Annotated in this window: 106 protein-coding genes, 2 tRNA genes and 1 pseudogene (1 of these 109 running past the window's edge); 71 read left to right on the top strand and 38 right to left on the bottom strand. The window is 70.3% G+C overall.

All coding sequences use genetic code 11. From position 1 onward, the window contains the following. The 6 genes from AC06E6_RS15735 to AC06E6_RS15710 form a co-directional block, all read left to right on the top strand. On the top strand, positions 1-90 hold the final stretch of the coding sequence (locus AC06E6_RS15735) for a S66 peptidase family protein (RefSeq protein ID WP_478061954.1). It extends 924 nt beyond the left edge of the window; the window shows 90 of its 1014 coding nt (coding positions 925-1014); its start codon lies beyond the left edge, outside the window; the stop codon is at positions 88-90. 112 nt (positions 91-202) lie between these two features. Further along, positions 203-1543 carry a metal-dependent hydrolase family protein gene (locus AC06E6_RS15730; RefSeq protein ID WP_478061952.1) on the top strand — a complete coding sequence of 447 codons (1341 nt, stop codon included), beginning with the start codon at positions 203-205 and terminating at the stop codon, positions 1541-1543. Between the two features lie 96 nt (positions 1544-1639). Next, positions 1640-3157 (top strand): beta-N-acetylhexosaminidase, encoded by a 1518-nt coding sequence (locus tag AC06E6_RS15725; RefSeq protein ID WP_478061951.1) that lies wholly within the window; start codon positions 1640-1642, stop codon positions 3155-3157. 97 nt (positions 3158-3254) lie between these two features. Beyond that, positions 3255-3956: a response regulator gene (locus AC06E6_RS15720; RefSeq protein WP_104938431.1), complete on the top strand. Its 702-nt coding sequence runs from the start codon at positions 3255-3257 to the stop codon at positions 3954-3956. Further along, entirely contained in the window at positions 3956-5356 is a 1401-nt protein-coding gene (locus AC06E6_RS15715; RefSeq protein ID WP_478061970.1) for an ATP-binding protein, read from the top strand. The genes AC06E6_RS15720 and AC06E6_RS15715 overlap by 1 nt, the downstream gene beginning before the upstream one ends. Before the next feature lie 202 nt (positions 5357-5558). Beyond that, a complete protein-coding gene (locus tag AC06E6_RS15710; protein WP_478061948.1) occupies positions 5559-8510 on the top strand; it encodes a diguanylate cyclase in 2952 nt (983 codons plus the stop codon). Positions 8511-8579: 69 nt separating this feature from the next. Here AC06E6_RS15710 and rnt read toward each other — a convergent pair whose 3' ends face one another. After that, complete coding sequence (rnt, locus tag AC06E6_RS15705) at positions 8580-9236, bottom strand: ribonuclease T (protein WP_313229748.1); 657 nt, start codon at positions 9234-9236, stop codon at positions 8580-8582. A 38-nt stretch (positions 9237-9274) separates the two neighbouring features. Beyond that, entirely contained in the window at positions 9275-10126 is an 852-nt protein-coding gene (locus AC06E6_RS15700) for a diguanylate cyclase domain-containing protein (RefSeq protein ID WP_478061947.1), read from the bottom strand. 155 nt (positions 10127-10281) lie between these two features. Between AC06E6_RS15700 and AC06E6_RS15695 the strand changes: the two genes are divergently transcribed. After that, the gene (locus AC06E6_RS15695; RefSeq protein ID WP_161614680.1) at positions 10282-11175 is read left to right on the top strand and encodes an acyltransferase; all 894 of its coding nucleotides are present in this window, start codon (positions 10282-10284) and stop codon (positions 11173-11175) included. A 75-nt stretch (positions 11176-11250) separates the two neighbouring features. Beyond that, the gene (locus AC06E6_RS15690; RefSeq protein WP_478061945.1) at positions 11251-12162 is read left to right on the top strand and encodes a M14 family metallopeptidase; all 912 of its coding nucleotides are present in this window, start codon (positions 11251-11253) and stop codon (positions 12160-12162) included. Between the two features lie 68 nt (positions 12163-12230). On the opposite strand, the gene AC06E6_RS15685 is transcribed toward AC06E6_RS15690, so the two are convergent. Next, entirely contained in the window at positions 12231-13136 is a 906-nt protein-coding gene (locus AC06E6_RS15685) for a LysR family transcriptional regulator ArgP (protein WP_054664448.1), read from the bottom strand. A gap of 126 nt (positions 13137-13262) precedes the next feature. On the opposite strand from AC06E6_RS15685, the gene AC06E6_RS15680 reads away from it, so the two are divergent. From AC06E6_RS15680 to AC06E6_RS15665, 4 genes are all read left to right on the top strand, one after another. Next, entirely contained in the window at positions 13263-13898 is a 636-nt protein-coding gene (locus tag AC06E6_RS15680; protein WP_161614678.1) for a LysE/ArgO family amino acid transporter, read from the top strand. 73 nt (positions 13899-13971) lie between these two features. Continuing rightward, positions 13972-15189: an MFS transporter gene (locus tag AC06E6_RS15675; RefSeq protein WP_240211538.1), complete on the top strand. Its 1218-nt coding sequence runs from the start codon at positions 13972-13974 to the stop codon at positions 15187-15189. A gap of 91 nt (positions 15190-15280) precedes the next feature. Further along, complete coding sequence (locus tag AC06E6_RS15670; RefSeq protein WP_054664458.1) at positions 15281-15571, top strand: hypothetical protein; 291 nt, start codon at positions 15281-15283, stop codon at positions 15569-15571. 49 nt (positions 15572-15620) lie between these two features. Then, positions 15621-16688: an HDOD domain-containing protein gene (locus AC06E6_RS15665; protein ID WP_313247420.1), complete on the top strand. Its 1068-nt coding sequence runs from the start codon at positions 15621-15623 to the stop codon at positions 16686-16688. 21 nt (positions 16689-16709) lie between these two features. On the opposite strand, the gene AC06E6_RS15660 is transcribed toward AC06E6_RS15665, so the two are convergent. Further along, positions 16710-18287, bottom strand: a complete 1578-nt coding sequence (locus tag AC06E6_RS15660) for a phospholipase D family protein (protein WP_478061941.1) — start codon at positions 18285-18287, stop codon at positions 16710-16712. A gap of 114 nt (positions 18288-18401) precedes the next feature. Here AC06E6_RS15660 and sstT point away from each other — a divergent pair, with 114 nt between their 5' ends. Genes sstT through AC06E6_RS15645 form a run of 3 tightly spaced genes read left to right on the top strand, consistent with a single transcriptional unit; the run spans position 18402 to position 20637 of the window. Continuing rightward, entirely contained in the window at positions 18402-19610 is a 1209-nt protein-coding gene (gene sstT / locus AC06E6_RS15655; protein WP_240211536.1) for a serine/threonine transporter SstT, read from the top strand. A gap of 2 nt (positions 19611-19612) precedes the next feature. Continuing rightward, positions 19613-20335, top strand: coding sequence for an AzlC family ABC transporter permease (locus AC06E6_RS15650; protein ID WP_478061938.1), 723 nt, complete (start codon positions 19613-19615; stop codon positions 20333-20335). Further along, a complete protein-coding gene (locus AC06E6_RS15645; protein ID WP_240211534.1) occupies positions 20332-20637 on the top strand; it encodes an AzlD domain-containing protein in 306 nt (101 codons plus the stop codon). Before AC06E6_RS15650 ends, AC06E6_RS15645 begins: the two co-directional genes overlap by 4 nt. 73 nt (positions 20638-20710) lie before the next feature. On the opposite strand, the gene AC06E6_RS15640 is transcribed toward AC06E6_RS15645, so the two are convergent. Further along, positions 20711-21421, bottom strand: a complete 711-nt coding sequence (locus tag AC06E6_RS15640) for an rRNA pseudouridine synthase (RefSeq protein ID WP_240211533.1) — start codon at positions 21419-21421, stop codon at positions 20711-20713. A gap of 112 nt (positions 21422-21533) precedes the next feature. After that, positions 21534-22049, bottom strand: coding sequence for a M48 metallopeptidase family protein (locus tag AC06E6_RS15635; RefSeq protein WP_293757783.1), 516 nt, complete (start codon positions 22047-22049; stop codon positions 21534-21536). Positions 22050-22114: 65 nt separating this feature from the next. Between AC06E6_RS15635 and AC06E6_RS15630 the strand changes: the two genes are divergently transcribed. Together AC06E6_RS15630 and AC06E6_RS15625 are read left to right on the top strand one after the other, a co-directional pair. Further along, the gene (locus tag AC06E6_RS15630) at positions 22115-22672 is read left to right on the top strand and encodes a DUF2058 domain-containing protein (protein WP_478061937.1); all 558 of its coding nucleotides are present in this window, start codon (positions 22115-22117) and stop codon (positions 22670-22672) included. Between the two features lie 76 nt (positions 22673-22748). Further along, entirely contained in the window at positions 22749-23015 is a 267-nt protein-coding gene (locus tag AC06E6_RS15625) for a DksA/TraR family C4-type zinc finger protein (RefSeq protein WP_104938444.1), read from the top strand. A 2-nt stretch (positions 23016-23017) separates the two neighbouring features. Here the strand turns inward: AC06E6_RS15625 and AC06E6_RS15620 are convergent, their stop codons facing one another. Both AC06E6_RS15620 and AC06E6_RS15615 read right to left on the bottom strand, forming a co-directional pair. After that, entirely contained in the window at positions 23018-24268 is a 1251-nt protein-coding gene (locus AC06E6_RS15620; RefSeq protein ID WP_478061935.1) for a sugar transporter, read from the bottom strand. Between the two features lie 149 nt (positions 24269-24417). Continuing rightward, on the bottom strand, positions 24418-24999 hold the full coding sequence (locus AC06E6_RS15615) for a mechanosensitive ion channel family protein (protein ID WP_104938446.1): 582 nt from the start codon (positions 24997-24999) through the stop codon (positions 24418-24420). 373 nt (positions 25000-25372) lie between these two features. On the opposite strand from AC06E6_RS15615, the gene AC06E6_RS15610 reads away from it, so the two are divergent. The 4 genes from AC06E6_RS15610 (at position 25373) to AC06E6_RS15595 (ending at position 27814) form a co-directional block, all read left to right on the top strand. Next, on the top strand, positions 25373-25951 hold the full coding sequence (locus tag AC06E6_RS15610) for an RNA polymerase sigma factor (protein WP_478061933.1): 579 nt from the start codon (positions 25373-25375) through the stop codon (positions 25949-25951). Next, on the top strand, positions 25948-26493 hold the full coding sequence (locus AC06E6_RS15605; RefSeq protein WP_478061932.1) for a hypothetical protein: 546 nt from the start codon (positions 25948-25950) through the stop codon (positions 26491-26493). Before AC06E6_RS15610 ends, AC06E6_RS15605 begins: the two co-directional genes overlap by 4 nt. A 12-nt stretch (positions 26494-26505) precedes the next feature. Continuing rightward, complete coding sequence (locus AC06E6_RS15600; protein WP_478061931.1) at positions 26506-27399, top strand: DUF4097 family beta strand repeat-containing protein; 894 nt, start codon at positions 26506-26508, stop codon at positions 27397-27399. Between the two features lie 82 nt (positions 27400-27481). Further along, entirely contained in the window at positions 27482-27814 is a 333-nt protein-coding gene (locus tag AC06E6_RS15595) for a zinc ribbon domain-containing protein YjdM (RefSeq protein WP_478061929.1), read from the top strand. 27 nt (positions 27815-27841) lie between these two features. On the opposite strand, the gene AC06E6_RS15590 is transcribed toward AC06E6_RS15595, so the two are convergent. Beyond that, the gene (locus AC06E6_RS15590) at positions 27842-28963 is read right to left on the bottom strand and encodes a tetratricopeptide repeat protein (protein ID WP_478061928.1); all 1122 of its coding nucleotides are present in this window, start codon (positions 28961-28963) and stop codon (positions 27842-27844) included. 287 nt (positions 28964-29250) lie between these two features. Here AC06E6_RS15590 and thpR point away from each other — a divergent pair, with 287 nt between their 5' ends. The 5 genes and pseudogenes from thpR (at position 29251) to AC06E6_RS15565 (ending at position 33329) form a co-directional block, all read left to right on the top strand. Further along, positions 29251-29838, top strand: a complete 588-nt coding sequence (thpR, locus tag AC06E6_RS15585) for an RNA 2',3'-cyclic phosphodiesterase (RefSeq protein ID WP_104938449.1) — start codon at positions 29251-29253, stop codon at positions 29836-29838. A 120-nt stretch (positions 29839-29958) separates the two neighbouring features. Further along, positions 29959-30558, top strand: a complete 600-nt coding sequence (locus AC06E6_RS15580; RefSeq protein WP_240211526.1) for an HD domain-containing protein — start codon at positions 29959-29961, stop codon at positions 30556-30558. A 3-nt stretch (positions 30559-30561) separates the two neighbouring features. Next, a pseudogene (locus tag AC06E6_RS15575) lies at positions 30562-30750 on the top strand (HD domain-containing protein); the annotation flags it as partial. Positions 30751-31699: 949 nt separating this feature from the next. Then, positions 31700-31888 carry an oxidoreductase-like domain-containing protein gene (locus AC06E6_RS15570; protein WP_478061925.1) on the top strand — a complete coding sequence of 63 codons (189 nt, stop codon included), beginning with the start codon at positions 31700-31702 and terminating at the stop codon, positions 31886-31888. 70 nt (positions 31889-31958) lie between these two features. Continuing rightward, complete coding sequence (locus AC06E6_RS15565) at positions 31959-33329, top strand: virulence factor family protein (protein ID WP_478061924.1); 1371 nt, start codon at positions 31959-31961, stop codon at positions 33327-33329. On the opposite strand, the gene mprF is transcribed toward AC06E6_RS15565, so the two are convergent. Next, the gene (mprF, locus tag AC06E6_RS15560; protein WP_478061922.1) at positions 33295-35853 is read right to left on the bottom strand and encodes a bifunctional lysylphosphatidylglycerol flippase/synthetase MprF; all 2559 of its coding nucleotides are present in this window, start codon (positions 35851-35853) and stop codon (positions 33295-33297) included. The two genes, AC06E6_RS15565 and mprF, sit on opposite strands and share 35 nt — an antisense overlap. Positions 35854-36006: 153 nt before the next feature. Between mprF and AC06E6_RS15555 the strand changes: the two genes are divergently transcribed. Both AC06E6_RS15555 and AC06E6_RS15550 read left to right on the top strand, forming a co-directional pair. Then, the gene (locus tag AC06E6_RS15555) at positions 36007-36639 is read left to right on the top strand and encodes a DUF998 domain-containing protein (RefSeq protein WP_478061920.1); all 633 of its coding nucleotides are present in this window, start codon (positions 36007-36009) and stop codon (positions 36637-36639) included. 50 nt (positions 36640-36689) lie between these two features. Next, entirely contained in the window at positions 36690-37037 is a 348-nt protein-coding gene (locus AC06E6_RS15550) for a RidA family protein (RefSeq protein ID WP_104938452.1), read from the top strand. An 85-nt stretch (positions 37038-37122) separates the two neighbouring features. Here the strand turns inward: AC06E6_RS15550 and AC06E6_RS15545 are convergent, their stop codons facing one another. The 7 genes from AC06E6_RS15545 to AC06E6_RS15515 all read right to left on the bottom strand — a co-directional run bounded on the left by AC06E6_RS15545 (position 37123) and on the right by AC06E6_RS15515 (position 45400). Next, positions 37123-37452, bottom strand: a complete 330-nt coding sequence (locus AC06E6_RS15545) for a DUF3325 domain-containing protein (protein WP_478061919.1) — start codon at positions 37450-37452, stop codon at positions 37123-37125. Then, positions 37449-39068: a PepSY-associated TM helix domain-containing protein gene (locus AC06E6_RS15540; protein ID WP_478061917.1), complete on the bottom strand. Its 1620-nt coding sequence runs from the start codon at positions 39066-39068 to the stop codon at positions 37449-37451. Before AC06E6_RS15540 ends, AC06E6_RS15545 begins: the two co-directional genes overlap by 4 nt. After that, positions 39065-39394, bottom strand: a complete 330-nt coding sequence (locus tag AC06E6_RS15535; RefSeq protein WP_240211519.1) for a DUF3649 domain-containing protein — start codon at positions 39392-39394, stop codon at positions 39065-39067. The genes AC06E6_RS15540 and AC06E6_RS15535 overlap by 4 nt, the downstream gene beginning before the upstream one ends. 101 nt (positions 39395-39495) lie before the next feature. Next, positions 39496-41715, bottom strand: coding sequence for a TonB-dependent siderophore receptor (locus AC06E6_RS15530; RefSeq protein ID WP_478061914.1), 2220 nt, complete (start codon positions 41713-41715; stop codon positions 39496-39498). A gap of 310 nt (positions 41716-42025) precedes the next feature. Then, a complete protein-coding gene (locus AC06E6_RS15525) occupies positions 42026-43309 on the bottom strand; it encodes a DUF445 domain-containing protein (RefSeq protein WP_240211517.1) in 1284 nt (427 codons plus the stop codon). Positions 43310-43311: 2 nt separating this feature from the next. Next, the gene (locus tag AC06E6_RS15520) at positions 43312-44385 is read right to left on the bottom strand and encodes a DUF5671 domain-containing protein (RefSeq protein ID WP_478061912.1); all 1074 of its coding nucleotides are present in this window, start codon (positions 44383-44385) and stop codon (positions 43312-43314) included. Positions 44386-44521: 136 nt separating this feature from the next. After that, positions 44522-45400, bottom strand: a complete 879-nt coding sequence (locus AC06E6_RS15515) for a ParB N-terminal domain-containing protein (protein ID WP_478061911.1) — start codon at positions 45398-45400, stop codon at positions 44522-44524. A 121-nt stretch (positions 45401-45521) separates the two neighbouring features. Between AC06E6_RS15515 and AC06E6_RS15510 the strand changes: the two genes are divergently transcribed. The 3 genes from AC06E6_RS15510 (at position 45522) to dapA (ending at position 47403) form a co-directional block, all read left to right on the top strand. Next, entirely contained in the window at positions 45522-45881 is a 360-nt protein-coding gene (locus tag AC06E6_RS15510; RefSeq protein WP_313254749.1) for a DUF1304 domain-containing protein, read from the top strand. Between the two features lie 45 nt (positions 45882-45926). Beyond that, complete coding sequence (locus AC06E6_RS15505) at positions 45927-46283, top strand: GlpM family protein (RefSeq protein WP_478061910.1); 357 nt, start codon at positions 45927-45929, stop codon at positions 46281-46283. Between the two features lie 220 nt (positions 46284-46503). Then, the gene (gene dapA / locus AC06E6_RS15500; protein ID WP_312344007.1) at positions 46504-47403 is read left to right on the top strand and encodes a 4-hydroxy-tetrahydrodipicolinate synthase; all 900 of its coding nucleotides are present in this window, start codon (positions 46504-46506) and stop codon (positions 47401-47403) included. Between the two features lie 83 nt (positions 47404-47486). Here the strand turns inward: dapA and AC06E6_RS15495 are convergent, their stop codons facing one another. Next, positions 47487-47921, bottom strand: a complete 435-nt coding sequence (locus AC06E6_RS15495) for a PepSY domain-containing protein (protein ID WP_161615555.1) — start codon at positions 47919-47921, stop codon at positions 47487-47489. 382 nt (positions 47922-48303) lie between these two features. On the opposite strand from AC06E6_RS15495, the gene AC06E6_RS15490 reads away from it, so the two are divergent. After that, complete coding sequence (locus AC06E6_RS15490; protein ID WP_427852856.1) at positions 48304-49584, top strand: MFS transporter; 1281 nt, start codon at positions 48304-48306, stop codon at positions 49582-49584. A 143-nt stretch (positions 49585-49727) separates the two neighbouring features. Here AC06E6_RS15490 and AC06E6_RS15485 read toward each other — a convergent pair whose 3' ends face one another. Both AC06E6_RS15485 and AC06E6_RS15480 read right to left on the bottom strand, forming a co-directional pair. Next, entirely contained in the window at positions 49728-50189 is a 462-nt protein-coding gene (locus AC06E6_RS15485) for a bacteriohemerythrin (protein ID WP_054664537.1), read from the bottom strand. A 70-nt stretch (positions 50190-50259) separates the two neighbouring features. Then, positions 50260-51588 carry a GGDEF domain-containing protein gene (locus AC06E6_RS15480; RefSeq protein ID WP_478061907.1) on the bottom strand — a complete coding sequence of 443 codons (1329 nt, stop codon included), beginning with the start codon at positions 51586-51588 and terminating at the stop codon, positions 50260-50262. Between the two features lie 158 nt (positions 51589-51746). On the opposite strand from AC06E6_RS15480, the gene AC06E6_RS15475 reads away from it, so the two are divergent. From AC06E6_RS15475 to AC06E6_RS15450, 6 genes are all read left to right on the top strand, one after another. Next, complete coding sequence (locus AC06E6_RS15475) at positions 51747-52412, top strand: response regulator transcription factor (RefSeq protein ID WP_478061905.1); 666 nt, start codon at positions 51747-51749, stop codon at positions 52410-52412. Further along, on the top strand, positions 52399-53796 hold the full coding sequence (locus tag AC06E6_RS15470) for a sensor histidine kinase (RefSeq protein ID WP_478061904.1): 1398 nt from the start codon (positions 52399-52401) through the stop codon (positions 53794-53796). The genes AC06E6_RS15475 and AC06E6_RS15470 overlap by 14 nt, the downstream gene beginning before the upstream one ends. Positions 53797-54052: 256 nt before the next feature. Then, complete coding sequence (locus tag AC06E6_RS15465; protein WP_478061902.1) at positions 54053-55135, top strand: efflux RND transporter periplasmic adaptor subunit; 1083 nt, start codon at positions 54053-54055, stop codon at positions 55133-55135. 4 nt (positions 55136-55139) lie between these two features. Beyond that, complete coding sequence (locus AC06E6_RS15460) at positions 55140-58199, top strand: efflux RND transporter permease subunit (protein WP_478061900.1); 3060 nt, start codon at positions 55140-55142, stop codon at positions 58197-58199. After that, complete coding sequence (locus AC06E6_RS15455) at positions 58199-58501, top strand: DUF3240 family protein (RefSeq protein WP_104938468.1); 303 nt, start codon at positions 58199-58201, stop codon at positions 58499-58501. Before AC06E6_RS15460 ends, AC06E6_RS15455 begins: the two co-directional genes overlap by 1 nt. Beyond that, positions 58498-59754 (top strand): TolC family protein, encoded by a 1257-nt coding sequence (locus AC06E6_RS15450; RefSeq protein WP_478061899.1) that lies wholly within the window; start codon positions 58498-58500, stop codon positions 59752-59754. The genes AC06E6_RS15455 and AC06E6_RS15450 overlap by 4 nt, the downstream gene beginning before the upstream one ends. Before the next feature lie 48 nt (positions 59755-59802). Here the strand turns inward: AC06E6_RS15450 and AC06E6_RS15445 are convergent, their stop codons facing one another. Beyond that, positions 59803-61095: an NAD(P)/FAD-dependent oxidoreductase gene (locus AC06E6_RS15445; RefSeq protein ID WP_478061897.1), complete on the bottom strand. Its 1293-nt coding sequence runs from the start codon at positions 61093-61095 to the stop codon at positions 59803-59805. A gap of 175 nt (positions 61096-61270) precedes the next feature. Here AC06E6_RS15445 and AC06E6_RS15440 point away from each other — a divergent pair, with 175 nt between their 5' ends. The 6 genes from AC06E6_RS15440 (at position 61271) to AC06E6_RS15415 (ending at position 68615) form a co-directional block, all read left to right on the top strand. Beyond that, entirely contained in the window at positions 61271-62662 is a 1392-nt protein-coding gene (locus tag AC06E6_RS15440; RefSeq protein WP_161615428.1) for a glutamine synthetase family protein, read from the top strand. Positions 62663-62794: 132 nt separating this feature from the next. After that, positions 62795-63922, top strand: coding sequence for a polyamine ABC transporter substrate-binding protein (locus AC06E6_RS15435; RefSeq protein WP_161615429.1), 1128 nt, complete (start codon positions 62795-62797; stop codon positions 63920-63922). Between the two features lie 261 nt (positions 63923-64183). After that, entirely contained in the window at positions 64184-65326 is a 1143-nt protein-coding gene (locus tag AC06E6_RS15430; RefSeq protein ID WP_056932098.1) for an ABC transporter ATP-binding protein, read from the top strand. Further along, positions 65323-66249, top strand: coding sequence for an ABC transporter permease subunit (locus tag AC06E6_RS15425; RefSeq protein WP_478061895.1), 927 nt, complete (start codon positions 65323-65325; stop codon positions 66247-66249). The genes AC06E6_RS15430 and AC06E6_RS15425 overlap by 4 nt, the downstream gene beginning before the upstream one ends. Further along, positions 66246-67091, top strand: a complete 846-nt coding sequence (locus AC06E6_RS15420; protein ID WP_104938473.1) for an ABC transporter permease subunit — start codon at positions 66246-66248, stop codon at positions 67089-67091. The genes AC06E6_RS15425 and AC06E6_RS15420 overlap by 4 nt, the downstream gene beginning before the upstream one ends. Before the next feature lie 156 nt (positions 67092-67247). After that, on the top strand, positions 67248-68615 hold the full coding sequence (locus AC06E6_RS15415) for an NAD-dependent succinate-semialdehyde dehydrogenase (protein WP_478061894.1): 1368 nt from the start codon (positions 67248-67250) through the stop codon (positions 68613-68615). A 70-nt stretch (positions 68616-68685) separates the two neighbouring features. Here the strand turns inward: AC06E6_RS15415 and AC06E6_RS15410 are convergent, their stop codons facing one another. The 8 genes from AC06E6_RS15410 to AC06E6_RS15375 all read right to left on the bottom strand — a co-directional run bounded on the left by AC06E6_RS15410 (position 68686) and on the right by AC06E6_RS15375 (position 76858). Beyond that, positions 68686-69990, bottom strand: coding sequence for a M24 family metallopeptidase (locus AC06E6_RS15410; RefSeq protein WP_478061893.1), 1305 nt, complete (start codon positions 69988-69990; stop codon positions 68686-68688). Between the two features lie 52 nt (positions 69991-70042). Further along, complete coding sequence (locus tag AC06E6_RS15405) at positions 70043-71053, bottom strand: magnesium and cobalt transport protein CorA (RefSeq protein ID WP_233996323.1); 1011 nt, start codon at positions 71051-71053, stop codon at positions 70043-70045. Positions 71054-71068: 15 nt separating this feature from the next. Beyond that, positions 71069-72322, bottom strand: a complete 1254-nt coding sequence (locus AC06E6_RS15400; RefSeq protein ID WP_409476556.1) for a lipoprotein N-acyltransferase Lnb domain-containing protein — start codon at positions 72320-72322, stop codon at positions 71069-71071. Continuing rightward, complete coding sequence (locus tag AC06E6_RS15395) at positions 72319-73197, bottom strand: HlyC/CorC family transporter (protein WP_161615433.1); 879 nt, start codon at positions 73195-73197, stop codon at positions 72319-72321. Before AC06E6_RS15395 ends, AC06E6_RS15400 begins: the two co-directional genes overlap by 4 nt. 69 nt (positions 73198-73266) lie before the next feature. Then, positions 73267-73815 carry a hypothetical protein gene (locus AC06E6_RS15390; RefSeq protein WP_478061892.1) on the bottom strand — a complete coding sequence of 183 codons (549 nt, stop codon included), beginning with the start codon at positions 73813-73815 and terminating at the stop codon, positions 73267-73269. A 58-nt stretch (positions 73816-73873) separates the two neighbouring features. Next, a complete protein-coding gene (locus AC06E6_RS15385; RefSeq protein ID WP_478061891.1) occupies positions 73874-74389 on the bottom strand; it encodes a hypothetical protein in 516 nt (171 codons plus the stop codon). A 73-nt stretch (positions 74390-74462) separates the two neighbouring features. Then, positions 74463-74948 (bottom strand): rRNA maturation RNase YbeY, encoded by a 486-nt coding sequence (gene ybeY / locus AC06E6_RS15380; protein WP_054664592.1) that lies wholly within the window; start codon positions 74946-74948, stop codon positions 74463-74465. Positions 74949-75874: 926 nt separating this feature from the next. Continuing rightward, on the bottom strand, positions 75875-76858 hold the full coding sequence (locus AC06E6_RS15375; protein ID WP_478061889.1) for a PhoH family protein: 984 nt from the start codon (positions 76856-76858) through the stop codon (positions 75875-75877). A gap of 197 nt (positions 76859-77055) precedes the next feature. Between AC06E6_RS15375 and AC06E6_RS15370 the strand changes: the two genes are divergently transcribed. The 4 genes from AC06E6_RS15370 to AC06E6_RS15355 are packed head-to-tail and all read left to right on the top strand — an operon-like array spanning position 77056 to position 80750. Beyond that, the gene (locus AC06E6_RS15370) at positions 77056-77760 is read left to right on the top strand and encodes a TetR/AcrR family transcriptional regulator (protein ID WP_478061888.1); all 705 of its coding nucleotides are present in this window, start codon (positions 77056-77058) and stop codon (positions 77758-77760) included. Beyond that, positions 77753-78718, top strand: coding sequence for an HlyD family secretion protein (locus tag AC06E6_RS15365; RefSeq protein ID WP_478061886.1), 966 nt, complete (start codon positions 77753-77755; stop codon positions 78716-78718). Before AC06E6_RS15370 ends, AC06E6_RS15365 begins: the two co-directional genes overlap by 8 nt. Before the next feature lie 20 nt (positions 78719-78738). Beyond that, on the top strand, positions 78739-79665 hold the full coding sequence (locus AC06E6_RS15360; RefSeq protein WP_478061968.1) for an ABC transporter ATP-binding protein: 927 nt from the start codon (positions 78739-78741) through the stop codon (positions 79663-79665). Further along, positions 79662-80750 carry an ABC transporter permease gene (locus AC06E6_RS15355; RefSeq protein ID WP_161615440.1) on the top strand — a complete coding sequence of 363 codons (1089 nt, stop codon included), beginning with the start codon at positions 79662-79664 and terminating at the stop codon, positions 80748-80750. The genes AC06E6_RS15360 and AC06E6_RS15355 overlap by 4 nt, the downstream gene beginning before the upstream one ends. Before the next feature lie 271 nt (positions 80751-81021). On the opposite strand, the gene miaB is transcribed toward AC06E6_RS15355, so the two are convergent. Continuing rightward, the gene (gene miaB / locus AC06E6_RS15350) at positions 81022-82452 is read right to left on the bottom strand and encodes a tRNA (N6-isopentenyl adenosine(37)-C2)-methylthiotransferase MiaB (RefSeq protein ID WP_409476789.1); all 1431 of its coding nucleotides are present in this window, start codon (positions 82450-82452) and stop codon (positions 81022-81024) included. A 168-nt stretch (positions 82453-82620) separates the two neighbouring features. On the opposite strand from miaB, the gene AC06E6_RS15345 reads away from it, so the two are divergent. The 6 genes from AC06E6_RS15345 to AC06E6_RS15320 all read left to right on the top strand — a co-directional run bounded on the left by AC06E6_RS15345 (position 82621) and on the right by AC06E6_RS15320 (position 87619). Then, entirely contained in the window at positions 82621-83523 is a 903-nt protein-coding gene (locus AC06E6_RS15345; RefSeq protein ID WP_478061885.1) for a lytic transglycosylase domain-containing protein, read from the top strand. 172 nt (positions 83524-83695) lie between these two features. After that, on the top strand, positions 83696-84316 hold the full coding sequence (petA, locus tag AC06E6_RS15340) for a ubiquinol-cytochrome c reductase iron-sulfur subunit (RefSeq protein ID WP_104938486.1): 621 nt from the start codon (positions 83696-83698) through the stop codon (positions 84314-84316). Positions 84317-84318: 2 nt separating this feature from the next. After that, positions 84319-85581, top strand: coding sequence for a cytochrome b (locus AC06E6_RS15335; protein ID WP_056932280.1), 1263 nt, complete (start codon positions 84319-84321; stop codon positions 85579-85581). Continuing rightward, a complete protein-coding gene (locus AC06E6_RS15330; protein WP_104938488.1) occupies positions 85574-86317 on the top strand; it encodes a cytochrome c1 in 744 nt (247 codons plus the stop codon). Before AC06E6_RS15335 ends, AC06E6_RS15330 begins: the two co-directional genes overlap by 8 nt. Positions 86318-86469: 152 nt before the next feature. Beyond that, positions 86470-87105, top strand: a complete 636-nt coding sequence (locus AC06E6_RS15325; RefSeq protein WP_161613196.1) for a glutathione S-transferase N-terminal domain-containing protein — start codon at positions 86470-86472, stop codon at positions 87103-87105. 76 nt (positions 87106-87181) lie between these two features. Then, positions 87182-87619 (top strand): ClpXP protease specificity-enhancing factor, encoded by a 438-nt coding sequence (locus AC06E6_RS15320; protein WP_161613188.1) that lies wholly within the window; start codon positions 87182-87184, stop codon positions 87617-87619. 66 nt (positions 87620-87685) lie between these two features. Here the strand turns inward: AC06E6_RS15320 and AC06E6_RS15315 are convergent, their stop codons facing one another. The 4 genes from AC06E6_RS15315 to AC06E6_RS15300 all read right to left on the bottom strand — a co-directional run bounded on the left by AC06E6_RS15315 (position 87686) and on the right by AC06E6_RS15300 (position 90270). Beyond that, positions 87686-88033: a DUF3301 domain-containing protein gene (locus AC06E6_RS15315; protein WP_104938491.1), complete on the bottom strand. Its 348-nt coding sequence runs from the start codon at positions 88031-88033 to the stop codon at positions 87686-87688. 106 nt (positions 88034-88139) lie between these two features. After that, a complete protein-coding gene (locus tag AC06E6_RS15310) occupies positions 88140-89090 on the bottom strand; it encodes a DUF2272 domain-containing protein (protein WP_478061881.1) in 951 nt (316 codons plus the stop codon). Between the two features lie 38 nt (positions 89091-89128). Next, positions 89129-90001 carry a carboxylating nicotinate-nucleotide diphosphorylase gene (gene nadC, locus AC06E6_RS15305; protein WP_478061879.1) on the bottom strand — a complete coding sequence of 291 codons (873 nt, stop codon included), beginning with the start codon at positions 89999-90001 and terminating at the stop codon, positions 89129-89131. Continuing rightward, positions 90001-90270: a Trm112 family protein gene (locus AC06E6_RS15300; protein ID WP_161613186.1), complete on the bottom strand. Its 270-nt coding sequence runs from the start codon at positions 90268-90270 to the stop codon at positions 90001-90003. The genes nadC and AC06E6_RS15300 overlap by 1 nt, the downstream gene beginning before the upstream one ends. Before the next feature lie 59 nt (positions 90271-90329). Between AC06E6_RS15300 and purE the strand changes: the two genes are divergently transcribed. The 3 genes from purE (at position 90330) to AC06E6_RS15285 (ending at position 92414) form a co-directional block, all read left to right on the top strand. Further along, entirely contained in the window at positions 90330-90833 is a 504-nt protein-coding gene (gene purE / locus AC06E6_RS15295; RefSeq protein ID WP_104938495.1) for a 5-(carboxyamino)imidazole ribonucleotide mutase, read from the top strand. Continuing rightward, complete coding sequence (locus AC06E6_RS15290) at positions 90830-91975, top strand: 5-(carboxyamino)imidazole ribonucleotide synthase (protein WP_161613185.1); 1146 nt, start codon at positions 90830-90832, stop codon at positions 91973-91975. Before purE ends, AC06E6_RS15290 begins: the two co-directional genes overlap by 4 nt. Positions 91976-92078: 103 nt before the next feature. Beyond that, complete coding sequence (locus AC06E6_RS15285; protein WP_478061877.1) at positions 92079-92414, top strand: carboxymuconolactone decarboxylase family protein; 336 nt, start codon at positions 92079-92081, stop codon at positions 92412-92414. A 64-nt stretch (positions 92415-92478) separates the two neighbouring features. Here the strand turns inward: AC06E6_RS15285 and AC06E6_RS15280 are convergent, their stop codons facing one another. After that, a complete protein-coding gene (locus tag AC06E6_RS15280) occupies positions 92479-93057 on the bottom strand; it encodes a superoxide dismutase (protein ID WP_240211487.1) in 579 nt (192 codons plus the stop codon). A 122-nt stretch (positions 93058-93179) separates the two neighbouring features. Between AC06E6_RS15280 and grxD the strand changes: the two genes are divergently transcribed. The 5 genes from grxD (at position 93180) to ppnN (ending at position 99852) form a co-directional block, all read left to right on the top strand. Continuing rightward, entirely contained in the window at positions 93180-93500 is a 321-nt protein-coding gene (grxD, locus tag AC06E6_RS15275; protein WP_104938499.1) for a Grx4 family monothiol glutaredoxin, read from the top strand. Further along, positions 93497-94255, top strand: a complete 759-nt coding sequence (locus AC06E6_RS15270) for an SDR family NAD(P)-dependent oxidoreductase (RefSeq protein WP_240211486.1) — start codon at positions 93497-93499, stop codon at positions 94253-94255. The genes grxD and AC06E6_RS15270 overlap by 4 nt, the downstream gene beginning before the upstream one ends. Continuing rightward, positions 94252-94845: a YhgN family NAAT transporter gene (locus AC06E6_RS15265; RefSeq protein WP_104938501.1), complete on the top strand. Its 594-nt coding sequence runs from the start codon at positions 94252-94254 to the stop codon at positions 94843-94845. Before AC06E6_RS15270 ends, AC06E6_RS15265 begins: the two co-directional genes overlap by 4 nt. Before the next feature lie 216 nt (positions 94846-95061). Continuing rightward, the gene (locus AC06E6_RS15260; RefSeq protein WP_321990247.1) at positions 95062-98352 is read left to right on the top strand and encodes a TonB-dependent receptor; all 3291 of its coding nucleotides are present in this window, start codon (positions 95062-95064) and stop codon (positions 98350-98352) included. A gap of 114 nt (positions 98353-98466) precedes the next feature. After that, the gene (gene ppnN / locus AC06E6_RS15255; RefSeq protein WP_427853127.1) at positions 98467-99852 is read left to right on the top strand and encodes a nucleotide 5'-monophosphate nucleosidase PpnN; all 1386 of its coding nucleotides are present in this window, start codon (positions 98467-98469) and stop codon (positions 99850-99852) included. 82 nt (positions 99853-99934) lie between these two features. Here the strand turns inward: ppnN and AC06E6_RS15250 are convergent, their stop codons facing one another. Continuing rightward, positions 99935-100939, bottom strand: coding sequence for a sensor histidine kinase (locus AC06E6_RS15250; protein WP_240211483.1), 1005 nt, complete (start codon positions 100937-100939; stop codon positions 99935-99937). Positions 100940-101067: 128 nt separating this feature from the next. On the opposite strand from AC06E6_RS15250, the gene AC06E6_RS15245 reads away from it, so the two are divergent. From AC06E6_RS15245 to AC06E6_RS15220, 6 genes are read left to right on the top strand one after another with little or no spacing between them, the layout of a single operon-like run. Then, positions 101068-101613, top strand: a complete 546-nt coding sequence (locus AC06E6_RS15245) for a GspH/FimT family pseudopilin (protein ID WP_345778718.1) — start codon at positions 101068-101070, stop codon at positions 101611-101613. Further along, positions 101604-102098 carry a type IV pilus modification PilV family protein gene (locus AC06E6_RS15240; RefSeq protein ID WP_240211481.1) on the top strand — a complete coding sequence of 165 codons (495 nt, stop codon included), beginning with the start codon at positions 101604-101606 and terminating at the stop codon, positions 102096-102098. The genes AC06E6_RS15245 and AC06E6_RS15240 overlap by 10 nt, the downstream gene beginning before the upstream one ends. Continuing rightward, positions 102095-102955 (top strand): PilW family protein, encoded by an 861-nt coding sequence (locus tag AC06E6_RS15235; RefSeq protein ID WP_161613180.1) that lies wholly within the window; start codon positions 102095-102097, stop codon positions 102953-102955. The genes AC06E6_RS15240 and AC06E6_RS15235 overlap by 4 nt, the downstream gene beginning before the upstream one ends. Then, positions 102952-103503: a pilus assembly PilX family protein gene (locus tag AC06E6_RS15230; RefSeq protein ID WP_240211480.1), complete on the top strand. Its 552-nt coding sequence runs from the start codon at positions 102952-102954 to the stop codon at positions 103501-103503. Before AC06E6_RS15235 ends, AC06E6_RS15230 begins: the two co-directional genes overlap by 4 nt. A gap of 2 nt (positions 103504-103505) precedes the next feature. Continuing rightward, complete coding sequence (locus AC06E6_RS15225; RefSeq protein WP_478061876.1) at positions 103506-107225, top strand: pilus assembly protein; 3720 nt, start codon at positions 103506-103508, stop codon at positions 107223-107225. A gap of 2 nt (positions 107226-107227) precedes the next feature. Further along, positions 107228-107632: a type IV pilin protein gene (locus AC06E6_RS15220; protein WP_275692431.1), complete on the top strand. Its 405-nt coding sequence runs from the start codon at positions 107228-107230 to the stop codon at positions 107630-107632. 98 nt (positions 107633-107730) lie between these two features. Here AC06E6_RS15220 and AC06E6_RS15215 read toward each other — a convergent pair. Both AC06E6_RS15215 and AC06E6_RS15210 read right to left on the bottom strand, forming a co-directional pair. Further along, positions 107731-107807 (bottom strand) — tRNA-Asn (locus AC06E6_RS15215). A gap of 81 nt (positions 107808-107888) precedes the next feature. After that, entirely contained in the window at positions 107889-108398 is a 510-nt protein-coding gene (locus AC06E6_RS15210; RefSeq protein ID WP_240211478.1) for a GspH/FimT family pseudopilin, read from the bottom strand. 222 nt (positions 108399-108620) lie between these two features. On the opposite strand from AC06E6_RS15210, the gene uvrB reads away from it, so the two are divergent. The 3 genes from uvrB to AC06E6_RS15195 form a co-directional block, all read left to right on the top strand. Beyond that, the gene (gene uvrB, locus AC06E6_RS15205) at positions 108621-110636 is read left to right on the top strand and encodes an excinuclease ABC subunit UvrB (RefSeq protein WP_104938512.1); all 2016 of its coding nucleotides are present in this window, start codon (positions 108621-108623) and stop codon (positions 110634-110636) included. Between the two features lie 146 nt (positions 110637-110782). Then, positions 110783-110857: transfer RNA gene (locus AC06E6_RS15200), tRNA-Val, on the top strand. Between the two features lie 193 nt (positions 110858-111050). Next, on the top strand, positions 111051-111239 hold a 189-nt coding region (locus tag AC06E6_RS15195; RefSeq protein WP_478061875.1), incomplete at its 3' end, for a hypothetical protein.

Genomic DNA, 111239 nt, shown 5'->3' with positions numbered 1-111239 from the left:
CAGTTCATCGTGCCGGTCGGTGGCCGCGTGGAGATGGATGCCGACGCCGGTACCTTCCGCCTGCTGGAACCGGTGTTCGCCGGGGGCTGAGCGGTGCCGGCGGCTGCCTGCGCGCGGCCGGCATGGCGATGCCGTCGCGGCCGCCGCCTATACTGGCGCGGCCGCCGGCTGGCGGTACCGGCATGCCACAGGGAGAAACGTCATGTCCATGCTCTGGCTGATGCGAACGCTGTCGTTGTCGTGGGCGCTGCTGCTTGCCGCCCCCGTGTCCGCGCAGGCCGCGGCGGAGGAAGGCGAACTGCTGTTCCGCGGGGTCCGGGTGCTGGACACCGTGCGCGGCACGCTGGGCGCGCCCACCGACGTGCTGGTGCGCGGCCGGCATATCGCCGCGATCGGCGCGGCGGCGACACCGGCGGCCACGGCCACGGTGATCGAAGGCCGCGGCCGCACGCTGATGCCGGGGTTGATCGACGCGCACTGGCACAGCACGTTCACCGCGCTCTCGCAGGCGGACATGCTGGCCCTGGCGGACACGCCGGACCAGCTGGCCGCGCGGGTGGCGGCCGAATCCGAGCGCACCCTGCTGCGCGGCTTCACCAGCGTGCGCGACGTCGGCGGGCCGATCTTCGAACTGAAGGCGGCGATCGACGCCGGCCATGCGCGCGGCCCGCGCATCTGGCCATCCGGCGCCACCATCAGCCAGACCGCCGGGCATGGCGACATGCGCCTGCCGCATGAGCGCTCGCGGCGCTTCTTCGGCAAGCCGGCGCTGGCCGAGGAAATGGGCGCCACCTTCATCGCCGACGGCCGCGACGAGGTGCTCACCGCGGTGCGCGAGAACCTGCGCCGGGGCGCCAGCCAGATCAAGCTGATGGCCGGCGGCGGCACGTCCTCGGCCTACGACCCGGTGGACGTCACCCAGTACACGCTCGACGAGATGCGCGCCGCGGTGGAGGCCGCCGAGGACTGGGGCACCTACGTCACCGTGCATGCCTATACCGTGCGCGCGGTGCGCCGCGCCATCGAAGCCGGGGTGAAGAGCATCGAACACGGGCAGATGCTGGACGAGGACACGCTGCGGCTGATGGCGCGCCGTGGCGTGTGGCTGTCCAGCCAGACCCTGCGCGCGAGCACCGAGAACATGGATCCGCTGCGCCGCGAGAAGCGCAAGCCGGTGATCGACGGGCAGGCGCGCATGTGGGCCATGGCCAAGCGCGCCGGGGTGCGCATGGCGTGGGGCACCGACTTCCTGTTCGAGCCGGTGCTCAATGTCGAGCAGAACGCCTTCATCCTCGGCCTGCGGGAGTGGTTCACCCCGGCGGAGATCCTGCGCATGGTCACCCACGACAACGCCGAACTGCTGGCGCTGTCCGGCCTGCGCAGCCCCTATCCGGGGCGCCTGGGGGTGGTCGAGGAAGGCGCGCTGGCGGACCTGCTGCTGGTCGAGGGCAATCCGCTGGCGGACCTGCAGGTGATCGCCGATCCGGCGCGCCGCTTCGCGGTGATCGTCAAGGACGGGCGCATCGTCAAGGGCGGCGACTGACCACGCCGGGCCGGGCGGGCATCGCGCCCGCCCGCCGGGGCGCCGCCGCGGCGCCGGCAGACTGCCGCTGCTCGACCGCCGGCAGGGGAGGACCCGATGAGACTACAGTTCAGGCCCGGGATCGTGCTGTCCTGCATGGCGCTGGCGATGCTGGCCGGTTGCGCGCACCGGCGGCCGACGGTGGCCATGGAACCGACGCCGGTGGCGCACATCGTGCCGCTGCCGGGCACCCTCCAGGCCGGTCCCGGCGTGCTGCGGATTTCCTCGGCGGTGGTCGTGGAGGACGCGGGCGCCGCGCCCATGGCCCGGCGTGCGCTGGACGAGCTGCTGGCGACGCTGCACATCGCCAGCGCGGACGCGGGCACGCCGCTGCGGCTGCAGCGGGTCGACGACCCGGCACTGGGCGAGGAGGGCTACCGGCTGCTGGTGGACGATGCGATCCATCTGAGCGCGCGCACCGATGCCGGGCTGCTGCATGCGGTGCAGACCCTGCGGCAGCTGCTGCCGGCGCGCGCCGGCACGGATTACCGGCTGCCGCGGCTGGCGATCACCGACGTGCCCGCCTACCGCTGGCGCGGGCTGTCGCTGGACGTGGCGCGCAGTTTCCTGCCGGTTGATTACCTGGAAAGGCACATCGACCGCATGGCCCTGTTCAAATTGAACCGGCTGCACCTGCACCTGACCGACGACCAGGGCTGGCGGATCGAGATCAAGCGCTATCCCCGGCTGGTGGAAATCGGCGGCGCCAGCGCGGTGCAGGGCGGGCGCGCCGGTTACTACACCCAGGCGCAGCTGAGGCACCTGGTGGCGTACGCGCAGGCGCGCGGCGTCACCCTGGTGCCGGAGATCGACATGCCCGGGCACGTGCAGGCGGCGCTGGCCTCATACAACGCGCTGGTCTGCGACGACGTGGCCAACCGCGGCACCTACGCCGGCGTGGAAGTGGGCTTCAGCGTGTTGTGCCTGGACAAGCCCGAGGTGGTGTACCCCTTCGTGCGCGACGTGCTGGAGGAGGTGGCGGCGATCTTCCCGTCCAATGAAATCCACATCGGCGGCGATGAGATCAGGCACCCGCTGTACGCCGATTTCGTCGCCCGCACCGCGGCGATGGTGGACGCGATGGGGCGTACTCCGGTGGTCTGGGAGGAAGGATCGGTGGCCGCGATGAAGCCCACCGCGCTGGTGCAGCTGTGGAACGACGGCTATGCCATCGAGGCTGCGGTCGCCCGCGGCCACCGCTTGATCCTGTCGCCGTGCTCCTACCTGTACATCGACCACGGCAACCGTGCCGGCCAGCCCGGCGCCGACTGGTGCCGCGCCGAGGGCGTGCCGCTGGCCCGGGTCTATGCCTTCGACCCGACCCCTTACCGGACCGCGGTGGGCGTGGAAGCGGCGCTGTGGAGCGAGTTCGTGCATACCGACGCCGCCGCCGATGCGCGTCTGTGGCCACGTCTGGCGGCCGTGGCCGAGGTGGCATGGAGCCCGGCCACGCGGCGCGGCTATCCGGGGTTCGTGCGGCGCATGGCAGGGCTGCGCGCACACTTGGACGCGCTGGGCGTCCACTACTACCCCGAGCCGGACCTGGGCTGGGGCGACGCCGCCGACACGCGCTGAGGCGTGCGCCGCGGCGGCGTCGCCCGCTCGCCGCGGCCGCACGGGATGCGCGTCCGGCTCGGTTAGCATTGCGCATCCCACCAAGGAACACCGCCCCATGCACCGCCTGCTGGTGGTCGACGACGACAGCGACATCCGCGGACTGCTGGCCGAGCAGCTCGGCCGCGCCGGCTACACGGTGAGCACCGCCGCCGATGGCGCCGGCATGCGCCACGCGCTGGCGCGCGAAGCCATCGACCTGGTCGTGCTCGACCTCAACCTGCCGCGCGAGGACGGGCTGGCGTTGTGCCGCGAGCTGCGCGCGCGCGCCAGCACCCCGGTGATCATGCTCACCGCCCGCGCCGAGCCGATCGACCGCGTGCTCGGGCTGGAAATGGGCGCCGACGACTACCTGGCCAAGCCGTTCGAGCCGCGCGAACTGCTGGCGCGGATCCGCAACGTGCTGCGCCGGACCGAGGCGCTGCCGGCCAACCTGGAGCCGTTGGCGATGCGCCGGGCGACGTTCGCCGACTGGCTGTTCGACCTGGAGCGGCGCCACCTGGTGGATCCGGCCGGGCGCGTGGTGATGCTGTCCGGCGCAGAGTTCCGCCTGCTGCGGGTATTCGTCGGCCATGCCAACAAGGTGCTCTCGCGCGAGCAGCTGGCCGCGCTGGGCGGCGGTCGCAGCCATGAGGCCCAGGACCGCGCCATCGACCTGCAGGTCAGCCGCCTGCGGCAGAAGCTCGGCAGCGCCGGCAGCCTGATCAGGACCGTACGCAGCGAAGGCTATGTGTTCGCCGGCGTGGTGACGCTGGCATGATGCGCCGGCTGCGGCAGTTCCTGGCCTCGATGACGGGGCGGCTGTTCGTCATCCTGCTGCTCGGCATGTTGTCCGCGGCGATCGGCGCCACCCTGCTGGCCGAGGCGCACCGCCGCCAGGAGTTCGAGCAGCAGAACCTGATGCGCATGGCCGATCGCCTGCAGGGCTTCGTGGCCCTGCTTGAGAGCAACCCCGAGCTGCGCGCGCGGCTGCTGGAAACCGGCGGCGCGAGCGTGCATCCGGCCCGCGGCGAGGTCCATGCCGGCAAGCAGGACCTGGCGCTGATGGCGGTCCTGGACGACCGCGAGGGGCCGGTGGCCGATGCGCGGGTGTATGTCACCGGCTTCCGCGCCTGCCTGCCACCGCTGCCGGAGCTGCTGCCGCAGCGCACGCGCATCCCGCACCACCTGCGCAAGCGCTATCCGGCGGTGGTGCCGCCGCGCTGCCGGCTGGTGGAGCTGACCCTGGGCGATGGCACCCCGCTGCGGCTCACATTGCAGTACCCGGCGACGGCGCGCATCCGCATCTTCGCCTTCGATCCGCTGTTCCTGTCGCTGCTGTCGCTGGCCATCGCCGTGCTCGCCTACGTGGTGGCGCGCATCGCCAGTTCGCCGCTGCAGCGGCTCGCCGACGCCGCCACCGAGCTGGGCCAGGACCTGCAGCGCGATCCATTGCCGGTGACCGGGCCGCAGGAGGTGCGGCGCGCGGCCGAAGCCTTCAACGCCATGCAGCAGCGCCTGCAGCGGCATATCGGCGAGCGCACGCAGATGCTCGCGGCCATCACCCACGACCTGCAGACGCCGCTCACCCGGCTGCGGCTGCGGCTGGAGAACGTGGCCGACGAACCGCTGCGCGAACGGCTGATCGCCGACCTGGCGGCGATGCAGGCGCTGGTGCGCGAGGGGCTGGAACTGGCCCGCAGCGCCGAAAGCGCCGAGCAGCGCGTGGTGCTGGACCTGGATTCGCTGTTGCAGAGCGTGGCCGGGGACGCGGCCGAGGCCGGGCACCCGGTCGAGTTCGAGCAGGGCTGTGGCGCCGTGCTGCGGGTGCGCCCGCTGGCCATGCACCGGCTGTTCTCCAACCTGGTGGACAACGCCGTCAAGTACGGGCACTCGGCGTCCATCCGCGCGCAGGCGCGCGACGGCCAGGTCCAGGTGTGCATCCGCGACCACGGCCCGGGCCTGGCGGCGGACGAACTGGAGGCGGTGTTCACCCCGTTCCTGCGCCTGGAGACCTCGCGTTCGCGCGAGACCGGCGGTGTCGGCCTGGGCCTGACCATCGCCCGCACGCTGGCCGAGAAGAACGGCGCCACCCTGGTGCTGCGCAACCATCCCGACGGTGGCCTGGAAGCGGTGGTCACCTGGCCGGCGTCCGCCGCGGCGCCCGCCCGCCGCGGCTGAGCCACAACGCGCCGGCCGGTTCCGGGGGGCGGGGGCTGCATGGGGCCGGCAATCCCCCTACCATGTGCGCACTCTCTCCCTGTCCGTGCACATGACGTTGCCGCAGCCGTCCGCACCGCTCGACCGCCCGGCCCCGTCGTTTGAGCGACGCCGCCAATCGCGTCCCGGCCGCATGCGCGGCGGTCGCTGGGTCCGGCGCCTCATGCGGCTTTGGCTGTGCCTGCTGCTGGTGGCCGGGGGCGCGGCCGCGGCCGAACACACGCCGCCGCTGCGCGATTACGCGGTGGACATGTGGACCTCGCGCAACGGCCTGCCGCACAACTCGCTGCGCGGCATCGCGCAGACCCCGGAAGGACACCTGTGGTTCGCCACCTGGGAAGGGGTGGCGCGCTACAACGGGCTCGATTTCGACCTCTATGACCGCAGCACCCGGCCCGGGCTGCTCGACAACGGCATCGGTGCGCTGTACGTGGACCGCGATGGCGCGCTGTGGGTGACCGATTCACGCGGCAACGTCCTGCGGCGCACGCTCGACGGGCGCTGGCGGCAGTGGCCGCAGCACCCGCCGGCGCCGAAGGTTCTGATCCAGGCGATGCAGAAGGACAGCAAGGGCCGGCTGTGGCTGCTCTACGAGGGCCGCGGGCTGGGCTACCTGGCCCCCGACGGACGCCTGGTCTACGAGCCGCCGGCGCCGGGCGCGCCGGTGAACATGACGCTGTCCAACTGGCTGGCCGTGGATGACCAGGACCGGGTCTGGGTCGGCACCATGGATGGCCTGAAGCTGCGCGGCGACGATGGCGTGCTGGGCAACGCGCCGGCCGCGCTGGACCTGCCGCCGGGCCCGGCCTGGCCCTATCGCGCGCCGGACGGCGCGTTGTGGATCGTCACCGATGGCGCGCTGTACCGGATGCACCCGGGCGGCGCGCGCCGGGTGCACGTGCTGCCCGGGGTTTCGCACACCACCGCGATGCTGCAGGACCGCCACGGCGACCTGTGGCTGGGCACCGAGAACCAGGGGCTGTTCCGCATCGGCAGCCATGGCGTGGAGCGCCTGCCGGACAGCCGGCAGATGCAGAACGGGCGCATCACCAGCCTGATGGAGGATGCCGAAGGCAGCATCTGGGTGGGCGGCAACGGTGGCCTGTACCGGCTGCGCGAAACCCTGTTCAGCAGCTACACCACCCGCGATGGGCTGAGCGGGGACTACGTGCGCGCGGTGATCGAGGACGACCAGCGACGCCTGTGGATCGGTGGTGCCGCCGGCCTGGACCGGATGGAGCGCGACGGCCGCATCGTGCCGGTGCCGCTGCGCAACAGCGTCGGCAAGGCGCCGTCGGTGTTGAGCGTGATCCAGAGCCGCGATGGCGCGACGTGGGTCGGCACTTTCGGCGACGGCATCTACCGCATCGACCGCGAGGGCCGCAGCCGCCATTACGGCACCGCCGACGGCCTGGCGGCAGGCAACGTGCGGGTGATGGCCGCCGACCGCGATGGCGACGGCATCTGGGCCGGCACCCAGCGCGGCGTGGTGCGGCTGGGCGCCGACGGCGTGCAGGTGCCCACGGTGGCCGGGTTGCCGGGCGGGCTGGTGACCGCGCTGCGCCACACCGAGGACGGCCTGTGGATAGGCACCATCGAAGGCATCCGCGTGCTGCGCGGGAATACCGTGCAGCGGCTGGACGTGGACGGGCTCGGCGGTGGCCGCAGCATCTTCGGCTTCACCCCGGTCGGCGACGCGATGTGGGCCACCTCCGACCGCGGCCTGTACCGCTACCGCGACGGCCGCCTGGCGCGGGTGGGGCTGGAACAGGGCATGCCGGTGGACACCGTGTTCGAAATGGTGCCCGATCGCCTGGGCAATGTCTGGATCAGCAGCAACCGCGGCATCCTGCGCACCACGATGGCGGCGCTGGACGCGGTGGCCGATGGCCGCAGCCCGCGGATCGAGGTCGAGCGCTACAACGAGATCGACGGCATGTACAACGCCCAGGCCAACGGCAGCACCGGGCCGTCCGCGGTACTGCGCGCCGACGGCACCTACTGGGTCGCCACCGCCGGCGGCCTGAGCATGGTCGACCCGTTGCGGCTGCAGCGGTTCCGCGAACGGTTGCCGCCGCCGGTGGTGGTGGAAAGCGTGCAGCTGGACGGGGTGCCGCTGCATTGGCAGGCGCACGGCGTCACCGCCGTGCCCGGCGGGCGCCGGCTGACGGTGGGTTACGTCGGCCTGAGCTACCTGATGTCCGACCGGATCCGTTACCGCACCCGGCTGGAAGGGCTGGACCACGACTGGATCGAGCGCGGCAACCAGCGCAGCGTCGAGTTCGTGGGGCTGCCGCCGGGCGACTACACCCTGCATGTCTCGGCGATGCACCCGGGCGGCCGCTGGAGCGAAAGCGAGGCGGCCTGGAAGTTCACCGTCGAGCCGTTGCCGTGGCAGCGCCGCAGCGTGCAGGCCGCGGCCGGCATCGCGCTGCTGCTGGCGCTGGTGGCGCTGTACCGGTACCTGATCCATCGCTACAAGACCAGCAACATGCGCCTGGCGCGCCAGGTTGCCGAGCGCACCGCCGACCTGCAGTTGCAGGCCGAGCGCCTGCTGGCGGCCAACCAGGAGAAGACCGCGCTGGCCGAGCGCCTGCGCCAGCAGGCCGTGGCGTTCGAGCGCCAGGCCCACGAGGATCCGTTGACCGGCCTGCCCAACCGCCGTGCCTTCGACGAGGCGCTGGCGCGCGATTTCGCCCGCTCCCAGCGCAGCGGCCACCCGCTGAGCCTGCTGGTGCTGGACATCGACCATTTCAAGACCGTCAACGACAGCTGGTCGCACAGTGTCGGCGACCAGGTGCTTTGCGAGGTGGCGCGGCTGCTGGCCGCCAGTTGCCGGGATTCCGACCTGCCGGCGCGGCTGGGCGGCGAGGAATTCGCGCTGCTGCTCAACGACACCCCGCTGGAGGAGGCGCAAGCGGTGTGCACGCGCCTGCAGGGGCTGTTCCATGCGCAGCGCAACTGGGCCGGGATCGAGGGCCTGCGGGTGACGTTCAGTGCCGGGCTGGTGCAGCTGGCGGCCGGCGACCGCACCCCGCTGCTGTTGTTCCAGCGCGCCGACAAGGCCCTGTACCAGGCCAAGAGCGACGGCCGCGACCGGATCTGCCTGGGGTGACGACCCCGGCAACGGGGGGACGGGAACCGGGAACGCGTGCGGGCAGCAGCGCCGCGCCGGTTTCCGCCGTTACCCGTTGCGGGCTCCCTGTTCCTGGCTGCGGAAGCCGTTGACGATCTGGCAGAACAGGCGCGCGGTCTGCTCGGTGTCGTACACCGCGCTGTGCGCCTGGCTGGCATCCCACTCGAAGCCGGCGGCCTGCAGCGCCCGCGCCAGCACGGTCTGGCCGTAGGCCACGCCGGCCAGGGTCACCGTGTCGAACACGCTGAACGGGTGGAACGGATTGCGCTTGTGGCCGCTGCGGGCAACCGCGGCATTGAGGAAGTTCAGGTCGAAGTGGGCGTTGTGCCCGACCAGGATCGCGCGCTGGCAGCCATGCTTCTTCAGCGCCGCGCGCACCGGCGCGAACACGTGTTCCAGTGCCTCGCGCTCGGGCTTGGCCAGGCGGAACGGGTGGTCCAGCACGATGCCGGTGACCTCCAGCGACTTAGGGTCGATCTCGGTGCCTTCGGCCGGCACTACGTGCGCGCAGCTGGTCTGGCCGGGCCGCAGCAGGCCGTTCTCGTCCATGTCCAGCGGAATGGCGGCGATTTCCAGCAGCGCGTGCCGGTTCCAGTCGAAGCCGCCGGTCTCCACGTCCACCACCACCGGCAGGAAGCCGCGGAAGCGTTGCGCCATCGGCGTGAAAACAGGAGCGGTGGCCGGGCGGTCAGCGGTTTGGTTCATCGCGATAGGGTAGCAGAGGCCCGTGCCGGCCCCGCGGCTCAGGCACCGGCGGCCCGCCCGCGGCCGTGCTTGGCCGCGTACATGTCGGCATCGGCGTGGCGCAGCAGGGTTTCCGCGTCGCGGCCGTCGGCCGGGCAGCAGGCCACGCCGATGCTGACGCCGATGCGCGCGAACGACGGCTGCGCCTGGCGTTGGTCCAGCGCCGCCTGCAGCATGCCGGCCACCGCGCGGGCGTCGTCCGCGTGGCCGCAGTCCGGCAGCAGCGCCACGAACTCGTCGCCGCCGACGCGGGCGATGAAGTCGCCGTGGCGCAGCGCCTGGCGCAGGCCAGCGGCGGTCTCGCGCAGCACCTGGTCGCCCAGCGCGTGGCCATGGCGGTCGTTGATCGCCTTGAAGCCGTCCAGGTCCAGGTACAGCACGGCCAGCGGCCGGGTGCCGTCGGCCAGCAGCCGGTCCAGTTCCTCGCGCAGCCGGTGGCGGTTGGGCAGCCGGGTGAGCGGGTCGTGCGCGGCCATGAACTCCAGCCGCCGCTCCAGGTCGCGCAGTTCGGTGACCGGGTGGCCCACGGCGATGCGTACGCCGTAGTCGGGCAGCCACCTGGCCGACCACTGCATGTCCACCAGCCCGCCGTCGCGGCGGACGTAGCGGTTGCGGAAGTGCGGTAGCGGCCGGCCCTCCATCACCCGCTGCACCGCCTGCGCGGTGGTGGCGTGGTCATCGGGGTGGATGAGTTCGGTCATGCGCCGCCCCAGCACCTCCTCGGGGTGATAGCCGATCAGCCGCTCGAAGGCCGCGTTGACCGCCAGGTAATGGCCTTGCGGGTCGACCACGCACACCACGTCGGGCAACAGGTCGAGGATCTCGCCCGGGGGCGGCAGCGTCGGGGGCATGCGGGGACGGCGGGGCAGGGGCGGGAAGGGGATTATCGCGCCGCCATGGGGGGCCGGTGGAAGACCGGCGGGCGTCGGCCACCGCCCGCGGCGTTTGCTACCCTGTGCCGCTTTTGGATGGCGGCCCCGGCCCGAACCGCGCGAGATAGTCCCCCATGAAATGGTTCCGCATCGTCCCGATCCTGCTGCTGATCGCGCTCAACACCCTGCTGCACTGCCTGCCGCTGTTCGCGGTGGCGCTGTTCAAGGCGTTGCTGCCGCTGGCCGCGGTGCGCCGCGCCTGCAACCCGCTGCTGACCGGGCTGGCCGAGAGCTGGATCGGGGTGAACAGCGCGATGATGCAGGCGTTCACCCGCACCCGCTTCACGGTCGACGTCCCGGCCACGCTGGCGCGCGACGGCCACTACCTGGTGCTGGCCAACCACCAGAGCTGGGTGGACATCCTGGTGCTGCAGAAGGTGTTCAACCGGCGCATCCCGCTGCTGCGTTTCTTCCTCAAGCGCTCGCTGTTCTGGGTGCCGGTGCTGGGGCTGGCGTGGTGGGCGCTGGATTTCCCGTTCATGGGCCGCTACAGCCGCAAGCAGATCGCCCGCAACCCGGAGCTGGGGCGGCGCGACATGGAGGCGACGCGGCGCGCCTGCGCGCGCTTCCGCGACATCCCGGTGGCGGTGATGAACTTCGTCGAAGGCACCCGCTTCACCCGTGCCAAGCACGACGGCCAGGGCTCGCCGTTCCGGCACCTGCTCAAGCCCAAGTCCGGTGGCGTGGCCTTCGTGCTCGATGCGATGGGGCAGGGCCTGCATGCGCTGCTGGACGTGACCATCGTCTATCCCGGTGGCATCCCGTCGATGCTGGACCTGATGGCCAACCGCGTCCCGGAAGTGAAGGTGCTGGTGCGACAGCGGCCGATCCCGGCCGATCTGGTCGCCGGCGATTACCAGGGCGACCGCGCTTTCCGCGCACGCTTCCAGCAGTGGATGAACGGGCTGTGGCAGCAGAAGGACGCGGACATCGCCGGGCTGCTTGCCGACCCCGCCCGCCCGGGGTGACCGGCGCCGGCGTGGCCTCGCCGCCGCGCCGGGCGGTGTAGAGTGCGCGCCTGTCCGTCACCACCAGGAGCCGCCATGACCACCGCTTTTTATCCCATCGGAACCCCCGGCCAGGCCTGGGGCGCGGCGGAAAGGGCGCAATGGCTGGCGCGGCAGCGCGTGCAGCGCAGCTATGCCGACGACGTGCTGGCCCGGATCGACGCGCTGCGCGACCGCTTCGACGTGGCCGGATACGGCGAACTGGACTATCCCTCCGGCCGCTATCCGCTGCTGGCGATCCGCAGCCGCGGCTGGGACGACGCGCTGCCGGTGGCGCTGGTGACCGGTGGCGTGCACGGCTACGAAACCAGCGGCGTGCTGGGCGCGCTGAAGTTCGTCGAGCGGCACGGCGCCAACTACGCCGGCCGCTGCAACCTGCTGGTCGCGCCCTGCGTGAGCCCGTGGGGCTATGAGCGCATCCAGCGCTGGAACGCGCTGGCGCTGGACCCCAACCGCAACTTCACCGCCGCCAGCCCGGCGCCCGAGTCGGCGGCGCTGATGGCACTGGTGCAGCCGCTGGCGGGGCGCTTCGTGATGCACATCGACCTGCACGAGACCACCGACAGCGACGAAGGCGAGTTCCGCCCGGCGCTGGCCGCGCGCGATGGCAAGCCGTTCGAGGCGGACAGCGTCCCCGACGGCTTCTACCTGTGTGCCGACGCGCTCAACCCGCAACCGGCGTTCCAGCAGGCGGTGATCGCCGCGGTGGCCGCGGTCACCCACATCGCGCCGGCGGACGCGCAGGGGCGGATCATCGGCTCGCCGGTGGTCGCGCCCGGGGTGATCGAGTACCCGTACAGGGCGCTGGGCCTGTGCGCGGGCATCACCGACGCGCGCTACACCACCACCACCGAGGTCTACCCCGACAGCCCGCGCGCCACGCCCGCGCAGTGCGACGACGCCCAGGTGGCCGCGGTGCGCGGCGGGCTGGAGTACGCGCTGGCCTGACCCGCGCCCGGGACCGGCCTGCCTGGCACCGCCGCGCGGCGGCGGACCCGGGCACGCGCGCAGCGGCGCTAGCGGCGCCTGCGGATCAGGGTGGAGGACGCCTGCAGGATGGCGCGGGTCAGCAGCGCCATCGACGCGACCTCGCCCTTCCAGTGCTGCCAGTACAGCGGGATGTCCTCCCAGGCGCGCGCCTTGACGTAGACCAGGCGCCCGCTGTCCAGGTGGCGGCGAACCAGCGGCAGCGGGTTCATGGTCCAGCCCAGGCCGCCGAGGTTGGCATGGACGAAGGCGCGGGTGGAGGGGATCCACCAGGTCGGCGCCTGCAGCGGTTGCTGCGAGCCGGTCAGGCGCTGGGCATAGCGCGCCTGCAGGTCGTCCTTGCGGTTGAACACCAGTACCGGGGCCTGCGCCAGCGCCTGCGCGGTGACGCCCCTGGCGAAGTGCCGCGCATGGAACTCGGGGGTGCAGGTGGCGGCGTAGCGCATGCTGCCCAGCGCGTGGATCTGGCAGCCCTGCACCGGCTCGGACAGGGTGGTGACCGCGCCCAGCACCGCGCCCTGGCGCAACAGCGCGGCGGTGTGGTCCTGGTCCTCGGTATGCAGGTCCAGGGTGGTGCTGCCGAGCCGGGCGAACGCCAGCGCGGCCTCGGGAAACCAGGTTTCCATGCTGTCGTGGTTCACCGCCACCGGGATGCTGGCGCGTGGCAGGTCGGCGTCTGACAGGCCGATGCGCTCGAACGCATCGCGCTCCAGCAGCGCGGTCTGCTCGGCCAGGCGCACCAGCACCTGGCCCTCGGCGGTGGCTTCGGTGGGCGTGGTGCGCCGGACCAGCAGCTTGCCGACCCGCTCCTCCAGCGCCTTGATCCGCTGCGATACCGCCGAGGCGGTGACGTTCAACGCCAGCGCGGCGCGCTCGAAGCTGCCTTCGCGGATCACCGCCGCCAGCGCCCGCAACTGGGCATGGTCGATGCGCATGATTAAGTTCTGCTAATGAGGGTTTAAGAAGTTTAGCTCCACTTCTGGATGCTGCACTGCGACAATCGCCGCCTTCGACGCATCCCCGGTGTGTCCTCCCCACCCGCAGACAGGCAGTTTCCCCCCATGTTTTCCGTCGTAACCGCCCAGGCCACCAGCGCCGCCTGGCTCAGCGGTGCCGGTACCGGCATCGGTCTTTTCGCCGTGGTCGGCGCGCAGAGCGCCTTCATCCTGCGCCAGGGCATCCTGCGCCAGCACGTGATCCCGGTGATCGCCACCTGCTTCGCCATCGACGCGGCCTTCATCTTCGCCAGCGTGGCGGGCCTGCGCACGCTCACCAGCCAGTTGCCGTGGCTGACGACCGTGCTGCTGTGGGGCGGCGTCGCCTTCCTGGTCTGGTATGCGCTGCAGTCGGCGCGGCGGGCCGTAGCCGGCGGTGGCGGCATGCAGCTGGACGACAGCGCGCAATCCTCGCGCCGGGCGGCGATGATGGCCGCGGCCGGGTTCTCGGTGATCAACCCGCATTTCTGGCTGGACATGGTGGTGATCGGTTCGATCGCCGACAACTTCGGCCACGCGCGCATGGCGTTCGCCGCCGGCGTGGTCACCGCCAGCGCGCTGTGGCTGACCGCGCAGGGTCTGGGCGCGCGCCTGCTGACGCCGCTGTTCCACAAGCCCGGCACCTGGCGCGTGCTGGACGGCACCATCGCGGTGATCCTGAGCGTGCTGGCGCTGACCCTGGCGCTGCGCGGCGTCGGTTGATGGCGCGGGCGTTGCCCAGGCGCATCCGCGCGGGCGCCAGTGCGCTACCGGGGCGCGCACTCCGCGGCCGCGCATGAGCCAGCCGCGGCCCGCGCTGTGGACCCCGGGGTTCGTGTTGGCGTGCATCGCCAACTTCCTGATGGGCATGTCGTTCTACGTGCTGATGCCGACGCTGCCGTTCCATCTCGTGGAGCAGCTGCGGATCGGCGAGGCCACCGTGGGGCTGGTGTTGTCCAGCTACGTGATCGCCGCGCTGCTGGTGCGGCCGTTCTCCGGTTTCATCGTCGATCGCTTCAACGCCAAGCACGCCTACCTGCTGGCGCTGGCGGCGTACGTGCTGTTCACCTCCGGCTACCTGCTGGCGCACACCGTGCTGGTGTTCGTGCTGGTGCGGCTGGGCATCGGCGTGACCTTCGCGGTGATGAGCACCGCGGCCAACACCCAGGCCATCGACATCATCCCCTCGGCGCGCCGCGGCGAGGGCATCGGCCTGTTCGGGCTGATGAGCAGCCTGGCGATGGCGCTGGGGCCGATGGCCGGGTTGTGGCTGATGGACCACCATCCGTTCCAGGTGATCTTCGAGGCGGCGGTGGCCGCCGGCATCGCCGGCCTGCTGGTGGCGTCGCGGGTGCATGCGCCGCGCAAGCGGCGCGACGGTGCCGCGGCGGTGTTGTCGCTGGATCGTTTCCTGCTGGTACGCGGCCTCCCGCTGGCATTGAACCTGGCCGTGATCGGCCTGGGCTACGGCATGCTGCTGGCCTTTGCCGCGCTCCACGGCAAACAGTTGGGCGCGGGCAATACCGGCATCTTCTTCACCCTGATGGCGGTGGGCATGATGGTCTCGCGCGGCTTTTCCGGGCGCCTGATCGACGGCGGCCGGGTGGTGCTGGCGACAAACGGCGGCAGCCTGGCGATCGTCGCCGGGCTCGGGCTGATGGCGTATGCGGCCGCACCGGCGACGTACTACCTGTCCGGGCTGCTGGCCGGCTTCGGCTTCGGCGTGGTCTACCCGGCCTACCAGACGATGATGGTCAATCTCGGCGGCCATGCCCGCCGCGGCACCGCGGTGGCCACCTATTTCTGCGCGCTGGACGTGGGCATCGGCGCCGGCATGGTGCTGGCCGGCCTGGTCGCCGCCCGCTTCGGGCTGGCCGCCGCGTTCGCCAGCGGCGCCGGCCTGGCGCTGCTCGCCGGCCTGGTCTATGCGCTGCGGTTGTCGGCGCGCTTCGTGCGCGCGCCGTTGCCGCAGGCCGCGCTCGCCAGCGGCGCACCGGCGGGCGCAGACGACTGACGACCGGCGGCTTGGCCGGCGCCGGCCTGTGGCAGAATCAATCCGCATGCGGCGGCCGTGGATGGCCGCGCCATTACCTCCGGGGGAAGCAATGAAGAAGTACCTGCCCGTCATCGCCGTGCTGTGCCTGCTGTCGGCCTGCAGCCAGGGGATCAAGGGCGTCTATGCCGATGCGATGGGCGTCACCCGGTACAGCTTCACGCCCGGCGGCACGGTCACCATCGAGGCGATGGGCATCTCCCAGGAAACCACCTACGTGCGCGAGGGCGATACCTTGAAGGTGGCGTTGCCGCAGAAGGGCGCGTCGCTGAATTTCACCATCAACGAAGACGGTTCGCTGGGCGGTCCGCTCGGCATCCGCCTGGAAAAAGCCGACAGGTAACGGGGCGCGGCATGCGGCCTTCAGCTCCCGCCCGCCCGGGGTACCAGCCATGCAACCGGTGATCGTCCCGGCGCTGCTGGCCGCACTGCTGGCCGGCGTGGGCGCGGCCTGGTGGTTCGGCCGGCGGCGTCCGCAGGCGGCCTGGAGCTTCGTCCCCGAGGCCGCCGATGCCGACCACGCGGCCGCCCCGGCAATGGACCCGGCGCTGCTGCCACGGATGCGCCGGCAGTTCCTGCGCGCCGCGCTCGGCATCGAAGGCGACGCGGCGGAGCCGCCCGCTGCGGCTGAGCACCGCCAGATCGCCGATACGGTGATGGCGGTGCTGGAGCGCGCGGACCTGTCGCAACGCTACATCCCGCGGCGCCCGCACCTGCTGCCGCAGCTGATCCAGAGCGTCAACGACAGCACCGCCTCGGCGCGTTCCATCGGCCGCATCATCGGCAGTGACCCGTTGCTGACGGTGAACCTGCTGCGCATCGCCAACAGTGCGCTGTACCGCTTCCAGCAACAGGAAGTGCGCAGCATCGAGCGGGCGGTGACCGTGGTCGGCAACGAAGGCATCCGCCAGATCATTTCCGCGGCGCTGGTGCAGCCGGTGATGAACCCTCCCGACGGCGATGGCGGCAGGTTCTCGCAGCGGGTGTGGGACTACACCCTGCGCATGTCGCTGGCCGCGGCCGACCATGCCCGCAGCGTGGAGCGCGAAGACGGCTTCTCCGCGCAGCTGGCCGGCCTGCTGCGCGGGCTGGCGATGGTGATGGTGGTGCGCGCCACCGCCGACGCCTATTCGCGCCGGCAGACGCTGGCGCCGTCGCCGGCCCTGCTGCTGTCGCTGCTGGAACGCTGCACCCCGCTGCTGGCGGCGCGGATCGCGCGCGCATGGCAGCTTTCCGCCGATGTTGCCGCGGCGCTGGAGGCCGGCGGGCAGGGCGCGCCATCGACGCCATTGGCGCGTTCGCTGGAGGTCGGCGAACTGGCCGCGGCGCTGTCGATGCTGTGCCGGGAAGGACTGCTGGAGGAAGCGCAGGCACTGGAGACGCTGTCCGCCTGCGTTCCCGGCCATGTCGGTGGCTGGCTGTGGAAGCGGGTCAGCCCGGACGCGCCGGGCGAGGGCTGAGCCGCGCCTCGCGGCGCGGCATCACAGTTGTGATTCCAGCGGCAGCCAACTGATCACCCGGGCGGTGGCGCGCTGCAGCCAGGTGGTGTCCGGTTCGACGACGTAGCCGGCCGGTGGCGTCCGCGCCCGGTCCAGCCAGCGCAGGTTCCCGTCGCTGTCCAGATACAGGTAGTAGCTCAGCTCGGCCCCGGACAGGCGCAGGTATTCCTCGCGCAGCTGTGCGGCCAGCACCGGATCGTCGAACAGCACGCCCATTTCGGTATTGAGGTAGGCCGAGCGCGGGTCCAGGTTGAACGAGCCGACGAAGCCGCGCCGGTCGTCGACGACGATGGCCTTGGTGTGCAGGCTGGCGCCACTGCTGCCGAAGGCCGAGCCGCGACCGCCGTCGCTGCCGCGCGATTTGAGTTCGTACACGCTGGCGCCGCCGCGCAGCAGCGGCAGCCGGTAGTGCATGTAGCCGCTGTGCACCGCGGCCACGTCATTGGCCGCCAGCGAATTGGTGACGATGCCCACCTGCACGCCGTCGGCCAGCTGCCGCAGCAGTTCACCGGTGCCGCTGTCGCCGGGGACGAAATAGGGCGATATCAGCAGGGTCTTGTGCCGCGCCTGCCCCAGTTCCTGGCCCAGGCGCGTCACCAGCCAGTCGCCGCGGTCGTTGTCGCGGTGCTTGAGCGGCGGGTCGGAATGGACCTGGAGGCGCTCGGTCCAGTGCAGCGGCAGGCGCCCGCCGACATAGGGGCCAGCCAGCCGCTCGCGCAGCCGTTGCAGGTAGGGCAGCGCCTCTTCCCGGCGCGCGTCCAGCGCCGCACGGGAAACCAGCTGGTCGAGCTGGCGCTCCGAATGCGCGGCGAGGGCGGCGATCGGTACGGCGGCGGGGCTGTTCCAGAATGCGTCGAAGATGGCGCTGGCCTCGCCGGCGGCCGGGCCGGCGAGCAGCAGGTCCAGGTCGCGGAAATTGACGTCCTCGCGGGCATCGAAGTACTCGGCGCCGATGTTGCGGCCGCCGACGATGGCCACGCGGCCGTCGGCGATCCAGGCCTTGTTGTGCATGCGGTGGTTGATGCTGAAGACCCGCTGCACCATCTCCACCAGCCGCCACAGGCCCTCGCGGTTGCGGAACGGGTTGTACAGGCGCACTTCGATGCGCGGGTGCGCGTCGAGCGCCAGCAGCTGCGCATCCAGCCCCTTGGCGTTCATGTCGTCCAGCAGCAGCCGCACGCGCACCCCGCGCGCGGCCGCGGCGTATACGTCGTTCACCAGCAGGTGGCCGACCATGTCGTCGTGCCATATGTAGTACTGCAGGTCGAGGCTGCGGCCGGCCTGGCGGGTGACCACCGAGCGCGCGGCGAAGGCTTCCAGGCCGTCGACCAGGTAGGCCGCGCCGCTGCGGCCCGGGTGTGCGGCCAGCTGCGGCTCGAGCGCGCGGTCCAGCGCGGTCTGCCCGGCGCGTGGCGGCAGCGCCGTGGAGGGCTCGCCGACGGCGCGCGGGGTGAGCCAGTCGCCCAGCAGCAGGCCGCTGGCGACCAGCAGCAGGAGCGCGGCGAGGACGCGGCAGCACAGGCGCAGCAGGCGCCTGCCGCGGGAAGGGGAAGGTTCCATGGGCGCATCCTAGCGGTGTCCGGGTGATGCCGGTGCGTCGGCCATGACGTTCCGGGGGTGTGGGCGCGGCGGGGTCTGGGCGAGAATCGCGGTTTGTCCTGCCCGAGCCCGCCGATGCGCAACCGTTCCCGTTCCTTCCGTGCCCCCAGCCTGGTGGTCCAGATCATCATCGGCCTGCTCGCCGGCATCGTGCTGGCGCTGGCCTGGCCGCAGGGCGCGCACGCCGCCGGCCTGCTCGGCACGGTGTTCGTGGCCGCGCTCAAGGCGGTCGCCCCGGTGCTGGTGCTGGTGCTGGTGACGGCCTCCATCGCCAACCACCAGCAGGGGCAGAAGACCCACATCCGCACGATCCTGCTGCTGTACGTGGCCGGCACCCTGGCCGCGGCGCTGGTCGGCGTGCTGGCCAGTTACCTGTTTCCCAGCACGCTGCTGCTGAAGGCCCCCACCGACGCCGGGCTGAGCGCGCCGGGGGGCATCGGCGAGGTGCTGCGCGCCCTGCTGATGCAGGTGGTGGACAACCCGGTCAACGCGCTGGCCCGCGCCAACTACATCGGCCTGCTGGCCTGGGCCATCGGCCTGGGGCTGGCGCTGCGCCATGCCGGCGCCGGCACGCGCGCGCTGGTCGGCGATCTGTCCGCCGCGATCACATGGATCGTGCGCATGGTGATCCGGCTGGCGCCGCTGGGCGTGTTCGGCATCGTCGCCTCGCTGCTGGCCGAATCCGGCCTCGGCGCGCTGAAGGTCTACCTGCACGTGCTGTGCGTGCTGGTGGGGGCGATGCTGTTCATGGCTTTCGTCGGCAACCCGCTGATCGTGGCGCTGACCACCCGCCGCAACCCGTACCCGCTGGTGCTGCGGTGCCTGCGCGAGAGCGGCATCACCGCGTTCTTCACCCGCTCCTCGGCGGCCAACATCCCGGTCAACATGGAGCTGTGCCGCAAGCTGGGCCTGCACGAGGAAACCTATTCGGTGGCGATCCCGCTGGGCGCGACCATCAACATGGCCGGCGCGGCGATCACCATCTCGGTGCTGACGCTGGCGGCGGTCAACACCCTGGGCATCGCCGTGGACCTGCCCACCGCGCTGCTGCTGAGCGTGGTGGCGGCGATCGGTGCCTGCGGTGCCTCCGGCGTGCCGGGCGGCTCGCTGCTGCTGATCCCGCTGGCCTGCGGCCTGTTCGGCATCTCCAACGACGTGGCGATGCAGGTGGTGGCGGTGGGCTTCATCGTCGGCGTGGTACAGGACTCGGCCGAGACCGCGCTCAACTCCTCCACCGACGTGGTGTTCGTGGCCGCCGCCGAACAGGCACGCGGGCGCGGCTGAACATGGCGCCGCGCCTCACCCCCGCGGTCCGCATCGGCCTGTCCATCGCCGTGGCCACCGGCCTGTACGGCATTTCCTTCGGGGCACTGGCGGTGGCATCGGGCTTCAGCGTCGGCCAGACCGCGGCGCTCAGCCTGCTGATGTTCACCGGCGGCTCGCAGTTCGCCTTCATCGGCGTGGTCGGTGCTGGCGGCGGCGGCCCGGCCGCGTTCGGCGCGGCCACCCTGCTGGGCATCCGCAACGCGGTGTACGGCGCGCAGATCAACCACCTGCTGCGGCCGCGCGGCTGGCTGCGCCCGCTGGCGGCGCAGGTCACCATCGACGAATCGGCGGCCACCGCCGCCGGCCAGGACGCGCCGGCCGAGCAGCGCCGCGGGTTCTGGGTCGCCGGTGTCGGCGTGTACGTGCTGTGGAACCTGTGCACCCTGCTGGGCGCGTTGCTCGGCGATGCACTGGGCGACCCGCGCCGCTGGGGGCTGGACGGCGCCGCGGTGGCGGCCTTCCTGGGTCTGCTGTGGCCGCGCCTGCGCGCGCGCGAAGCGGTGGCCATCGCCGTGGCCTGCGCGCTGGTCACGGTGCTGGCGCTGCCGTGGGCGCCACCGGGCGTGCCGATCCTGCTGGCCGCCGCGGTTGCCGCGCTGTGGGGCGGGTTCGGGCGCGGGCCGGCCGATGAAGGGCTGGAACCGGACGTGGCGCCCGGCCACGATGCGGGAGACGCCCGGTGACGCTGTGGGGCTGGGTGCTGCTGGCCAGCGTGGCGGCCTGGGCGATCAAGTTCTGCGGCTATCTGGTGCCGGTGCGCTGGATGCAGTCGCCGCGCATGACCCGCGTGGCCGGTGCGCTGACCATTGGCCTGCTGGCGTCGCTGACCACGATGAACGCGGTGTCCGCCGGGCAGGGCGTGGTCCTGGACGCGCGCCTCGGCGCGCTGTTGGTGGCCGCGCTGGCCCTGGCGCTGCGGCTGCCGTTCCTGGGGGTGGTGCTGGTGGGTGCGGTGGCGGCGGCTGTGCTGCGCTTGCTGGCGTAAGTCGGCGCGACCGGCGGGGCTTTGGCCGGGAGAGTGTCGTGCAGGGCAAGCCCTGCGCCTGCGGGAGTGCGGCTCAGAAGCGCTGGCCGGAGCCGAGATAGCGCCACTGCCCGTCCGGCATCCGGCTCAGGCCGATGCGGCCGATGCGCAGCCGCCGCACCCGGGTGGCGCGCAGGCCGACCGCGGCGCACATGTGCTGCAGCTGGCCCGGCCGCACGTCCTTGATCGCGAAGCGCAGGCGCTGCTCGCTCTGCCAGCTGACCTTGCAGGCGGGCAGTGCGCGGCCCTGGTAATCCAGGCCGTGGGTCAGCCGCGGCAGCGCCCAGGGGCTGCCTTCGCCGTCCACGTCCACCATGTATTCCTGTTCCAGCGTCGCGCCAGTCTCGAGCAGGTGGCGGCGCACGCGCCAGTCCTGGGTGAGCACCACCAGCCCGCAGGCATCGTCGTCCAGCGGCATCGGCGTTTCCAGGCGCAGGAAGTGGCGGTGCAGCAGGCGGATGCCGGACGCATCGTCGGCGAAGCGCGCGTCCTCGCGCAGCAGCGCGGACATTTCTTCGGTTGTGCAGCCGGCGGGCTTGTTCAGCAGCAGCGTCGCCGGTTCGGCCGGCTCGCTGCTGGCGCCGGCGGTGAGGGTGACGGTCTGCGCGCCCACCATCGCCTGCGGCGCCTCCACCACCACCCCGTCGACGCGGACCCAGCCACCCTCGATGTAGTGCCGGGCCTGGGCGCGGGAACAGTTCAGCTGCGCGGCGAGGCGCTTGTCGAGGCGGATCGGGCTGGTCATGGGGGCGGACAGTACGGCGGGCGGGGAGTGTAGCGCCGTGGCGACCGTAGGTGCCGGGCTTGCCCGGCACGAGGCTTTCCCGGCGAGGCGGCATGCGGGGCAAGCCCCGGCCTTACGGGACGTCAGGAGAGCTGGCGGTTTCGTGCTCCAGCGCGGTCAGGTACAGGCGCAGGTCGAACTCCAGCTGGTGGTAATCCGGCTCCATGTGCAGGCACAGCTGGTAGAAGGCCTTGTTGTGTTCGGCTTCCTTCAGGTGCGCCAGCTCGTGTACCACGATCATGCGCAGGAACGGCGCCGGGGCATCGCGGAACACGCTGGCGATGCGGATCTCGCGGCTGGCCCTGAGCCTGCCGCCGTGGTTGCGCGACACCGCCGTGTGCAGTCCCAGTGCATGCTTGAGTACCTGCAGCTTGCCGTCGTACAGCACCTTGCCCAGCGGCACCGACTGGCGCAGGTGGCGCTCCTTCAGCGCCTGCACGTAGTCGTAGAGCTGGCGGTCGCTGCGCACCGCGTGCGGCTCCGGGTAGCGGCGGCGCACGGCCTCGCCCAGGGCTCCTCGCGCCAGCAGCGCGCGGGCGTGCTGCTGCAGGTGTTCGGGGTAACCGGCGAGGTAGGTCAGGGGCTGCATCGGCAGGCGCGGGCGGGGACGGGCCGGTATCATGGCAGCATCGATCCGATCACGTAGTGCGAAACATGGCAAAGGCGAATCCCCTGCAGGAGCAGTTGCTCAAGGCCGGCCTGGTGAAGAAATCGCAGGTGGCCCAGGTCGCGCGCGAGCAGAACAAGGCGCGGCACGCCAAGGGGGCGCCCGCCGGCCCCAGCGACAGCCAGCGCGAGGCCGAGCGCGTGCGTGCGGAAAAGGCCGAGCGCGACCGCCTGCTGGCTGCCGAGCGCAACGCCCAGCGCCGCGCCGAGGAACTGCGCGCGCAGGCGCGGCAGATCATCGCCGACCGCCGGGTACCGCGCCGCGGCGAGCTGGAGTACCGCTTCAGCGATGGCGCCGCGATCCGCACCCTGCTGGTGAACGAGGCGCTGCGCAAGCAGCTGGCCGCCGGCACCCTGGTGATCGCGCGCCACGGCGAGGGCTTCGAGCTGCTGCCACGGCTGGCTGCCGAGAAGGTGCGCGAGCGCGACGCCAGCCTGATCGTGCTCGACCACGGCCAGCCCGGCGACGCGCCGGCGTCCAGCGGCAACGCCGAGGACGACGCCTATTACGCGCAGTTCGTGGTGCCCGACGACCTGGTGTGGTGACACCGCGGCGGCGCGTTGGCCCGGGGTACAGGCGTTTGCGCTAGGCTGGCCCCCGGTCACTACGGAGCAGCCAGCCATGGCCACCGGTTGGGCGGGAGATACCGCCGTTCAGGATCAGATCGACGCCACTGTCGAGGACGCCATCAAGCGCGCCCGCAGCCGCCTGCCCAGCGGGCCGGGGCTGGAGCGCTGCGAGGAATGCGATGCGCCGATTCCCGAGGCGCGGCGCAGGGCCATTCCCGGCGTACGCCTGTGCGTGGCCTGCCAGCAGGCGCTGGATGCGGAGGAGTCGGCACACAGCGGCTACAACCGCCGTGGCAGCAAGGACAGCCAGCTGCGCTGAGGTCAGTGGTCACTGCCGCCGGCGCTGAAGCCGGTGGCCCAGCGCTGCATCGCGAACAGCCACCACACGCCGCCGGCGACGGCGACCAGCCCGCCGACCAGGCCGATGTGCTGCATGCCCAGGCGCAGCCCGACCTGGCTGCCGATCAGCGCGCCGGCGCCGATGCCGATGTTGAAGATGCCCGAGAACAGCGCCATCGCCACGTCGGTGGCGTCGGCCGCCAGCCGCAGCACCTTGGACTGCATCGACAACGCGAAACAGATCATCGCCACGCCCCACACCGAGGCCAGTGCGTAGAGCATCCACGCGCCGCCGGTGGCCGGGCGCAGGCCCAGCAGGCACAGCGCCAGGGTGCCGACGGCGGCGAGCAGGAAGCCACGCGGCCAGCGGGTGCCCAGGCGCGCGAACAGCACGCTGCCGAACAGGCCCATGCCGCCGAACAGCAGCAGCACCCAGGTGGTCACGTGCGTGTCGAAGCCGCCGACCTGCTGCACGAACGGTTCGATGTAGCTGTAGCCGGTGAACTGCGCCGCCACCACCACCGTCACCAGCAGGTACAGCGCCAGCAGCGCCGGCCGGCGCAGCAGCAGCGGCAGGCTGCGGACCGACCCGCTGTTCTGGCTGGGCAGCGGCGGCAGCAGCCGCGCCAGCACCGCCATCGCCAGCAGGGCGACACCGCCGATGGCCAGGAAGGTGATGCGCCAGCCCAGCAGTTCGCCGATGACCCGGCCCAGCGGGATGCCCAGCACCATCGCCACCGAGGTGCCCGTGGCCAGCAGCCCCAGCGCCTGCGGGCGCTTGTCCGCCGGCGCGATGCGCACCGCCAGCGAGGCGGTGATCGCCCAGAACACCGCGTGTGCCAGGGCAATGCCGATGCGGCTGAGCATCAACACGCCGAAACTCCAGGCCAGTGCCGACAGCAGGTGACTGGCCACGAACAGCGCGAACACGCCCAGCAGCAGGCGACGGCGGTCGACATCGCGGGTGAGCAGCATGCCGGGCAGCGACGCCAGCGCGACCACCCAGGCGTAGGCGGTGAGCATCAGCCCGACATGCTCGATGGGCATGCCGAAACTGCCGCCGATGTCGCTCAACAGCCCGACCGGAACGAATTCGCTGGTGTTGAACACGAAGGCAGCCATCGCCAGCGCGACCACGCCCAGCCAGCGCTGGCGGTCGCTGCGGACGACGGCAACGGGCGAGGCGGTGTCCGCCGCGGGAGCGGAGCACGGGGAGAGGGGAGAGCGGGACATTGCGGAAAGGGAGCCGGTGGGGGGCGGCTCTGCTGCGGTGCTGCGGTGCTGCGGGCGGAATTTTCGCACGCAGCGGCCGTACGCGGACGGAACGCTGTGGTACGTGATGGGCGCAGGCAGCCGGGGAGGCCGCTGCCTGCGGCCGAGACTCAGCCGTCGCCCTGGATCGCCTGCGCCTGCGTGGCGGCGGCCGTCCAGCGGCGCAGTCCGCGCTGGAAGAACAGGCTGTTGGGTATCTGCATCAGCGTGCCCTCGGCCGGGCCGCCGATCTCCTGCAGCGTGGTGTAGATCAGGTTGATGTCGATCACCTGGCCCTTCAGCCCGGGCTTCTCGCCGTTCTCCAGCAGTTCGATGCGGTCGCCGAGGCGGAACGGCCGGGTGGTGAAGATCAGCAGCGCGCAGAAGATGTTGGACAGCACGCTCCAGGCGGCGAAGAACGCCACCGCGCCGACCGCGGCGAAACCGGTGAACGCGGTCCACAAAATGGTCGGCGATACCCCGAGCTGGTCGAGGATGGCCACCAGCGCGGCGCTGCCGATCACGAAGTTGGACAGCCGCCGGGCGGCGGTTTCCACCTGCGGCGGCAGCGTGTAGTGCATGCCCAGGCGCGCCAGCAGGCGCCGGGTGAGCAGGCGCAGCAGCCACGCCACCAGCAGGATCAGGATAACCACCAGCGCGGTGTCGAGCAGGCTGATCCATCCGTGCATCCATTCGGGCAGGTAGTTCTTCATCGGGTTGTCTCCTTGCGGCGCCGCGCCCGCTCGCGGGCAGCTGCGTTGCAACGTTCGGGTAAGCGGTGCGTGGCCATGCCGCCGGTACTGCCGCGCCACGGCCCGGGCACGGGCACGGGCTCGCGCGGGGCCGCCGTGCATATCGCGCACGCCGGGCGCCAGCGGCCGCGGTGGGCTTGCCGACGGGGCGCGGCGCCGGTGTCGGTGCGGGCAGCGGTGGACAGGGACATGGTTGGCAGGCGGGGGGCGAGGCGGGATTGTCGGCCAGCCGGCGCGGCCTTGTCAGCCCGTATCGGCTCGGCCGCTGCGCCGCCCCGGCAAAAAGATCGCAGGCGGCTTTAAACCTTTCCGCTGGCCGCCGCATCCAACGGATATGCTCGACGCCACCGTGACCGCCACCGCTCCTTTCCCGCAGGCCGCCGACGATGCCGCGCTGGCGCGTGCCGCCGCCGGTGGCGACCGCCACGCCTACGAGCGCATCTACCGCCGCCACGCCCCGCGCCTGTATGCGCTGCTGTGGCGGCTGTGCGGCGGCAACGCGGCGCGTGCCGATGACGCGCTGCAGGAGACCTTCATCCAGGCCTGGCGCACGTTGCCGCAGTTCCGTTTCGAGAGCGCGCTGGGCACCTGGCTGCACCGCATGGCGGTGAACACGGCGCTGATGGAACTGCGCGCCAGCGCCGCGTTCGAGGCGCTGGAGATCGGCGAGGAGGGCATGGATCTGCTGGCGCGGATGCCGGCGTCCAGTCGTTGCCAGGCCACCGGGCTGGACCTGGAACGCGCGCTGGAAACGCTGCCACCCCGCGCCCGTGCGGTGCTGGTGCTGCACGACATCGAGGGCTGGAAGCACCACGAAATCGCCGAGGAACTGCAGATGGCCGTCGGCAGTTCCAAGGCGCAGCTGCATCGTGCGCGCGGGTTGTTGCGCGCGCGCCTGGGAGAAACATCATGAACGAACACGATTCCGACCACGACCACGATGACCTGGCCGCGCGCCTGCGCCGGCTTCCCAGCGAGCGCGTGCCGCCGGCCGCGGCCTGGCAGCACATCGCCGCACGGCTGCACGAGGCGCCACGCGAGCGGCCCGCCGCCGTGACCCCGCGCCCGCGTCGTCGGCGCTGGACCTCCGTCGCCGCGGCCGCCGCGGTGGCGGCGCTGGCATTGCTGGGCACCGGCCGCTGGTGGGCCGGGCCGCCGCCGCAGGCCACCCAGGCCACCCAGGCGACACGGATGACGCAGGCATCGTCGCTGGCGGCGCAGGCCGACGCGCTGGCCGCGACCTATCGCCAGGCACTGGCGGCGATCCCACAGGACAGCGTGCCGGCCGAACTCGCGCCGGCGCTGCACGAACTCGATGCCAGCGCCGGCAGCATCCGCTCGGCGATCGCGCAGAGCCCCGATGCCGGCTTCCTGCTCGGCCAGCTGCGGCGCACCTACGCGCTGCGGCTTGAACTTACCCGGCAGGGCCTGGATGGCGCCGGTCTTTCCACCTGAAGGAGAATCCCCGTGAATGTTTCCCTGCGACACCTGCTGGCCGCCGTCGTGCTGCTGGCCCCCCTGGCACCGGCGCTGGCGCAGACGCCGGTCAACGAACACCACCCACTGTCCAGCGGCGGGCGGGTGGAGATCAGCAACATCGCCGGCTCGGTGAACGTGCGCGGCTGGGACCGCAACGAGGTGCAGCTGACCGGCACCCTGGGCGAAGGCCAGCGCCTGGAGGTCCAGAACAGCGCCAACCGCGTGCAGTTGAAGGTGGTCTACCCGCGCAACAGCCGCAACAGCCGGGGTGCGGTGCTGGAACTGCGGGTGCCGCGCGGCAGCGAACTGCAGGCCGGTACCGTCAGCGCCACGCTGGACGTGGCCGATGTCGATCTGCGCAGGTTGCAGGCCAACACCGTCAGCGGCGGCATCACCGTGCGCGGGCAGGCCGGGCAGGCCACGCTCAATACCGTCAGCGGCGCGATCCGCTCGCAGCTGCGTACCCCGCGGCTGGAGCTGCGCACGGTCAGCGGCGCGATCAACGCCAGCGGTGGCAGCGGCGGCGAGGTGGCGGCCAACTCGGTGTCCGGGCCGGTCGACCTGGACCTGTCGGCGGTGCAGCGGCTCGACGCCGAAACCGTGTCCGGCGGGCTCGGCGTGCGTAGCGCCGGGTTGCAGCCGGGCGGGCGCATCAGCCTGCAGACGGTGAGCGCGCCGATCGCGCTGGCGCTGCCGGCGCGCACCTCCGCGCAACTGAAGGTCAGCAGCTTCAGCGGCGCCATCCGCTCGGACGTGGGCCAGGTCGAGCGCCCGCGCTACGGTCCGGGGAGCAGCCTGGACGCGCGCCTCGGCGGCGGCGACGGCGACATCTCCATCACCTCGCATTCGGGCAATGTGCGGGTCGACCTCGGCGCGCGCTGAGCATCCCCGCCAGGCCCGCCCCGGCGAACCCGGGGCGGGCGGCTACAATAGCGGGCTTGCAACGTCATCGTCTGGAGTCGCCATGCCCGTTTCTTCCTGCCCGCAGTGTTCGTCGCAGAACGTCTATCCCGACGGCGCGCTGTGGATCTGCGCCGATTGCGGCCACGAATGGACCCCGGGCGAGGCGGGCGAAGCAGCGCTGGTGGTGCGCGACAGCAACGGCAACGTACTGGTCGCCGGCGACACCGTCACCGTCATCAAGGACCTGAAGGTCAAGGGTTCGTCGATCCCGCTCAAGCAGGGCACGGTGATCCGCAACATCCGCCTGGTCGACGACGACGCCGAGCACATCGAAGGCAACTCGGACAAGATCAAGGGCCTGGTGCTCAAGACCTGCTTCCTGCGCAAGGCCTGAGCCCGCGCGTGGCGGCCGCCGGGCGCGTCAATGCCCGGCGTGCCGGGCGGTGAGCCGGCGCAGCGCCTCCAGTTTGGCCTGGTAGATCGCACGCAGGTGGTCGGAGCTGCCCAGCTCGCGGGCCCGCTCCAGTTCGCGCACCGCGCGGCGGTCATCGCCGCTGAGCGAGTAGGCGCGCGCCAGCCCGAAGTGGAACTGGTGCGCGCTGCCATACAGCCGCACCGCATGCCGGTAGTAGTGGATGGCGGCGGCGTAATCGGCACGGCGTTCGGCTTCCACGCCCTGGATGAACTGGTAGAACGGGTCGCGCTCGTGTTCGCGCCGCAGCCGCGCGTCCAGCCGCGCGGCACGCGCGTTGTCGCCGATCCGCAGGTACAGCGCGCTGGCGTTGGCGAGCGTGGAGGGCAGGTCGGGGTCGATGGCCAGGGCCCGGTCGAACGCGGCCGCCGCGGCGGCGGTGTCGCCCGCGCGGGTTTCCAGCACGCCCAGGTTGTTCCATGCCGGCGCGAAGCGCGCCTCCTGCTGCAGCGCCACCCGGAAATGCTCGCGGGCCGCCGCGACCTGCCCCTCGGCCAGCAGCTCGGCACCGCGGTTGTTGTAGAAATGGGCCAGTGCGCGCTGGTCGGAAACCGGGCGCGGGCCACGACGGTCGTACAGCACGTCCTGGTCCAGGTCCAGGGTGCCGCGGCGACCATTCACGCGCAGCCCGACGTTGACGTGCCCCGCGTTGTAGACCACGCCCTGCTCCTGGTACCAGGTGACGACCCGTCCGACCTCCTGGACGTCGGCCTCGATACCCGCTTCGCGCGCCAGGGCCATGAACAGCAGGGTGAAGGAAAGGCAATTGGCGCGGCGCTGGCGCCAGGCCTCGGCGACGGTCAGGGTCGCGGCGGTGTCGTACCGCAGCGCTGCATCCGGGGCCTCCGCCGCGGCCGGCGCGCGGGGCTGGAAGACCAGTTCCATCAGCCGCTGCAGGCGCTGTTCCGGCGAGCGGCTGGGCGCGATGACCTCCTCGCGCACCCGTTGTTCCAGCGCGGGGGGAATGGCCATGATCTGTTCGGGCGTCGGTGGCGCCAGCCGCGCGTCCGCCGCGTCCGGCGGGGTGACGCTGATGGCGGCGAGCAGGGCGAAAGCACTCCAGGCGATCATGGCGACCCCGGTGGGTTGCGGTGGCGGCACCAGTGTAAGCCCGTCGCCGCCGCCTGGCGCGGCATCCACAGAAGGTGTGGACCGGGGTTTGGCAAAGATGTGGATAACTCGCGGCAGCCCTTGTGCCGTCGGCGTTGCGCGCGGCTGGTCATATTTTTGCCATGCGCGTTGCGGGCAGCGGCGGCGCACGGCCCGGCACCGCGCCGGGTCTGCTAGTATCCGCGCCCCAGACCAGGCCGGCCGCCGTACCCCGGCGCGCTCCCGCCGGCCGGCGTTTCCATTCGACCATGACGAAGTTCATTCCCTCCGCCGAGGCGCAACTGTCGCTGGGTCTCGGCAGCGACATCCCCACCGAGCGCCTGTTCTTCGCGGTGATGCCGGACCCGGCCACCGCCTGGCGCATCGCCGAACTGGCCGAGGGACTGCGTGCCGAACACGGCCTGGACGGACGGCCGCTGGCGCGCGAGCGCCTGCATGTCACCCTGCATCACCTGGGCGATTACGCCGGCCTGCCGCCGAGCCTGCTGGCCAAGGTGCAGCAGGCCGCGGCGCGGGTGCGGATGCCGGAATTCGAGGTGTGCTTCGATGAAGTCGGCAGCTTTGCCGGTGGCCGCCAGCATCCGTTCGTGCTGCGCAGCGCGCATGGTGCCGACCTGCTGCAGGGCCTGCACCAGGAGCTGGCGCGCTGCCTGCAGGCCATCGGCAGCCGCCCCGATCCGGGGTTCACGCCGCACCTGACCCTGCTCTACGACAAGCGGCGCCTGCCGGTGCAGCCGGTGCAGCCGATGCGCTGGCTGGTGCGTGAGTTCGTGCTGATCCGCAGCTTCCTCGGGCAGACCCGCTATCAGCTGGAAGGGCGCTGGACGCTGGGCTGAGGGCCGTCGCCGGGCGCCGCCGCCGCGCGGTACCGGCCAGCAGGGCGTGGGCAGGGCACGCGTTGGCGTGAGGCCCGCAACCGGCGTCGCCGCCGCCGCGGCCGGTGCCTAGAATGGCGCATGGACCTGATCCCGATGCCGCTGCCGGCAGGCCAACTGGCCGAGATCGAAGCCGCGCACGCGCAGCCGCCGCGTGCGTACCACAACCTTGGCCACGTGCAGGCGTTGCTGCACCACCATCGCGACGTCGCCGCCGGCCCGGGTTGGCGGCAGCCGCGCGAGGTGGCGCTGGCGATGCTGTACCACGACGCGGTGTACGAGGCCGGGCGCGGCGACAACGAGGCGCGCTCGGCGGCGATGGCGCGGGCGGCGATCGCGCGCTGGCTGCCCGATGCCGGCGTGGATGCGGAGCGGGTGGCGGCGCTGATCGCGCTTACCGCACGCCACGGCCAGGTGCGTGGCGATGAGCTGGACGCAGACGCGGCGCTGTTCCTGGACAGCGACATGGCCATTCTTGGCGCGCCGCCCGAGGTGTTCGATGCCTATGACCGTGGCATCGCCGAGGAGTACCGGGGCAAGGTGCCGGGTTTCCTGTTCCGGCTCAATCGCCGGCGTTTCCTGAAGGGGGTGCTGGCGCAGCCGCGCATTTTCTTCAGCGATTTCTTCCATGCGCGGTATGACGCGCAGGCGCGCGAGAATCTGCGGCGGGTGACGGGCTGAGGCGTGTTCGATGCCTATGACCGTGGCATCGCCGAGGAGTACCGGGACAAGGTGCCGGGTTTCCTGTTCCGGCTCAATCGCCGGCGTTTTCTGAAAGGTGTGCTGGCGCAGCCACGCGTTTTCTTCAGCGATTTCTTCCATGCGCGGTATGACGCGCAGGCGCGGGTGAATCTGCATCGGGTGACGGGCTGAGGCCTGCGTTGGCTTTGGCTGTTGCTCATTGCTTTTGACTTTCAGGGTCCCCTTCCGCAGCGACGGAGCCGGTGGGGATAACCCGAAGGGCGACGTGCAGGGATGCACATCGTTTTTCGACGCGACAGGGGCGAACCGGAAATAGGCGAAGCACTGCTTCGCCCCGGTGAGCGGGCTGGCGCCGTGAGGCGACTGCCCCGGCCCCAGCTGCATCGCAGCTGGGTCTCGTCGAAAAATCCCACAGGCGGAGTGGACCCGGCGCGCGTAGCGCGGCGGGCGCGGAGGCAGGGGCGTGTTGACCAGCCATCCGGCTGTTGAAAAGCGCCTCTTTGGGCCACCTTTCTTTGCACGAGCAAAGAAAGGTGGCTCGCGCCCCGAAGGGGAGCGAAAGCTTTTGATCCTGCTCCAGCCTTTGCTTGCCTTCTCAAACCGGCAGGAGCGGAGGCCAAGGTGATAGCCAAGAAATTCAATGGGCTTGGGGCAAGTATGAAAGCGGAAGCTTGAAGGCCGAGCTTTCGCCCCTGCTTCGCAGGAGCGAGTTACTTCTCTTTGCTCGTGCAAAGAGAAGTAACCAAGAGAAAGCACCCCCTGCCTCCGCGCCCACGGCACTGCGTGCCGCGGGTCCACTCCGCCAGCGGGATTTTTCTACGAGACATCCCTGTCTCGTAGAAAAACGACGTGCATCCCTGCACGTCGCCCTTCGGGTTATTCCCGCCGGCTACGTCGCTGCGGAAGGGGACCCGGAAGTCAAAAGCAGTGCAAGATCACGAGCAACAGCAACAGCAACAGCAACAGCAACAGCAGCCACAGCCACAGCCACAGCCACGACCACAGCCACAGCCACGACCACGGCCACGGCCATAGCCATAGCCATAGCCCACGCCTCGCCGGACCCCATGGCCTAGAATTGCTCCATCCTGTTTTGACGACGGCCACACCGGCCGAAGCGATGAACCCGATTCCCATCCCCACGCCCGACCCGGACCCGCGGCCCACGCCGCCGGAGGAGCCGGGGCCCAACGAATGCTGCGGCAGCGGCTGTCCGCTGTGTGTGCTGGACCTGTATGCCGACGAGCTGGCGCACTACCGGCAGGCGCTGGCGGCGTGGAAGCTGCGCCATCCGGACGCGCAGGACTGACACCGCGTTTCCACCCCGTTCCCGCATTGGCAGGCGTAGGCTTGCCGTTTCCCTGGTCAAGGAAGCTCTCATGGCACATGCGTCGCTCGCTCTGGTGGTGGTGATGGTGTCGGGTCTGCTGGCGGCGCCGGCACTGGCGCTGGAGCCGGTCAGCCATGGCCGTTTCGAACGGGTGCCGGTGCTGTTGCCCGATGGACCGGTGCAGCGGGTGGTGGTCTGGTTTGCCGGTGAGGGCGACGCCGCGCCGCGGCAGGCACGGCTGCAGGCACTGCGCCGCGATGGCGCGCTGGTGGTGGACGTCGATACCCGCCACCTGGCCGGGGTGCTGGCGAAGGAAGGCGGCAGCTGCGGGTTCTCCGCCGGCGACGTGGAGAACTTCTCGCGCTATGTGCAGGCCTATCTGCGGGTGCCGACCTACCACCTGCCGATCCTGGGCGGCGATGGCGCCGGGGCCGCGCTGGCCTACGCGGTGTCCGCGCAGTCCGGCCCGGACGTGTTCGCCGGCCTGCTCACCGAGGATTTCTGCCCGCGCCTGGGCGATACGCGGATGATCTGCGGCGACGGTATCCACGGTGGCACGCTGCTGCCGGTGGCGCTGGGCTTCCCGTGGCTGGAGGCCGCGCCGGGGCATGCCCCGCGCTGTCCGGCGGGCGAGGTCGAGGCCTTCGCGCGGGCGGTGCCGCTGGCGCGGCGCTTCCAGCGCACTGCCGCCGGCAGCGCGCTGCCCGGCGAGGTTGCCGCGGCGCGGGTACTGGGCGCGCAGCGCGGGGTGAGCCTGCCGCCGGTGCCACATGAGCTGGACGGCCTGCCGCTGGTCGAAGTGCCGGCCGCCGGCAATGGCGACACCTTTGCCGTGTTCGTGTCCGGCGACGGTGGCTGGGCCGGGCTGGACAAGGAGGTCGCCGGCGCGCTGGCGCAGGCCGGCATCCCGGTGGTGGGCGTGGATTCGCTGCGCTATTTCTGGAGTGCGCGCACGCCGGCCGGCTTCGCCGCCGACCTGGACCGCATCGCCCGCCATTACGCGCGGCAGTGGCAGCGTCCGAAGCTGCTGCTGCTCGGCTTCTCGCAGGGCGCCGACGTGCTGCCGGCGGCGATCAACCGGCTGTCCGCCGATACCGCCTCGATGCTGGCGATGACCGCGTTGCTGTCGGTGGGCACGCACGCCGACTACGAGTTCCACGTCAGCAACTGGCTGGGGGGCGATGGCGACGGGCTGCCGATCGCCCCGGAGATGCGCCGGCTGCCGGCGGCACGCACCGTCTGCGTCTACGGCCAGGACGACGACGATGCGCTGTGCCCGCGGCTGCCGGCCGGGTCGGCGCAGGTCGTGCGCCTGCCCGGCGACCATCACTTCCAGGGCGATTACGCCGGGCTGGCGCGGGTGATCCTGCAGCGGCTGCGCGGGCTCAGTTCGACTGCCGGCGCGGATCCAGCGAAATGAGCCGGGTCACGTCCAGCAGCGCGGCGGGCAGGTGCATGCCGCCCGGTGCGGCCAGGTAGCGCGGGCGCCATTCCGGCGCGAACTTGGACTTGAAGCGGCGCAGGCCGCCGAAGCCATAGAAGCGCTCGCCGTGGCGCGCGACCAGGTTGGCGAAGCGGTTCCAGCGCCCGGCCAGGCGGTGTTCGGCCAGCCCCGTCAGCGGTGCCATGCCCAGCGAGAAGCGGGTATGGCCGTTGGCCGCGCCCCACAGGAACAGTTCGATGAACAGGAAGTCCATGGTGCCCTTGGGGGCGTCGGCGGCGTGCCGCATCAGGTCCACCGACAACTCGCGCGCGAGCGGCGCCTGCCACAGGTTGGCGAACGCCACGATCCGGCCCTCGGCCTCGACCAGGGCCATCGGGAAGCGGCACAGGTAGTCGGGGTCGAAGCTGCCCAGCGAGAACCCCTTCTCGTCGCCGGCCTTCTCCTCCAGCCAGGCGTCGGAGATCGCCTCCAGCGCCGGCAGCAGCGGCGCGACATCCGCGGCCGGTACCACCCGGAACGCCAGGCCGCTGCGGCGGCCCTTGTTCCACGCCTGGCGCAGTTCCGCGCGCGCGCTGCCTTCCAGGCTGAAGCCGGCCAGCGACACCATCGCTTCCTCGCCGAGCTTGACCAGGGTCAGGCCCAGGTCGAGGTAGGTCTGCCAGTGCTGGTCCCCGGTCTGGTAAAACACCGGGCGCAGGCCGAGCCGGTCGGCTTCCTCGCGGAATTTCCAGATCAGCATGCGCGCGGTGTCCGGCGGGCCGATCGGGTCGCCCATCGACACCAGCGAGCCGCCGTAGCGCTGCATCATCACGAAGCCGTTGCCGTAGTCGCTGCGCAGGATCGCCTTGTCGCCGGTCATCGCCAGGCAGGCCTGGGTGTCGTGCGCCTGCGCCAGCAGCGGCCGCAGCTGCTCGAGCTGCGCGGCGTCGGGTAGCGGCAACGGCGCGCGGGTGCTGTGCAGCAGCCGCGCCACCCCGAACACGATCACCACGATGCTGACCAGCAGCAACGCGCGCAGCGCGCGTGGCGCGTTGCCGGACGTGGCGAACTGCCACCACAGCTCGTTCTGGTACTCGACGTGGCTGTAGACGAAGAACAGCAGCCACACCGTGGCCACCAGCACCAGCGCCACGTTGCGCAGCCACGGCCACGACCAGGCCTCGTCGAGCAGCGCGCCCTGGCGGTAGAACTCCCGCCGCGCCGCCCACAGCGCCACCGCCACCAGCGGCAGGGTCAGCGCCACCAGCGCATGGCCGCCGCGCAGCCAGGCCGGAATCGGCAACAGCACGCTCACTGCCAACGCGATCAGCCACGCCGCATGGCTGCGCCGCTGCAGCCCCTGGCCGATCAGCAACAGCAGCACGCCGCCGAGGCTGCCCAGCAGGTGCGAGGTCTCCACGATCGGCAGCGGCGCATGCAATGCGCGATGCCGCGGCGCCGGCAGGGTGCCGTCGATCACCAGCAGCGCACCGACCGCGAACACCGCCAGCGCGATCACCTGCGGCAGCCAGGGGCGCAGCACGTTCCAGGCGGTGCTGGCGCCGCTGCGCAGCGGCCGGCGGACGGCGGCCAGCCCGGCCAGCAGGGTGGAGAGGAACAGCGGCACCAGGTAATAGGTGACGCGGTAGGCCACCGCCGCGGCCAGGATCGCCGCCGGCGCCAGCTGCGGCAGCAGCTTGAGCAGGCTCCACTCAAACACGCCCAGCCCGGCCGGCACCGTGGAGACCAGCCCGGCGACCACCGCCACCAGGTACAACCCGACAAAGCCGATGTAGCCCACGCCATCCTGCGCCGGCAGCAGCACGTAGAACGCGGCCGACGCCAGGCCCAGTTCCACCAGGCTCAGTGCGGTGACCTCCAGCACCGTGCGCCGGTCCGGTATCCATACCCGGTGCCGGCGCCAGCCGATGCTGCGGCCGTCGGCGCCGACCAGCAGCCACATCGCAGCGAAGCCGAGCAGCAGGGCGATGCCCAGCAGGCGCACCGCCGACGCGTCCAGCGGCAGCGCCAATGCCGCCGCGCCCGGCTCCAGCCACAACGCCAGGCCCAGCAGCACCCAGGCGCCGAACACGAAGCCCAGGGTGCTCATCAGCACCACCTGGCCGATCTCGGCCAGTCCCAACCCGGCGCTGCCATAGCTGCGCACCCGGATCGCGCCGCCGGTGAGCGCGGCGAAGCCCAGGGTCTGCCCGGCGGCATGCGCGAGGAAGGCGGTGATCGCTACCCGGCCCGGCGGCAGGCGCCGGTTGGCGCGGCGCAGCCCGATCGCATCGAACCCGATCAGGCAGGCGTAACTGGCCATGCCCAGCAGCAGCGCCAGCCCCAGCTGCGACCATGACAGCGCATGCATGGCGCCGCGGATCTGCCGGTAGCCGTGCTCGCTGAACTCGCCGGCCAGCGCGTGCAGGGCCATGCCCATGATCGCCAGGGTCACGGCGACGGCGGCGAACCGGCGCCAGCCGGCGGTCGGGGGAGCGGTGGGTACGGCGGGGTCGGCCATGCGCGGCAACGGGCAGGGCGCCATGCAGGCGCGGGAGTGCAGAGACTATCGGCATGGCGTGACGGTGCTGGCAAGTGGGCGCGTGGCCTTCAGCGGGCGGACGGCTGGCGGCGCGGCTAAGCTGGTGTCCCGCCCCTGCGCAAGGAACAGGCCGTGGCCGCCGGCCGCTACCGTCCACATCGCGATCCCGCGCGCCTGGCCGCGCTGCCGGTGCTGGCCGCGCTGCTGCTTTTCGCCGTTGTCGCGACCTGGCTGCAGGTGGCGCGTACCGACCTGGACTGGACGCGTGCCACGCTCAGCCTGTACCTGCACGGCCCGTACGCGCCGTGGCTGCGCAGCGCCTACTGCGTGCTGGCCGCGGCGATCGTGGCGCTCGCCATCGCACTGCACCTGCGCTTGCGCGGACCGGCGCGGCGCGGCCTGCCGCTGGCCCTGTTCTGCGTGGCCGGCACCGGCCTGGCCACGGTGGCCGTGGGCGACAGCTGGCTGCCGCAGCACGCGCCGGCGCTGGCGCCGCTGGTGCATGCGCTGGCCGCGCAGACCGCATTCCTGTGCGTCACCACGGCGATGCTGCTGCAGGCCTGGTGCTTCGGTCGCGACCGCCGCTGGCGCGGTGCCTATCCGCTGGCGTGGGGATGGGCGTGGCTGGCCTTCGCCGGGCTGTGGCTGCACGTGCTCTGGCGCGACACGCCGCGCGGGCTGGGGCAGAAGGCGGTGATCGCGCTGGTGCTCGGCTGGCTGGCGCTGGCCGCCGTGCAGTTGTGGCGGCTGCCCCGTCTCCGCTGAAACCGTCGGTTGCGGGCACAATGGGCCCACATCCACCCACGGGAAAGCCCATGATCGAACGTTTCGATACCGGTCCGCGCATGTCGGAAATGACCATCCACCACGGCGTGGCCTACCTCGCCGGGCAGGTGCCCGAAGACACCAGCGCCGACATCGTCGGCCAGACCGAACAGGTGCTGAAAGCCATCGACGACCTGCTGCGGCTGGCGCCGACCGACAAGCACCACATCCTGCGCGCGGAAATCTTCCTGGCCGACATGGCCGATTTCGCCGGCATGAACCAGGCCTGGGACAAGTGGGTGCCGGAAGGCGCCACGCCGGCGCGCGCCACCGTGCAGGCCAAGCTCGCCAACCCGGCGTGGAAGATCGAGATCGTCGTCACCGCGGCGGTGCCGTAAGCGCGGCGGGTGCCGTTCCCGGAGGGTCGATCCGGGAACGGGGCCGCGCCCGTCACCCGGCGTCGCGGCGCATGCGCCGCCGCCGTCAGCAAAGCGCGACCAGCAGTCCGGCGAGCGGCAGCGTCCATGCCAGCGGCACCACCCAGCGCGGCCGGTATGGATGCAGCGCGAGCGCCAGCACCAGTCCGGCGGCGGTCAGCGCGCCGAGCCAGATCACCGGCCCCAGCGCCCAGCCGTGCGCGCGTACGCACAGGCCGGTACCCAGCGCCAGCACCGCCCAGCCCAGCCCGCGCCACAGCCGCCTGCGCGCCGGGCTGGCGGCAGCCTTGCCGTACAGGTCCTGCTGGTGTTTTTCCATGGCCAGCGACAGCGTGGCGAACGCCGCGAAAGACAGCCCGAGGGAGAGCGCCATCATGCGCGGGCCTCCTCGCCGGCGCCGTGCTGCCGGCGTTTCCTTTGCGCCGCGCTGGGCGGTGGTTGCCAGTGCTGCACGCGCCAGGCGCAGCACGCCAGCATCGCGCCGAAGCCGATCATGGCCAGGTCGAAGCCGGCCAGCGCCCAGTCGCCGTCGGCGATGGCCGCGACCAGGTGGGTCCGGGTGGTCAGCGCGTTGAGCAGCGGCAGCAGCGCGAACGCCGCCGCGCCCAGGTACAGCTGCGCGGCCCACATCGCCCGCCGCGGCCACGCCAGGGCAGCCAGCAGCGCCGCGCCCCAGGCGCAGAAGAACACGTCGGCCTCGGCCGCCGGGCGCCCGGCCAGCTGCAGCGGCAGCAGGCGGTTGCCCCAGAAGTAGGCGGCGAAGGCGATGGGCAGGCCGGCCACGGTGCCGATGTTGAGCGCATCGACCAGGCGCAGGCCGACGCCGGTCTTGCCGGCCCTGGCATGCTTCGGCCGCTCCTTGACCGCCCACAGCACCACGCCGCTGGCCACCATCAGGCAACCGGCCAGCCCGGACAGGAAGAACAGCGCGCGCAGGCCGGGCTCGGCGAAGCGGGCCAGGTGCAGGCCGTACAGCACCCCGCGGGTGCGGGTGGCGCCACCGGCATCCGGGCTGGCGCCGAGCAGCGCGCCACTGACCGCGTCGTAGCGCAGCGACGGCGTGTCGATGCTCAACCGGCGGCCGTCGCGCTGCTGGATGTCGACCACCGCGTTGGCGGCGCCGGGGCGGTGCACCACGAAGCCGGCGATCTGCGCCCCATTCCAGTGCCGCCGCGCGCTGTCCAGCAGCTGCTGGATCGGCAGCGGCGCCGCGCGGCCCGCGGCCGGCCCCTGGACCTCGGCCAGGCGCGCGAAGGCGTCGTTGAAGAACGCGTCCTCGTCGTCCGGGTAAGCCGCCTTCACGCCCCACGGCAGGTACAGGAACATCAGCGTCACGATGCCGGTATAGGTGATCATCGCGTGGTAGGGCAGGGCCATCACCGCGCTGACGTTGTGGAAATCCAGCCACGAGCGCCGGCCTTTTCCCGGGCGGAAGGTGAAGAAGTCCCGGAAGATCTTCTTGTGGGTGATGACGCCGGTGACGATGGCCACCAGCATGAACATCGCGCAGAAGCCGACGATCCAGCGCGCCCATAGCACCGGCAGGTAGTGCAGGTCGAAGTGCAGGCGGTAGAAGAAGTCGCCGCCGCGGGTGTCGCGCGCGCTCACCTCGCGCCCGGTGTTGGGGTCCAGGGTGGCGTCGCCGAAGCGCCCGCCGCGGCGGCTGCGTCGTTCCCCGCCGTCGGCCGGCGGCGGGGCCATCGACTCGGGGTTGCGCCAGAACGTGCGCATGGCCGGGTTGCGCGGGTCGGGCAGGCTTACGTTCCAGCTTTCGGCGTGCGGCGCCCGTTCGCGCAGGAAGGCGAGCGCATTGGCCGCGGCCTGGTCGGCGTCGACCGCGTTGCGCGGCAGCTCCGGGCGCATCCAGCGGCTGATCTCCTCGCGGTAGTAGCTGGCGGTGCCGGCCATGAAGATCAGCAGCAGCACCCAGCCCACCAGTAACCCGGTCCAGGTGTGCAGCCAGGCCATCGACTGGCGGAACCCCTGCTTCATGCCGGCGCTCCCAGCCACTGCACGCCCAGCCAGAACAGCAGGGCGGGGGTGGCGATGCCGGCCCAGGCGCGCAGCGCGCTGCCGCTGGCGAAGGCCCACAACGCGGCGCAGGCGTACACCACGATGGCCAGCAGCATGCCGGTCAGCACCGCCTGGCTGCGCGCCATCGGCAGCGCCACGGCGAGGAATGCGGCCGACGCGGCGGCCAGGGCGTAGCCGCCGAGGATCGCCGCCAGCGTGCGCGACAACACGCCCGGCCAGGGGCGGGCGAGGAAGGCACCGAGCCGGCGGTGCCACGGGTGGGGGAGGGGTATCGTGTTGTCCACGGAGTCTGCGGTATCGGATCGGACGGGCGCCGCGCGCTGCGCGCGGCGGAAGGTGGCCATCCATGGCCGGCGCTGCATCCGGCAGCGGTTCCCTGGAGGGCTTACAGCTTCCAGCGCAGGGTCAGGCGCACGTTGCGCGGCTCGCCCCAGTACACGCCGTCGTAGAAGCCGACGTTGTTGTAGTACTTCCTGTCCAGCAGGTTGCTGATGTTCAGTTGCGCGGAGAGGTTGTCGTTGAAGCGGTAGCTGGCGAAGGCGTTGAGCAGGAAGAACGCGTCCTGGGTGATCGGCGACCTGTAGGTCCTGCCGCTGGTCGCGTAGTCGGCGGCCGGGCGGTTGCTCATGCGCCAGATCGCGCTCTGCCAGGTCGCGCCGCCGCCCAGCGACAGCCGGCTCCAGGCGCCGTCGGGACGCCAGCTGGCATTGAGGCGGAAGGTGTCCACCGGCGTGGTGGTGTTCTGGCGCACGCCCTGCGGGTTGCGCACGGTGGTGTGGGCATAGCCGGCCGACAGGTTCCAGCGCTCGCCCAGGCGGCCCTGGGCTTCGACTTCCCAGCCCTTGACCCGGTTGCCCTTGCCGGTGGAACGGTAGGCGCTGGCGCCGTCGGGCAGCGAGCCTTCAGGCACCGAATCGTCCAGCTCGGCGACGTTGTCCTTCGCGCCCCTGAACAGCGCGGCGGAGGCGTTCAGCAGGCCATCGAAGAATTCGCCCTTGAGGCCGGCCTCCCACATGTCGCCCACCACCGGCTTCAGATAACGGTTGTCCTTGTCGCGGTAGTTCTGCGGCTGGAAGATGTCGGTGTAGCTGGCATAGGCGCTGAAGTGCGCGCCGAGGTCATACACCAGGCCCGCGTACGGGGTCAGCGAATCGTCGGGCCGGTAGCCGCCGCGGCGGGTGCCGAGCAGCTTGCCGGCGCTGTCGCGGGTGTAGTTCCAGCTGCGCGTCTCCCAGCTGCCGTAGCGCGCGCCCAGCACCGCCAGCAGCGGGTCGGCCAGCTGCAGGCGCGTGGCCAGGTAGGCGGCGCGTTGCTTCAGTTCGTCCTGCGCGGCCAGCCAGCCGGGGCGGCTGACGCGCAGCGGCGCGACGTTGCCGTCCCAGTGGCGCCAGTCGGCGACCTGGTCGTAGCCATCGGGATAGGCGTAGTCGGTCGCCGGCACTTCGCCCTTGCGCAGCGACTGGCCGACGCCGACCACCAGTTCGTGTTCGCGCCCGAACAGGCGGAACGGGCCGCCGGCGTTGAGGTCCAGCACCTGCATGTCGCCGCGCTCGCCGAACACGCCCACGTAGGCCCGCACGCCGCTGCCGTCCGGGCGTGGATAGCCGGCGGCGCCGTACCAGACTTCGCCCTGCGTATCGCGCCTGGAGCGGGTATAGCTGGCCCTGGCCGACCAGTCGTGGCCCAGGCTCTGCTCCAGCCGCGCGAACGCGGTCTTCTCCACGATCGGCCACTGGCTCCAGCGCGCCGACAGGTTGGTCGAACGCGGCAGGTTGGCCGGCTGGCCGTCCACGCCCCAGTACGGCACCACGCCCCAGGTCACGCCGGAGGTCTCCGGCGACTGGTATTCGTAGCCGGCCTCGAGCAGGGTGCTGCTGGTGAGGTCGGCCTGGACGATGCCGTAGAACACAGACTTGTCCAGCCGGTACACGTCGCGGAACGAATCGCTCTGCTGCCTGGCCGCGACCATGCGTGCGCGGACGCGGCCGTCCAGCGCGAGCGGGCCACCGATGTCGGCCTCCAGGCGCTGGTTGCCCCAGCGCCCGGCCGTCACGCTGGCGCTCATCGCGAACTGGTCGGTGGGGCGTTTGCGCACGTAGTTGATGGTGCCCGACGGATCACCGGCGCCGGTGGTCAGGCCGGTGGCGCCGCGGACCACCTCGATGCGCTCGTAGAGGGCGCTGTCGTTGTTGGTCTTGATGTAGCCGCTGAAGGTGTTGAGCATGCCGTCGACTTGGAAGTTGCTGATGTTGTAGCCGCGCGAGACGTAGTTGATGCGCTCGCTGTCGGTCACCGAGACGTGCACGCCGGTCACCTGGCCCATCACGTCGGACATCGCGTGCAGGCCCATGTCGTCCAGCTGCTGGCGGGTCAGCACGGTGACCGACTGCGGGGTGTGGCGCAGCGACAGGTCGAGCCGGGTCGCGGTGCGCGCGTGCCGCACCGTGTATGCGTCGTCTGCTTCGGCCACGACCTTGACCGCATCGAGCGTGGTGGCGTCGCCCGGCGCGGTCTGGGCCAGTGCGGCGGGCGCGGACAGGGCGGCGCTCAGGGCAAGGGCCAGCAGCGTGGGCCGTGGCGGCGGGAGCAAGCGTGTGGACTGCATCGTGGATTCCTGGTGGGCGGTGGGAAGGCCGACCCGCGGAATCGCCCATGGCAGCGCGCCACGCCCCGCGTGACCGTGCGCTGCACGTCGCCTCTCCCGTAGCCGGCCCACATGCACGGCACGACGCAGGAAGCGTCGCGCCGCATCGGTTTGGTTGGGGGGTACACGGGGCGGGCGGCGGGGGGATGCGATGCATCGCGCCGCGCAGGGCTGGGCGTACTGCCTACGTATTAACGATAACCATTCTCAATTGATCGGGCAAGCAGTTGCACGCTGCGGCCGGGCACGGGCGCAGCGGCTCGGGCCGCGATCAGAAGCGCAGCCAGACGGTCAGCGCATGCAGCAGCAGGCCGATCAGGCCGCCGACCAGGGTGCCGTTGAAGCGGATGTACTGCAGGTCGCGGCCCACGCTCAGTTCCAGTTGCTCGACCAGCTTGCGCTCGTCCCAGGCCTTGAGCGTCTGCGCGATGTGCGTGGTCACGCCGCTGCGCAGCCGCGTGGTGAGCCGCTCGGCGCCGGCCAGCATGTGCTGGTTGAGCGCGTCGCGCAGCGCCGGGTCGCGGCCGATGCTGGCGCCGAGCTTGCCGAGGTTGCGTTCCAGGTGCGCGGCCAGCACCGAATCCTCGCGCGACAGGTCATCGCGCAGCTGCTGGTGGATGCGCTGCCACAGGCCCTGCACGTAATCCTGCACGGCCGGGTGGTCGATCAGCTGCTGCTTGAGCGCGTCCACCCGCGCGGCCAGCGCGGGGTCCTCGCGCAGCCGCTGCAGGTAGCCGCCCAGCCAGCGTGCGTAGTCCTGGCGCAGCGGATGCCCGGGTTCGGACAGGATCGCCTGCAATTCGTCCAGCCCGGCGCGGGCCATGCGCCCGGCGAGCGAATCGCCGATCTCGTCGATCGGCTTGACCCAGTCCACGGTGCTGGCCAGCTTCGGCCATTCCTTGCGGATGTAGCGCACGATCAGTGCCGAGGCACGCTGGCGCACGGTCTCGCTGTCGAGCCAACCGGCAATGCGGGTCAGGCCCTCGTCCAGCACCCGCTGGTGGCGGTCGTCGGCGGTCAGCAGGCCGAGCAGGTCGCCGGCGGTGGCCGCGGCGTTCCACTGCCGCAGCTGTTCGACCACGAAGCCCTGGATGGCCCGGCGCACGGCCGATTCGTCCAGCAGGTCCAGTGCCTGCAGCGCCCAGCCGCGGGCCATGCCGGCCAGCATCCGCGCCTGCGGCGGCTGCGCCAGCCATTGGCCCAGGCGGGTGGCCGGGTCGAACACCCTGAGCTTGGCCAGCAGGGCCTCGGGCTCGAGGAAGTGGTCGCGCACGAACAGCGCCAGGCTGTCGGCGATGCGCGCCTTGCTGCGCGGAATGATGGCGGTATGCGGGATGGGCAGGTTCAGCGGGCGCCGGAACAGCGCCACCACCGCGAACCAGTCGGCCAATGCGCCGACCATGGCCGCCTCGCAGAACGCGCCCACCCACGCCCAGGCGCCGTGTTCGCCGTTGAGGTGGCTGAGCACGAAGCCGGCCAGCATCGCCAGCAGCATCGCCAGCGCGTACAGCTTGAGCCGGCGCAACTGGGCGCGGCGCGGATCGGCCGGCGCCACGCTCAATCCTTGTCGCCCGCGCTGCGGCGGAAGCAGTGCGCGCCGGCCGGGTGCGCCCATTGCCCGGCCTGCGGCAGGCGCCAGCGCGCGCGGCGCTGGCCGCTGTCGGTGGCGAAGTCCGCGCACAGCTCGTAGTGGCTGTCGTCGATGCGGCGGTAGCGGTAATCCGCGCCGCCGGCCGGATCGCGCCGCGGCAGGTTGACGCCCGGCTGCGCGGCCAGCGCGTCCATGTCCGGCGGCAGCGCGTCGTGTTGGCTGCGCCATGTGCTGATGGCCGACTCCAAGGTCTGCAGGTCGCCGATGCGGGCTTCGTCCAGCCGCAGCTGCCGCTGCTGCATCGGCGAATCCATGATCCCCATGCCGGCGGCGACCGCCAGCGCCGTGGCGACGCCGGTCGCCCACAGCACGCCGCGGCCGGAGCCGGCGTGGCCGCCGTCGACGACCTCTTCGCGGCGCAGGTCGCGCAGGTAGTGGCCGAATACGGTGCCGGCGATGGCCGCCACCACCGCGACCTTGAGCACGAAACGCAGGCTCAGTTCGCCGCCGAGCAGGTTGAACACCAGCGTGGTCAGGTCGCCGATGAGCACGCTGGCGGCGACGAACAGGGTCAGGTAGGTCAGCCAGCGGCGGACCGGCGACAGCCGCTTGATCGGGTTGCGCGCCACGTCGTGGGCAAGGTGGCGGGCGAGCAGGGCGAACACCGGGAAGGCGATGACCAGCGCCGAGATCGACCAGCGGATCGAACCGGTAAGCCGCGCCACCTGCCACTGCGCGTCAGCCGGGTCGGGCAGGGCGTGTTCGAGCAGGGCGAACAGCAGGCTGCCCAGGTTCCAGGCGAAGAAATACAGGGTGCTGAACAGCACCAGGTAGAGGAACGCTTCGCGCGCCGACAGCGAAGCGCGCGGGCGCGGCACCGGCAGCGCGAAGTCCACCTCGGCCCAGCCGTCGAGCACGCCGCGTATCTGTTCGGCGCTCCAGCCGGCGGCGAGCAGCGCCTGCCGCACCTGTTCGCGTTCATGGCCGCGCATCAAGGCGTCGCGGACGAACTGTTCCAGTTCCGGGGATGCCGAGGCCATGGCCGACTCCTGTGGGGACGGGCGCATGGTGACCGCCGCGCCGGTCGTCTTGCAATCGCGCGGGGTCGTGCGCGCAGGACCGGCGCGCGCCGCCTGCGCCCTGGCGGCAGTGCGCGGTGCGCCGGGACGCGGCCGGTCAGGCCTCCACGGCGTCCGCCGGCGCGGCACCGGCCAGGCGCGCGCGCAGTGCCTCGAGCTCCATGCGCAGCGCCTGGTTCTCGGCCGTCAGCGAGGCCACGCGCTGGCGCAGCGCTTCCACTTCGCCGGCGTCGCCACTGGCCTGCGCGGGCAGGTCCTGTGGCGGCTGCGCGGCGTCCTCCGCCGCCGCCGGCCGCGGCTTGCGGCGCGACTCGCGCACCCGCCGCGCGGCTTCCTTCAGCTGGCTCTTGCCGCCCTGCGCGGCCAAGCGCTGTTCCTCCTCCGGCAGGCTGGCGACCACCGCCGCGGCGCTGAGCGAGATCTCGCCGGCCTTCACCGCCTCGATCACCTCCTGCGCGGCCTGCGCGCTGATCTTCTCGATCAGCGTCACCTGGCTGGCGCTGAGCTTGGCTTCGCGGGCGAGTTCGGCCCTGGACAGCTTCGGCGCCGGCTCCCACGGCGGCAGGTCGGCATCGGCCGGGCCGTCGGTGGCCGCCGCCAGCGGCGCCTCGCCCTCGCTCTCGCGGCGCAGCTGCTCCTGCTCGGCGCGGTGCCGGGCCTCGACGATCGCACGCTTGCGCAGGGCCAGCACGCCGCGCTGGAAATCGGACACGCTGCGCCGCCCCAGGTGCTGCTCGATCATCCACAGGTGCACGTCCTGCATCGACTGGAAGCGGGTGTTCTGCACCGTCTGGAACGGGATGCCGTGCTTGCGGCAGATGCCGTAGCGGTTGTGGCCGTCGACCAGCACGTTGCCCCACAGCACCAGCGCGTCGCGGCAGCCCTCGGCCAGCAGGCTGCGCTCCAGCGCGTCATGCTCGTCCGCGGTCAGCGGATCGATGTAGGCCTTGAGTTCTTCGTTGACGATGATGTCCATGCGCATGCCGGTGGAACAGGGGGGCGGCATTGTAAGTGAGGCCGGGGACGCCGCGGCCGCCGTGCTTGCCGGCCTGCGGCAAGTCGCGCATGCTCGCCTGCCGCGACTGGACGAGGCGGTCATGCTGCTCATTGCCGATATCGCGACCGCCCTGGTCGCGCTGATCCATGCCGGCATCCTTGTGCTGGAGATGTTCCTGTGGACGCGGCCGGCGGGGCGCAGGGCCTTTGGCCTGAGCCGTGAGTTCGCCGAACAGACGCGGGTGCTGGCGGCGAACCAGGGGCTCTACAACGGCTTCCTGGCCGCCGGCCTGGTCTATGCCCTGGCGCTGGGCGCGGCCGGATACGGCGTGCGCACGTTCTTCCTGGCCTGCGTGCTGGTGGCCGGCCTGTATGGCGCCGCCACCGCCAGCCGCGCCATCCTGTTCGTGCAGGCGCTGCCGGCCGCCGTCGCGCTGGCGCTGGTGCTGGCGGCCCGCTAGTCCACGCCGCACGCAGCCGCTCCCCCGAAACGCAACGCGCCGCTCATGATTCCCCTGTTCCTGAAATCCCTGCTGGGCGCGCTGGCGGTACTGGCCATCGCGCTGCTGGCCAGGTCGAAGAGCTTCTTCATCGCCGGCCTGGTGCCGCTGTTCCCGACGTTCGCGCTGATCGCGCACTACATCGTCGGCAGCCAGCGCACCGGTGCCGACCTGCAGAAGACCGCCCTGTTCGGGCTGTGGTCGCTGTTCCCCTATGCCGGCTACCTGGTGGTGGTCTACTTCGGCAGCGTGCGCTGGCCGCTGGCGGTCACGCTGGGCGTGGCCACCGCGGCCTGGGTGCTCCTGGCGCTGGCGATGATCGTGCTGTGGGCGCGGCTGCATCCGGCGGTGGCCGGCGCCTGAGCCGCCCGTTGCCGTGCGTGGTCGCCGTGTCCGCCGAGCCGGTCGCCGCGGCGGGCGACGGCGCGCGCTGGCCACCGGCGGCACCTGCCGGGGCGGGAGTGCCCGCGCGATGTGGTTGGGGTTGAAACCAACGTGCGCGGCACCGGACGGACAGGGCCGCGTGCCCGGCTTCACGATTAGAATCGACGGTTCCTTCTCCCCGACGCCCCCGGATACCGCGATGACCTCCTCCCACGTCCCCCTGCGCGGCAGCATCGTCGCGCTCGTCACGCCCATGCACGAAGACGGCAGCGTGGATTACCCGGCGCTGCGCCGGCTGGTGGACTGGCACGTGGCCGAGGGCACCGACTGCATCGGCGTGGTCGGCACCACCGGCGAGTCGCCGACGGTCACCGTGGAAGAGCATTGCGAGATCATCCGCGTGGCGGTGGAGCAGGCGGCCGGGCGGGTGCCGGTGATGGCCGGCTGCGGCGGCAATTCCACCGCCGAAGCCATCGCGCTGGCGCAGTACGCGCGCCAGGTCGGCGCCGACAGCCAGCTGCAGGTGGTGCCGTACTACAACAAGCCGGGGCAGGAAGGGCAGTACCGCCATTTCCGCGCCATCGCCGAGGCCACCGGTGACCTGCCGATCGTGCTCTACAACGTGCCCGGCCGCAGTGTCGCCGACCTGCAGCACGACACCGTGCTGCGGCTGGCGCAGGTGCCGGGGGTGATCGGCATCAAGGAAGCCACCGGCAACCTTGAGCGCGCGCAGTGGCTGATCCGCGACGTGCCGGACGGGTTCGCGGTGTACTCGGGCGACGATGCCACCGCGGTGGCGCTGATGCTGTGCGGTGGGCATGGCAACGTGAGCGTGACCGCCAACGTGGCGCCACGGCTGATGCACGAGCTCTGCGTGGCCGCGCTGGCCGGGCAGGTGCCGGCGGCGATGGCGATCCAGCGGCGGCTGCTGCCGCTGCACCGGCAGCTGTTCGTCGAGGCCAACCCGATCCCGGTGAAGTGGGCGATGCAGCGGCTGGGCCTGTGCGGCGGCACCCTGCGCCTGCCGATGACCGAACTGGAGCCGGGCAACCAGCCGCGGGTGGAAGCGGCGCTGCGCGAGGCCGGCGTGCTGGCCTGACGCGATCCAGGCACGCCGCGGGCCCGACGCCTGGGCCGGCCCGCGGCGGCCACCGCTGCATCATGCGCCCGGCATGGCGGCGGTCAGTCCTTTTCCAGTGCGATCACTTCACCCGTCGCCGGATCCAGCTGCACCTTCACCTTCTCGCCCGCGGCGGTCGTGCCCTTGGCCTGCCACAGGCCATCGTCGAGCTTGACGTCATGCACCCCGCTGTAACCGGCGGTGGCCAGCTGGGCGCGGATATCGGCCTCGCCCAGCGGCGACACCGCCTTGTCCGGGTACACCTTGCCGGTACGCGGATCCAGGCGCACATCCACGTGCTTGCCGTTGGCGCTGGTGGCATCGGCCTTCCACATGCCGTCCTTGAACTCCAGGTCCTTGACCTTGGTATAGCCCTGCGCCTCCAGCTGCGCGCGTACCTGCGGCGCGGTGAGCGCGTCCTGCGCGTGGGCGGCGCCGGACCCGGCCAGCGCCAGCGCGGCGGCGAGGAGGGCGGTCTGTAGCGGTCGATCGTTCATGGCTGCTCCTGTCGTTTCGGCGCGTCGATATGCGCACGGCCGAACCTAGCCGAGCGCCCGTGCATGCGACCGTGAACCGGCAGCGTGGCGCGGCTCGCCGCTGCGCCGCGGTTAACCGCGGTGGAGGGCGCGCCAAGGCCGCGTTCAATTCCCGTTGCGGGGACGTCGCGCGGGCGTGAACGCACGCCGCCGTGGCCGGGCCCGGGACAACGTGCCGGCGGGCCGCGGTGGGTCGCTTCGCGCAGCGCCGGGCAGCGTGCCGGGCAGGCCAGGACGGGGCGATGCAGGGGGCGGTGGACGCGCGGGCGTGTCGCCGCCGGCGGCCGGCAGTGGCTGCCCGCGGCGTGGCAGACTGCGCGGACATCTCCCTGCCCTGGCGCCCATGCCCTCGATCGCGACTCCCGCCAATTCCCCGCGCCGCGTGCTCGCCGCCAGCTTGGTCGGCACCACCATCGAGTTCTTCGATTTCTACATCTATGCCACCGCCGCGGTGCTGGTGTTTCCCACGCTGTTCTTTCCCGAGAGCAGCGCCAACGCGGCGCTGCTGCAGTCGCTGGCGACCTTCGCGGTGGCCTTCATCGCGCGGCCGGTGGGCTCGGCGCTGTTCGGCCACTACGGCGACCGCATCGGGCGCAAGGCCACGCTGGTGGCGGCGCTGCTGACCATGGGCCTGTCCACGGTCGCCATCGGCCTGTTGCCCACCCATGCCGATATCGGCCTGCTGGCCCCGGCGCTGCTGGCGCTGTGCCGCTTCGGCCAGGGCCTGGGCCTGGGCGGCGAATGGGGCGGGGCGGTGCTGCTGGCCACCGAGAACGCGCCGCCGGGCAAGCGCGCCTGGTACGGCATGTTCCCGCAACTGGGCGCGCCGCTGGGCTTCCTGATGTCGGCCGGCATCTTCCTGCTGCTGGGCCGGCTGCTGGACGATGCCGCGTTCCTGGCCTGGGGCTGGCGCGTGCCGTTCCTAGCCAGTGCGCTGCTGGTGATCGTCGGCCTGTGGGTGCGCCTGAACATCCATGAGACCCCGGATTTCCGCCGCGCGGTCGCGCACGGGCAGCGGGTGCGGCTGCCGATGCGCGAGGTGGTCGCCGGCCATGGCTTCGCGCTGGTGGCCGGGACCCTGGCGGCGTTCGCGACCTTCGTGCTGTTCTACCTGATGACGGTGTTCACCCTGGGCTACGGCACCTCGGCGCTGGGCTATACGCGCGAGCAGTTCCTGCTGCTGCAGATGGTCGGCATCCTGTTTTTCGCCGCGGGCATCCCGCTGGCGGCGCTGCACGGCGACCGCCACGGCACGATCCGCACGATGCTGTGGGCGACCCTGGCGATCTTCGTGTTCGGGCTGCTGTTCCAGCCGCTGTTCCAGGCCGCGCACCCGTGGCAGGTGCTGGGCTTCCTGTCGCTGGGGCTGTTCCTGATGGGCCTGACCTACGGCCCCTGCGGCACCATGCTGGCCAGCCTGTATCCGGTGCAGGTGCGTTATACCGGCGCCTCGCTGTCGTTCAACCTGGCCGGCATCCTCGGCGCCGCGCCGGCGCCCTACGCGGCGACCTGGCTGGCCGGGAAGTTCGGGGTCGGTGCGGTGGGCGGCTACCTGTGCGCCAGCGCGCTGGCCACCGCGCTGGCGTTGTGGGCGATCCAGCGCCGCGCCGCGTCGCGGCGCTGATCCGTGCCGCGCGTGCCGCGCAAGGGGCCGCCATCCCTGGCGGCCATCGGCCGTTCATGGCCGGGTGCCGGGCATCGTTCCCGGCGGTTCCATGGTGCACGAGCCGCCATGCGCCGCGCGGCGCCGGCAGGCGTGCGCTGCGCTCAGCGGAACAGGCGCTTGAGCGTGCGCCCGAGCCAGCCGCCTTCCTCGTGTTCGCGGGCGAACTTGTTGAGGTGGCGCTTGACGTGCTCGGCGTAGGCCTTGTCGTCGCCGCGGATGTGGTTGAACAGCCAGCGCGAGAGCATGTTGCGCAGGTCGTCGGTGATGTCCTCGCCCGACTCGAAACGCATGCGGTACTCGGAGACGCGCTTGATGAACACCTCGTGCACGCGCTTGTGCGCGGCGCAGAACGGGTAGCCCGCCTCCTCCATGAGCTCTTCCTCGAAGGCGAAGTGCGACAGGGTGTAGTCGATCAGCTCGTCGATCACCTCGCCCACGGCGACGCGCTCCATGCTCTTCTGGGTCACGTGCAGGTGGTTGAGCATCTCCACGATGCGCATGTGCTGGTGGTCGATGACCTCCACGCCCGTGTTGAGATCGTCCTGCCAGACCAAAAGTGCCACCGCCGCTTCTCCAAGTAGGTGCTGTCGGGCGCACTCTAGGCAGGGCGGCGGCGCGCCGCGTTGATCTGGATCAAAGCACGCAGGCGGTTTCGTCCAGGGTAATGCCGCGCACCCGGTTGCGGCCGCCGGCCTTGGCCAGGTAGAGCTGGCGGTCGGCCTCGGCGATCAGCGCGTGCAGCGTGCAGCTGTGCGCCGGCATGCGGCACACGCCGATGCTCACGGTCATGCGCAGCGTGCTGCCGCCTAGGGTCAGCTCCAGCGCGGCCACGGCCGCGCGCAGCTGTTCGAAATGGCGCGCGCAGGCGTCCTCGTCCTCCACGGTGACCAGCAGGCAGAACTCCTCGCCGCCGAAACGGGCGCTCAGGTCCTGCGGCCGGGTGTGGGCGTGCAGGACCCCGGCCACCGCGCGCAGTGCCTGGTCGCCGGCCTCGTGGCCGAGGCTGTCGTTGATGTGCTTGAAATGGTCGATGTCGACCATCGCCACCGCCACGCTGCCGGCATCGGCGGCGCGCCGCTCCAGCTGGCGCTGGCTGCGCTCCAGGAAGCTGCGGCGGTTGGGCAGGCCGGTGAGGAAGTCGCGGGTGGCCAGGTCCTGCAGGGTGCCGATCAGCTCCAGCTGGTCGACGTTCTGCGACACCCGGCAGAAGAACTCCTCGCGCGAGAAGGGTTTGCGCAGGAAGTCGTTGGCGCCGTTCTTCAGGAAGCGCGGGATCAGCGACGGGTCGGAGTTGCCGGAGATGCCGATCACCGCCACCCGGTCGCGCGCGCGCAGGGCGCGCAGCCGGCGGGTCAGCTCGACCCCGTCCATCCCCGGCATTTCCTGGTCGACGATGGCCAGGCGGATCGCCGGGTCCGCTTCCAGCGCCTGCAGCGCGGCCGGGCCGTCGCCGGCCTGGGCGACGCGGTAGCCGTACATGGCCAGCAGCGAGGCGGCGTAGCCGCGCGCCGACGGTGAGTCGTCCACCACCAGCGCCGAGATGCGGCGGTTGCGCTCCAGCCGCTGCACCAGCCACACCAGGTAATCCAGGCTGCCGGGCGTGTTCTTCAGGACGTAGTCGATGATGTCCTGCTGCAGCACCCGCCGGCGCAGGTCCTCGTCGTAGACGCTGCTGACCACGATGGTCGGCAGCCCGCGTTCGACGAAGTAGGCCACCACGCCGTCGCGGTCGCCGTCGGCAAGCACCAGCCCGGTCAGCACCAGGAACCAGTCGTCCTCGGCGTCGAGCAGGGCGCCGGCCTCGGCCAGCGAGGACGCAACGCTCACCGGCAGCTCCAGGCGCTGTTCGATGGCCTCGCGCAGCATCGTGGTGAAGGTGCGCGAGTTCTCGACCAGCAGGATGCGCTGGGGCAGGGGGGGGATCGGTCGGCTGTCGAAGCCGGCCGGCGGCGACACTGTCATGGGTGGGGGAATCCGGTGGCGGGTCGTCGCAAGCAGTTAGCGGCCGGCGCGCGGCGGACTTTAGCCCGGCGCCGGCGACGGCGGCATGACAGGCCCGCGGTGCATTGGCCGGACGGACAGGGCATGATGCCGCGGTCTCCGGTGATGTCGTCTGCCCCATGCGGTTGTTGCTTGTCGAGGATTCCACCGCCCTGCGCGAGAGCCTGGCCATCGCCCTGGCCGCGGAGGGCCACGCGGTCGACGCCGCCGCCGATGGCAGCCAGGCGCTGGGGTTCCTGGCGCATTACGACTATGACCTGATGGTGCTGGACCTGGCGCTGCCGGGCATCGACGGGCTGGGGGTGCTCGACGGCCTGCGCGCGCAGCGGCGCGCCACCCGCGTGCTGGTGCTGTCCGCGCGCGACCAGGTCAGCGACCGGGTCGAGGCGCTCAACCGCGGCGCCGACGACTACCTGGTCAAGCCCTTCGCCATCGACGAACTGCTGGCGCGGCTGAAGGCGCTGGCGCGGCGCCGCTTCGAAGACGCGTCGCCGCGGCTGGTCGCCGGCGCGCTGAGCGTGGATACCGCGACCTGCCTGGCGACCGGTCCGCACGGGGCGATCGCGTTGTCGCCCAAGGAGTACGCGCTGCTGGAACTGCTGCTGCGCGAGCGCGGCCGCGTGCATACCCGCGGCGGCCTGTTCGAGCGGCTGTATGCCGGCAGCAGCACCGCCTCGGACAAGGTGATCGAGGTACTGGTCAGCACCCTGCGCGCCAAGCTCGCGCGTGCCGGCGTCGATGGCCTGATCGAGACCCGCCGCGGGTTCGGCTATGTGGTCGTCTGAGCGGCACTGGCTGAGGTCGATCCGGCGGCGCCTGATCGTGGCGCTGGTGGGCGGGCTGGGCAGCCTGCTGGTGGTGTTGTTCCTGCTGCTGGACCAGGTGCTGGACCACCACCTGTACGCGCGGCTGGACGCGCAGCTGCTCGACCGCGCGCGCGCGGTCGGCGCCATGCTTGCCAGCGGCACCCCGGTGGATGCGCTGATGCCCGAGTTCCGCGAGCACGGGCACACCGATTTCTACACCATCTGGGACCGCACCGGCGCGGTGCTCGCGCGCTCGTCTTCCAGCGGCGCGCAGGCACTGGCGCGCCCGCCGCGGCTGCCCGCCGCCGAGCCGTTGTATTACGACCTGGTGCTTCCCGACGGCCACCGCGGCCGTGCGGTGGCACAGCAGGTGGCCCCGGGCCCGGCCGGCGACCCGCGCGCGGCGCTGCTCACCGTCGCCATCGAACGCACCGACGTGGACCTGCTGGAACGGCGCATCCACCTGTCGCTGCTGCTGGTCAGCCTGCTGGCGGCGCTGGGCGCGGCGGCGCTGGCGATCGTGGTGGTCAACCGTGGCCTGCGGCCGCTGCTGCGGCTGGGCGGCCGGGTGGGGTCGCTGTCGCCGGAAACCGCGCAGGTGCCGCTGCTCGACGCGACGCTGCCGACCGAGCTGGCGCCGCTGGCCGCGGCGCTGGACAGCGCGTTCGGCCGCCTCTACGACGCGCTGGAACGCGAACGCCGGTTCGCGCGCGACGTCGCCCACGAACTGCGCACGCCGCTGGCCGAGATCCGCACCAGCGCCGAGCTGGCGCTGCGCGGCGGCGACCCCGGTCGCGCGGCGGCGGCGCTGGCGATATCGCTGGCGGCGGTGGAGCGCATGCAGCGCAGCGTCGATGGCCTGCTGGCGTTGTCGCGCTACGAGTCCGGTCAGGCCGAGCCGCAGCCGGAGCCGCTGGACCTGCGCGCGCTGCTCGAGCAGCAGCGCCAGGTATTGGCGCGGGCCACGTCCGCGGGCGCGCGCATCCAGCTCGATGGCGCGGTGGAGTGGTGGACGTCGAGCGACGTCGCGCTGCTCGAGCGCATCGTCGCCAACCTGCTGCAGAACGCCGCCGAATACGCCCCGCCCGGCAGCCGCATCGTGGCCGGGATGCGGGTGCTGGCGGAGGGCGCCTGGCTCGAGGTCCGCAATCCCGCGCCCGATCTGCACGACAGCGACCTGCCGCGGCTGGGCGAGCGCTTCTGGCGCAAGCGCCCGGAGCATGCGCCCGACACCCATGGCGGCCTCGGCCTGGCCCTGGCGCGGACCCTGGCGCGGATACTGGCGCTGGACCTGCAGTTCCGCCTCGAAGCGGGCGAACTGGTCGCCCGCCTGGGCCCGTTCCCGGCGCTGCCGGAGGCCTGACCGCGGTCGCCACCGCCGTGCCGGTGCGACCCAGCACGGCCGCTCCATCGTGCACGGCAGCCACTGGCCCGGCGCGCTCGCAACCGCCGTGCGCGCCGGGCCGTGCCGCCGTGTGCAGGCACGCCGCGGGCGGCAACCCGCCGGATGCCGGCAGCGGGACGCAAACGCAACTGCTTCGCACTCGAGCGCCTTAAGCGTTTCCAAAGCCACGCCCGGCAGACTCCCGGCACCCCGTACCCCACGTCGAGGTTGTTCGATGTCCTGCCGTCCCCGTTTCCTTCCGGCGCTGCCGTTCGGCGTGGCGCTGCTGCTGGCCAGTTGCACCGCGGTGGCTGCCGCCGCGCCGGCGGCGATCCGCCTGCCGGCCGAGCAGGCGCGCGCGCTGGGCGTGCGCAACGCGGCGGCGGTCGCGGCCACCGGCATTCCGCTGGAACACCTGCCGGCGACGGTGGAGCCGGCGCTGGAGCGCAGCGCGGTGGTGACCGCGCCGTACGCCGGTACGGTGACCCGGGTGCTGGCGGTCGAGGGCAGCCAGGTCGCGGCCGGTGCGCCGCTGGCACGGGTGCAGAGCCGCGAACGGATGATGCTCGAGGCCGACGCCGGGCGCGCGGCCAGCGAAGCACGCCTGGCGGCGCGGCAGGCGCGACGCGATGCCGAGCTGCTGGCCGAGGGCATCGTGCCCGCCGCGCGTGCCGAGAGCAGCCGCGCGCTGCAGGAGCAGACCGGGGCCACCCAGGCGCAGTTCGCGCGGGCGCTGGCGCTGGCGCCGGCGGCCAGGGGCGGGCTGCCGGGCGAATACGAACTGCGCGCGCCGCTGGCCGGGCGCGTGCTCGAGCGCAAGGTGGCGCCGGGGCAGGCGCTGGAGGCCATGGCCGCCGCGTTCGTGGTGGCCGATACCGCGCAGCTGGACGTGGCCATCCGCGCGCCGGCGGCAGCACGCATGCGCCTGGCGGCCGGGCAGGTGGCGCGCATCGACGGCACCGACGCGCGCGGCCGGATCACCGCCGTGGGCAGCGCGGTCGATAGCGCCAGCCAGACCGTGCCGGTGCGCGCGCGCTTCGCGGCCGCCAGCGCACTGGTGCCGGGCCAGCCGGTGGCGGTGACGCTGGAGCTGCCGGCACCGCAGGGGGCGCTGGCGCTGCCGCGCGGTGCGTTGGCACGGGTGGGCCGCGACAGCGTGGTATTCGCCGCCACGCAGGGCGGCTACCGGGTGGTGACCGTCGAAGTGCTGGGCGAATCGGCGACCCAGGTGGTGGTGCGCGGGCCGCTCGCGGCCGGTAGCGCGGTGGCGGTGGCCGGTACCAGCGCATTGAAGGCGCTGCTGGCGGCCGGGGAGTAAGCCAATGCTCGGACGCCTGGTCGAATTCTCCCTGACCCAGCGGGTGCTGGTGCTGGTGGCCGCCGCGGGGCTGGCGCTGGCCGGCGCGCTGGCGTTCCTGGAACTGCCGGTGGATGCCTACCCGGACATCGCGCCGACCCAGGTCAAGCTGATCCTGAAGGCGCCGGGGATGACCCCGGAGGAAGTGGAGAGCCGCGTCGTCGCGCCGCTGGAGCTGGAGCTGCTCGGCCTGCCCAACGGCACCATGCTGCGCTCCACCGCCAAGTACGCCATCGCCGACATCACCCTGGACTTCGCCGAAGGCACCGACATCTACTGGGCGCGGCAGCAGGTCGCCGAGCGCTTCGGCAACGTCGCGCTGCCGGACGGGGTCGGCGGCGGGCTGGCGCCGATCGCCACGCCGCTGTCCGATCTTTTCATGTTCACCATCGAGGGCGGCGACCTGCCGCTGGCCGAGCGCCGCGCGCTGCTGGACTGGGTGATCCGCCCGGCGCTGCGCACCATCCCCGGCGTGGCCGACGTGAACGCGCTCGGCGGCGAGGTGAGCAGCTACGTAGTGGTGCCCGACCGCGCCGCGCTGTCGGCCGCCGGCCTGCATTTCCGCGACCTGGCCGACGCGCTGGAGCGCAACAACCGCAACGACGGCTCCGGTCGTCTCGGCGACGGCGAGGAAGCGCTGGTGGTCCGCGCCGAGGGTGCGGTGCGCGGGCTGGAGGACCTGCGCAACATCGTGTTGCGGGTGCAGGATGGGATCCCCCTGCGGGTCGGCGATGTGGCCCAGGTGCGCATGGCCGGAATGACCCGCTATGGCGCGGTCACCCGCGACGGCCAGGGCGAGGCGGTGCAGGGCATCGTGGTCGGCCTGCGCGGCGCCGATGCCGGCGCGGTGGTCGGCGCGGTGCGCGCGCGCCTGGCCGAACTGGCGCCGCAATTGCCGGCCGGGGTGCGGGTGGAGCCGTTCTACGACCGCAGCGCGCTGATCGACCGCGCGGTCGGCACCGTGACCAAGGCCCTGCTCGAGGCCACCGTGCTGGTGGTGGTGCTGCTGCTGCTGTTCCTAGGCGAGCTGCGCGCGGCGCTGGTGGTGGCGCTGACCCTGCCGTTCGCGGCGCTGCTCACCTTCCTGATGATGCGCGCGTTCGGCATGAGCGCGAACCTGATGAGCCTGGGCGGGCTGGCGATCGCCATCGGCATGCTGGTCGATGCGGCGGTGGTGGTGGTGGAGAACACCGTCAGCCGGCTCGACCCGGCTGCGTCCGGCGCGGGCCTGCCGCGCCTGCACCGGGTGTTCGCCGCGGTGCGCGAAGTGGCCGCGCCGGTGGCCTCGGGCATCCTCATCATCTGCCTGGTGTTCCTGCCGCTGCTGGCGCTGGAAGGCCTGGAGGGCAAGCTGTTCGGCCCGGTGGCGCTGACCATCGTGTTCGCGCTGGCCGGCTCGCTGCTGCTGTCGCTGACGGTGATCCCGGTGCTGGCGTCGCTGCTGTTGCGCGAACGCGCCCACGCCGAGCCGTGGCTGATGCGCAGGCTCGACGCGCTGTACATGCCGCTGCTCGACGGTGCGCTGGCGCGGCCGCGGCGCGTGGCGATCGGCGCCGGCGCGGCCTTGCTGCTGGGCGTGGCGGCGTGGTTCGGGGTCGGCAAGACCTTCCTGCCGACCATGGACGAGGGCGACCTGCTGGTGCAGCTGGCCAAACTGCCGTCGATCGGCATCGAAAGCAGCGTCGAACAGGACCTGGCGGTGGAACGGGCGCTGAAGGCACGGGTGCCGGAGATCCTGCACGTGATCGCGCGGGTGGGCTCGGACGAACTGGGCCTGGACCCGATGGGCCTGAACGAGAGTGACGTGTTCCTGGAGCTCAAGCCCAAGGCGCAGTGGCGCAGGCCGGACAAGGAATGGCTGGCCGACCAGATCCGCACCGTGCTGGAGGATTTCCCCGGCATCGACTACGGCTTCACCCAGCCGATCGAGATGCGGGTCAGCGAGATGCTCACCGGCAGCCGTGGCGACGTCGCGGTCAAGGTGTTCGGGCCGGAGCTGGCCACTGTCAACCAGCTCGGCACGCGCATCGCGCAGGTGCTGCAGGACGTGGCCGGCGCGCAGGACGTGCTGGCGCAGACCGCCGAGGGCGTGGAATACCTGCGCCTGCAGATCGATGCCCAGGCCGCCGGCCGCGCCGGCCTGGCCGTGGCCGACGTGCAGGACGAACTGCGCGCGCAGATCGAAGGTCTGCCGGCCGGCACGGTGATCGCACCGGACCGGCGCATCCCGGTGCTGGTGCGCGGGGATGCCGGCGTGCAGCAGGATCCGGCGCGCTTCGAGCGGCTGCTGCTGGCGCGCGGCGATGGCACCGGCGAGGTGCCGTTGTCGGCGCTGGCGCAGATCGAGCGCAGCACCGGCCCGGTGGCGGTGCGCCGCGAGAACGGCTCGCGCTTCGCCCTGGTGCAGGCCAATGTCGACGGCCGCGACCTGGTCGGCTTCGTCGAGGAGGCGCGTGCCCGGGTTGCCGGCGAGGTGCCGTTGCCCGAAGGCTACCGCATCGTCTGGGGCGGCCAGTTCGAAAACCAGCAGCGCGCCGCCGCGCGCCTGGGCATGGTGGTGCCGGTGGCCATCGGCCTGATCTTCCTGGTGCTGTTCTCCACCTTCGGTTCGATGCGGCAGGCGCTGCTGGTACTGGGCAACGTGCCGTTCGCGATGGTCGGCGGCGTGCTCGCGCTGTGGCTGACCGGCCAATACCTGTCGGTGCCGGCCTCGATCGGCTTCATCGCCCTGCTCGGCATCGCGGTGCTCAACGGGCTGGTGCTGGTCGAGCACTTCAACCAGTTGTCCGCCACCGGCATGGCCATGGCGACGGTGGTGCGCGAAGGCGCGCGGCGGCGCCTGCGCCCGGTGCTGATGACCGCCAGCATCACCGGCCTGGGGCTGGTGCCGCTGCTGTTCGCCAGCGGCCCCGGCTCGGAGATCCAGCGCCCGCTGGCGATCGTGGTGATCGGCGGGCTGGTCAGTTCGACCGCACTGACGCTGTTGCTGCTGCCGGTCCTGTTCCGCCGCTTCGGAGCCCGTTGATGGAACTGCGTCGCCTGAACCTGGTTTTCTCCCCCGTACTGGAGGACGCGGTGATCGCCGCGCTGCTCGACATGCCCGACCTGCCCGGTTTCACCACGCTGCACGGCGAAGGCCATGGCAGCAGCTTCGATACCGCCAGCGTGCGCGAGCGCGTACGTGGCCGCGTCGCCCGCGACCTGGCCTGGCTGGTGCTGCCGGCCGAGCGCGTGGACGAGGTGCTGGACGGACTGCGCCAGCGCCTGCCCGGTGCCGACATCCGCTGGTGGAGCGAGATCGTCGAACGCTTCGGGAGGCTGGCATGAAGCCGCTGCGGCTGACCCTGGCGCTGGCCGCGTGGCTGGCCGGCCCCGGCCTGGCGCTGGCCGCGCCCGATGCCGCCTACCTGCCGCCCGAGCCGCTGGTCCTGCAGGCCATCGCCGTGCACCCGGACGTGCAGGCGGCCGCTGCGCGCGCCAGCCGCGCCGAGGCCGAGGCGCGCGGGCTGGCCGCCGGGCCGCACGAACCCACCCTGAGCCTGATGTCGCAGCAGCGGCGCGTGCAGGGCGGCCTGGACTACCGCGAATACGAAGCCCAGCTCAGCCGCGGCGTGCGGCTGCCGGGCAAGGCACGGCTGGACCGCGAGATCGGCCGGCTGGGGCGCGAGGTCGCCGGCCTGCAACTGGCCGACGCCGAGCACCAGGCCGCGCGCCTGCTGCTGGCGCAATGGATGGAATGGTTGCGGGCCGAAGCCGGGGTGGCCCAGGCGCAGGCGCAGCTGGCGCTGGTGCAGCGCGACCGCGATGCCATCGCCCGCCGCGTCGCTGCCGGCGATGCCGCCCGGCGCGACCTCGACAGCGCGCAGGCCGCGGCGGCGCAGGTCCGCGCGCAGGCGACCGCGGCGGCGGCGCGCTGCGAGGCCGCGCGCATCGCCCTGCGCACCACGTTCCCCTCGATCCCGCTGCCGGAGCGTGCGCCGGCGCTGCCCGAGCCGGTCGCCGACGACACCGGCGCGCAACGCCACATCGACCACATCGTCGGTCGCAGCCATGAGATCGGGGCCGCCGAGCGCGAGGCCGAACGGCTGGAGCGCGCGGCCCTGCGCGCCCGCGCCGAGCGCCGCCCGGATCCCAGCGTGGGCCTGCGCTGGCTGGACGAGCGCGGCGGCGAGGAACGTTCGCTCGGCGTGGTGGTCAGCATTCCGTTCGGCGGCGCGCTGCGTTCGGCCAATGCCGATGCGCAACGCGCCAGTGCCGAGGCCGGCAGCGCCGTGGCCGAGGGCACGCGCCGGCTGATCCAGCGCGAGGCCGAGCAGACCGTGCGCCAGGCCGATGCCGCCTGGCGGCTGTGGCGCGACAGCTGGCAGGCGCTGGAGGCGGTGCGCGCCAGCACCGGCAAGGTCCGCCGCGCCTATGCGCTGGGCGAAGCCGGGATCGCCGAACTGATCGCCGCGCAGCGCCAGGAACAGGACAGCGCGCTGGCCGAAGCCGAGGCCCGTGCCAATGCACTGGAGGCGGCCCTGCGCATCCGCGTCGACGCGCACGAGCTGTGGCATGACGCCGGGGACAACGACGCCTGAACGCAGCGCCGGGCGCGGGACACGGCCCGGCCGCACGCGGCCGGCGGTTCACCACAGCAGGTCGCGCAGCTTGTACCAGGCCATCGCCGCCACCAGCAGCGGGCGGCGCAGCGCGCTGCCGCCGGGAAAGCGGTGGTGCGCGATCCGTTCGAATACGTCCAGCCGCTGCGCCTGGCCGGCGATGGCCTCGGCGATGACATCGCCGGCCAGGCCGCTGCTGGCCACGCCGTGGCCGGAAAAGCCCTGCGCGAAATAGATGTTCGGCCCGAGCCGGCCCCAGTGCGGGGCGCGGTTGCGGGTGATGTCGATGTAGCCGCCCCAGACGTACTCCAGCTCCACGTCGGCCAGCTGCGGGAACACCGCGCGCATGCGCCGGGTCATCACTCCGCGCAGGCCCGGCGGCGGCAGCGCCGAATAGCTGGCCTGGCCGCCGAACAGCAGCCGGTGGTCGCGGCTGAGGCGGAAATAGTCCAGCGCCCAGTTCACGTCGGCCACGGCCATGTCGTTGCCGATCAGCGCACGCACGCGTTCGGCGCCGAGCGGCGTGGTCGCGCCGATGTAGGTGCCGACCGGCATCATCCGGGTCTCCAGTTCCGGGGCGATGCCCTGCAGCCAGGCGTTGCCGGCCAGCACCACGAAGTCGGCCTCGAGCCTGCCCTGCGCGGTGTGCAGGACCGGGCGCGCGCCACGTTGCAGTCGCTGCACCGGCGAATGTTCGTGCAGCGTGGCACCGGCCGCCTCGGCCGCGCGCGCCAGCCCCTGCGCATACGCCAACGGGTGCAGGTGGCCGCTGCCCGGGTCGTACAGCGCGCCGCGGTAGCGGTCGCTGGCCAGCACCTGGCGCAACTGCGCGCGGTCCCACCATTGCAACGGGTAATCGTAGCGCCGCGCCAGGGTATCCATGTCCGCGCGCAGCGCCCGTTCCTGGCGGCGGCGGATCGGCACGCTGGCATGGCCATCGCGCCAGTCGCAGTCGATGCCGTGGCGCGCGATGCGCTGCCTGAGCCGGTGCAGGCCGTCGCGCGAGAACTCGAACAGCAGCCGCGCATCGCGCTCGCCGAGCAGCGATTCCAGCGTCTGCGCGTCGCAGCCGTAGCCCACCAGCGCCTGCCCGCCATTGCGGCCGGAGGCGCCCCAGCCGACCCGCTCGGCCTCCAGGACGCTCACCCGGTAACCCTTTTCGGCCAGCGCCAGGGCGGCGGTCAGCCCGGTGTAGCCGGCGCCCAGTACCGCCACGTCGGCGCGCGCGTGGCCACGCAGCGGCGCGCGCGGCGCCAGCGGCGGCAGGCTGGCCGCATACCAGCTGGGCGGATAGTCGGGCCGGGCGGCGGCGTCGGGCATCGGGCGCATCGAAGCAGGCGGGCAGTGCAGTCTACGTGTCCGGGCTGCCCCGGGCACGGTGGCGGGCGGTTGCCTAAACGCCGGGGCGGCAGTAGCGTGCCAGCACGCCTGTCCACCGGGGCAGGGCCTGCATACCGGTGGCGGGCGCCTGTCATGCCACCGAAGCCGAACCGTCATGAGCTCCCGTCCCCGTTCCCGCCCCCGCAAGCCCGCCGCCGTGCAGGAAGACAGCACCCTGCTGCGCTGGCTCAAGCAGCGCAACATCACCGAGGTCGAATGCCTGGTGCCGGACATCACCGGCAATGCGCGCGGCAAGATCATCCCGGCCGACAAGTTCTCGCACGACTACGGCACGCGCCTGCCCGAGGGCATCTTCGCCACCACCGTCACCGGCGACTCGCCCGACGACTACTACGAACTGGTGGCGCCGGCCGATTCGGACATGGTGCTGCGCCCGGACCCGGACACGGTGCGCATGGTGCCGTGGGCGACCGACCCGACCGCGCAGGTCATCCATGACTGCTACACCCGCAGCGGGCAGCCGCACGAGCTGGCGCCGCGCAACGTGCTGCGGCGGGTGCTGGCCGCCTACGAGGAACTGGGGCTCAAGCCGATCGTCGCGCCCGAAGTGGAGTTCTTCCTGGTGCAGAAGAACACCGACCCGGACTTTCCGCTGCTGCCGCCCGCCGGCCGCTCCGGCCGCCCGGAAACCGCGCGCCAGTCGTATTCGATCGACGCGGTCAATGAATTCGACCCGATCCTCGACCTGATGTACGACTACTGCGACGCGATGCAGCTGGACGTGGACACGCTGATCCACGAATCCGGCGCGGCGCAGCTGGAGGTGAACTTCACCCACGCCGACGCCATGGCGCTGGCCGACCAGGTGTTCCTGTTCAAGCGCACCATGCGCGAGGCGGCGCTGCGCCACGGGGTGTACGCCACCTTCCTGGCCAAGCCGATGGAGAACGAGCCGGGCAGCGCCATGCACATCCACCAGAGCCTGCTGCGCACCCGTGACGGCGCCAACGTGTTCGCCGGTGAAGGCGAGGGCGAGTACAGCGCGCTGTTCATGCAGTACCTGGCCGGGCTGCAGAAGTACGTGCCGATGGCGATGGCGTTCTTCGCCCCGAACGTGAACTCCTACCGCCGCCTGGTGTTCGGCGAGGTGTCGCCGAGCAACGTGGAATGGGGCTTCGACAACCGCACCTGCGGGCTGCGGGTGCCGATCGACAGCCTGGAGAACAGCCGCGTGGAAAGCCGCTTCGCCGGCTCCGACGCCAACCCCTACCTGGCGATCGCCGCGACCCTGGCCTGCGGCCTGCTCGGCATCCGCGAGAAGCTCACCCCGACCGCGCCGGTGGCCGGCAATGCCAAGGCGCCGGGCTATGCACTGCCGCGCTCGCTGGGCGAGGCGCTGGACGGGCTGGAAGGCTGCGCGCCGTTGCAGGCGCTGCTCGGCCCCCGCTTCTGCCGGGCCTATGTGTCGGTCAAGCGCAAGGAATACGAGACCTTCTTCCGCGTCATCAGCTCCTGGGAGCGCGAATTCCTGCTGCTCAACGTGTGAACGCGCGGCGGCCGCAGCCGGCGCTCCGGGGTGAAGGCCGGGGCGGGCGGCGTCGCCCCGGCCGGTGCTTCGTGGGACAATGGCCGGCCACGCCGGTTCAGCCGGCCCCTCCCGGATCACACTGGAGAACCCATGAATCTGCGCATCCTGACCGCTGGCGTCGCCCTGTCCCTGCTTGCCGCCTGTGGTGGCAAGGAGCAGGGCGCCCCGACCGCCGACGCTGGCGGCGAGGCCAAGGTCCTCAACGTCTACAACTACTCGGATTACATCGCCGAGGACACCATCCCGAACTTCGAGAAGGCGACCGGCATCAAGGTCACCTACGACGTGTTCGACAGCGACGAGATGGTCGAGACCAAGCTGCTGACCGGCGACAGCGGCTACGACATCGTGGTGCCGACGCTGAACTTCTTCGGCCGCCAGATCCAGGCCGGCGTGTTCCTGCCGCTGGACAAGAGCAAGATCCCGAACCTGGCCAACCTCGACCCGGAGGTGATGGCGCGCATCGCCGGCCAGGACCCGGAAAACAAGTACGGCGTGCCGTACATGATGGGCACCACCGGCATCGGCTACAACGTGGCCAAGCTCAAGGAGCGCTTCGGCGGCAGCACCGACATCGCCGGCAGCTGGGACCTGGTGTTCAAGCCGGAGAACATCGCCAGGATGAAGGATTGCGGGGTCACCCTTCTCGACACCCCGGCGGACATGATCCCGATCGCGCTGCACTACCTGGGCCAGGACCCGCACAGCACCGACCCGGCCACCATCCAGAAGGCCGCGGACCTGCTCAAGAGCATCCGCCCGTACGTGCAGAACTTCCACTCCAGCCAGTACGTCGGTTCGCTGGCCAATGGCAGCACCTGCCTGGTGGTGGGCTGGTCGGGCGACATCATCCAGGCCCGCGACCGCGCCGAGGAGGCCGGCAACGACGTGGAAGTGGCCTATTCGATCCCGAAGGAAGGCGCGCCGCAGTGGTTCGACATGCTGGCCATCCCGAAGGACGCCAAGCACCCGCAGAACGCCTATGCGTTCATCAACTACCTGCTCGAGCCGCAGGTGGCCGCCAACAACACCAACGTCACCCACTACGCCAACCCGGTGAAGCCGGCCACGCCGCTGGTGGACGCGGCGATCCGCGAGGACCGCACCATCTATCCGCCGCAGGACGTGGCGGCGAAGATGTTCACCTACGCGATCAACCCGCCGGAAGTGGACAAGCTCTATACCCGGCTCTGGACCGAGATCAAGACCGGGCGCTGAACCACGCATTCGCGTAGTTCCCCAAGGTTTGCAAGGCAAACCCTGGGCCCCGGCTCATCTTCATCCACATCCCCCGCGCCTATGGCGCGCCCCCCTTGGACTCCAAGGGGGGCTTCTCCTTCGGCCGGCATTTCTGGCGCGCCACCCGGTCCATACCGCGTCGAACAGGGCATTCCTGCGTGGAACGGCAGGGTGTCCCCGGCAAAACGCCGGCACTACACTACGCGCGCCCGTCCGTCCCGCCCGTTCCCGGAACCCTTCATGCCCGTTGATGCCAAGCCCGACATCCGGCCCGACGCCATCGCCCTGAACAGCGAGCCCGGCTACCTGTCCATCCGCGACCTGCGCAAGGAGTTCGATGGCTTCGTCGCCGTCGACGACGTCAACCTGGACGTGCGCAAGGGCGAGATCTTCGCGCTGCTGGGCGGCTCGGGCAGCGGCAAGTCCACGCTGCTGCGCTGCCTGGCCGGCTTCGAGACCCCGACCCGCGGCCGGATCCTGCTCGACGGCCAGGAGATCAACGCGCTGCCGCCCTACGAGCGGCCGATCAACATGATGTTCCAGTCCTATGCGCTGTTCCCGCACATGACCGTGGAGCAGAACATCGCCTTCGGCCTGAAGCAGGACGGCATGGCGCGCGACGCCATCGCCCGCCGCGTCGGCGAGATGCTGGAACTGGTGCAGCTGCAGAAGCTGGGCAAGCGCAAGCCGCACCAGCTCTCCGGCGGCCAGCAGCAGCGCGTGGCACTGGCGCGCTCGCTGGCCAAGAGCCCCAAGCTGCTGCTGCTGGACGAGCCGATGGGCGCGCTGGACAAAAAGCTGCGCTCGAAGATGCAGCTGGAGCTGGTCAACATCATCGAACAGCTCGGCGTGACCTGCGTGATGGTCACCCACGACCAGGAAGAGGCCATGACCATGGCCACCCGCATCGCGGTGATGGACCAGGGCTGGATCCAGCAGATCGGCAAGCCGGACGACATCTACGAGCAGCCGGCCAACCGCTTCGTCGCCGGCTTCATCGGCTCGGTCAACCTGTTCGAGGGCGTGATCGACGAGGACCTGCCCGAGTACGTCACCGTGCGCACCGCCGACTTCCCGGCGCCGATCTACGTCGGCCACGGCATCACCGGTTATGAAGGGCAGCCGGTGGCGTTCGCGCTGCGCCCGGAAAAGGTGCACATCGCCAAGGACGAGCCCGCCGGCGACACCAACAAGGCGTTCGGGGTGGTCGAGGACATCGCCTACTTCGGCAGCCACTCGGTCTACCACGTGCGCCTGCCCAGCGGCGCCAAGATCCTGTCCAACTTCGCCAACATGAAGCGCTGGGACAGCGACGGCATCACCTGGAACGACGAGGTCTGGGTGAGCTGGGACGACAACGACGGCGTGGTGCTGACTTCATGAGCGCGCGCGGGCCGAACCCTGGCGGTTGGCGGCGCTGGCTGCCGGGCGTCCGCGCCGGCGTGATCGGCGTGCCCTACCTGTGGCTGCTGCTGTTCTTCGCGATCCCGTTCCTGATCGTGATGAAGATCTCGTTCGCGAAGATGGCGGTGGCGATGCCGCCGTATACGTCCATCGTGGCGTACGTGGACAACGCCTTCACCGTCAACCTCAACCTGGGCAACTACACCCAGCTGTTCGCCGACAGCCAGTACGTGGTCGCCTACCTCAGCTCGATCCGGATCGCGGTCATCGCCACCGTGTTCACCCTGCTGATCGGCTACCCGATGGCCTACGTCATTTCGCGCCTGTCGCCGTCGGCGCGCAACATCGCGATGATGCTGGTGGTGCTGCCGTCGTGGACCTCGTTCCTGATCCGCGTCTATGCCTGGATCGGCATCCTCGACAGCAACGGCCTGGTCAACCGCACGCTGCTGGGCATGGGCCTGATCGACCAGCCGCTGCAGATCCTGTACACGCCGCTGGCGGCCTATATCGGCATCGTCTACTGCTACCTGCCGTTCATGGTGCTGCCGCTGTACGCCAACCTGGTCAAGCTCGACCACCGCCTGCTGGAGGCGGCCTACGACCTTGGCGCCAGGCCATGGCAGGCGTTCATGCGCATCACCCTGCCCCTGTCGCGCAGCGGCATCGTCGCCGGCTGCATGCTGGTGATGATCCCGGCGGTGGGCGAATTCGTCATCCCGGAAATGCTCGGCGGGCCGGACACGCTGATGATCGGCCGCGTGCTGTGGGGCGAATTCTTCAACAACCGCGACTGGCCGCTGGCCTCGGCGGTGGCGGTCGTGATGCTGCTCCTGCTGCTGGTCCCGATCCTCATCTTCAACCGCTCCCAGCAACGCACGCTGGAAGGGAAGCTGGCATGAGCGGCGTCCGTGGCCACCGCTGGCTGGGCTGGGGCGTGCTGCTGCTCGGCTTCGCCTTCCTGTACCTGCCGATCCTGCTGCTGATGCTGTACTCGTTCAACGCCTCGCGGCTGGCGACGGTGTGGGCGGGCTTTTCCACGCAGTGGTACGGCGAGCTGCTGCGCGACCGGCAGCTGCTGGACGCGGCCTGGGTCAGCGTCAAGGTCGCGTTCTGGACCGCGAGCGCGTCGATGGTGCTCGGCACCATGGCGGCGATGGCGATGACCCGCTTCCGCCGCTTCCCCGGCAAGACCGTGTTCGGCGCGCTGGTGACCGCGCCGCTGGTGATGCCGGAGGTGATCATCGGCCTGTCGATCCTGCTGATGCTGGTGTCGATGGGCGGCCTGTTCGGGCTGCCGTCCAAGGGCGTGGTGGCGATCTGGATCGCGCACGTCACCTTTACCCTGTCGTTCGTGACCGTGGTGGTGTCCTCGCGCCTGCAGGAGCTGGACCGCTCGCTGGAAGAGGCGGCCATGGACCTGGGCGCCAACCGGCTCAAGGTGTTCTTCCTGATCACCCTGCCGATCATCGCCCCGGCGCTGCTGTCCGGCTGGCTGCTGGCCTTCACCCTGTCGCTGGACGACGTGGTGATCGCCAGCTTCGTCGCCGGGCCCAGCTCGACCACGCTGCCGATGAAGATCTTCGCCTCGGTGCGCATGGGCGTGAGCCCCAAGATCAACGCGCTGGCCACGCTGCTGGTGCTGGCGGTGTCGACCGTGGCGGTCCTCGGCTGGTGGATCTCCGCCCGCGCCGACCGGCGGCGCCAGCGCGACATGCAGCTGGCGCTGCAGGACAACGGTTGAGCCGCCTCGACGGCCACGCGGGCAAGCCCCGCATCCGTGGTGCCTGCGGCGGCCCTGCGCCGTAAGCGCCGGCTTGCCCGGCACCACACCCGTCAACGCGAACGCAACGTCACCGGCGCTATCCTGCGGGCCTTCCTTGGATGCAGGTGCAGCGCAATGACTTCGTACCAGACCCTCAACCCCTTCGACGGCCGCGTCCTGCGCACGGTCGAGCTGATGAGCGCCGTCGCCGTCGAGCAGCGGCTGGCCGCCGCGCAGGCGGCGTTCCCGGCGTGGTCGGGCCTGCCGCTGGCGCAGCGCGGCGCGCTGCTGCGCCAGGTGGCCGCGGCGCTGCGCGCGCGCCGCGACGAGATCCAGCACGCGATGACCCGGGAAATGGGCAAGCTGCGCGGCGAGGCGCTGGCCGAGATCGAGAAGAGCGCGGCGGCCTGCGAGTACTACGCCGACCACGCCGCCGCTTACCTCAGCCCGCAGCCGATCGCGACCGAGGCGCAGCGCAGTTACGTGGTGTACCCGCCGATCGGCTGCGTGCTGGCGGTGATGCCATGGAATTTCCCGATATGGCAGGTGTTCCGCTTCCTGGCGCCGTCGCTGATGGCCGGCAACGTGGCGCTGCTCAAGCACGCCAGCAACGTGCCCGGCTGCGCCGACCTGATCGCCGCGGTGCTGGCCGATGCCGGCATGCCGGCCGGGGTGTTCGGCGTGCTGCACATCGACAACGAGCAGGCGGCCGCCGTGCTGCGCGATCGCCGGGTCAAGGCGGTCACCCTGACCGGCAGCGAGCGTGCCGGGCGCTCGATCGCCGCCAACGCCGGCGACCAGTTGAAGAAGTGCGTGATGGAGCTGGGCGGCAGCGACGCCTTCGTGGTGCTGGACGACGCCGACCTCGACGCCGCCGTCGCCGCGGCGGTGAAGTCGCGCTTCGACAATGCCGGGCAGACCTGCATCGCCGCCAAGCGCTTCGTGCTGGTGGATGCCATCGCCGACCGCTTCGTGCAGCGCTTCGTCGAGGCGGCGAAGGCACGGGTGTACGGCGACCCGCAGGACGAGGCCACCACGCTGGCGCCGCTGGCGCGCGCCGACCTGCGCGACGGCCTGCACCGGCAGGTGCGCCAGAGCATCGACCAGGGCGCCCGGGCGTTGCTGGGCTGCGAGCCGCTGGCCGGCACCCATGCCGGCTACCCGGCGTCGATCCTCGACCATGTCGCGCCGGGCATGCCGGCCTACGAGGAGGAGCTGTTCGGCCCGGTGGCGGCGATCCTGCGGGTCAAGGACGAAGCCGAGGCGGTGCGGGTGGCCAACGACACCGCGTTCGGGCTCGGCGGCAGCGTGTGGAGCGGCGATGCCGCCCGCGGCGAGCGGGTCGCCGCGCAGCTGCAGTGCGGCGCGGCGTTCGTCAATGCCGTGGTCAGGAGCGACGCGCGGCTGCCGTTCGGCGGCACCAAACGCTCGGGTTTCGGCCGCGAACTGGCCGAGCACGGCATCCGCGAGTTCACCAACATCAAGACCGTCTACGTGGCGTAGGTACGGGGCTTGCCCCGTACAGGGGTCTTCCCGGTGAAGCCGCATGCGGGGCTAGCCCCGCCTCTGCGGTTCAGCCGAACGGCTGGTCGATCGACGGGCTCTGCGGGGTCAGCAGTTCGGCGCCGTCGGCGGTGATGTGCAGGATGTCCTCCAGGCGCACGCCGAACCTGCCGGGCAGGTAGATGCCGGGTTCGTTGCTGAAGGTCATGCCGGGTTCGAGCAGGCGGATGTTGCCGCGGACCAGGTAATCCCACTCGTGCATGTCCATGCCGATGCCGTGGCCGAGGCGGTGGCTGAAGTAGGTGTAGTCCGGGCCGTAGCCGGCATCGACGATGCGCCTGCGCGCGGCCGCGTCCAGCGCTTCCATCGCCACCCCGGGGCGCGCTACCCGCAGCGCGCTGGTCTGCGCCTTGAGCACCACGTCGAACACGCGGCGGACGTCATCGCCGGCCTTGCCCAGCACCACGGTGCGGGTCATGTCGCTGGTGTAGCCGTCGGCCCGGCAGCCGCCGTCGAAGATGATCGGCGTGCCCTCGGTCAGCCGCTGCGGTGCATCCGAGCCGTGCGGCGAGGCGGCGGCGGGGCCGATGTTGACGTCGGCGCTGCCGCGCAGGCCGGTGCGTGCATACGCCAAGGTCACCAGCGCGGCGATGTCGTCCTCGGTCATGCCCGGCGCCAGCGCCTTCCACACCGCTTCGTACACCGCCAGGGTGGTCTGGTTGGCCAGCCGCATCAACGCCAGTTCGGCCGCACTCTTGATGCGCCGGCAGCCGGCGGTGACCGGCCAGGCATCGACGAACGTGGCATGGGGCAGGGCGTTCATGATCCCGCGGCTGCGGAAGAACGGCACCGTTTCCTCGATGCCGACCGTGCCGCTGGCGGCGCCGAAACCGCGCAGCACCTGCGCGACCAGCGCATAGGGATCCTCGTCTTCCTGCCAGCCGCGTACGTCGCTGCCGAGTTTGATCTGCTCCAGCGTGCGGCTGCGCTCGAACGCCGGGGTCACATAGACCGGCTCGCCGGTGCGCGGCAGGATCACCCCGGTCAGGCGCTCGCTGTTCCACCAGTGCATGCCGGTGAAATAGGCCAGCGAAGTGCCGGCGCCGATGAACACTGCGTCGATCCGCTGCTGGTCCATCAGCGCCTGCGCGCGTGCCAGGCGCTGCACGCGCTCGTCGACGCTGATCGGTACCACCCGCTGCGCCACCGGCTGCAGCGCGCGGATCGACGCGGGCAGCGTCGGCGCATCGCCCTGGCCATCGGCGGCCAGCGCGCCGCCGGACTGGCCCAGCAGTGGCAGGGCCACCGCGCCGGCAGCCAGCGAGCCGCGCAGGAAACGCCGGCGGCGGTGGTCGGAAAGGGTGTCGTCGCGCATGCTGTTCCCCGCAGGGCTATGAAGGATGGGAAGGGCCGCGGGCGGCCCGGGCCTACAGCCAGCCCGAGCGCTTGAACAGCCGGTACAGCACCGCGCAGACGGCGCCGACCAGCAGCACCAGCAGCGGATAGGCGAAGCGTCCGGCCAGCTCCGGCATGTGGGTGAAGTTCATGCCGTACCAGCTGGTGATCAGGGTCGGCGCGGCCAGCAGTGCCGCCCACGCGCCAAGCCGCTTGACGGTCTCGCCCTGTGCCAGGGTGACCAGCGACAGGTTCACGCTCAGCGCGGTGCCGAGCATCTCGCGCAGGGTGTCGATGGCGTCGTTGACCCGCGCGGCATGGTCCTGCACGTCGCGCAGGTACAGCCGCGCCTCGTCGTTGAGCAGCTGCGCCGGATTGCGCTGCAGCTGCGACAGCGCGTCCTGCAGCGGGGTGACCGCCAGCCGCATCTTGTTGAGTTCGCGCTTGAGGTCGTACAGGCGGATGACGGTGCGGCGCCGGTAGTTCTCGGCGAAGATGTCCTTCTCCAGCGAATCCAGCGTATCGCCGAAGCTGTCGGTGATCGGCAGGTAGTTGTCCACCACCGCGTCGAGCACCGCATACAGGCAGAACGACGGCCCCCGGGCCACCAGGTCGTGCTCGCGCTCCAGCCGCGCGCGTACCGGCGCGTACGACAGCGAGGCGCCATGGCGCACGGTCACCAGGTAGCGCGGGCCGAGGAAGGCATGGGTCTCGCCATAGCGGATGCGCTCCTCGACCACCTGCGCGGTGTGCACCACCACGAACAGCGAGTCGCCGTAGGTCTCCACCTTGGGCCGCTGGTGCGCCTTGCGCGTGTCCTCGATGGCCAGGTCGTGCAGCCCGAACTCGGCCTGCACCTTGTCCAGCACCGCGTCGTCGGGTTCGTACAGGCCGACCCAGACGAAGCCGCGGCTGCTGGCTTCGAGCACGTCGCTGATCGAATCCAGCGCCAGGTTGCGCAGCGTGCCGTCCTCGCCGTACCAGGTGCAGTTGATGACGCAGGGCGGGTTGGCCGCCGCCATGGGGGAAATACCGAGGTCCATGGGCTGCATCGTGCCTCAGCCCGGCACAGGCGCCAAGCCGCGCCGGCCCAGCACCAGGGCCAGCGCCAGGTGGACCGGCAGCAGCAGCACGATCCACTGCATGTTGAACTGGGCCTGCAGCGACAGCCAATGCAGCGGCAGCGACAGCGCGGCGATGCCGGCCAGCGTCCACAGCAGCGCGCCGAACGCGCGGCCCGGCAGGCGCCCGCGCAGCAGTTGCCAGGCGCCCGGCAGCAGGGCCAGCGCCAGCGGATTGAGCAGCAGCAGGTTGCGGTTGCCCCAGGCGGCGCGGTGTTCGCTGGCGCCCCAGAGGTAGGCCAGCAGTACCCCGGCCACGCCGCAGAACAGCCAGAACGGCAGCGCGACGCCGCCGAGCACGCGCCGGTGGCCGCGCGCGGCGAAGATCCCGCCGGCCAGGACCAGCCCGGTCAGCAGCCACGGCCACCAGGCGCGGTCATGCTCGCCCGGTTCGGGCGCCAGCCGTTGCGGCAGCAGTTCCTGTTCGGCCTGCACCAGCGGGCGTCCCTGGCTGTTGCGGGCCTCGCGCAGGCCGTCGGCCAGGCGCATCGGCACGAACGCCTCCTGCCAGCGCGACAGTGGCTGGTCGGCCCATGGGCCCAGGCCCAGGTCGAAGCCCAGCCACATCCACGGCGACGGCGAGGCCAGCCGCACCGCTTCGCTGCGGTAGGTGTTGCCGCGCGAACGCCCGGCCAGCTGCGACCGCAGGCCGCCGCCCATGGCGCGGTCGAGCGCGTCGCGCACCATCGTCGAGCAGTTGGCGGTGAAGTAGTCGTAGCGGTAGCGCGCGTTCTCCGGGCGGGAGCGCTCGGCCAGGTCGTCGGCCAGCGCCCGCGCCTGCTGCGGCGGCAGGTCCAGCCACTGGATGGAGGCGCCGCGCCCGGCGTCGCGGTACTGCGCCAGGTCCTCGTCCAGCGGCAGTGCGACCAGGTAGTACATCATCCGCCCGCGCACGAAGTTGCCGATGAAGTCCGGCTCGGACGGGTCGAAGAAACCGAAATTGTAGGAAATGGCCGGGCCGCCGCCGGGCTCGGCGACCACCAGCGCGTCGTGGCCGAAGCGCTCGAAGAACACCTCGCCCGGCTGCATCGTCACCACGCCGATGCGCGGCGCGCTGCCCGCGGCATCGGCGGCGGGCGCGGCTGCGGCCGATGCCACGCCGGCCACCAGCAGCCAGAGCAGTGCGCACGCCAGCAGGCGCGCGAGCGGCAGGGCGGGACGCGGCCGCCGGAAAAGACCCGCGGCGATCAAGCGTCGTCCTGCGGGTCGGGCGGCAGCACGGTGACGTGGAAGGCCTGCACCCGCCGCGCGTTGGCGCGCGCCACCCGGAACACGAAACGGTCCAGGGTGAGTTCGTCGCCGATCTCGGGCAGGTGGCCGATGGCCTCGGTGACCAGCCCGCCGATGGTGTCGTAGTCGTCGTCGGAGAACCCGGCGCCGAAGCGTTCGTTGAAGTCCTCGATCGCGGTCAGCGCGTCGACCACGTAGCGGCCGTCGGCCTGGATGGCGATCTGCGCGGTGTGGTCCTCGGCCTCGTCGTGTTCGTCGTCGATCTGGCCGACGATCTGCTCCAGCACGTCCTCGATGGTGACCAGCCCGGCGACGCCGCCGTACTCGTCCACCACGATCGCCATGTGGTTGCGCGAGAGCCGGAACTCCTTGAGCAGCACGTTGAGCTTCTTGGACTCGGGGATCAGCACCGCCGGGCGCAGCAGCTCGCGGATGCTGGCGTGGCTGTTGTCGGCGACGACGCCGCGCAGCAGGTCCTTGGCCAGCAGGATGCCGAGCACGTCGTCCTTGTTCTCGCCGTGCACGGGGAAGCGCGAATGGCCGGACTCGACCACCTGCTTCATCAGTTCCAGGAACGGCTGCTCGACCGGAAGGGACACCATCTGCGAGCGCGGGATCATCACGTCGCCGACGGTCAGCTCGGCCACCGCGATGGCGCCTTCCATCATGCGCAGGGTGTCGGCGGCGATCAGGCCGTCCTGCTCGGCCGTCTGCAGCACGGCCACCAGTTCGTCGCGGGTATGGGGTTCGCCGGAGAAGGCCGCGCTCAGGCGTTCAAGCCAGCCGCGCTTCTTTTCGCCCAGCTCCGGGGGGGTACTACTGTCGTCTTCGGACATCTCTTCGTTCAGGGCACCCGGCGGACCGGGCGGTGCTGAAAGTCTAGCAGGATGTCCGCGGGCGCCCGCTCAGCCCGGCGGCGTGTCCGCCTTGGCGCCTGCGGCGGGGGCCGGCAGCTCGTTCTCGGCCGGCAGATCCAGGCTGTAGGTGCAGCCGGCCAGGGTCTTCCCAGGGTGCGATTTGACGTTGGACACGCTCAGGATCACCGACTCGATCAGCGCCTCGCCGGTGCTGGCGTCGTTGACGTCGCGGCTGACCAGTTCGCGGCCGGCCATGAACTTGCCGTCGGCGTCGTAGCCGGTTTCCAGCTCCAGCGCCGTGGCCAGCGGCCGCGGATCGGCCAGGTCGAGGATCGCCATGATGCTGGAGCCGGCCATGGCGATATGGTCGGACGTATGCCCGAACACGGTCACCGGCGTGTTCAGCATGTACTCGTTCATGAACAGGTTGCTCTGCGGCAGCGGCCGCCAGCCCAGGGCCACCGCCTTGAGCGGATCGGCGGCGATCGGCGCCAGCGCGACGAACTCGCTCACGCTCTGGCGGCACTCGATCAGGGCGGGCAGGTCGATGGCCGGGTCGGCGGATGCGGTGGCCGGCAGCGCGGCGGCGAGCAGCATTGGCAGCGGGCGGATCGTGGGCACGAGGGGCAGGGTGGTCGCAGGGGCCCCCACGTTATCAGTGCGCGCTCATCCGCCGCCACAGCCAGCCGCCGCCCCAACCCAGCAGGCGCCCCAGCAGGATCAGCGGAACCGCCAGCAGCGTGCACAGCGTCAGCAGTGTTGCCGCCGCGCCGATCGCCCGCAGGACCAGCGCCGTGTTGATGGGAAGGGTGAATGCCGCCTGGGCCGCATCGAGCCGCGGAGCCAGGGCGAAGTACGCCGCCGCCAGCGCGAACGCCAGGCCCAGCGTCAGCGGCGATGCACGGAAGAACCGCAGCGTTGCCACCGGGCGCCCGGTGAACAGGCGGGCGATCGCGCGCCAGCCCATCGGCGCCGTCAACAGCGCCACTACCACCACGGCCAGCGCCCATGTGTCGGGAATCGTGCGCGGACTGAAGACAGGCGCAAGCAGCGACAGATAACAGGTGGCCGCGAACGACACCAGGAACACCGTGGCGGACAGCATGCGCACGACCTGCCCGATGCGATGGCGTGGAGCGGATGGAAGCGGGGCCTGCGTGTGGTCGTTCATCCTGAATGACTCCGTGGCGATGGCTGGCGCGATTGAATGATGGATCGCCGCCGGTTTCAACCCTGGGGGGTGGTCAGCGCTCGCCGGCGTAGGGGTCGGCGATGCCCAGCTCGGCCAGGATCTCGCGCTCGAGTTGTTCCATCGCCTCGGCTTCCTTGTCGTCCTCGTGGTCCCAGCCGAGCAGGTGCAGTACGCCGTGCACGGTCAGGTGCGCGTAGTGCGCGTTGAGCGCCTTGCGCTGCTCACCGGCTTCGCGCGCCACCACCGGCGCGCAGATCACCAGGTCGCCGAGCAGCGGGAACTTGACGCCCTTGGGCAGTCCTTCGGGAATTTCGGCCGGGAAGCTGAGCACGTTGGTGGCGTAATCCTTGCCGCGGTAATGGCGGTTCAGCGAGCGGCCTTCGCGGGCATCGACCAGGCGGATCGCCAGGTCGGCCTCGCGGATCCGCCCCTCCAGTGCCGCGGCGACCCAGCGCCGGAAACTCACCGCGGCCGGCAACCCGGCGCGGGGCAGGGCGTAGCTGACGGCGACATCGAGACGGACGGGGCCCTTGGTCATGGCAGTTCCAGCGATCAGGCAGTGCGGAGACGCACAGTATCGCGCGCATGCCGTTTCACCGCGACCTTCAGGGGGGCCGCGTCGAGGGCGATTCCCACGCACGCGGCGCTGTCGCACCGGTCGACGATGCCGGCTTCTCCGGCAGCGCGGTGATCCGGCGCCCCGGTGTGGCGCTTCCTGCGTCGCCGCGTTGTCGTCATGCAGGGTGTCGTCAACGCGGCCGGCGACATTGGCGACCAGCGGCGCCGGGGCTCGCACGCGCGCGGCCGGGTCGGTCAGCACGTTGGATTCATCCGGCCGAGTACGCGCCTGCGCGGCCGAGGCGCGCAGCGTGAATTAACTGAATTGCTTGTGGAACCGGTAGCCGTAGGAATCCGGCAGCCAGTCCGGCGGCGGCAGGCGCATGTTCAGCTGCGGTTTGTGCCCAGCGGGTTGCCCGGCCTCGGCCTTGGCCGTGAGCACCGCCGGGTCGATGGTGCGGCGGGTGGCGTGTCGCCCGTCTCCGGCTGCGGCGGAAACGTGCCCTGATGCAGTTCGCGCAACTGCGTGCAGGTGCCTAGCGCGCTTGCCAGCGGCAGGTGCTGGCGGAAGGCTTGCCATGCCGCCCCCGCCCGCGGCGGCCTGCGCCATCGGCCTGGATCGACCTGCATGTCGATGCGGATCTGCGGGTGATTCTGCAGCGCATGGCGGAATCCCGCGCGCGCATGTTCCCGCTGCGGGTTGAAGCGGCTTCCTTCCGCTCGAAATCGCCGGCCCGCCCGGGCGCGACCGTCGCAGCCGGTTTGCAGGCAGGCGCACGCATCGCGGCATTCCGGTGGCGGCGGCCGCCGGAATGCCGGTGGCAACGGCCAACAGCCCCCCGGTGACAACGCACGCGGAAGGGCCATGGCACCTCCCGTGCGGGTCGGTGCCGGGCGTGCTGGCCGTTACCCGGCCGCGGGGTTGACCCGCTGCAGGTCGCGGCGGTCGTAGGCGCTGACGATGCGCGCCACCAGCGGGTGGCGGACCACGTCGCGCGATTCGAAGAAGGTGAAGCTCACGCCCTCGACGTCGCGCAGCACCTCGATGGCGTCGCGCAGCCCGGATTTGACGTGCTTGGGCAGGTCGGTCTGGGTGAGGTCGCCGGTGACCACCGCGGTCGAGCCGAAGCCCAGCCGGGTCAGGAACATCTTCATCTGCTCGATGGTGGTGTTCTGGGCTTCGTCCAGGATCACGAAGGCGTCGTTGAGCGTGCGCCCGCGCATGTACGCCAGCGGCGCGATCTCGATGACGTTCTTCTCCAGCAGCTTGGCGACCTTCTCCACGCCCAGCATCTCGTACAGCGCGTCGTACAGCGGGCGCAGGTAAGGGTCGACCTTCTGGGTGAGGTCGCCGGGCAGGAAGCCCAGCTTCTCGCCGGCCTCCACCGCCGGGCGCACCAGGATCAGCCGCTGCACGCGCGATTCGTTCAGCGCCTCCACCGCCATGGCCACCGCCAGGAAGGTCTTGCCGGTGCCGGCCGGGCCGATGCCGAAGTTGATGTCGTGGGTGGCGATCTGGTGCAGGTAGCGCGACTGGTTCTGGCCGCGGCCGCGCACGGTGCCGCGCTTGACCTTGATCGCCACGTCCTGCGCCTCGTAGGCGCGCTCGGCCACCTGTTCGACATTGGCGCGGCTCAGCAGCAGGTGGATGGCGTGGCTGTCCAGGGCGGTGCCGGCGGCCTCGTCGTAGAGCGCCTTGAGCAGGCGCTCGGCTTCGCTGGCGGCCTTGCCCGGGCCGCTGACGCGGAACACGTTGCCGCGGTTGGCGATCTGCACGCCCAGGCGCAGCTCGATCTGGCGCAGGTTCTCGTCGAACGGGCCGGCGAGGTTGGCCAGCCGCTCGTTGTCGGCCGGGTCGAGGGTGAAATCGTGGTGGATGGTCGCAGTCATGGGTCCAGAAATGGTGCCGGCGCGCCCGGTATCAATGCCGCCGGGGCGAGGGTGGGCATCTTCTCACTTCCGGTCCGCGCGCTGTCCGGGGCGGTGGCGGGCTTCCGGTGACTGGGGCATGGCGCGAAGACGGCCGACCGGGAGGGCCGCACCGGATCATCATTGAAATTTAATTGTTCGTTGAATTAAATGTGGCGATGAAACGTTCCCGGTCCACGACACCCACCGCTACCGCCAAGCCCGCCGCGCCTGCGCGCCCGCCGCGCCGGCGCGCGCCGGGGCGGCGGCCCGGCGCCGATGCCGTCGACCTGCGCGAACGGCTGCTGGACGCGGCGCTGGCCTGTTTCGTCGCGCAGGGCATCGGCGCCACCTCGCTGCGCGACATCGCCCGTCGCGTCGGCGTGACGCCGGCGCTGGTCCACTATTACTTCGGCGACAAGCTGCAACTGCGCCAGGCGGTGGTGGCCGAACGGCTGTGGCCGGTGATGGCCGAGGTCCATGCCGGGGTGGGCGGGGCGGGCGACGACGTGGCGGCGATGGTGGCCGCCTTCGTCGCCGGCATCACCCGCGCGGTGGCGGCCAATCCCTGGTTGCCGACGCTGTGGGTAAGGGAAATCCTCTGCGAAGGTGGTGCCCTGCGCGGGATGATGCTGGAGCAGGCCGGGCCGTTGCTGCCGCGCCTGCTGATGCAGCGGTTGAGCGCCGCGCAACAGGCCGGGCGGCTCGCCCCGGCGCTGGATCCGCGGCTGCTGGTGGTGTCGATGGTGGGGCTGACGATGTTCCCGCTGGCCAGTGCGCCGATCTGGCAGCAGCTGTTCGGCGCCGGGGAGCTGGGGGCCGATGCGGTGCAGCGGCATGCGATGGCGGTGTTGACGCGCGTTCTGGAGCCGGAACATGAATGACCGGGGCAACCCCGTGATATGGGTGTTGGTGCTGGCGCTGGCGGGCTGTTCGCAGCAGGCGCCGCAGGCACTGGGCACGCTGGAATGGGACCGGGTGACGGTGCCGGCGCCGGTGTCCGAGCGCATCGTGCGCCTGGATGTGCGCGAAGGCCAACGGGTCGCCGCCGGGGCGCCGCTGCTGCAGCTGGAACCGGCGCAGACCCGGGCGCAGCTGGATGCACTGCAGGCGCGGGTGCAGCAGAGCGACGCCGCACTGCTGGAACTGCGCCATGGCCCGCGCAGCGAAGACATCGACCAGGCCCGCGCTGCGCTGGCCGCCGCGCAGGCGCAGGCGCGCGAAGCGCAGGCGTACCTTGCGCGACTGCGGCCCCTGGCGCAGCGCCAGTTGGTGGCGCCGGCGGAGCTGGATCGCGCGCTGGCCGCCGCGCGCAGCGCACAGGCGCAGGTGCGGCAGGCCGCGGCGGCGCTGGACGAACGCCTGCACGGCATCCGCAGCGAGCAACTGGCGCAGGGCGAGGCCGCACTGGCGGCCGCCCGGGCCACGGCCGCGACGCAATCGCTGCTGCTGGACAAGCTGACCCTGGTGGCCCCGCGTGCCGGCCGCGTCGACAGCCTTCCCTACAAGCTCGGCGACCAGCCGGCGGTGGGCGCGCCGCTGGCGGTGCTGCTGGTGGGGGAGGCGCCTTACGCGCGCGTCTACCTGCCGCAGGCACTGCGCAACCGGCTGCAGGTGGGCGATCCGCTGCGGGTGCAACTGCAGCCGGCCGGTCCGGTGTTCGCCGGCCGGGTGCGCATGATCCGCAGCGACCCGGTGTTCACCCCGTACTTCGCGCTGACCGGGCAGGACGCCGAGCGCCTGAGTTACTTGGCCGAGATCAGCCTGGGCAGCGACGCGGCGGCGCTGCCGGTGGGGGCCCCGGTACGGGTGCTGGCCGACGCCGCGGTGGGCGCGCGCTGATGGACGGCGCCGGCGTCGCGATCCGCGCGCGCGGCCTGAGCCGGCGCTTCGGCGCGCTGCGGGCGGTGGACGGCATCGACCTGGACGTGCCGCGCCGGCAGGTGTACGGCTTCCTGGGTCCGAACGGTTCGGGCAAGTCCACCACCATCCGCATGCTGTGTGGCCTGCTCACGCCCAGCGCCGGCGAGATCGAGGTGCTGGGCCTGCGCATTCCCGCGCAGGCCGAGGCGCTGCGCAGCCGCATCGGCTACATGACGCAGAAGTTCTCGCTGTTCGACGACCTGGGCGTGCGCGAGAACCTGGAGTTCATGGCGGCCGTGCACGACCTGCCGGGGGCGCAGGCGCGGCGGCGCATCGACACGCTGGTCGAGCAATACCGTTTCCAGGACCGGCAGAAGCAGCTGGCGGGCACCCTGAGCGGTGGCCAGAAACAGCGCCTGGCGCTGGCCGCGGCGGTCATCCACCAACCGGAACTGCTGTTCCTGGACGAACCCACCAGCGCGGTGGACCCCGAATCGCGCCGCGATTTCTGGGAAAAGCTGTTCGAACTGGCCGATGCCGGCACCACCCTGCTGGTCTCCACCCATTACATGGACGAGGCCGAGCGCTGCCACCGCATCGCCATCCTCGACCGTGGCGTGCTGGTGGCCGACGGTACCCCGGCCGAACTCACCGCGCGGCTGGCCGGGCGCACGCTCGTGGTCGACGCCGATCCGCCGCGGCAGGCCGCGCGGGTGCTGGCGGCCTGCGCCGGCGTGGCCAGCGTGGCGCAGATCGGCAACCGCCTGCGCGTGCTGCTGGATCCCGGTGCCGCGCCGGCGCCACTGGCCGAAGCGCTGCAGGCGGCGGGCATCGCCGCGCGCATGCAGCCCCAGCCCGCCAGCCTGGAAGACGTGTTCGTCGCCGCGACCCGCCAGCGGCCGGCTGCCGCCCGGGACGAGGCATGAAGCTGCGCCGCCTGCTGGGGGTGATGCGCAAGGAGCTGCGGCAGATGCGGCGCGACCGCATCACCCTGGCGATGATCATCGGCATCCCGGTGATGCAGCTGCTGCTGTTCGGCTACGCCATCAACACCAACCTGCGCGATCTGTCCGCGGGCATCGCCGACCAGGCCCGTACCTCGGCCTCGCGGATGCTGGCGCGTGACATCGTGGCCAGCGGCGTGGTGGCGCCGGCGCTGGAGGTGGCGACGCCGCAGCAACTGGTGGACGCGATGCGCCGCGGCGAGATCAGCATCGGCATCGTCATTCCGCCCGACTACGAGCGCCGCCGCGCCGAAGGCCGCGAAGCGCTGCAGATCCTGGTCGACGGCAGTGACAACGCGGTGCAGAGCGCGGCCGCGCAGCTGGCGCGGATGCCGCTGGACGGCATGGCGTTCGACCCGCTGGCGCCGACCCCGGTCAGCGTGGTCGCCTTCTACAACCCGCAGCGCAGCTCGGCGACCAACATCGTACCGGGGCTGGTGGGGGTGATCCTGACCATGACCATGGTGCTGTTCACCGCGGTGGCGATCGTGCGCGAACGCGAACGCGGCAACATGGAACTGCTGATCGCCACGCCGCTGACCAGCGCCGAGCTGATGGTCGGCAAGGTCGTTCCCTACGTGGTGGTCGGGCTGGTGCAGACCAGCATGGTGCTGGCACTGGGCGCGTGGTGCTTCCACGTGCCCATCGGGGGCAGCCTGTGGCATGTATTCATCGCCGCCAGCCTGCTGATCGTCGCCAACCTGGCGCTGGGGCTGCTGATATCGACCCGCGCGCAGTCGCAGTTCCAGGCGATGCAGATGACCTTCTTCCTGTTCCTGCCGTCGATCCTGCTGTCCGGCTTCATGTTCCCGTTCGCGGGCATGCCGCGTCCGGTGCAATGGCTGGCGGAGCTGCTGCCGCTGACCCATTTCCTGCGCCTGGTGCGCGGGGTGATGCTGCGTGGCGCCAGCCTGTGGGAGCTGTGGCCCGATGCGCTGGCGCTGCTGGTCTTCAGTGCGGTGATGATGGCAGGCGCGATCCTGCGCTTCCGCAAGCGGCTGGACTGAGCATGCGGCGCGGTTGTCCACCGTGGGTGTGGATGCGCGCGCGACGAACCTGTGGATAGCTGCGCGCGCGCCTTGCGTGGCAAGCGGTTGCCGGTGGTGGTGAAAATCTGTCCACGTGGCGCGGGGTTGTCCACAGCGGATGTGGATGAGGCCCGGGCGAACATGTGGATAAGCCGTGGCGGCCGTTGCCGCACAAGGCGGCGCACGGGCTGGCCAAGAACTGGCCAGCGGCCGCGCGCACCGGCTGCCCGGGGCGGCAGCCGGCTGCGGCTCAGTCCGGGGTGACGATGCGTCCGCGCAGCGAGTTGGTCAGCGCCTCGGTGATGACCACGTCCACGAACTGGCCGATCAGCCGCTTCGGGCCCGGGAAATTGACCGAGCGCATGTTCTCGGTCTTGCCGGTCAGCTCGTTGTCGTCCTTGCGCGAGGTGCCCTCCACCAGCACGGTCTGCACGCTGCCGACCATGTTCCTGGAGATGCCGGCGGCATATGCGTTGATGTGCGCCTGCAGGCGCGACAGGCGCGCGTGCTTCTCCGCCTCGGGGGTGGTGTCCTCCAGGTCGGCGGCCGGGGTGCCGGGGCGGCGCGAGTAGATGAAGGAGAAGCTCTGGTCGAAGCCCACGTCCTCGATCAGCTTCATGGTCTTCTCGAAGTCGGCCTCGGTCTCGCCGGGAAAGCCGACGATGAAATCCGAACTGATCGAGATGTCCGGGCGTACCGCGCGCAGCTTGCGGATCTTGGCCTTGAACTCGAGCGCGGTGTAACCGCGCTTCATGGCGCTGAGCACGCGGTCGCTGCCGGCCTGTACCGGCAGGTGCAGGTAATTGGCCAGCTTGGGCACGTCGCGGTAGGCGTCCACCAGCGAGTCGCTGAACTCCAGCGGGTGCGAGGTGGTGAAGCGGATGCGGCCGATGCCGTCGATCTCGGCGATGGTGCGGATCAGCAGGCCGAGGTCGGCGATCTCGCCGTCGCCGTACGGGCCCCGGTAGGCATTGACGTTCTGGCCGAGCAGGTTGATCTCGCGCACGCCCTGCGCGGCCAGCTGCGCGCACTCCACCACCACGTCCTCGAACGGGCGGCTGACCTCGGTGCCGCGGGTATAGGGCACCACGCAGAACGAGCAGTACTTGGAACAGCCTTCCATGATCGACACGAACGCCGAGGGGCCCTCGGCGCGCGGCTCGGGCAGTCGGTCGAACTTTTCGATCTCGGGGAAGCTGATGTCGACCTGCGGGCGGTTCTGCTCGCGGCGGGCACGGATCAGCTCCGGCAGCCGGTGCAGGGTCTGCGGGCCGAACACCAGGTCCACGTACGGTGCGCGCTTGACGATGGCCTCGCCCTCCTGCGACGCCACGCAGCCACCGACGCCGATGATCACGTCACGGCCGCCGGCCTTGAGTTCCTTCCAGCGGCCGAGCTGGCTGAACACCTTCTCCTGCGCCTTCTCGCGGATGGAGCAGGTATTGACCAGCACCACGTCCGCCTCCTCGGGGTTGTCGGTCAGCTCCAGGCCCTCGGCCTGCGCCAGCACGTCGGCCATCTTGGCCGAGTCGTACTCGTTCATCTGGCAACCGTGGGTCTTGATGTAGAGCTTGCCGCGCGCCGGCGTGCCGGCGGCCGCGCCGCGGGCACCGGGCAGGGGGATCAATTCGGGGGTGTTCATGTCGACGGAAGACACGGCGGAAACCGCCGTGTTCGGCAGGGGGGAGGCGGGCGTCCCGGGCATGGCGCTTATTCCAGACGGGTGGGCGGGCAGGCGGCGCTGGCGCCGCGGCGGGGGGCGATTGTACCGGGGTTGCCGGCGCCGGGCGTACCGGCGGCGGCCGGCAGTTGGCATTCCGGGCGCGAAACTGGGACACTTCCGCCCGCAATGAAGACCGGACTGGGGATTGCTGGGGTAGTGATCGCCGCGCTGACGGCTATGCCGGCCAGTGCCGGTACCCTGTACAAGTGCCTCGGTGCCGATGGCGTCTCCAACTACGTCAGCAAGCGCATCCACGGAGCCAGCTGCAGCGTGGTCGGCAGCTACCGGCCGTCGGCCCGGCCGGCCAGCCGGCCACCGGCCGCCGCGCCCGCGGCCAGTGCCGGGGGCGCCGCCACCGCGGACCGCCCCGCGCCCACCACGGTGACCGCCAGCGCCGCGCCCGCCACACCGGCGCCAGCGCCGGCGCCCGTCAGCCGCGCGCAGCGGGTGGTCAGCGGGCAGGTCTATACCTACATGAAGGACGGCGTGCGCCACTACACCAGCGCCCGTCCGGCGCAGGTCGCCAGCCTGGGCGAAGTACGCACCATCCGCTACAGCTACATCGAGCGCTGCTATGCCTGCGGCGCCAATCCCGGCGTCAACTTCGGCACGGTGCGGCTCAACACCCAGGCCTATCGCGCCGAAATCGCCGCCGCGGCGCGCGAGTTCGGGGTCGAGGAAGCGGTGGTGCGCGCGGTGATCCATGCCGAGTCGGCGTTCAATCCCACTGCCTTGAGCCGCGCCGGCGCGCAGGGGCTGATGCAGCTGATGCCGGCCACCGCGCGCCGCTTCGGGGTGAGCGATGCCTACGACGCCAGCCAGAACATCCGCGGCGGCGTGCGCTACCTGTCGTGGCTGCTGCGCCGCTTCAACGGCGACCTGACGCTGGCCGCGGCCGGTTACAACGCCGGCGAGGGCGCGGTGGACCGGCACGGGGGCGTGCCGCCCTACAACGAAACCCAGTATTACGTAAAGCGCGTGGCGCAGTTGGCCGACCGCTACCGTGGCGAGCTGGGTTCGCGCCAATGAGTGCTGTTCTTTTTTATTCCAGGAGCGCGTGACAAAAGTCATGGACTCGTGTTTCATCGCGTTGTGCGGCCGCTGAGCGTTCAGCTAAACTCGGGGGAGATTCGATTCTGAGCGGTCCGGTTCCACCGGTCGCAGGCAGCCGCAAGCCACCTAATCAATATCGGAGGGCCGGATGGCCAACGATGGGGTAAACGATCCAGTCAATGCCGGACGCCGGCGCTTCCTGACCGCGACCACCGCCGTGGTCGGCGCAGTCGGGGCAGGTTTCGCAGCAGTTCCTTTCATCAAGTCATGGAATCCCAGTGCCAAGGCCCAGCTGGCCGGCGCACCGGTGAATGCCGACATCAGCGCGTTGCAGGAGGGGCAGCGCCTGGTCCTGGAGTGGCGAGGCCAGCCGATCTGGATCGTCAAGCGCTCCAAAGCGGTGCTCGAGGCGTTGCCGACGCTCGATGGCCGCCTGCGCGACCCCAAGTCCGAGAATGCGGACCAGCAGCCGGATTATGTGCGCAAGGCCAACCCGGAGCTGCGCTCGATCAAGCCGGAAATCTCGGTGCTGGTCGGCCTGTGCACCCACCTGGGCTGCTCGCCGGAAATGGCCGCCGAGATCAAGCCCGAGCCGTATGACCCGGAATGGAAGGGTGGCTACTTCTGCCCCTGCCACAAGTCGCGCTTCGATATGGCCGGACGCGTGTTCCAGGGCGTGCCGGCGCCGACCAACCTGGTCGTGCCACCACACCACTACGCCGACGACAACACCATCGTCATCGGCGTCGATCCGAAGGGGGCGGCGTAATCATGGCTGACAACATCCTCGTCCGCGCCGCCAATGGCGTGATGGGCTGGGTCAACGACCGCGCCCCGGCGCTGATGCCGATGTACCGGAAGCACATGTCCGAGTACTACGCGCCGAAGAACTTCAACATCTGGTACATCTTCGGCGTGCTGTCGATGGTGGTGCTGGTCAACCAGATCGTCACCGGCATCTTCCTCACCATGCATTACAAGACCAGCGCGGCGGAAGCCTTCGCCTCGGTCGAGTACATCATGCGCGACGTGGAGTGGGGCTGGCTGATCCGCTACATGCACAGCACCGGCGCCTCGCTGTTCTTCATCGTCGTCTACCTGCACATGTTCCGCGGGCTGATGTACGGCTCCTACAAGAAGCCGCGCGAGCTGGTCTGGATCCTGGGCATGCTGATCTACCTGGCGCTGATGGCCGAAGCCTTCATGGGCTACGTGCTGCCGTGGGGCCAGATGTCGTTCTGGGGCGCGAAGGTCATCATCTCGCTGTTCGGCGCGATCCCGGTGATCGGCAACGGCCTGACCGAGTGGATCATGGGCGACTACTTGCCGTCCGACGCCACCTTGAACCGCTTCTTCGCCCTGCACGTGATCGCGGTGCCGCTGGTGCTGCTGCTGCTGGTGGTGCTGCACCTGGGGGCGCTGCACGAGGTGGGCTCCAACAACCCCGACGGCGTGGAGATCAAGAAGGGCCCGAAGGGCAACCGCTGGTCGCCGACCGCGCCGGCCGATGGCGTGCCGTTCCATCCGTATTACACGGTGAAGGACACCTTCTACGTGTTCGCGATGATGGTCATCGCCGCCTTCATCATCTTCTTCGCCCCGGCGTTCGGCGGCTGGTTCCTCGAGCACGACAACTTCACCGAGGCCAACAGCCTGGTGACCCCGGCGCACATCAAGCCGGTGTGGTACTACACGCCCTACTACGCGATGCTGCGGGTGATCCCGCACAAGCTCAGCGGCGTGCTGGTGATGTTCGGTGCCATCGCGATCCTGTTCCTGGTGCCGTGGCTGGACCGCGCCAAGGTCAAGTCCTACCGCTACCGCGGTCTGCTGTCCAAGCTGCTGCTGTTCGGCTTCGCCATCAGCTTCGTGTGGCTGGGCAAGATCGGTGCGGGCCCGGGTACCGACCCGGTGGAGACCATCATCGGCCGTTTCCTGACCGCGTATTACTTCCTCTTCTTCCTGACCATGCCAGTGTGGACCAAGCTGGACAAGACCAAGCCGGTGCCGGAGCGGGTGACGACGCATGACTAAGAAATGGATTGCCTTGCTGGCATCGGCCGCTGCCGCGCTCCTGTTCTCGGCCACCACCTTCGCCGCCACCGAAGGCGCGCTGCAGCAGGCCGGCAACGACCTGTCCGACCAGGCATCGCTGCAGCGTGGTGCGCAGGCCTACATGAACTACTGCTCGGGCTGCCATTCGCTGAAATACCTGCGTTACTCGCGCATGGCGTCGGACCTTGGCCTGACCGAGCAGCAGGTCATGGACAACCTGAATTTCACCGGTGCCAAGTTCGGTGAGCAGATCCATGTCGCCATGACCAAGGCGCAGGGCGAGAAGTGGTTCGGCAAGATGCCGCCGGACCTGAGCCTGATCGCGCGCGTGCGCCAGAGCGACTGGGTCTACACCTATCTCAAGTCGTTCTACCTGGACGAGTCGCGGCCGCTGGGCTGGAACAACAAGCTGTTCCCGAACGCCTCCATGCCCAACCCGCTGTGGGAGCTGCAGGGCCTCCAGCATGCCGAGTTCGGCGAGCCCGACGCGGCCGGCGAGCGGCACCCGGAGCGGCTGGTGGTGACCAGTCCGGGCAAGGTGACGCCGCAGGAGTACGACCAGACCGTGCGCGACATCACCAATTTCCTGGAGTACGCGGGCGAGCCGGCCGCACTCAAGCGCCAGAGCCTGGGCGTGTGGGTGGTGCTGTTCCTGGCGCTGCTCTCCTTCCTGGCTTACCTGCTCAAGAACGAGTACTGGACCGACGTGCATTGACGTGAGGGTGGGTCCCGGACCGGTGCGGGGGCAGGTTCCCCGGCACTTGGCATCGGCACCGGCTGACTGCACACTCAGGGAAGGTGGCGACCGCGGGCGCTGGGCCCGCGGCGCCGTAAGGCTGGCGGATGCCGGCCCTTGGAGAGCCCTTGATGGCGGCGAGTGTGCGCATGCGAAATACCCTGACGTTGTTCTCGGCCAATGACGATGTCCTGTGCCATCGGGTGCGGCTGGTACTGGCCGCGAAGGGCGTCACCTACGATCTGGTCCCGGTCGATCCACAGAATCCGCCGGAAGACCTCATCGACCTCAATCCCTACCATTCGGTGCCGACCCTGGTCGAGCGCGAGCTGGTGCTCTATGCGGCCTCGGTGGTCAGCGAGTACCTGGACGAGCGCTACCCGCATCCACCGCTGATGCCGGTGGACCCGTTGTCGCGGGCGCGCCTGCGCCTGGCGATGTTGCGCATCGAGCACGACTGGGTGCCCCAGGTGCAGGCGATCCAGCTGGGCAACAAGAGCCAGGCTGAAGCCGCCCGCAAGCGGCTGAAGGAGCTGGTGGCGCAGTCGGTGCCGCTGTTCAAGGCATCCAAGTTCTTCCTCAATCCGGAAATGAGCCTTGCCGACTGCGCGATGGCGCCGATCATCTGGCGGCTCGAGGCACTGGGCATCGCGCTGCCCAAGGACGGCAAGGCCATCGAGGACTACGGCAACCGCATCTTCCGCAACCCGGGTTTCATCCGCAGCCTCACCGAACAGGAAAAGAAGCTGCGCGACCTGCCGGCCTGACGCATCTGCTGTATGCAGACTTATCGATCACCGCCGCAGGGCGGTGACGGCACCCGATGCCGCGTACACTTGCCCCATGAGTGAAGAATCTTTCCGCATGAGCAGCCATCGCCCCTACCTGTTGCGGGCGCTGGTGGAGTGGATCAACGACAACGGCATGACCCCGCACATCATGGTCGACGCCGGCGTGCCCGGCGTGCAGGTGCCGGCCAGCGCCGTAAAGGACGAGCGGGTCGTGCTGAACATCGCCGAGCGCGCGGTGATGCGGCTGCACATCGACAACGATGCGGTGAGTTTCACCGCGCGTTTTTCCGGCGTCAGCTTCCCGGTGAACGTGCCGATCGCCGCGGTGCTGGCGGTGTATGCGCGCGAAACCGGGCAGGGCATGGCATTGCCCGATGACATTCCCGGCAATGATGGGCCGGAGCCGCACGACGACGACACCCCGCCGCCCACGCCACCGGATCCGCCGCAGCCCTCGGGCAAGCGCCCGTTCCTGCGGGTAGTGAAATGAACCCACCGCCGCCGCCAGGCGGCGGTTTCGTTTGCATGGCAGCGCGGATCGCGCCGCGTGCCGGCGTCAGATGTCCTCCGCCTCGTCGCGCGGCTGCAGCATGCTGACCCGGGCGCTGGCCGGGCCGACGAAGGACACCAGCTGCCTGCCGCGCAGCACCATGCGCCCGCTATGGCGCTCGACGCCATCGTAGGAATAATCGAAGCGGAAACTGCGCTCGAAGCCCAGCCAGCCGCTGGGCAGCCGGCACAACCGCAGCCCGGTGGCATGTACGCTCTGGTCCAGCCACTGCACGTCCGCCGCCTGGCAGGCGTTGCGGCCCAGTTCGGTCGCGCGTTCGGCCGCGGCCCGGGACGCATCCCAGAAGGCATAGCCGATGGCGCCGAGGATCATCAGGATCAACAAGGTAGGCATGGCGCCACTTTAGGCGGCCGCGCGCAAAAGCGGAACCACGCCCGATGCAATGGGCGCGCGTGCCACGCGACGATCGCGGCGCGTAGCCGGGCGTGCGCCGGGCTGTTCAGCGCTCGCTGGCCGCCGCATCCACCGGCGTCGGTGCCGGTGCTTCCACCAGCTTCAGCAGTGCCGCCCAGTCCTGGCGGTTGAAGTCGCACTCCTCCTCGCGGCCGGGCGAGCACGCGGGCTCCAGCGTCAACGGCTGCGGGTCGGCCGGCGCCGGCATGAGCAGGCGTCCGGTCCGGCCCAGCGGCAGCTTGCGCATCACCACCGTGTTGGCGACGTTGCCGCCTACCAGATACAGGGTCTGGTCGCCGCCGGCATTGGCGGCCACGACCACTTCGCAGTGCGATTTCCAGCGGTCGGCGCCGCCACCGTCCAGGGCCTGCGCCAGGCCCGCGTAGCTGAGCGGCCTGCTGCGTTCGCGCAGGAAGCACAGCAGGTCGCCCGGCGCGGGCTTTTCCTGCATCGGATCGGTGAGCCGGTAGGGGCGGGCGGCGGCGCCACCGCGGCGGGCGGCACGGATGTAGTCGATATGCCGGGGAGAGCGGGTGAAGCCCGGCACGCCGGCACGCGTCATTACCCAGGAAACGAATGCGGCCGACCAGGGATTGTCGACCAGGAACGCACGGCAATCGTTATCGGTGGTGCGCTCGCCGGGCAGTGCCATGCAACTGTGGGCGCCGGGCAGGGCGGCCATCGGCGACAGCGTGCCGCTCTCGCGCCAGTAGCCGGCCACCCGCTGCCACGCGACCAGGCCATCGTCGGCCAGGCTGCCGCTCTCGGCCTCGGTGATGGCGAGGCTGGCGATGCGCCCGTCGCGATCGATGAAAGGGCGGTACCAGAGACGGTGTTCGTCGCACGCGGCGCGGATGACCGCCTTGGCGGTTTCGCCCACGCCATAGCGCGGCGGGATGTCACAGACTTCCACCGCCGCGGCTGGCAGGGCGGGCAATGACAGCGCACAGCAGAGCAGGAAGCGGTGGGCCACGGCGGGTTTCCTTCGGGCATGCATGCGAGCCTTGCAGAGCCGCGCGTGGCGGTGCCGTGAAATCAGCGCGGCGGTGGGCCCAGCTTCAGCGACAGGTCGATCGCCTGCACATGCTTGGTCAGTCCACCGATGGAAACATAGTCGACCCCGTCCTCGGCGATCGCGCGCAGCCCGTCCAGGCCGACGCTGCCGGAAACCTCCAGTGGAATGCGCTTCGCGGGCGCCTGGCTGGCGGCGATGCGTACCGCATCGCGGCGCATGGCCGGGCTGAAGTCGTCGATCAGGATGCGGTCGCAACCGACGGCCAGCGCCTCTTCCAGCTGCGCCAGGTCCTCCACCTCGACCACCAGCGGCAGCGCCGGTTGCTGCGCGCGCGCGGCGCGTACCGCGGCGGTCAACGAGCCGGCGGCGCGGATGTGGTTCTCCTTCAGCATCACCATGTCGAACAGGCCGATGCGGTGGTTGTCGCCGCCGCCGCAGCGCACCGCGTACTTCTGCGCCAGGCGCAGGCCGGGCAGGGTCTTGCGGGTGTCGAGGATGCGTGTCCCGGTGCCGGCCACGGCCGCGACATGGCGCGCGGTGGTGGTGGCGGTGGCCGACAGCGTCTGCATGAAATTCAGCGACGTGCGCTCGGCGCTGACCAGGGCGCGGCTGCAGCCCTGCAGCGTGGCCAGCACGGTGCCGGCGGCGACCTGCTCGCCCTCCCGCACCCGCCAGTCGATCCTGACCTGCGGATCGAGCGCGCGGTGGGTGGCGTCGAACCAGGGGCGGCCGGCGATCACCGCGTCCTGCTTGCACAGCAGGTAGGCGCAGTCGGCGGTATCGGGCAGCAGCGCGGCGGTGACGTCGCCGCTGCCGATGTCCTCGGCCAGGGCGCGGGCGACGTCGGCGTCGATCTGCTCCTGCGGCGGAGCGGCCGGCGGCTGCGGCAGCATCACTTGCCCGGGAAACCGTCGATCTGCGCGGTGGCGATGGCCTCCTCGGGCAGCAGCACCGGGATGCCGTCCTCGACCCGGAACACCTGCCTGCGGTCGCGGGTGACCAGCGCCTCGCGCAGCGGTTCTGCCTGCGCGCTGCCGTCGGCGCGGCTGACGCCGCCGGCGGCGATGGCGCGGTTCAGCGCTTCCAGTCCGGCACTGTCCAGCAGGGCCAGCGGCTGGCGGGTGTCGGGCGAGACGAGCAGGTCGAGCAGTTTGCGGTCCATCGGGTCGTGGTCTTGCGTGGAAGATGGCTAGAATACGTCTTTGCAGCAGGTGACGGCCAATGACCCCCAATTCCTCCGCGCCGCTCGTCGGCATCGTGATGGGTTCCCGTTCCGACTGGGAAACCATGCAGCACGCGGCCCAGAAGCTCGACGCGCTGGGTGTGCCCTATGAAGTGAAGGTGGTTTCGGCGCATCGCACGCCGGACGTGCTGTTCACCTATGCCGAACAGGCCGGCCCGCGCGGGCTGCGCGCGATCATCGCCGGCGCCGGCGGCGCCGCCCACCTGCCGGGGATGATCGCGGCCAAGACCGCGGTGCCGGTGCTGGGCGTTCCGGTGCAGTCCAAGGCACTGAACGGCATGGATTCGCTGCTGTCGATCGTGCAGATGCCGGCCGGGATCCCGGTGGCGACATTCGCCATCGGCAATGCCGGCGCGTCGAACGCGGCGCTGTTCGCGGCGGCGATGCTGGCGCCGGCGCAACCGGCCATCGGCCAGGCGCTGGAGGCATTCCGCGCGCGCCAGACCGCCGACGTGATGGCCGCCGACGATCCGCGCCAATGACCACGGTCGGCATCCTCGGCGGTGGGCAGCTGGCCCGCATGATGGTCCTGGCCGGTGCGCCGCTCGGCCTGCGCTTCGTGGTGTTCGATCCCGCCGCCGACGCCTGCGCCGGGCAGCTGGCGCCGCTGCAGGTCGGGGCGTTCGACGACACCGCCGCGCTGGCCGAGTTCGCCGCACGGGTGGACGTGGTCACCTTCGATTTCGAGAACGTGCCGGCCGCCAGCGCGCGCTGGCTGGCCGAGCGCAGGCCGGTGTTTCCCAACCCCGCCGCGCTGGCGGTGGCGCAGGACCGGCTCAGCGAGAAATCCCTGTTCCAGGAGCTGGGCATTCCGCTGCCGCCGTTCGCCGATATCCGCAGCCGCGACGAGCTGGCGGCGAAGGCCGCCGAGTTCGGCATGCCCTGCATCCTCAAGACGCGCCGGCTCGGGTACGACGGCAAGGGCCAGTTCCGCATCCGCGGCGAGGCCGACATCGACGCCGCCTGGCAGGCGCTGGGCGCCCAGGTGGACGCGACCGGCCTGATCCTGGAGGGCTTCGTCGCCTTCGACCGCGAGGTCAGCGTGGTGGCCGTGCGTGGCCGCGATGGCGAGTTCCGCGCCTGGCCGCTGACCGGCAACTGGCACGTCGATGGCGTGCTGTCGGCGAGCCTGGCGCCGGCCCCCGCGGGCGCGGCCCAGCACGAAGCGGCCATCGGCTATGCGCGCCGGGTGGCCGAGCGGCTCGACTACGTCGGCGTGTTCGCGCTCGAACTGTTCTGCCGCGGCGACGAGCTGCTGGCCAACGAGATGGCACCGCGCGTGCACAACTCCGGCCACTGGACCAGTGACGGCGCGGAAACTTCGCAGTTCGAGAACCATCTGCGCGCGGTGCTGGGCCTGCCGCTGGGCGACACCCGGGTGCTGGGCCACGCCTGCATGCTCAACTGGCTCGGCCGGATGCCGGATGCGCGTGCCGTACTCGCCGAGCCCGCCGGCCACTGGCACGATTACGGCAAGCAGCCGCGCGAAGGCCGCAAGGTGGGCCATGCCAACCTGCGCGACGACGATGCCGCGGCATTGGCCGACGCGCTGGAGCGGGTGGGGCAGGCGCTTGCCCGGCCGGCGCAGGTCGAACCGGTGGTGCGCGCGCTGCGCGGCCGCTGACCGCGCCAGCGCCGGGATCCACGGCGTGGCGGTGCGCTCCCGTGCGCACCGCCGCGACCGGTCGGGTGGTAGCGTGGCGGCTCCTTCCCTCGGAGTGGCCACCATGCTGGACTGGAACGCATACCGTCGCGAGCTGAAGGGGCGTATCGGCGAGCTGGGCAAGCTCTCGCCCGATACGCTCAAGGGCTACATGACGCTGAGCGGTGCCGGCGCGCAGACCGCGCACCTGGGTGCCCGGACCCGCGAGCTGATCGCCCTGGCGGTGGCGGTGACGACCCGCTGCGACGGCTGCATCACCACCCATGTCGACGCGGCGCTGAAACAGGGGGCGAGCCGCGAGGAGATCGCCGAGGCGCTGGGCGTGGCGGTCGCGCTCAATGCCGGTGCCGCGCTGGTGTTCTCGGCGCGGGTGCTGGACGCGGTGGACGCCCACGGCTGAAGCGATCCGGGCCGCGGCCGGGTCGGTCGCGGGCGGTGACGCCCGCGCAGGCCCACCGGCGCGCTCAGCGCAGCCGGGCGCCGACGAAATCCCAGTTCACCAGCTTCCAGAACGCCTGCAGGTAGCGCCCGCGGTCGTCCTGGAAGTCGGTGTAATAGGCGTGCTCCCACAGGTCGCAGCCCAGCAGGGGCGTGCTGTCCCCGGTCAGCGGCGTGTTGGCGTTGCGGGTGGTGACGATGGCCAGGCGGCCGTCCGGATGCTGCACCAGCCACGCCCAGCCGGAACCGGCCAGGGCCAGTGCCGCGCGGTTGAATTCCTCGCGCAGTTTCTGGGTGTCGCCGAACTGGCGGGCGATCAGGTCGGCCAGCGCGCCGTGCGGCTCGCCGCCGGCCCGCGGGTGCAGGCACTGCCAGTAGAAAGCGTGGTTCCAGGCCTGCGCGGCGGCTTCGAACAGGCTGCCCTGGCTGGCGCGGACGATCTCCTCCAGTGCCAGGCCCTCCAGTTCGGTGCCGGCGATGCGGGCGTTGACGGCTTCGATCTCGGCGCGCTGGTGGTGGCCGTGGTGCAGGTCCAGTGTCGCCGCGGTGAGATGCGGCTGCAGGGCGTCGCGGGGATAGGGCAGGTCGGGCAGTTCGACGGGCATGGTCCGTTTCTTTTCGGTCTGGGGCGCCGGCAGCCGGCTGGCTCGGCTTACAATCGGCAGCCACGGGGGAAGAGTCTATCCGACCGGACAGGCCGTTCCTTCGCAGCAGCTGGGAGATTGCAATGGCGGTGATGGAGCAAATCCAGGCGGAGGTGGAGCAGCATCCCCTCGTCCTGTTCATGAAAGGGACGCCGCAGTATCCGATGTGCGGGTTCTCCAGCCGGGCCGTACAGGCGCTGCTGGCGGCGGGCGCGGTCAACCTGCGCACCGTCAACGTGCTCGAGCTGCCCGAAGTGCGCGCCAACCTGCCGCGCTATTCCAACTGGCCGACGTTTCCGCAGTTCTTCATGCATGGCGAACTGATCGGCGGCTGCGACATCATCCTGGAACTGCTGGAGTCGGGCGAGCTCAAGCGCATCGTCGCCGAGGCGGGCCAGGCATGAGCGCGCAATCGATCGACGCCGGCAACGCGCCGGCCCCGGGGTCGCGCCTGGACGGGCGCGTCGTGCTGGTCGCCGGTGCCGCCGGCGGCCTCGGTGCGGCGGCGTCGCGGGCCTGCGCCGCGGCCGGCGCCACCGTGGTCCTGCTCGGGCGCAAGGTCGCCAAGCTCAACCGCGTCTATGACAGTGCCGCGCAGCTCGGTCCCGAGCCGCTGCTGTATCCGTTGGACATGGAGGGCGCCTCGCCCGATGACTACGCCGAACTGGCCGCGCGGCTGGCGTCGGAAGTCGGCCGGCTGGATGGCCTGCTGCACTGTGCGGCCGACTTCGCCGGGCTCACGCCCTTCGCGCTCGCGGACCCGGCGGCATTCGCGCGCGCCATCCATGTCAACCTGACCGCCCGCGCCTGGCTGACCCAGGCCTGCCTGCCGCTGTTGCGCCAGCGCGAAGATGCGGCGGTGGTGTTCGCGCTGGACGACCCGCAGCGGGTCGGCCAGGCCTACTGGGGCGGCTATGGCGTGGCCCAGTATGGCCTGCGTGGCCTGCTCGATACCCTGCACCACGAACTGCGCAGCGGTCCGGTGCGGGTCAGCGGGTTGCAGCCGCGGCCGATGCGCACGCCGCTGCGGGCGCGCGCCTTCACCCACGAAACCGACTACGCGCCGGTCGACCCGGCGGCCTGCGCCGATGCCTGCGTACAGCTGCTGGCCGCCGATGGCGCGGCCTGGCGCGGCAAGGTGCTGGAACTGCACGGGTGACGATCCTCTCCGCCGCGCTGCTGCTGTTCCTGATCCTGGACCCGCTGGGCAACATCCCGGTGTTCCTCAGCCTGCTCAAGCCGCTGGCGCCTCGCCGCCAGCGCGTGGTCCTGGTGCGCGAGCTGCTGATCGCGCTGGCCGTGCTGATGGCCTTCCTGTGGGGCGGCAAGTACGCGCTGGAGCTCATGCACCTGCGCCAGGAGTCGGTGGCCATCGCCGGCGGCATCGTGCTGTTCCTGATCGGCATCCGCATGATCTTCCCGCGGCCGGAAGGGCTGATGGGGGCGGTGCCGGACGGCGAGCCGTTCATCGTGCCGATGGCGATCCCGCTGGTGGCCGGGCCGTCGGGCATGGCGGCGGTCATGCTGATGGGCAGCAACGAGCCCGACCGGCTCGGTGAATGGAGCCTGGCACTGCTGCTGGCGTGGGGCGCCACGGCGGCGATCCTGATGTCGGCGACGCTGCTCTACAAGCTGCTCGGGGCGCGGGCGCTGACCGCGCTGGAGCGCCTCATGGGCATGCTGCTCGTCGCGATTTCCGTGCAGATGTTGCTAGACGGTGTCGCCACCTACCTGGCGTCCATCCCGTAAGTCTTTGATTCGATTGTGCCGCATTTGCTGCAATGCAAGATGGCTGTCTTGCTGCGGTCATATTTGGTGCTTACCGTGTTAACCTTATCTTAACCGTTGCGCATGTAACCGCCGCGGAAGGTACCCCCAGATTCAAGCCGATCAGGCGCCCGGTGGCCCCGGGGCTGATGGATCGCGTTTTTTCCCAATCGCCAACTCGTATCGAGGCTACCCAGAATGAACCACCCTCGCATCCGGATGTCCAAGCTTGCCCTTGGTCTCGTTGCCGCTCTCGCGGCCGCGCCGGCTTTCGCACAGAGCACCTCCGCCGGCGTCGGCGGCCTGGTCACCAACAACGGCGGTTCGCCGGTGGCCGGTGCCGAAGTCACCATCACCCACGTCGAGTCGGGCACGGTCAGCCGCGCCACCACCGATGCGTCGGGTCGTTACAACGCGCGCGGCCTGCGCGTGGGTGGTCCGTACACCATCACCGTGACCAAGCCGGGTGAGGGCACCAAGACCGAAGAGGGTGTGTACCTGAGTCTGAACCAGGTTAATACGGTCAATACGGCACTGAGCGGCGATCTCGCCGCGACCACCCTGGAAGCCGTGCAGGTCATGGCGGTTGGCGGCGGCTCTGAGATCTTCAGTTCCAGCAAGATGGGCACTGGCACGAACCTGGCCCGCGAGCAGATCGAGGCGCTGCCCTCGATCAATCGCAACATCCAGGACTTCGTGCGCCTTGACCCGCGCATCAGCCAGAGCGACAAGTCGCGTGGCGAGTTGACCGTTGGCGGCCAGAACCCGCGCTACAACGCCATTCGCATTGATGGCGTGAACACCAGTGATACCTTTGGCCTGGAGTCGAACAATTTCCCGACCAAGCGCCAGCCGGTGTCGATGGATGCGATTGAAGCCATCAACGTCGATATTTCCAATTACGACACCACGATCACCGGCGCCACCGGTGCAGTGATCGATGCAGTGACCAAGTCCGGTACCAACGAATTCCATGGTTCGGTTTACGGCGTCTACCGCGACAAGGACATGGTTGGCGACAATCCGACCAACAATGCCCCGTTCAGCGGTTTCAACAAGGAAAAGACCTACGGTGCAACTTTTGGTGGCCCGCTGGTCAAGGACAAGCTGTTCTTCTTCGTGAACTACGAGAAGTTCGAGCAGGATCGTGCAGGCAGCTCGTTTGGTCCGGTCGGTTCGGGTGCGACCAACGAGGTGAACATCACCGCCGCGCAGATCGCCGAAGTGCAGCAGATCGCCAAGGATAAGTACGGCGTCGACATCGGCAGCTTCAACGCGCCGAGCAGCATCAAGCAGGAAATCGAAGAGTACGCGGCCAAGATCGACTGGAACATCAGCGACAAGCATCGCCTCTCGGCGCGTTTTTCGAAGCTTGAGCAGGTTGATCCGACGCTGGCTGGTTCCAGCAGCACCTCGCTGGGCTTGGACAGCCGCTGGTATGCGGTGAACAAGACCGTGGAGACCTCCGTCGCCCAGCTGTTCAGCGATTGGAGCGACAACTTCTCCACCGAATTCAAGGTCGGTCGCCGTACCTATGATTCGTTGAGTTCGGTCAATACCAAGATGCCGCAGATCAGCATCGGTTTCCGCACCAGCGCCACCGACAGCGACGTCGCTGCATCGCCCTACCTGAATTTTGGTGCAGACGAGTTCCGTCACGGCAACCAGATCAACACCACGACCGATACGGCTTACGGTGCCGGTACGTGGTACGTCGGTGACCATACCCTGAAGTTCGGCTTCGACTGGGAAAAGAACGACGTATACAACCTGTACGCGCAGAACATCTGGGGCTCGTACACGTTCTCCAGCATAGAGAACTTCCGCAATGGCCATTACGGCGACTACCGTCTGAACGCGCCGGTGCCGGGTCTGGGCATGGATTCGGTGGCTATGCGTTACAAGCACCGCAATACCGGCTTGTTCGTGCAGGACAGCTGGGCGGTGAACTACAACCTGACCCTGCTTTTCGGCCTTCGTGCGGACATCCCTTCGCTGGATGACGTGCCGATGCACAATGAGCTGGTCCAGAAGGTCTATGGGCTGGACAACCGGTACACGCTGGACAAGACCCTGCTGCAGCCGCGCTTCGGCTTCAACTACACCTTCGACAGCGAGCGCCCGACGCAGCTGCGTGGTGGCCTGGGCCTATTCCAGGGCGCTGCCGCGAACGTGTGGGTCGGCAATTCCTACCAAAACTCCGGTTTCGGTCTGATTGGTTACAACGCCTTCCCGAATGGTATCGCCGGCCTGACCCAGGCCCAGCGTGAGGAAATCTGGGCAAAGCTGCCGGTTTCGCTGGATGCGGACAATCCCACCACGCCGAATCCGGCCGCGGGTTACCAGATGATGGTCAACCTGATGGACAAGGGGATCGAGCAGCCGTCGGTATGGAAGGCCAACCTTGCGTTCGATACCGAGTTGCCGTGGCACGGCATCGTGGCATCTGCGGAACTGCTGCTGACCAAGGTCAACAATGCGCTGTACTTCCAGCGCCTGGACCTGGGGGCTCCGACCTACACGCAGGGTGTCGACGGTCGTAACCTGTACTGGAAGAATCTGTACGGCAAGGCGTCCGGCACGCGTGCAAACGGTGGTATCGTCAATGGCCAGACCATCGCGCAGATCGCTGACACCATTCCGGGCTACGAGAACGTGACCGGTTGGCACAACGATGGCGTGATCCTGTTGAAGAACACCGACAAGGGCCGCAGCAGCCAGTTCACCGTCAGTCTGAGCAAGCCGCTGGAAGACACTTGGGGCTGGATGGTGGGTTACACCTACACCGATGCGACGGAAGTCAATCCGCTGACGTCCTCGCGCGCCATTTCCAACTGGCAGAACATCGGTGTGTTCGACCCGAACGACGATGTCGCGTCGACGTCGAACTACGAGATCAAGGATCGCGTCACTGCATCGTTGACCTTCCGCAAGGCATTCTTCGGCAACTACAACACCACCATCACCGCGTTCTACGAAGGCCGCTCGGGTACTCCCTACAGCTGGCGTTACCTGAACGACATGAACGGTGATGGCTATACCAATGATCTGCTGTACGTCCCGGCAGGTTTGGGTGATGTGTTGTTCAGTGGCGGCGCAGCGATGGAGACCTCCTTCTTCGATTGGCTGAAGAAGAACCCCGAGCTGCTCGGCTATCAGGGGCGCGTTGCTCCGCGTAACAGCAGCCGCAACCCGTGGGTGAACAACTTCGACGTGCGTATCAGCCAGGAGCTGCCGGGCTTCTTCAAGGGCCACAAGTCGGAGATCTGGCTCGACATCATGAATGTCGGCAATCTGCTGAACAAGGATTGGGGCCACATTGCCTACCAGTCGCCGTATAGCGACATGCGCGCCGTCGAGTTCGTGGGCGTGGACAAGGCTACGGGCAAGTACGTGTACAACTTCGACGAAAGCAAGGTGTACAAGCGTTTCCTGACCGATCCGGAATCCCGTTGGTCGCTGCAGGTTGGTTTCCGCTACAAGTTCTGAGTGATCCACTGATCGGAACCAAACGGTAAAACGGCCGGGGCAACCCGGCCGTTTTCCTTTTCATGGGGGCAGCGCTACATTCGACCAACTGTGAAGACGGAACCGACGATGGAAATGACGAAAGAAGCGGTGGCGCGGGCGCTGCCGGTGCAGGATGCGCGGATCTACCCGCGCGGCGGTCTGGACGTATTGTCGCGGGCGGAGGTCGCGCGCCTGCGCGATGCATCCAGCGGCGGCATGCACGAGCTGCTGCGGCGCTGCGCGCTGGCGGTGCTCACCAGCGGCAGCGCGTCGGACGACCCGCGTGCGGCGCGCGACCTGTACCCCGATTTCGACATCCAGGTGGCGCAGCAGGACCGCGGCGTCCGCATCGACCTCACCAATGCGCCGGCGATGGCGTTCGTCGACGGCGAGATCATCCGCGGCATCGCCGAGCTGCTGTTCTCGGTGGTGCGCGACCTGGCCTACATGGCCATCGAGCTGGGGCCGGAGTATGCCTCGGACCTGGAGACATCCGAGGGCATCACCAACGCGGTGTTCGGCGTGCTGCGCAACGCCCGCATCCTGCAGCCGAGCGAGCCGAACCTGGTGGTGTGCTGGGGCGGTCACTCGATTTCCCGCGACGAGTACCTGTACACCAAGCAGGTCGGCTACGAGCTGGGGCTGCGCGGGCTGGACATCTGCACCGGCTGTGGCCCGGGTGCGATGAAGGGGCCGATGAAGGGCGCGACGATCGCCCATGCCAAGCAGCGCAGGACCAATACCCGCTACATCGGCATCACCGAGCCGGGCATCATCGCCGCCGAGTCGCCGAACCCGATCGTCAACCACTTGGTGATCATGCCGGACATCGAGAAGCGCCTGGAGGCGTTCGTGCGCATGGGCCACGGCATCATCGTGTTCCCGGGCGGCGTCGGTACCGCCGAGGAGATCCTGTACCTGCTGGGCATCCTGCTGCGCGAGGAGAACAAGGCGCTGCCGTTCCCGCTGATCCTCAGCGGCCCGACCATCGCCGCGCCGTATTTCGAGCAGATTGACCGGTTCATACGCATGACCCTCGGCGAAGAGGCAGCCAGCCGCTACGAGATCATCGTCGGCGACCCGGTCGCGGTGTCGCGGCGCATGACCCAGGGCATCAAGCGGGTGCGCGAGTACCGCCTGGCGCACAAGGATTCGTTCTTCTTCAACTGGTCGGTGGAGATTCCGCACGAGTACCAGCAGCCGTTCGTGCCGACGCACGAGGCGATGGCCGCGCTGGACCTGCACCACGGCCGTCCTGCGCCCGAACTGGCGGCGGATCTGCGGCGCGCGTTCTCCGGCATCGTTGCCGGCAACGTCAAGGAGGACAGCATGCAGCGGATCGAACGCTTCGGTCCGTTCAAGATCCACGGCGATCCGGACATGATGCAGGCGCTGGACGCGCTGCTGCGCGCCTTCGTCGAACAGCGCCGCATGAAGATCTCCGGCGAGTATCACCCCTGCTACCAGGTCGTGACCTGAGCCGGCGCGCCGCTGTGGCACGGGCCCGATACCGCTGCGCATCGGGCCTGGTCCGCCGCCGCTGCCGGCCCGCTGCCCGCACTCAGGCGGCCGGCACCCGCAGCGAGGCCAGGTAGCGCCGGTCGGCGATCTCCGTGTGGACGTCGCCGCCCATCATCTGCACCCGCGCGCGCAACGCCTGCAACCCCACGCTGTGGCCGCGGTGGATGCTGCTCGTGGCGGCGGGCAGGTCATTGCTGACCGTGATCCTGGCGCCCCCGGCTTCGGCCTGGATGGCGATCCGCAGCCTGCACGGCCCGGCGGAGGGTTCCACGCCATGGTGGATGGCGTTCTCCACCAGCGGCTGGATCGACAGGATCGGCACCTGCAGGTCGGGCAGCGCGTCCGGCAACGCCCATTCCACCTGCATCCGCGCGCCGAAGCGCAGCTGCTCGATGGCGATGTAGCGACGGGCCAGTTCCAGCTCCTCGCGCAGCGGGACCTGGCGCGAGTCGGTCAGGGCCGCGCGGAACAGATCGGCCAGGTCCAGCAGCAGCTGCTCGGCCTTCTGCGGTTGCTGATGCACGAGCGCAGCCCCGGTATTGAGCGTGTTGAACAGGAAGTGCGGATGGATGCGCGCCTGCAGGGCCTCCAGTTCCGCCTGTTTGGCGCGCAATGCCAGTTGCCGGACGCGCCAGTGGTTCTGGAAGGCCAGCAATACCAGCAGCCCGGCGACCAGCGCCAATGCCAGCGCGCGCAGCACGAACAGGGCGCCTTCGTGATCCCCCTCGACGTGGCGGAAGCTCATCAGCGTCCAGGCGGCCAGTGCCATCAACAGGGTGGTGACCAGCAGCACGCCCAGGCAGGCCCATGCCAGCGGCTGGGGACCGAGCCGGCCCAGCACCGGGCGAAGCAGGTGGACCAGGGCCAGGGTGCCGAGGGTCGCCCACTGGATGCCCAGCGATGCCAGCCCGAACAGCACCAGCCGGTCGTCCACCGGTGCCGGCGACAGGGCAAGCAGCGCGGCCAGTGCCTCGCCGGCGAGGACCACCGCGATCAAGGTCGAGGGGCTGAGCAGGATGTCGATCGGGCGATGGGGATGCGGCACGGCACCAGCCTGGGCGGGGAACCGAGATCATAGCCAGCGCGGGCTACCGCTGGCGCCCGTGATCGGTCCGCTCGTCGCCTTTGTATGGAACGGAGCGCTTGCAGGGCTTACTGTCGGGCCGGACAATCATGGGGAGTGTCATGTCGCGACGGGATGCTGGAACTCCGCGGCCATCGGCAGGGGCGGGGTTCACCTTGATCGAACTGATGGTGACGGTCGCCGTGCTGGCGATCATCGCCGCGATCGCCGTGCCTGCCATGCAGGGGCTGGTCGCCGCCAATCGCCTCAGCGCCGCATCCACCGAGCTGGTCACCGCCCTGCAGTTGGCGCGTTCGGAGGCCATCCGCCGCAATGCGGCTGTCACCGTATGCGGCAGCGACAATGGTACGAGCTGCGCCAGCACGACCGACTGGAGCCGGTGGATCGTGACCGGTCGCGACACTACCAGTGGCAGCGACGAGGTGATCCGCGATTCGTCGGTCACGGGCGACATGCAGGTCGCCGGCCCGGCCGCCGGCATCCGTTTCCGCCCGACGGGCCTGCTCGATGCGCAGGCCAGCATGACGGTCTGCCTGCCGGTCAGCAGCGTCGGCGACAACCAGCGCGTCGTGACCATGATGGTCGGCGGCGCAGTCACCACCAGCAAGCACAACGGAGCTGGAGCATGTCCATGAACAGCGCTGTCCGCGGTCCGGTCCACGGTCCACGCCGATCGCCGGGGCGGCGGTTGCCCCGCCGGCAGCGTGGCGTCAGCCTGCTGGAAGTCATGATCTCGGTGCTGATCCTCGGCGTTGGCCTGCTCGGCATCGCCGCGATGCAGGCACTCGCGCTGCGCGGCGGGCAGGGCTCGCTGGAGAGCAGCCAGGCGGTCATGCAGACCACGTCGATCGCCGAGGCGATGCGCGCCAACCGGCTCAATGCGGGCAACTATGCGATGGCCATGACCTGTACCGCAGGGTCCGGCGGAAGCCTGGCACAGAACGATCTGGCGGCCTGGATCAACGCGCTCAAGCGCACCATCGGCACGGTCGGCGATAGCAGCACCTGCGGCAGGATCGAGGCGCTGGGCAATAATCGTTTCCGGATCACGGTGCAGTGGGACGACCAGCGCGCCGGCGGCAGCAGTACCCGTCAGGTGGCCACCGAGGTGCGCATATGAGCCGCTTTGCTTACCGTGCGGGTCGCCGGCATTCGGGCGGCTTCAGCCTGATCGAACTGATGATCGCGCTGGTGCTGGGGTTGCTGGTGCTGGGCGCGGCATTCGTCGTGTTCCAGTCCAACCAGAACTCGTACCGTGCCAATGAAGGGCTGAACCGCATCCAGGAGAGCGCGCGGGTTGCCTTCGAGGTGATGTCGCAGGACATCCGCTCGGCCGGCGGTTCGGCGTGTTCCACGGCCTCGGTCGTGGAAACCTCCGGCGCCCAGTCCAACGCGTTCCGCGACACTCCGATTACCGGTAACGCCACCCAGTTGACCGTGGTCTCGGGCGAGGATGCGGCCTACAAGGTCACCGCTTCGACCGCCACCTCGGTCACCCTGGATTCAACGCAGGTGTCCGATGCCACGGACAAGTTCAAGGTCGGCGACTGGCTGCTGCTGTGCAACGCGCGCAAGAGCTTCGTGGTGCAGGCCACGAGCGTCAGCAGCAGCACCCTCGGGTTCGCCGCGCTGCCGGGCGGCTACAACCCGGGCAATGACCGATATGCGCCACCCTCGTCCGTGGTGGTGGGGCGGTTGCGCAGCGCGCGCTGGTTCGTGGCCGCCAATGGTCGTGGTGGCAATTCGCTCTATGTCTCGCGCTTCGGCGGTGCCGCCGAGGAAGTCACCGATGGCGTGCAGTCGATCGCCTTCTCGTACCTGCAGCAAGGGGGCACCAGCTATACGGCCACGCCCGCCGACTGGTCCTCCGTGATCAGTGTGCGTGCGGACATGGTGCTCAAAGGGCGTGACGTGGATGGCAGTGCGCTGACCCGCAATTCCTCCAATATCTTCAGTCTCCGGAGTCGTACGCTATGAGTCCTTGCATCGGCGCGGGCGGCCCCGGCCTGGCGGCGAGCCGGGCGCAGCAGGGCATCACCTTGCTGGTGGTGATGATATTGCTGCTGATACTTTCGGTGCTGGGTATCGCGATCCTGCGCAGTTCGGCCATGCAGGAGCGCATGAGCGCCAACATGCGCGACCGCAGCCTCGCCTTCCAGGGCGCCGAAACGGCCTTGCGCTATGCGCAGGACGTCGTGCTGGCCGGAAATTCCGCCTGGGAGGCGGGAACGATCCCGGCCGCTGCCGATTGCACCGGCACCAGCGTCTGTCCGACCGGCGCCAGCCCGGTCTGGGCGAACCTGCCCGCGGGCACATACGACACCCGGCTGGCTGCGCCGCCGCAGTACTGGATCGAGTACCTGGGCGTCGGCCCCGGCTACAAGGGGAACTGCGACAGCATCCCGCTGTCACCGGACTGCAAGAGCCCGCTTTTCCGTATCACCGCACGCAGTCGTTCCGCCGGGCGGGCGGATGTCCTGCTGCAGGCCACTGTCGCCAGTCGCACTCCATCGCCGGGGCAATGATCATGAAGCGCAAGCATTTCAAGCATGGGACGTCGCAGCCGGCCGTGCGCCAGTGGTGGGCGGGTCCTGCCGCGTTCCTGGCCAGCATGCTGGCCCTGCCGGTCAACGCCGGCATCGTAATTCCCGATGACCCGCTGACCACGGCGGCGCGCGTCGCCCCCAACATCCTGTTCATCCTGGATGACTCGGGGTCGATGGCCTGGCGCAACATGAACAACCAGGACGTCACCCAGATCACTGGCCCTGGCTCGTTCAGCAGCCGGCCCGATGCCGACGGTGTGTCCACGGGTACCAGCGTCACCAGCGAGACGCTGGACAACTCCAAGTTGTACATGCAGAGCTATGCGACCAACACGCTGTATTACAACCCGGCGGTGACCTACAAGCCGTGGATGGATGCCGATGGCAATCGGCTGACGGGCGGCATGAGCTATACGGGTGTCTACAGTGATGGCCTCGTGGTGACGCATTCCGGCGCCGGGACCAATGGCGGTTCGAAGGATCTGTCGGCCAACATCCAGACGTTCTACGTGCCGCAGAACACCGCCAATACCAGTGCGTCCTATCTCTCCAGCGTGTCCAATTACTACCGCTACCAGATCCTGCCCGGCAACGGCGGAATCATGCGCGGTGTCTATGGCACGGTGGTGACCACCGCCAGGCAGACGGTGCAGGTGGGGGGCAGCAATACAGCCACCGGCACCCTTTCCAACAACACGGCCGTCGACAACCGGCTGGCCTCCGTGTCCGCGGACGTGGTGCTTGAGATTACCATCGAGAACACCAGCTCGAACAATTCCCGGACCCTCAACTACTCGGTTTACGACCCCTCCGGCAATACCGTCTGCTCCGGCATTTCCAGGCCCAACAGTTCCGGATTCTGCCAGGTGCCCGCGACCGTCGCCGGCCAATACACGGTCAGGGTGCAGCGCGCGACCAACAACAGCACTGGCTACCAGATTTCCGCGCAGCGCTACACCACCAACAGCTGTGATGGACAGAACAGCGGCTATGGCTGGATCGACTGCACTGCGGCGCTGCCTGCATCGCGTACGGGGTCGGGTAATACGGTGGCGGACGAGAAGGCCAACTTTGCCACGTGGTATTCCTATCACCGCACCCGCACCAAGGCGGCCAAGGCCGGCGCCGCCGAGGCATTCAGTCCCTTGAACAGCAAGGTGCGCGTCGGGTTCCGCACCATCTGGGGGCGCAACACGTTCGACATCCCGGTCCGTGATGGCAACGACGGACGCTTCGTCAACAACGTGGCCGATCCCAGCGTGGCCGGCAGCACCAACACCACCTCCCGCTCCACCTGGTACAACCGCCTGTTCGCCGCCGGTGCCAGCAACGGCACGCCGCTGCAGCAGGCGCTGGACGATGCCGGTACCTATTTCAGTCGCTCCGATTCGAGCGGTCCGTATGGCCCGGAGGCGGGCAGCGACCAGCTTTCCTGCCGGCAGAACTTCGCGATCCTGACCACCGACGGTTACTGGAACACCTCCACGGTCGACAGCGGCAACGCCGACGGCACCAGTGGCAGCACCATCAAGGGGCCCAAGGGCAAGACCTATACGTACACGGCGGCTGCGCCGTTCAGCGACAGCTATTCCAGGACCCTGGCCGACGTGGCGATGAGGTACTGGAAGACGGATCTGCGCACCGAAGACTACATGGGTAACACGACCCGGCCGGACAACAACAATGTGCCGACGACCGACGCCGATCCCGCGTTCTGGCAGCACATGGTCACGTTCGGCATCTCCATCGGCCTGAAGACCACCATGGGCTGGTCCAGTGTTGAGAGCGTACCCGCCAACCCGGCCTGGCCGGACCCGGATACCGCCAACCCCGGCACGGACAACGCACGACGCATCGACGATCTGCTGCATGCGGCGGTCAACGGCCATGGCCAGTTCGTGTCCGCATCCAGTCCTTCCGAGTTCACTGCCGGCCTGGGCAAGGCGCTTGCGGCGATCGCCCAGCGCACCGGGTCGTTCTCCAACGTCGCCACCAACTCCGCATCGCTCAATGCAGGTTCCAGGGTGTTCAGCGCCAGCTACGTCTCCGGCACCTGGACCGGCACCGTGAAGGGGCAGCCGGTAACGCGTGATGGCCTCGGTGCGGGCTGGACGTCCAGCATCCCGTCGCTGGCGGCCCGCAAGGTATTCACTTCCACCACGACGGATGCAGGTGCGACTTTTCCCACGGCCAGTCAGCAGACGGCATTGGCCCGCGTGGGTGGGCCGGCCGACTACGCGGTGACCGGGGCGGACAACGCCGCATACATCAAGGGAGACACCAGTCGAGAGGAGCGCAATGGTGGCCTGCTGCGCAACCGGCCCAGTACCGTGTTGGGTGACATCGTCGGCTCCTCCCCGTTCTACGTCCCGGAGACGAATACCCTGTACGTGGGGGCCAACGACGGCATGCTGCATGCTTTCGATGGCACCAGCGGCCAGGAGTTGTTCGCCTATGTGCCCCGCATCATCAATTTCACCCAGCTCGCCACCCTGAGCCGGGGTGATTATTCGCACAAGTTCTTCGTCGATGGTCCGGTGGTTGTCACCGAGCGCGCGTTGACACCCAACAAGAACATTCTGGTGGGCAGCCTGGGTAGGGGAGGCAAGGGCGTCTTTGCGCTTGATGTATCCGCACCGGCGTCGGCCACCGCGACGAGCGTGGCTCTATGGGAACGTCAGGACACCCCCGGTGGCAACATGGGCCAGGTGCTGGGCAGGCCCATCCTGGCCAATGTCCAGGGCACAAGCGCTGCGGCGGTGGTTTTCGGCAATGGCGTCAACAGCAGTCACGACCGGGCCGTGCTCGTGGTGATGAACGCGCAGACCGGCGCCGTCATCCGCGAGATCGACACCGGCGCGGGTTCGTCCGCCGCGCCCAACGGCCTTTCCGCGCCGACCGGCGTCTATGGTCCCGATGGCAAGACCCTGGCGTACGTGTATGCCGGTGACATGCTGGGCAACGTGTGGAAGTTCGACCTGACCGATACCTCGTCTGCTGCCTGGACCGCGACCCGGCTGTTCACGGCCCAGGACGCGACCGGCAAGGCGCAGCCGATCAGTGCCGGCGTCACTGTCGCGACGCACCCGTGGACCAACAAACGCTGGATATTCTTCGGTACTGGCCGCTACCTCACGACCGAAGACGCGGATTCCAGCAACGTCAGCGTGCAGAGCATGTACGGTTTCATCGACTCGGGCGCTGCAGTCAGTCGTTCCGATCTGACCCGGCGCACCGTCCAGGTGACGTCGGGCACATCGAGTGGGTACCCGGTGCGCGCCTTCGAAGGCAGGACCAGCCTGCCCATCAGTTCCAAGGGCTGGTATATCGACCTGCCCGATGCGGGGGAGCGGATCGTGCAGGATGCCCAGGTGGTTTCCACCTACCTGGTTACCGCGAGCATGATACCCACAGGTAATGCCTGTGATGCCGATGGTCGCGGTTATGTCAATGCGCTGGATGCCTTCACCGGCACCAGCGCCGCCAGCTCGTATTTCGATCTGGACAAAAACGCGGGCACCGACGATACGATCAGTGGCCTGCCGGTCGGCTCGGTGGATGCAGGCGTGGGCATGCCTACCCTGCCGAACGTGATGCGTGGCGTCATGCTGGTGGCGGGCAGCAATGGTGAGATCCAGGCCCTGCCGGTTAAACCACCGCGTTGGGAGCGGGTATCGTGGCGCGACCTGAAGGGAGATTGAGAATGAAGAGTGGACGATATGCCCGGGAATCCGGCTTCAGCCTGATCGAGTTGATGGTGGTGGTGGCGATACTGGCGATACTGGCCAGTATCGTGCTGCCCAGCTACAACAACCACGTGCGCAAGACGCGCCGGGCGGCCGGTGCGGCATGTGCGGCGGCGGTGGCGCAGAGGCTGGAGCGCGTATACACGACCGACCTGAGCTACGCGGCTGCACCGAACATCGCCACGTTGACCGCTTCGTGCGATAGCGACGCGCTGCGTTACTACAGCCTGCAAAGGCAGGTCCAGGCACGGACATACACAGTGTCCGCCGCCCCGAAGGGCGCCCAGTCGGGTGATTCGTGCGGGACGTTGAGCATCAACCAGCTGGGCGTGAAATCCCCGAGCAGCCCTGGCTGCTGGTAATCCGGCAGCGTGGCACGTGTGGGGGAACGTGGGCCGACAGGGAAGTCGGCCAGATAACTAAAAAAGCCTGCGAGTGATCGCAGGCTTTTTTATTTATCTGGCGCCCGAAGTTGGACTCGAACCAACGACCCCCTGATTAACAGTCAAGTGCTCTAACCGGCTGAGCTATTCGGGCGGGGAGGCGCATTCTACGCAGCGCCGCAGGGGCATGCAAGTCCCCGGTGCCCGTATCGGGCTGCTTTCGGCGGAGCACGCTTCAGCCTGGACAGGCCCGCGGCGTCTTCGGGCGCTCGCTGCGTGCGCGGCCGGCGTTGTTGACGATGACCGCTGCCAGCAACTGCCCTTTGGCGTTGCAGAGCGAAAAGGTCAGGTTGCTGCCAGCGCTGCGGCCGTCGGGCAGGTAGCGGACCTGCCTGCGTCCGGCGGAGCTGACCACCCGCAGGTGGTGCGACGCCGGGTGGATGTCCTGCCGCACGATGTCGCCCGGGGTATCGGGCTGGCGGTTGCCGTCGCGATCGAGGAACAACAGCCAGCCACTGCTCCAGTCGGTCGAGCGCGCGCAGGTGATGCCATCCGTGGAGGGGCAGAGCGCGGCGGTGCTGCGCCTGCTGACCGCGGTGAGGCGGGCCAGGGCGAGGTTGTTGAGCAGCGCGTAGGTCGCCGCGCGGGTGCGTTGCCGTTCGATCAGGCCGTCCATGGACGGCAGGGCGATGAGGGCAAGGGTCGCCAGGATGAAGGCGCCGACCAGCATTTCCACCAGGCTCATGCCCCGCGGGTGCGGGCACGATGGGGCAGGGAGTGGGGTGAGGGGCGTCCAGGCCATGTCCGGCTTTCCCATGGAGCGGCGCGCGGCGCGCCTGCAGTCAGACTGGACGGTGGCGGCGATGGCGGGAATCGGCCGCAGGGGCCGGCTGGCATGGGAAACATCCTCAGCCGGCCGTCATCCGTGCGCTGGCTATACTTGGCGGTCCATATCGCCGGCGCCGCCATGTCCGACCGCTTCCAGCTCGTATCGCCCTATTCGCCGGCAGGCGACCAGCCGGCCGCCATCGCCAGGCTCGTCGCCAACTTCGAGGCGGGCATCGCCAAGCAGACCCTGCTGGGCGTGACCGGCTCGGGCAAGACCTACACCATCGCCAACGTGGTGCAGCAGATCCAGCGGCCGACCCTGGTGATGGCGCCGAACAAGACGCTGGCGGCGCAGCTGTACGGCGAGTTCAAGTCGTTCTTCCCGCACAACGCGGTCGAGTACTTCGTCAGCTACTACGACTACTACCAGCCCGAAGCCTACGTGCCGGCCTCGGACACCTTCATCGAGAAGGACAGCTCGATCAACGAGCATATCGAGCAGATGCGGCTCGCCGCCACCAAGACCCTGCTGTCGCGGCCCGATGCGCTGGTGGTGGCAACGGTGTCGGCCATCTATGGCCTCGGTGCGCCCGAGGACTACCTGTCGCTGCGGCTGATCCTGTCCAAGGGCGAGCGCATCGACCAGCGCGACTTGATCAACCACCTGACCCAGTTGCAGTACACCCGCAACGAATACGAGCTGCAGCGCGGCACCTTCCGCGTGCGCGGCGAGGTCATCGACGTGTTTCCCGCCGAATCGGACAGCGAGGCGGTGCGCATCGAGCTGTTCGACGGCGAGGTCGAGCAGTTGAGCATGTTCGACCCGCTCACCGGGGAAAGCCTGCGCCGGATGCAGCGCTACACGATCTATCCCAAGACCCATTACGCCACCACCCGCGAACGGGTGCTGGCGGCGATCGAGACGATCAAGCTCGAGCTGAAGGAGCGGCTGGAGCAGCTGTACGCGCAGAACAAGCTGGTCGAGGCGCAGCGCCTGGCGCAGCGCACCCAGTTCGACCTGGAGATGATGGCCGAGGTCGGCTACTGCAGCGGCATCGAGAACTACTCCCGGCACCTGACCGGCAAGGCCGCCGGCGAGCCGCCGCCGACCCTGTTCGACTACCTGCCGCCGGACGCGTTGCTGGTGATCGACGAATCGCACGTGACCATTCCGCAGATCGGCGCGATGTACAAGGGCGACCGTTCGCGCAAGGAGACGCTGGTGGAGTTCGGCTTCCGCCTGCCGTCGGCGCTGGACAACCGCCCGCTGCGGTTCGAGGAGTGGGAGGCGCGCTCGCCGCGCAGCATCTACGTATCGGCCACCCCCGGGCCCTACGAGCTGCGTGAATCCGGCGACGAGATCACCGAGCTGGTGGTGCGCCCGACCGGTCTGGTCGACCCGCAGGTCGAGATCCGGCCTGTGGCCACCCAGGTCGACGACCTGATGTCCGAGTGCCACGAGCGCATCCGCATGGGCGACCGCGTGCTGGTCACCACCCTGACCAAGCGCATGGCCGAGAACCTCACCGAGTACCTGGGTGAACACGGCATCCGCGTGCGCTACCTGCACTCGGACGTGGATACGGTGGAGCGGGTGGAGATCATCCGCGACCTGCGCCTGGGCAAGTTCGACGTGCTGGTCGGCATCAACCTGCTGCGCGAAGGCCTGGACATGCCGGAAGTCTCGCTGGTGGCGATCCTGGACGCGGACAAGGAGGGCTTCCTGCGTTCGACCGGCTCGCTGATCCAGACCATCGGTCGCGCCGCCCGCAACCTGCGCGGCAAGGCGATCCTCTATGCCGACAGGATCACCCGCTCGATGCAGGCGGCGATCGACGAGACCGACCGTCGCCGCCAGAAGCAGGTGGAGCACAACGAGGCGCACGGCATCGTGCCCAGGTCGGTGGCGCGGCCGATCACCGACATCCTCGAGGGCGCGCACGAGGAGGGGGCGGCCAAGTCCGGTGGCAAGGGCAAGGCCCGCCGCGTGGCCGAGCCGGACGCCGAGTACGGTGCGCTCGATCCGGCCCAGGCGGCGGCCCGCATCAAGGTGCTGGAGCAGCAGATGTACCAGCACGCGCGCGACCTGGAATTCGAGGATGCGGCGCGGGTGCGCGACCAGATCCGCCGCCTGAAGGAAGCGAGCCTGGGGTGAGCGGATGCGGCGCTGCCATGGCGCGACGGCTGCGGAAAACGGCGCGGGCAGGGCGATGTGAAAATTTTTCCGGAAACCTGTTGCTCTCCCCGCATCGCTGGCATAAGATACGCGCCCTCGCAGCAAGCAATTGATTGCGACGCGAAGGGCGGTTAGCTCAGCGGTAGAGCACTACCTTGACATGGTAGGGGTCACAGGTTCGAACCCTGTACCGCCCACCACCTCCGACGAGGTGGAAGTCCTTGAAAGCCAAGGCATTTCCTGAGAACTACGAGCAGCCTTTAAGGGCTGTGAACAAGTGGATCAGGGATGGTTTTCAGGGCTCAATGGCCCAAGAGTGGCCCACGAATCGCGGTTGTTCAGAGCGTTTTTTTCCGCTTGACGCACCTACGCGCAGCACTTATTCATAGCTGCGTGGACGCATCCCTCGAACGCAATTTGGTCACCAAGCGCTTCCGCATAGGGGCGCTGGAGGCACTGCTCCGGCTCGCAGTGATAGCCGGCATCCTCGTGGTGGCATCGACCTTGGCACGTCAGTGGGCCGCTAACCACGGAGTCGCCCTGGAATCTGGGATAGCGTTCTGGATGGCTTTGGGGCCGATA

This window comes from Stenotrophomonas sp. Steno-Z10-HUANG, from assembly GCF_056393075.1.
Note: the sequence above shows the minus strand (reverse complement) of the source record. Positions and strands in the feature narration are given on the sequence as shown.

What these genes read in the sequence shown, in the direction of transcription:
- AC06E6_RS15730 (WP_478061952.1), top strand. Translation starts at nt 203, where the DNA reads ATGTCCATGCTCTGGCTGATGCGAACGCTGTCGTTGTCGTGGGCGCTG.
- AC06E6_RS15725 (WP_478061951.1), top strand. Translation starts at nt 1,640, where the DNA reads ATGAGACTACAGTTCAGGCCCGGGATCGTGCTGTCCTGCATGGCGCTG.
- AC06E6_RS15720 (WP_104938431.1), top strand. Translation starts at nt 3,255, where the DNA reads ATGCACCGCCTGCTGGTGGTCGACGACGACAGCGACATCCGCGGACTG.
- AC06E6_RS15715 (WP_478061970.1), top strand. Translation starts at nt 3,956, where the DNA reads ATGCGCCGGCTGCGGCAGTTCCTGGCCTCGATGACGGGGCGGCTGTTC.
- AC06E6_RS15710 (WP_478061948.1), top strand. Translation starts at nt 5,559, where the DNA reads ATGCGGCTTTGGCTGTGCCTGCTGCTGGTGGCCGGGGGCGCGGCCGCG.
- rnt (WP_313229748.1), bottom strand. Translation starts at nt 9,236, where the DNA reads ATGAACCAAACCGCTGACCGCCCGGCCACCGCTCCTGTTTTCACGCCG.
- AC06E6_RS15700 (WP_478061947.1), bottom strand. Translation starts at nt 10,126, where the DNA reads ATGCCCCCGACGCTGCCGCCCCCGGGCGAGATCCTCGACCTGTTGCCC.
- AC06E6_RS15695 (WP_161614680.1), top strand. Translation starts at nt 10,282, where the DNA reads ATGAAATGGTTCCGCATCGTCCCGATCCTGCTGCTGATCGCGCTCAAC.
- AC06E6_RS15690 (WP_478061945.1), top strand. Translation starts at nt 11,251, where the DNA reads ATGACCACCGCTTTTTATCCCATCGGAACCCCCGGCCAGGCCTGGGGC.
- AC06E6_RS15685 (WP_054664448.1), bottom strand. Translation starts at nt 13,136, where the DNA reads ATGCGCATCGACCATGCCCAGTTGCGGGCGCTGGCGGCGGTGATCCGC.
- AC06E6_RS15680 (WP_161614678.1), top strand. Translation starts at nt 13,263, where the DNA reads ATGTTTTCCGTCGTAACCGCCCAGGCCACCAGCGCCGCCTGGCTCAGC.
- AC06E6_RS15675 (WP_240211538.1), top strand. Translation starts at nt 13,972, where the DNA reads ATGAGCCAGCCGCGGCCCGCGCTGTGGACCCCGGGGTTCGTGTTGGCG.
- AC06E6_RS15670 (WP_054664458.1), top strand. Translation starts at nt 15,281, where the DNA reads ATGAAGAAGTACCTGCCCGTCATCGCCGTGCTGTGCCTGCTGTCGGCC.
- AC06E6_RS15665 (WP_313247420.1), top strand. Translation starts at nt 15,621, where the DNA reads ATGCAACCGGTGATCGTCCCGGCGCTGCTGGCCGCACTGCTGGCCGGC.
- AC06E6_RS15660 (WP_478061941.1), bottom strand. Translation starts at nt 18,287, where the DNA reads ATGGAACCTTCCCCTTCCCGCGGCAGGCGCCTGCTGCGCCTGTGCTGC.
- sstT (WP_240211536.1), top strand. Translation starts at nt 18,402, where the DNA reads ATGCGCAACCGTTCCCGTTCCTTCCGTGCCCCCAGCCTGGTGGTCCAG.
- AC06E6_RS15650 (WP_478061938.1), top strand. Translation starts at nt 19,613, where the DNA reads ATGGCGCCGCGCCTCACCCCCGCGGTCCGCATCGGCCTGTCCATCGCC.
- AC06E6_RS15640 (WP_240211533.1), bottom strand. Translation starts at nt 21,421, where the DNA reads ATGACCAGCCCGATCCGCCTCGACAAGCGCCTCGCCGCGCAGCTGAAC.
- AC06E6_RS15635 (WP_293757783.1), bottom strand. Translation starts at nt 22,049, where the DNA reads ATGCAGCCCCTGACCTACCTCGCCGGTTACCCCGAACACCTGCAGCAG.
- AC06E6_RS15630 (WP_478061937.1), top strand. Translation starts at nt 22,115, where the DNA reads ATGGCAAAGGCGAATCCCCTGCAGGAGCAGTTGCTCAAGGCCGGCCTG.
- AC06E6_RS15625 (WP_104938444.1), top strand. Translation starts at nt 22,749, where the DNA reads ATGGCCACCGGTTGGGCGGGAGATACCGCCGTTCAGGATCAGATCGAC.
- AC06E6_RS15620 (WP_478061935.1), bottom strand. Translation starts at nt 24,268, where the DNA reads ATGTCCCGCTCTCCCCTCTCCCCGTGCTCCGCTCCCGCGGCGGACACC.
- AC06E6_RS15615 (WP_104938446.1), bottom strand. Translation starts at nt 24,999, where the DNA reads ATGAAGAACTACCTGCCCGAATGGATGCACGGATGGATCAGCCTGCTC.
- AC06E6_RS15610 (WP_478061933.1), top strand. Translation starts at nt 25,373, where the DNA reads ATGCTCGACGCCACCGTGACCGCCACCGCTCCTTTCCCGCAGGCCGCC.
- AC06E6_RS15605 (WP_478061932.1), top strand. Translation starts at nt 25,948, where the DNA reads ATGAACGAACACGATTCCGACCACGACCACGATGACCTGGCCGCGCGC.
- AC06E6_RS15595 (WP_478061929.1), top strand. Translation starts at nt 27,482, where the DNA reads ATGCCCGTTTCTTCCTGCCCGCAGTGTTCGTCGCAGAACGTCTATCCC.
- AC06E6_RS15590 (WP_478061928.1), bottom strand. Translation starts at nt 28,963, where the DNA reads ATGATCGCCTGGAGTGCTTTCGCCCTGCTCGCCGCCATCAGCGTCACC.
- thpR (WP_104938449.1), top strand. Translation starts at nt 29,251, where the DNA reads ATGACGAAGTTCATTCCCTCCGCCGAGGCGCAACTGTCGCTGGGTCTC.
- AC06E6_RS15580 (WP_240211526.1), top strand. Translation starts at nt 29,959, where the DNA reads ATGGACCTGATCCCGATGCCGCTGCCGGCAGGCCAACTGGCCGAGATC.
- AC06E6_RS15570 (WP_478061925.1), top strand. Translation starts at nt 31,700, where the DNA reads ATGAACCCGATTCCCATCCCCACGCCCGACCCGGACCCGCGGCCCACG.
- AC06E6_RS15565 (WP_478061924.1), top strand. Translation starts at nt 31,959, where the DNA reads ATGGCACATGCGTCGCTCGCTCTGGTGGTGGTGATGGTGTCGGGTCTG.
- mprF (WP_478061922.1), bottom strand. Translation starts at nt 35,853, where the DNA reads ATGGCCGACCCCGCCGTACCCACCGCTCCCCCGACCGCCGGCTGGCGC.
- AC06E6_RS15550 (WP_104938452.1), top strand. Translation starts at nt 36,690, where the DNA reads ATGATCGAACGTTTCGATACCGGTCCGCGCATGTCGGAAATGACCATC.
- AC06E6_RS15545 (WP_478061919.1), bottom strand. Translation starts at nt 37,452, where the DNA reads ATGATGGCGCTCTCCCTCGGGCTGTCTTTCGCGGCGTTCGCCACGCTG.
- AC06E6_RS15540 (WP_478061917.1), bottom strand. Translation starts at nt 39,068, where the DNA reads ATGAAGCAGGGGTTCCGCCAGTCGATGGCCTGGCTGCACACCTGGACC.
- AC06E6_RS15530 (WP_478061914.1), bottom strand. Translation starts at nt 41,715, where the DNA reads ATGCAGTCCACACGCTTGCTCCCGCCGCCACGGCCCACGCTGCTGGCC.
- AC06E6_RS15520 (WP_478061912.1), bottom strand. Translation starts at nt 44,385, where the DNA reads ATGGCCTCGGCATCCCCGGAACTGGAACAGTTCGTCCGCGACGCCTTG.
- AC06E6_RS15515 (WP_478061911.1), bottom strand. Translation starts at nt 45,400, where the DNA reads ATGGACATCATCGTCAACGAAGAACTCAAGGCCTACATCGATCCGCTG.
- AC06E6_RS15510 (WP_313254749.1), top strand. Translation starts at nt 45,522, where the DNA reads ATGCTGCTCATTGCCGATATCGCGACCGCCCTGGTCGCGCTGATCCAT.
- AC06E6_RS15505 (WP_478061910.1), top strand. Translation starts at nt 45,927, where the DNA reads ATGATTCCCCTGTTCCTGAAATCCCTGCTGGGCGCGCTGGCGGTACTG.
- dapA (WP_312344007.1), top strand. Translation starts at nt 46,504, where the DNA reads ATGACCTCCTCCCACGTCCCCCTGCGCGGCAGCATCGTCGCGCTCGTC.
- AC06E6_RS15495 (WP_161615555.1), bottom strand. Translation starts at nt 47,921, where the DNA reads ATGAACGATCGACCGCTACAGACCGCCCTCCTCGCCGCCGCGCTGGCG.
- AC06E6_RS15490 (WP_427852856.1), top strand. Translation starts at nt 48,304, where the DNA reads ATGCCCTCGATCGCGACTCCCGCCAATTCCCCGCGCCGCGTGCTCGCC.
- AC06E6_RS15480 (WP_478061907.1), bottom strand. Translation starts at nt 51,588, where the DNA reads ATGACAGTGTCGCCGCCGGCCGGCTTCGACAGCCGACCGATCCCCCCC.
- AC06E6_RS15475 (WP_478061905.1), top strand. Translation starts at nt 51,747, where the DNA reads ATGCGGTTGTTGCTTGTCGAGGATTCCACCGCCCTGCGCGAGAGCCTG.
- AC06E6_RS15470 (WP_478061904.1), top strand. Translation starts at nt 52,399, where the DNA reads ATGTGGTCGTCTGAGCGGCACTGGCTGAGGTCGATCCGGCGGCGCCTG.
- AC06E6_RS15465 (WP_478061902.1), top strand. Translation starts at nt 54,053, where the DNA reads ATGTCCTGCCGTCCCCGTTTCCTTCCGGCGCTGCCGTTCGGCGTGGCG.
- AC06E6_RS15460 (WP_478061900.1), top strand. Translation starts at nt 55,140, where the DNA reads ATGCTCGGACGCCTGGTCGAATTCTCCCTGACCCAGCGGGTGCTGGTG.
- AC06E6_RS15455 (WP_104938468.1), top strand. Translation starts at nt 58,199, where the DNA reads ATGGAACTGCGTCGCCTGAACCTGGTTTTCTCCCCCGTACTGGAGGAC.
- AC06E6_RS15450 (WP_478061899.1), top strand. Translation starts at nt 58,498, where the DNA reads ATGAAGCCGCTGCGGCTGACCCTGGCGCTGGCCGCGTGGCTGGCCGGC.
- AC06E6_RS15445 (WP_478061897.1), bottom strand. Translation starts at nt 61,095, where the DNA reads ATGCCCGACGCCGCCGCCCGGCCCGACTATCCGCCCAGCTGGTATGCG.
- AC06E6_RS15440 (WP_161615428.1), top strand. Translation starts at nt 61,271, where the DNA reads ATGAGCTCCCGTCCCCGTTCCCGCCCCCGCAAGCCCGCCGCCGTGCAG.
- AC06E6_RS15435 (WP_161615429.1), top strand. Translation starts at nt 62,795, where the DNA reads ATGAATCTGCGCATCCTGACCGCTGGCGTCGCCCTGTCCCTGCTTGCC.
- AC06E6_RS15430 (WP_056932098.1), top strand. Translation starts at nt 64,184, where the DNA reads ATGCCCGTTGATGCCAAGCCCGACATCCGGCCCGACGCCATCGCCCTG.
- AC06E6_RS15425 (WP_478061895.1), top strand. Translation starts at nt 65,323, where the DNA reads ATGAGCGCGCGCGGGCCGAACCCTGGCGGTTGGCGGCGCTGGCTGCCG.
- AC06E6_RS15420 (WP_104938473.1), top strand. Translation starts at nt 66,246, where the DNA reads ATGAGCGGCGTCCGTGGCCACCGCTGGCTGGGCTGGGGCGTGCTGCTG.
- AC06E6_RS15415 (WP_478061894.1), top strand. Translation starts at nt 67,248, where the DNA reads ATGACTTCGTACCAGACCCTCAACCCCTTCGACGGCCGCGTCCTGCGC.
- AC06E6_RS15410 (WP_478061893.1), bottom strand. Translation starts at nt 69,990, where the DNA reads ATGCGCGACGACACCCTTTCCGACCACCGCCGCCGGCGTTTCCTGCGC.
- AC06E6_RS15405 (WP_233996323.1), bottom strand. Translation starts at nt 71,053, where the DNA reads ATGGACCTCGGTATTTCCCCCATGGCGGCGGCCAACCCGCCCTGCGTC.
- AC06E6_RS15395 (WP_161615433.1), bottom strand. Translation starts at nt 73,197, where the DNA reads ATGTCCGAAGACGACAGTAGTACCCCCCCGGAGCTGGGCGAAAAGAAG.
- AC06E6_RS15390 (WP_478061892.1), bottom strand. Translation starts at nt 73,815, where the DNA reads ATGCTGCTCGCCGCCGCGCTGCCGGCCACCGCATCCGCCGACCCGGCC.
- AC06E6_RS15385 (WP_478061891.1), bottom strand. Translation starts at nt 74,389, where the DNA reads ATGAACGACCACACGCAGGCCCCGCTTCCATCCGCTCCACGCCATCGC.
- ybeY (WP_054664592.1), bottom strand. Translation starts at nt 74,948, where the DNA reads ATGACCAAGGGCCCCGTCCGTCTCGATGTCGCCGTCAGCTACGCCCTG.
- AC06E6_RS15375 (WP_478061889.1), bottom strand. Translation starts at nt 76,858, where the DNA reads ATGACTGCGACCATCCACCACGATTTCACCCTCGACCCGGCCGACAAC.
- AC06E6_RS15370 (WP_478061888.1), top strand. Translation starts at nt 77,056, where the DNA reads ATGAAACGTTCCCGGTCCACGACACCCACCGCTACCGCCAAGCCCGCC.
- AC06E6_RS15365 (WP_478061886.1), top strand. Translation starts at nt 77,753, where the DNA reads ATGAATGACCGGGGCAACCCCGTGATATGGGTGTTGGTGCTGGCGCTG.
- AC06E6_RS15355 (WP_161615440.1), top strand. Translation starts at nt 79,662, where the DNA reads ATGAAGCTGCGCCGCCTGCTGGGGGTGATGCGCAAGGAGCTGCGGCAG.
- AC06E6_RS15345 (WP_478061885.1), top strand. Translation starts at nt 82,621, where the DNA reads ATGAAGACCGGACTGGGGATTGCTGGGGTAGTGATCGCCGCGCTGACG.
- petA (WP_104938486.1), top strand. Translation starts at nt 83,696, where the DNA reads ATGGCCAACGATGGGGTAAACGATCCAGTCAATGCCGGACGCCGGCGC.
- AC06E6_RS15335 (WP_056932280.1), top strand. Translation starts at nt 84,319, where the DNA reads ATGGCTGACAACATCCTCGTCCGCGCCGCCAATGGCGTGATGGGCTGG.
- AC06E6_RS15330 (WP_104938488.1), top strand. Translation starts at nt 85,574, where the DNA reads ATGACTAAGAAATGGATTGCCTTGCTGGCATCGGCCGCTGCCGCGCTC.
- AC06E6_RS15325 (WP_161613196.1), top strand. Translation starts at nt 86,470, where the DNA reads ATGGCGGCGAGTGTGCGCATGCGAAATACCCTGACGTTGTTCTCGGCC.
- AC06E6_RS15320 (WP_161613188.1), top strand. Translation starts at nt 87,182, where the DNA reads ATGAGTGAAGAATCTTTCCGCATGAGCAGCCATCGCCCCTACCTGTTG.
- AC06E6_RS15315 (WP_104938491.1), bottom strand. Translation starts at nt 88,033, where the DNA reads ATGCCTACCTTGTTGATCCTGATGATCCTCGGCGCCATCGGCTATGCC.
- AC06E6_RS15310 (WP_478061881.1), bottom strand. Translation starts at nt 89,090, where the DNA reads ATGCATGCCCGAAGGAAACCCGCCGTGGCCCACCGCTTCCTGCTCTGC.
- nadC (WP_478061879.1), bottom strand. Translation starts at nt 90,001, where the DNA reads ATGCTGCCGCAGCCGCCGGCCGCTCCGCCGCAGGAGCAGATCGACGCC.
- AC06E6_RS15300 (WP_161613186.1), bottom strand. Translation starts at nt 90,270, where the DNA reads ATGGACCGCAAACTGCTCGACCTGCTCGTCTCGCCCGACACCCGCCAG.
- purE (WP_104938495.1), top strand. Translation starts at nt 90,330, where the DNA reads ATGACCCCCAATTCCTCCGCGCCGCTCGTCGGCATCGTGATGGGTTCC.
- AC06E6_RS15290 (WP_161613185.1), top strand. Translation starts at nt 90,830, where the DNA reads ATGACCACGGTCGGCATCCTCGGCGGTGGGCAGCTGGCCCGCATGATG.
- AC06E6_RS15285 (WP_478061877.1), top strand. Translation starts at nt 92,079, where the DNA reads ATGCTGGACTGGAACGCATACCGTCGCGAGCTGAAGGGGCGTATCGGC.
- AC06E6_RS15280 (WP_240211487.1), bottom strand. Translation starts at nt 93,057, where the DNA reads ATGCCCGTCGAACTGCCCGACCTGCCCTATCCCCGCGACGCCCTGCAG.
- grxD (WP_104938499.1), top strand. Translation starts at nt 93,180, where the DNA reads ATGGCGGTGATGGAGCAAATCCAGGCGGAGGTGGAGCAGCATCCCCTC.
- AC06E6_RS15270 (WP_240211486.1), top strand. Translation starts at nt 93,497, where the DNA reads ATGAGCGCGCAATCGATCGACGCCGGCAACGCGCCGGCCCCGGGGTCG.
- AC06E6_RS15260 (WP_321990247.1), top strand. Translation starts at nt 95,062, where the DNA reads ATGAACCACCCTCGCATCCGGATGTCCAAGCTTGCCCTTGGTCTCGTT.
- ppnN (WP_427853127.1), top strand. Translation starts at nt 98,467, where the DNA reads ATGACGAAAGAAGCGGTGGCGCGGGCGCTGCCGGTGCAGGATGCGCGG.
- AC06E6_RS15245 (WP_345778718.1), top strand. Translation starts at nt 101,068, where the DNA reads ATGGGGAGTGTCATGTCGCGACGGGATGCTGGAACTCCGCGGCCATCG.
- AC06E6_RS15240 (WP_240211481.1), top strand. Translation starts at nt 101,604, where the DNA reads ATGTCCATGAACAGCGCTGTCCGCGGTCCGGTCCACGGTCCACGCCGA.
- AC06E6_RS15235 (WP_161613180.1), top strand. Translation starts at nt 102,095, where the DNA reads ATGAGCCGCTTTGCTTACCGTGCGGGTCGCCGGCATTCGGGCGGCTTC.
- AC06E6_RS15230 (WP_240211480.1), top strand. Translation starts at nt 102,952, where the DNA reads ATGAGTCCTTGCATCGGCGCGGGCGGCCCCGGCCTGGCGGCGAGCCGG.
- AC06E6_RS15225 (WP_478061876.1), top strand. Translation starts at nt 103,506, where the DNA reads ATGAAGCGCAAGCATTTCAAGCATGGGACGTCGCAGCCGGCCGTGCGC.
- AC06E6_RS15220 (WP_275692431.1), top strand. Translation starts at nt 107,228, where the DNA reads ATGAAGAGTGGACGATATGCCCGGGAATCCGGCTTCAGCCTGATCGAG.
- AC06E6_RS15210 (WP_240211478.1), bottom strand. Translation starts at nt 108,398, where the DNA reads ATGAGCCTGGTGGAAATGCTGGTCGGCGCCTTCATCCTGGCGACCCTT.
- uvrB (WP_104938512.1), top strand. Translation starts at nt 108,621, where the DNA reads ATGTCCGACCGCTTCCAGCTCGTATCGCCCTATTCGCCGGCAGGCGAC.